General features: G+C 72.1%; 106 protein-coding genes and 2 tRNA genes (2 of these 108 cut by a window edge). 45 read left to right on the forward strand and 63 right to left on the reverse strand.

Annotated elements, in window-relative coordinates; all coding sequences use genetic code 11:
- Positions 1-272, reverse strand: partial view of an arylsulfotransferase family protein gene (locus J4557_RS15220; RefSeq protein ID WP_208267181.1) — the 5' portion only. Its footprint begins 1,201 nt before the window's first position; 272 of the gene's 1,473 nt are visible here — the first part of the coding sequence; the start codon lies at positions 270-272; the stop codon falls past the left edge of the window.
- A gap of 78 nt (positions 273-350) precedes the next feature.
- Entirely contained in the window at positions 351-1,091 is a 741-nt protein-coding gene (locus J4557_RS15225) for a hypothetical protein (RefSeq protein ID WP_208267182.1), read from the reverse strand.
- A 217-nt stretch (positions 1,092-1,308) separates the two neighbouring features.
- On the opposite strand from J4557_RS15225, the gene J4557_RS15230 reads away from it, so the two are divergent.
- Together J4557_RS15230 and J4557_RS15235 are read left to right on the forward strand one after the other, a co-directional pair.
- Entirely contained in the window at positions 1,309-2,370 is a 1,062-nt protein-coding gene (locus J4557_RS15230; RefSeq protein ID WP_208267183.1) for a DUF6745 domain-containing protein, read from the forward strand.
- A gap of 11 nt (positions 2,371-2,381) precedes the next feature.
- Positions 2,382-2,849: a DUF8820 family protein gene (locus tag J4557_RS15235; protein WP_208267184.1), complete on the forward strand. Its 468-nt coding sequence runs from the start codon at positions 2,382-2,384 to the stop codon at positions 2,847-2,849.
- 73 nt (positions 2,850-2,922) lie between these two features.
- On the opposite strand, the gene J4557_RS15240 is transcribed toward J4557_RS15235, so the two are convergent.
- Positions 2,923-4,704, reverse strand: a complete 1,782-nt coding sequence (locus J4557_RS15240) for a flavin-containing monooxygenase (RefSeq protein ID WP_208267185.1) — start codon at positions 4,702-4,704, stop codon at positions 2,923-2,925.
- 197 nt (positions 4,705-4,901) lie between these two features.
- On the opposite strand from J4557_RS15240, the gene J4557_RS15245 reads away from it, so the two are divergent.
- Entirely contained in the window at positions 4,902-6,143 is a 1,242-nt protein-coding gene (locus tag J4557_RS15245) for a phosphorylase family protein (protein ID WP_208267186.1), read from the forward strand.
- Here J4557_RS15245 and J4557_RS15250 read toward each other — a convergent pair.
- Positions 6,130-7,179, reverse strand: a complete 1,050-nt coding sequence (locus J4557_RS15250) for a glucose 1-dehydrogenase (RefSeq protein ID WP_208267187.1) — start codon at positions 7,177-7,179, stop codon at positions 6,130-6,132. The genes J4557_RS15245 and J4557_RS15250 overlap by 14 nt on opposite strands.
- Before the next feature lie 23 nt (positions 7,180-7,202).
- Positions 7,203-9,011 carry a glycoside hydrolase family 15 protein gene (locus tag J4557_RS15255; RefSeq protein WP_372442489.1) on the reverse strand — a complete coding sequence of 603 codons (1,809 nt, stop codon included), beginning with the start codon at positions 9,009-9,011 and terminating at the stop codon, positions 7,203-7,205.
- A gap of 164 nt (positions 9,012-9,175) precedes the next feature.
- On the opposite strand from J4557_RS15255, the gene J4557_RS15260 reads away from it, so the two are divergent.
- Positions 9,176-9,568, forward strand: coding sequence for a DUF2267 domain-containing protein (locus J4557_RS15260; RefSeq protein WP_208267189.1), 393 nt, complete (start codon positions 9,176-9,178; stop codon positions 9,566-9,568).
- A gap of 25 nt (positions 9,569-9,593) precedes the next feature.
- On the opposite strand, the gene J4557_RS15265 is transcribed toward J4557_RS15260, so the two are convergent.
- Positions 9,594-10,403 carry a class I SAM-dependent methyltransferase gene (locus J4557_RS15265; protein ID WP_208267190.1) on the reverse strand — a complete coding sequence of 270 codons (810 nt, stop codon included), beginning with the start codon at positions 10,401-10,403 and terminating at the stop codon, positions 9,594-9,596.
- A gap of 149 nt (positions 10,404-10,552) precedes the next feature.
- On the opposite strand from J4557_RS15265, the gene J4557_RS15270 reads away from it, so the two are divergent.
- Positions 10,553-11,614, forward strand: coding sequence for a S1C family serine protease (locus J4557_RS15270; protein WP_307799824.1), 1,062 nt, complete (start codon positions 10,553-10,555; stop codon positions 11,612-11,614).
- A 78-nt stretch (positions 11,615-11,692) separates the two neighbouring features.
- Here J4557_RS15270 and J4557_RS15275 read toward each other — a convergent pair whose 3' ends face one another.
- Positions 11,693-12,244 (reverse strand): potassium channel family protein, encoded by a 552-nt coding sequence (locus J4557_RS15275; RefSeq protein ID WP_208267192.1) that lies wholly within the window; start codon positions 12,242-12,244, stop codon positions 11,693-11,695.
- 72 nt (positions 12,245-12,316) lie between these two features.
- Between J4557_RS15275 and J4557_RS15280 the strand changes: the two genes are divergently transcribed.
- Entirely contained in the window at positions 12,317-13,453 is a 1,137-nt protein-coding gene (locus tag J4557_RS15280) for a glycosyltransferase (protein ID WP_307799825.1), read from the forward strand.
- Here the strand turns inward: J4557_RS15280 and J4557_RS15285 are convergent.
- From J4557_RS15285 to J4557_RS15310, 6 genes are all read right to left on the reverse strand, one after another.
- Complete coding sequence (locus J4557_RS15285) at positions 13,446-14,249, reverse strand: SAM-dependent methyltransferase (protein WP_208267193.1); 804 nt, start codon at positions 14,247-14,249, stop codon at positions 13,446-13,448. The genes J4557_RS15280 and J4557_RS15285 overlap by 8 nt on opposite strands.
- Positions 14,250-14,397: 148 nt before the next feature.
- Positions 14,398-14,808, reverse strand: a complete 411-nt coding sequence (locus J4557_RS15290; RefSeq protein ID WP_208267194.1) for a VOC family protein — start codon at positions 14,806-14,808, stop codon at positions 14,398-14,400.
- Positions 14,809-14,817: 9 nt separating this feature from the next.
- Positions 14,818-15,264: a helix-turn-helix transcriptional regulator gene (locus J4557_RS15295; RefSeq protein WP_208267195.1), complete on the reverse strand. Its 447-nt coding sequence runs from the start codon at positions 15,262-15,264 to the stop codon at positions 14,818-14,820.
- A gap of 111 nt (positions 15,265-15,375) precedes the next feature.
- Positions 15,376-17,775: an ATP-binding cassette domain-containing protein gene (locus J4557_RS15300; protein ID WP_208267196.1), complete on the reverse strand. Its 2,400-nt coding sequence runs from the start codon at positions 17,773-17,775 to the stop codon at positions 15,376-15,378.
- Positions 17,776-17,899: 124 nt separating this feature from the next.
- Positions 17,900-18,256: a VOC family protein gene (locus J4557_RS15305; RefSeq protein WP_208267197.1), complete on the reverse strand. Its 357-nt coding sequence runs from the start codon at positions 18,254-18,256 to the stop codon at positions 17,900-17,902.
- A 133-nt stretch (positions 18,257-18,389) separates the two neighbouring features.
- Positions 18,390-18,845 carry a carboxymuconolactone decarboxylase family protein gene (locus tag J4557_RS15310; protein ID WP_208267198.1) on the reverse strand — a complete coding sequence of 152 codons (456 nt, stop codon included), beginning with the start codon at positions 18,843-18,845 and terminating at the stop codon, positions 18,390-18,392.
- A 180-nt stretch (positions 18,846-19,025) separates the two neighbouring features.
- On the opposite strand from J4557_RS15310, the gene J4557_RS15315 reads away from it, so the two are divergent.
- A complete protein-coding gene (locus tag J4557_RS15315) occupies positions 19,026-21,533 on the forward strand; it encodes a tetratricopeptide repeat protein (RefSeq protein WP_307799828.1) in 2,508 nt (835 codons plus the stop codon).
- Here J4557_RS15315 and J4557_RS15320 read toward each other — a convergent pair.
- The 3 genes from J4557_RS15320 to J4557_RS15330 form a co-directional block, all read right to left on the reverse strand.
- On the reverse strand, positions 21,502-21,912 hold the full coding sequence (locus J4557_RS15320) for a DUF7144 family membrane protein (protein WP_208267200.1): 411 nt from the start codon (positions 21,910-21,912) through the stop codon (positions 21,502-21,504). The two genes, J4557_RS15315 and J4557_RS15320, sit on opposite strands and share 32 nt — an antisense overlap.
- A gap of 189 nt (positions 21,913-22,101) precedes the next feature.
- Positions 22,102-22,815: a class I SAM-dependent DNA methyltransferase gene (locus J4557_RS15325; protein WP_208267201.1), complete on the reverse strand. Its 714-nt coding sequence runs from the start codon at positions 22,813-22,815 to the stop codon at positions 22,102-22,104.
- A gap of 33 nt (positions 22,816-22,848) precedes the next feature.
- Entirely contained in the window at positions 22,849-23,496 is a 648-nt protein-coding gene (locus J4557_RS15330) for a CatB-related O-acetyltransferase (RefSeq protein WP_208267202.1), read from the reverse strand.
- A 122-nt stretch (positions 23,497-23,618) separates the two neighbouring features.
- On the opposite strand from J4557_RS15330, the gene J4557_RS15335 reads away from it, so the two are divergent.
- Entirely contained in the window at positions 23,619-24,242 is a 624-nt protein-coding gene (locus J4557_RS15335; RefSeq protein WP_208267203.1) for a TetR/AcrR family transcriptional regulator, read from the forward strand.
- Positions 24,243-24,269: 27 nt separating this feature from the next.
- Here J4557_RS15335 and J4557_RS15340 read toward each other — a convergent pair whose 3' ends face one another.
- On the reverse strand, positions 24,270-25,112 hold the full coding sequence (locus J4557_RS15340; protein WP_208267204.1) for an SDR family oxidoreductase: 843 nt from the start codon (positions 25,110-25,112) through the stop codon (positions 24,270-24,272).
- 78 nt (positions 25,113-25,190) lie between these two features.
- Here J4557_RS15340 and J4557_RS15345 point away from each other — a divergent pair, with 78 nt between their 5' ends.
- The 3 genes from J4557_RS15345 to J4557_RS15355 all read left to right on the forward strand — a co-directional run bounded on the left by J4557_RS15345 (position 25,191) and on the right by J4557_RS15355 (position 28,010).
- Entirely contained in the window at positions 25,191-25,955 is a 765-nt protein-coding gene (locus J4557_RS15345) for a helix-turn-helix domain-containing protein (RefSeq protein WP_243775844.1), read from the forward strand.
- A gap of 117 nt (positions 25,956-26,072) precedes the next feature.
- A complete protein-coding gene (locus J4557_RS15350) occupies positions 26,073-27,482 on the forward strand; it encodes a glycoside hydrolase (protein ID WP_208267206.1) in 1,410 nt (469 codons plus the stop codon).
- Positions 27,483-27,611: 129 nt separating this feature from the next.
- Entirely contained in the window at positions 27,612-28,010 is a 399-nt protein-coding gene (locus tag J4557_RS15355; protein ID WP_243775816.1) for a VOC family protein, read from the forward strand.
- 17 nt (positions 28,011-28,027) lie between these two features.
- Here J4557_RS15355 and J4557_RS15360 read toward each other — a convergent pair whose 3' ends face one another.
- On the reverse strand, positions 28,028-28,768 hold the full coding sequence (locus tag J4557_RS15360; RefSeq protein ID WP_208267208.1) for an SDR family oxidoreductase: 741 nt from the start codon (positions 28,766-28,768) through the stop codon (positions 28,028-28,030).
- Between the two features lie 27 nt (positions 28,769-28,795).
- Here J4557_RS15360 and J4557_RS15365 point away from each other — a divergent pair, with 27 nt between their 5' ends.
- Entirely contained in the window at positions 28,796-29,395 is a 600-nt protein-coding gene (locus tag J4557_RS15365) for a TetR/AcrR family transcriptional regulator (RefSeq protein ID WP_208267209.1), read from the forward strand.
- Between the two features lie 53 nt (positions 29,396-29,448).
- On the opposite strand, the gene J4557_RS15370 is transcribed toward J4557_RS15365, so the two are convergent.
- The 5 genes from J4557_RS15370 to J4557_RS15390 all read right to left on the reverse strand — a co-directional run bounded on the left by J4557_RS15370 (position 29,449) and on the right by J4557_RS15390 (position 34,579).
- Positions 29,449-30,384: an NADP-dependent oxidoreductase gene (locus J4557_RS15370; RefSeq protein ID WP_208267210.1), complete on the reverse strand. Its 936-nt coding sequence runs from the start codon at positions 30,382-30,384 to the stop codon at positions 29,449-29,451.
- A gap of 163 nt (positions 30,385-30,547) precedes the next feature.
- The gene (locus tag J4557_RS15375) at positions 30,548-31,186 is read right to left on the reverse strand and encodes an HD domain-containing protein (protein WP_208267211.1); all 639 of its coding nucleotides are present in this window, start codon (positions 31,184-31,186) and stop codon (positions 30,548-30,550) included.
- A 95-nt stretch (positions 31,187-31,281) separates the two neighbouring features.
- A complete protein-coding gene (locus J4557_RS15380; protein ID WP_208267212.1) occupies positions 31,282-32,055 on the reverse strand; it encodes an ABC transporter permease in 774 nt (257 codons plus the stop codon).
- On the reverse strand, positions 32,052-33,647 hold the full coding sequence (locus J4557_RS15385) for an ABC transporter permease subunit (protein WP_208267213.1): 1,596 nt from the start codon (positions 33,645-33,647) through the stop codon (positions 32,052-32,054). The genes J4557_RS15380 and J4557_RS15385 overlap by 4 nt, the downstream gene beginning before the upstream one ends.
- Positions 33,644-34,579, reverse strand: a complete 936-nt coding sequence (locus J4557_RS15390) for an ABC transporter ATP-binding protein (RefSeq protein ID WP_307799830.1) — start codon at positions 34,577-34,579, stop codon at positions 33,644-33,646. Before J4557_RS15390 ends, J4557_RS15385 begins: the two co-directional genes overlap by 4 nt.
- 185 nt (positions 34,580-34,764) lie before the next feature.
- Here J4557_RS15390 and J4557_RS15395 point away from each other — a divergent pair, with 185 nt between their 5' ends.
- Positions 34,765-35,427 (forward strand): response regulator transcription factor, encoded by a 663-nt coding sequence (locus tag J4557_RS15395; RefSeq protein WP_208267214.1) that lies wholly within the window; start codon positions 34,765-34,767, stop codon positions 35,425-35,427.
- On the forward strand, positions 35,427-36,527 hold the full coding sequence (locus tag J4557_RS15400; RefSeq protein WP_208267215.1) for a sensor histidine kinase: 1,101 nt from the start codon (positions 35,427-35,429) through the stop codon (positions 36,525-36,527). Before J4557_RS15395 ends, J4557_RS15400 begins: the two co-directional genes overlap by 1 nt.
- 73 nt (positions 36,528-36,600) lie before the next feature.
- Here J4557_RS15400 and J4557_RS15405 read toward each other — a convergent pair whose 3' ends face one another.
- Positions 36,601-37,098, reverse strand: coding sequence for an HIT family protein (locus tag J4557_RS15405; RefSeq protein WP_243775817.1), 498 nt, complete (start codon positions 37,096-37,098; stop codon positions 36,601-36,603).
- An 85-nt stretch (positions 37,099-37,183) separates the two neighbouring features.
- On the reverse strand, positions 37,184-37,699 hold the full coding sequence (locus tag J4557_RS15410; protein ID WP_208267216.1) for a TetR/AcrR family transcriptional regulator: 516 nt from the start codon (positions 37,697-37,699) through the stop codon (positions 37,184-37,186).
- Between the two features lie 161 nt (positions 37,700-37,860).
- On the opposite strand from J4557_RS15410, the gene J4557_RS15415 reads away from it, so the two are divergent.
- Positions 37,861-38,817, forward strand: coding sequence for an NADP-dependent oxidoreductase (locus tag J4557_RS15415; protein WP_208267217.1), 957 nt, complete (start codon positions 37,861-37,863; stop codon positions 38,815-38,817).
- Between the two features lie 265 nt (positions 38,818-39,082).
- Here the strand turns inward: J4557_RS15415 and J4557_RS15420 are convergent, their stop codons facing one another.
- Together J4557_RS15420 and J4557_RS15425 are read right to left on the reverse strand one after the other, a co-directional pair.
- Complete coding sequence (locus J4557_RS15420; RefSeq protein WP_208267218.1) at positions 39,083-39,331, reverse strand: hypothetical protein; 249 nt, start codon at positions 39,329-39,331, stop codon at positions 39,083-39,085.
- 408 nt (positions 39,332-39,739) lie between these two features.
- On the reverse strand, positions 39,740-40,513 hold the full coding sequence (locus tag J4557_RS15425; RefSeq protein ID WP_208267219.1) for a transposase family protein: 774 nt from the start codon (positions 40,511-40,513) through the stop codon (positions 39,740-39,742).
- A gap of 135 nt (positions 40,514-40,648) precedes the next feature.
- Between J4557_RS15425 and J4557_RS15430 the strand changes: the two genes are divergently transcribed.
- Both J4557_RS15430 and J4557_RS15435 read left to right on the forward strand, forming a co-directional pair.
- Positions 40,649-41,305, forward strand: a complete 657-nt coding sequence (locus J4557_RS15430) for a hypothetical protein (protein WP_208267220.1) — start codon at positions 40,649-40,651, stop codon at positions 41,303-41,305.
- 287 nt (positions 41,306-41,592) lie between these two features.
- Positions 41,593-42,006 (forward strand): hypothetical protein, encoded by a 414-nt coding sequence (locus J4557_RS15435; RefSeq protein ID WP_208267221.1) that lies wholly within the window; start codon positions 41,593-41,595, stop codon positions 42,004-42,006.
- Positions 42,007-42,231: 225 nt separating this feature from the next.
- Here J4557_RS15435 and J4557_RS15440 read toward each other — a convergent pair whose 3' ends face one another.
- Positions 42,232-42,561 carry a helix-turn-helix domain-containing protein gene (locus J4557_RS15440; protein ID WP_208267222.1) on the reverse strand — a complete coding sequence of 110 codons (330 nt, stop codon included), beginning with the start codon at positions 42,559-42,561 and terminating at the stop codon, positions 42,232-42,234.
- 297 nt (positions 42,562-42,858) lie between these two features.
- Here J4557_RS15440 and J4557_RS15445 point away from each other — a divergent pair, with 297 nt between their 5' ends.
- The 3 genes from J4557_RS15445 to J4557_RS15455 all read left to right on the forward strand — a co-directional run bounded on the left by J4557_RS15445 (position 42,859) and on the right by J4557_RS15455 (position 46,612).
- Positions 42,859-43,062, forward strand: coding sequence for a cold-shock protein (locus tag J4557_RS15445; RefSeq protein ID WP_089315009.1), 204 nt, complete (start codon positions 42,859-42,861; stop codon positions 43,060-43,062).
- A gap of 311 nt (positions 43,063-43,373) precedes the next feature.
- Positions 43,374-44,813, forward strand: a complete 1,440-nt coding sequence (locus J4557_RS15450; RefSeq protein WP_372442482.1) for a DEAD/DEAH box helicase — start codon at positions 43,374-43,376, stop codon at positions 44,811-44,813.
- A gap of 1,169 nt (positions 44,814-45,982) precedes the next feature.
- Positions 45,983-46,612, forward strand: coding sequence for a hypothetical protein (locus J4557_RS15455; protein WP_208267224.1), 630 nt, complete (start codon positions 45,983-45,985; stop codon positions 46,610-46,612).
- A 95-nt stretch (positions 46,613-46,707) separates the two neighbouring features.
- Here J4557_RS15455 and J4557_RS15460 read toward each other — a convergent pair whose 3' ends face one another.
- The 4 genes from J4557_RS15460 to J4557_RS15475 form a co-directional block, all read right to left on the reverse strand.
- On the reverse strand, positions 46,708-47,307 hold the full coding sequence (locus J4557_RS15460) for a hypothetical protein (protein ID WP_208267225.1): 600 nt from the start codon (positions 47,305-47,307) through the stop codon (positions 46,708-46,710).
- A 15-nt stretch (positions 47,308-47,322) separates the two neighbouring features.
- Positions 47,323-48,186, reverse strand: a complete 864-nt coding sequence (locus J4557_RS15465) for a hypothetical protein (RefSeq protein WP_208267226.1) — start codon at positions 48,184-48,186, stop codon at positions 47,323-47,325.
- A gap of 300 nt (positions 48,187-48,486) precedes the next feature.
- Complete coding sequence (locus J4557_RS15470; RefSeq protein ID WP_208267227.1) at positions 48,487-49,647, reverse strand: type III PLP-dependent enzyme; 1,161 nt, start codon at positions 49,645-49,647, stop codon at positions 48,487-48,489.
- A gap of 19 nt (positions 49,648-49,666) precedes the next feature.
- Complete coding sequence (locus J4557_RS15475) at positions 49,667-50,434, reverse strand: GntR family transcriptional regulator (protein WP_208267228.1); 768 nt, start codon at positions 50,432-50,434, stop codon at positions 49,667-49,669.
- Positions 50,435-50,602: 168 nt separating this feature from the next.
- Here J4557_RS15475 and J4557_RS15480 point away from each other — a divergent pair, with 168 nt between their 5' ends.
- From J4557_RS15480 to J4557_RS15540, 13 genes are all read left to right on the forward strand, one after another.
- Positions 50,603-50,749 (forward strand): hypothetical protein, encoded by a 147-nt coding sequence (locus J4557_RS15480; protein WP_208267229.1) that lies wholly within the window; start codon positions 50,603-50,605, stop codon positions 50,747-50,749.
- 6 nt (positions 50,750-50,755) lie between these two features.
- The gene (locus J4557_RS15485) at positions 50,756-51,199 is read left to right on the forward strand and encodes a WhiB family transcriptional regulator (protein ID WP_208267230.1); all 444 of its coding nucleotides are present in this window, start codon (positions 50,756-50,758) and stop codon (positions 51,197-51,199) included.
- A gap of 2 nt (positions 51,200-51,201) precedes the next feature.
- Positions 51,202-52,167 carry a DUF4097 family beta strand repeat-containing protein gene (locus tag J4557_RS15490; protein WP_208267231.1) on the forward strand — a complete coding sequence of 322 codons (966 nt, stop codon included), beginning with the start codon at positions 51,202-51,204 and terminating at the stop codon, positions 52,165-52,167.
- The gene (locus tag J4557_RS15495) at positions 52,167-52,430 is read left to right on the forward strand and encodes a hypothetical protein (RefSeq protein WP_208267232.1); all 264 of its coding nucleotides are present in this window, start codon (positions 52,167-52,169) and stop codon (positions 52,428-52,430) included. The genes J4557_RS15490 and J4557_RS15495 overlap by 1 nt, the downstream gene beginning before the upstream one ends.
- Positions 52,427-52,834 carry an RRQRL motif-containing zinc-binding protein gene (locus J4557_RS15500; protein ID WP_208267233.1) on the forward strand — a complete coding sequence of 136 codons (408 nt, stop codon included), beginning with the start codon at positions 52,427-52,429 and terminating at the stop codon, positions 52,832-52,834. The genes J4557_RS15495 and J4557_RS15500 overlap by 4 nt, the downstream gene beginning before the upstream one ends.
- Positions 52,831-54,096 (forward strand): DUF2637 domain-containing protein, encoded by a 1,266-nt coding sequence (locus J4557_RS15505; RefSeq protein ID WP_208267234.1) that lies wholly within the window; start codon positions 52,831-52,833, stop codon positions 54,094-54,096. The genes J4557_RS15500 and J4557_RS15505 overlap by 4 nt, the downstream gene beginning before the upstream one ends.
- On the forward strand, positions 54,093-56,333 hold the full coding sequence (locus J4557_RS15510; protein WP_208267235.1) for a DUF3631 domain-containing protein: 2,241 nt from the start codon (positions 54,093-54,095) through the stop codon (positions 56,331-56,333). Before J4557_RS15505 ends, J4557_RS15510 begins: the two co-directional genes overlap by 4 nt.
- A 142-nt stretch (positions 56,334-56,475) precedes the next feature.
- Positions 56,476-56,745 carry a hypothetical protein gene (locus tag J4557_RS15515; RefSeq protein WP_208267236.1) on the forward strand — a complete coding sequence of 90 codons (270 nt, stop codon included), beginning with the start codon at positions 56,476-56,478 and terminating at the stop codon, positions 56,743-56,745.
- Between the two features lie 127 nt (positions 56,746-56,872).
- On the forward strand, positions 56,873-57,715 hold the full coding sequence (locus J4557_RS15520) for a deazapurine DNA modification protein DpdA family protein (protein WP_208267237.1): 843 nt from the start codon (positions 56,873-56,875) through the stop codon (positions 57,713-57,715).
- On the forward strand, positions 57,712-58,599 hold the full coding sequence (locus J4557_RS15525; protein ID WP_208267238.1) for a bifunctional DNA primase/polymerase: 888 nt from the start codon (positions 57,712-57,714) through the stop codon (positions 58,597-58,599). The genes J4557_RS15520 and J4557_RS15525 overlap by 4 nt, the downstream gene beginning before the upstream one ends.
- Entirely contained in the window at positions 58,596-60,182 is a 1,587-nt protein-coding gene (locus tag J4557_RS15530) for a YfjI family protein (RefSeq protein ID WP_208267239.1), read from the forward strand. Before J4557_RS15525 ends, J4557_RS15530 begins: the two co-directional genes overlap by 4 nt.
- Positions 60,183-60,219: 37 nt before the next feature.
- The gene (locus tag J4557_RS15535) at positions 60,220-60,417 is read left to right on the forward strand and encodes a helix-turn-helix transcriptional regulator (protein ID WP_307799833.1); all 198 of its coding nucleotides are present in this window, start codon (positions 60,220-60,222) and stop codon (positions 60,415-60,417) included.
- Between the two features lies 1 nt (position 60,418).
- Positions 60,419-61,822: a tyrosine-type recombinase/integrase gene (locus tag J4557_RS15540; RefSeq protein WP_208267240.1), complete on the forward strand. Its 1,404-nt coding sequence runs from the start codon at positions 60,419-60,421 to the stop codon at positions 61,820-61,822.
- A 63-nt stretch (positions 61,823-61,885) separates the two neighbouring features.
- Here the strand turns inward: J4557_RS15540 and J4557_RS15545 are convergent, their stop codons facing one another.
- From J4557_RS15545 to J4557_RS15560, 4 genes are all read right to left on the reverse strand, one after another.
- Positions 61,886-62,638 carry an HNH endonuclease gene (locus J4557_RS15545; RefSeq protein ID WP_208267241.1) on the reverse strand — a complete coding sequence of 251 codons (753 nt, stop codon included), beginning with the start codon at positions 62,636-62,638 and terminating at the stop codon, positions 61,886-61,888.
- A gap of 60 nt (positions 62,639-62,698) precedes the next feature.
- Positions 62,699-63,676, reverse strand: a complete 978-nt coding sequence (locus tag J4557_RS15550) for an SRA domain-containing endonuclease (protein WP_208267242.1) — start codon at positions 63,674-63,676, stop codon at positions 62,699-62,701.
- Positions 63,677-63,842: 166 nt separating this feature from the next.
- Positions 63,843-63,916: transfer RNA gene (locus J4557_RS15555), tRNA-Phe, on the reverse strand.
- A 20-nt stretch (positions 63,917-63,936) separates the two neighbouring features.
- Positions 63,937-64,014: transfer RNA gene (locus J4557_RS15560), tRNA-Asp, on the reverse strand.
- Between the two features lie 267 nt (positions 64,015-64,281).
- Here J4557_RS15560 and J4557_RS15565 point away from each other — a divergent pair.
- The 3 genes from J4557_RS15565 to J4557_RS15575 all read left to right on the forward strand — a co-directional run bounded on the left by J4557_RS15565 (position 64,282) and on the right by J4557_RS15575 (position 68,585).
- Complete coding sequence (locus J4557_RS15565) at positions 64,282-65,703, forward strand: amino acid permease (RefSeq protein WP_208267243.1); 1,422 nt, start codon at positions 64,282-64,284, stop codon at positions 65,701-65,703.
- A gap of 39 nt (positions 65,704-65,742) precedes the next feature.
- A complete protein-coding gene (locus tag J4557_RS15570) occupies positions 65,743-67,482 on the forward strand; it encodes an adenylate/guanylate cyclase domain-containing protein (RefSeq protein WP_307799835.1) in 1,740 nt (579 codons plus the stop codon).
- Positions 67,483-67,640: 158 nt separating this feature from the next.
- Entirely contained in the window at positions 67,641-68,585 is a 945-nt protein-coding gene (locus J4557_RS15575; protein WP_208267244.1) for a glycerophosphodiester phosphodiesterase, read from the forward strand.
- A 35-nt stretch (positions 68,586-68,620) separates the two neighbouring features.
- Here J4557_RS15575 and J4557_RS15580 read toward each other — a convergent pair whose 3' ends face one another.
- A complete protein-coding gene (locus J4557_RS15580; protein ID WP_208267245.1) occupies positions 68,621-69,511 on the reverse strand; it encodes a LysR family transcriptional regulator in 891 nt (296 codons plus the stop codon).
- A 71-nt stretch (positions 69,512-69,582) separates the two neighbouring features.
- On the opposite strand from J4557_RS15580, the gene J4557_RS15585 reads away from it, so the two are divergent.
- Positions 69,583-71,169 (forward strand): MFS transporter, encoded by a 1,587-nt coding sequence (locus J4557_RS15585; protein WP_208267246.1) that lies wholly within the window; start codon positions 69,583-69,585, stop codon positions 71,167-71,169.
- A 165-nt stretch (positions 71,170-71,334) separates the two neighbouring features.
- Positions 71,335-72,642 carry a sensor histidine kinase gene (locus J4557_RS15590; RefSeq protein WP_208267247.1) on the forward strand — a complete coding sequence of 436 codons (1,308 nt, stop codon included), beginning with the start codon at positions 71,335-71,337 and terminating at the stop codon, positions 72,640-72,642.
- A 76-nt stretch (positions 72,643-72,718) separates the two neighbouring features.
- Here J4557_RS15590 and J4557_RS15595 read toward each other — a convergent pair whose 3' ends face one another.
- Positions 72,719-74,074 carry a cyclic nucleotide-binding domain-containing protein gene (locus J4557_RS15595; RefSeq protein ID WP_208267248.1) on the reverse strand — a complete coding sequence of 452 codons (1,356 nt, stop codon included), beginning with the start codon at positions 74,072-74,074 and terminating at the stop codon, positions 72,719-72,721.
- A gap of 888 nt (positions 74,075-74,962) precedes the next feature.
- Here J4557_RS15595 and J4557_RS15600 point away from each other — a divergent pair.
- From J4557_RS15600 to J4557_RS15610, 3 genes are all read left to right on the forward strand, one after another.
- Positions 74,963-75,835, forward strand: a complete 873-nt coding sequence (locus J4557_RS15600; RefSeq protein ID WP_208267249.1) for a helix-turn-helix domain-containing protein — start codon at positions 74,963-74,965, stop codon at positions 75,833-75,835.
- A gap of 263 nt (positions 75,836-76,098) precedes the next feature.
- On the forward strand, positions 76,099-76,311 hold the full coding sequence (locus J4557_RS15605; RefSeq protein ID WP_208267250.1) for a DUF397 domain-containing protein: 213 nt from the start codon (positions 76,099-76,101) through the stop codon (positions 76,309-76,311).
- A gap of 401 nt (positions 76,312-76,712) precedes the next feature.
- Entirely contained in the window at positions 76,713-78,230 is a 1,518-nt protein-coding gene (locus tag J4557_RS15610; RefSeq protein ID WP_208267251.1) for an alpha/beta hydrolase, read from the forward strand.
- On the opposite strand, the gene J4557_RS15615 is transcribed toward J4557_RS15610, so the two are convergent.
- The 4 genes from J4557_RS15615 to J4557_RS51660 all read right to left on the reverse strand — a co-directional run bounded on the left by J4557_RS15615 (position 78,224) and on the right by J4557_RS51660 (position 81,279).
- Positions 78,224-78,916 (reverse strand): maleylpyruvate isomerase family mycothiol-dependent enzyme, encoded by a 693-nt coding sequence (locus J4557_RS15615; protein WP_208267252.1) that lies wholly within the window; start codon positions 78,914-78,916, stop codon positions 78,224-78,226. The genes J4557_RS15610 and J4557_RS15615 overlap by 7 nt on opposite strands.
- 26 nt (positions 78,917-78,942) lie before the next feature.
- Positions 78,943-79,614 (reverse strand): SDR family NAD(P)-dependent oxidoreductase, encoded by a 672-nt coding sequence (locus J4557_RS15620; protein ID WP_208267253.1) that lies wholly within the window; start codon positions 79,612-79,614, stop codon positions 78,943-78,945.
- 67 nt (positions 79,615-79,681) lie between these two features.
- A complete protein-coding gene (locus tag J4557_RS15625; RefSeq protein ID WP_208267254.1) occupies positions 79,682-80,299 on the reverse strand; it encodes an alpha-ketoglutarate-dependent dioxygenase AlkB in 618 nt (205 codons plus the stop codon).
- 38 nt (positions 80,300-80,337) lie between these two features.
- Positions 80,338-81,279 (reverse strand): MmpS family transport accessory protein, encoded by a 942-nt coding sequence (locus J4557_RS51660; RefSeq protein ID WP_208267255.1) that lies wholly within the window; start codon positions 81,277-81,279, stop codon positions 80,338-80,340.
- A 91-nt stretch (positions 81,280-81,370) separates the two neighbouring features.
- Here J4557_RS51660 and J4557_RS15635 point away from each other — a divergent pair, with 91 nt between their 5' ends.
- Complete coding sequence (locus J4557_RS15635; RefSeq protein ID WP_208267256.1) at positions 81,371-82,540, forward strand: MFS transporter; 1,170 nt, start codon at positions 81,371-81,373, stop codon at positions 82,538-82,540.
- 19 nt (positions 82,541-82,559) lie between these two features.
- Here the strand turns inward: J4557_RS15635 and J4557_RS15640 are convergent, their stop codons facing one another.
- Both J4557_RS15640 and J4557_RS15645 read right to left on the reverse strand, forming a co-directional pair.
- Positions 82,560-84,260, reverse strand: a complete 1,701-nt coding sequence (locus tag J4557_RS15640) for a DEAD/DEAH box helicase (protein ID WP_372442483.1) — start codon at positions 84,258-84,260, stop codon at positions 82,560-82,562.
- A 193-nt stretch (positions 84,261-84,453) separates the two neighbouring features.
- Positions 84,454-84,657, reverse strand: coding sequence for a cold-shock protein (locus J4557_RS15645; protein WP_067460243.1), 204 nt, complete (start codon positions 84,655-84,657; stop codon positions 84,454-84,456).
- Positions 84,658-84,912: 255 nt separating this feature from the next.
- Here J4557_RS15645 and J4557_RS15650 point away from each other — a divergent pair, with 255 nt between their 5' ends.
- Complete coding sequence (locus tag J4557_RS15650; RefSeq protein WP_151543932.1) at positions 84,913-85,140, forward strand: hypothetical protein; 228 nt, start codon at positions 84,913-84,915, stop codon at positions 85,138-85,140.
- 138 nt (positions 85,141-85,278) lie between these two features.
- On the opposite strand, the gene J4557_RS15655 is transcribed toward J4557_RS15650, so the two are convergent.
- From J4557_RS15655 to J4557_RS15685, 7 genes are all read right to left on the reverse strand, one after another.
- Complete coding sequence (locus tag J4557_RS15655; protein ID WP_208267257.1) at positions 85,279-85,923, reverse strand: GAF domain-containing protein; 645 nt, start codon at positions 85,921-85,923, stop codon at positions 85,279-85,281.
- Positions 85,920-86,324 (reverse strand): STAS domain-containing protein, encoded by a 405-nt coding sequence (locus tag J4557_RS15660; protein ID WP_208267258.1) that lies wholly within the window; start codon positions 86,322-86,324, stop codon positions 85,920-85,922. Before J4557_RS15660 ends, J4557_RS15655 begins: the two co-directional genes overlap by 4 nt.
- A 370-nt stretch (positions 86,325-86,694) precedes the next feature.
- Positions 86,695-87,774 (reverse strand): XRE family transcriptional regulator, encoded by a 1,080-nt coding sequence (locus J4557_RS15665; RefSeq protein ID WP_208267259.1) that lies wholly within the window; start codon positions 87,772-87,774, stop codon positions 86,695-86,697.
- Positions 87,774-88,415, reverse strand: a complete 642-nt coding sequence (locus tag J4557_RS15670; RefSeq protein WP_307799840.1) for a hypothetical protein — start codon at positions 88,413-88,415, stop codon at positions 87,774-87,776. Before J4557_RS15670 ends, J4557_RS15665 begins: the two co-directional genes overlap by 1 nt.
- 11 nt (positions 88,416-88,426) lie before the next feature.
- Complete coding sequence (locus tag J4557_RS15675) at positions 88,427-89,008, reverse strand: hypothetical protein (RefSeq protein WP_208267260.1); 582 nt, start codon at positions 89,006-89,008, stop codon at positions 88,427-88,429.
- Between the two features lie 71 nt (positions 89,009-89,079).
- Positions 89,080-89,388: a hypothetical protein gene (locus J4557_RS15680; RefSeq protein WP_208267261.1), complete on the reverse strand. Its 309-nt coding sequence runs from the start codon at positions 89,386-89,388 to the stop codon at positions 89,080-89,082.
- A gap of 400 nt (positions 89,389-89,788) precedes the next feature.
- Complete coding sequence (locus J4557_RS15685; protein ID WP_208267262.1) at positions 89,789-90,703, reverse strand: HNH endonuclease; 915 nt, start codon at positions 90,701-90,703, stop codon at positions 89,789-89,791.
- A 212-nt stretch (positions 90,704-90,915) separates the two neighbouring features.
- Between J4557_RS15685 and J4557_RS15690 the strand changes: the two genes are divergently transcribed.
- On the forward strand, positions 90,916-94,488 hold the full coding sequence (locus tag J4557_RS15690; RefSeq protein ID WP_208267263.1) for a protein kinase domain-containing protein: 3,573 nt from the start codon (positions 90,916-90,918) through the stop codon (positions 94,486-94,488).
- Here the strand turns inward: J4557_RS15690 and J4557_RS15695 are convergent.
- Together J4557_RS15695 and J4557_RS15700 are read right to left on the reverse strand one after the other, a co-directional pair.
- Positions 94,485-95,036: a TetR/AcrR family transcriptional regulator gene (locus tag J4557_RS15695; RefSeq protein ID WP_208267264.1), complete on the reverse strand. Its 552-nt coding sequence runs from the start codon at positions 95,034-95,036 to the stop codon at positions 94,485-94,487. The two genes, J4557_RS15690 and J4557_RS15695, sit on opposite strands and share 4 nt — an antisense overlap.
- Positions 95,037-95,054: 18 nt before the next feature.
- Positions 95,055-96,221: an acyl-CoA dehydrogenase family protein gene (locus J4557_RS15700; protein WP_208267265.1), complete on the reverse strand. Its 1,167-nt coding sequence runs from the start codon at positions 96,219-96,221 to the stop codon at positions 95,055-95,057.
- Between the two features lie 265 nt (positions 96,222-96,486).
- Between J4557_RS15700 and J4557_RS15705 the strand changes: the two genes are divergently transcribed.
- Positions 96,487-97,488, forward strand: a complete 1,002-nt coding sequence (locus tag J4557_RS15705) for a sulfotransferase family protein (RefSeq protein ID WP_208267266.1) — start codon at positions 96,487-96,489, stop codon at positions 97,486-97,488.
- Here the strand turns inward: J4557_RS15705 and J4557_RS15710 are convergent.
- From J4557_RS15710 to J4557_RS15755, 10 genes are all read right to left on the reverse strand, one after another.
- Positions 97,460-98,926: an MFS transporter gene (locus J4557_RS15710; protein ID WP_307799841.1), complete on the reverse strand. Its 1,467-nt coding sequence runs from the start codon at positions 98,924-98,926 to the stop codon at positions 97,460-97,462. The two genes, J4557_RS15705 and J4557_RS15710, sit on opposite strands and share 29 nt — an antisense overlap.
- Positions 98,927-99,089: 163 nt before the next feature.
- Complete coding sequence (locus J4557_RS15715) at positions 99,090-99,950, reverse strand: alpha/beta hydrolase (RefSeq protein WP_208267268.1); 861 nt, start codon at positions 99,948-99,950, stop codon at positions 99,090-99,092.
- 141 nt (positions 99,951-100,091) lie between these two features.
- Entirely contained in the window at positions 100,092-102,851 is a 2,760-nt protein-coding gene (locus J4557_RS15720; protein WP_208267269.1) for a helix-turn-helix transcriptional regulator, read from the reverse strand.
- 289 nt (positions 102,852-103,140) lie between these two features.
- On the reverse strand, positions 103,141-104,073 hold the full coding sequence (locus J4557_RS15725; protein ID WP_208267270.1) for a carbamate kinase: 933 nt from the start codon (positions 104,071-104,073) through the stop codon (positions 103,141-103,143).
- Entirely contained in the window at positions 104,070-105,005 is a 936-nt protein-coding gene (argF, locus tag J4557_RS15730; RefSeq protein ID WP_208267271.1) for an ornithine carbamoyltransferase, read from the reverse strand. Before argF ends, J4557_RS15725 begins: the two co-directional genes overlap by 4 nt.
- Positions 105,002-106,228 carry an arginine deiminase gene (locus J4557_RS15735; protein WP_208267421.1) on the reverse strand — a complete coding sequence of 409 codons (1,227 nt, stop codon included), beginning with the start codon at positions 106,226-106,228 and terminating at the stop codon, positions 105,002-105,004. Before J4557_RS15735 ends, argF begins: the two co-directional genes overlap by 4 nt.
- Positions 106,229-106,293: 65 nt before the next feature.
- Positions 106,294-107,718 (reverse strand): amino acid permease, encoded by a 1,425-nt coding sequence (locus J4557_RS15740; protein WP_208267272.1) that lies wholly within the window; start codon positions 107,716-107,718, stop codon positions 106,294-106,296.
- A gap of 43 nt (positions 107,719-107,761) precedes the next feature.
- Positions 107,762-110,389, reverse strand: coding sequence for a cation-translocating P-type ATPase (locus J4557_RS15745; protein ID WP_208267273.1), 2,628 nt, complete (start codon positions 110,387-110,389; stop codon positions 107,762-107,764).
- Positions 110,390-110,484: 95 nt separating this feature from the next.
- Complete coding sequence (locus tag J4557_RS15750) at positions 110,485-111,246, reverse strand: sigma-70 family RNA polymerase sigma factor (protein ID WP_208267274.1); 762 nt, start codon at positions 111,244-111,246, stop codon at positions 110,485-110,487.
- A gap of 222 nt (positions 111,247-111,468) precedes the next feature.
- Positions 111,469-112,241, reverse strand: the final stretch of a protein-coding gene (locus tag J4557_RS15755) for a helix-turn-helix transcriptional regulator (RefSeq protein ID WP_208267275.1). It continues 2,122 nt past the right edge of the window; the window shows 773 of its 2,895 coding nt (coding positions 2,123-2,895); its start codon lies beyond the right edge, outside the window; its stop codon occupies positions 111,469-111,471.

The raw sequence follows: 112,241 nt of genomic DNA on the forward strand, positions 1-112,241 counted from the left end.
TCGTCGACGATGAGGGCGTCGGCGTGGTCGGTGCCGCGGAACGGCGCGACGAACAGCAGCCCCGAGGCGACGGCTCCGGTGCGGCGCACGGTGACCTTCGGCGGCTGCGCTCCGGGCAGCGTGAGGTAGCCGGCCGGCGCCGCCCCGGCCTTCGTGCCGGCGGCGGAGGCGGAGCCGGTGGCGGTGCGGTCGAGCGAGCCGGCGGCGCCGGCCAGCGCGGCACCGCCGGCCAGCACCGTCCCCGCGAGGAAACCGCGACGTGTCAGACCCATGACGGACGGTCTACGTGCCCCGGTTCAGAGTCCGGTGAAAGAACCCTGAGAGGTTCCTGGTGGTCTGCGCGGATCGTCCTACTTCACGTCGACGTAGTCGTCCCGCGAGGCCTGCTTGTCGCAGTGGCTCGTGCCGGGGAAGTAGGCGCGCCACGTCCCGTCGCGGCTCGCCTTGAAGCCCTTGCGGAAGCGCCCGTCCCCGGCGGTCTTGGCGGAGCCCATGTACGTCCAGGTCTTGGCGCCCTTGGGGCGGAAGTAGATCCGCATGGTCTTGCCCGGGTACGAGGTGTAGCCGGTGGCCCGGTCGTTCAGCCGGTAGAGCCGCCCGGACACGGTCAGCGTCCCGCCCTTGCGGACGGGCTCCGGGGCGGCGTTGAAGCTCCCGACGGCCGTGTCGAACTTCTCGTACCAGGACTCCTCGCGGGTGGCGAGCTTCTTGCCGGACCGGTCGTAGGCGACCACCCGGGCCGTGTACCGGCCCGTGTCGCTCGGCTTCGGCGGGCAGCCGACGCCCCAGCCGACCTGGTAGCCGGGCAGGACCTTGCGGTAGGTGATGACCGGCTCGATATGGCCGGTCGGCTCGACGAGGTACACGTTGGAGTAGGCGACCGTGGGGCCCTCGGCGCCCCACACCCACACGTCCATGTAGCAGTTCTTGTCGTACTTGTCGGTCTTCTTGACGGTCAGGCGCTTGGGCACCTGGATGCGGAACGTCACCGTGGCGGCGTCGGCGGCGGTGGCCGAGACCGGCCCGGCGAGCAGGCCGGTCGCGACGCCCAGCGCGGCGGCGGCGGACACGAGCCTTCGGGGCAGCGTCATGCGCGTTCTTCCTGGGGGAGAGGGGTGGACGGGCCGGTGGCCCGCGGGAAACGATCATGCCGGTCTTCGCTGGCATCGACAAGCGGCTTCGCGCCGGCGGCGCCGGGAAGCCCGCCGACGGCGCCGGAAGCCGGTGGACAGGGCGGGCCGCGGTCTGCCAGCATGCGGGCATGATCGATGAAAGGGGCGTCGCCGCCCGCATCCGATGAGCGGAGCCGTGCAGCGGGACGCTGCCGCCATCCGCGATGAATGGCTGGGCCGGGCGCTGCCCGCGCGGCCCGCCGACCGTCCGGCCGCCGAAGCGGCCGTCTCCGGCCTCTACCGCCTGGCCGGACTCGATCCGCCCCGTTTCCACTGGGTTCCCTCGCCGCTCGCGGCCTTCGAGACCGTCCCGCCCGGGATGCGCCTGCGCCCGGACGGGCCGCACGTCTTCGACGGGCCCGCCGCGCGCGCACTCGCCGCGTCCGCGCTCCAGCTGCGCCTCGACCTCGACGAGGTGGTCAGAAGGCACAGCTCCGGCCTGGCCGGCCTGTTCCGGCAGCAGGTGCGGTTCTCGCTGGCCGGCTCGGTGCGGGACACGCTGGGGATGGCCGCGCGCGCGGCGCACGACCCGAAGCGCACGGCGGCCACCTGGTACGACAGGCTGTGCGTCTCCTGGTGCGCCTACTACGACGTCATGCGCCGGGCGGCGGGCGTTCCGTTCACGTCCGAGCAGGCCCGGGGCCTCGATCTGTGGGGGGCCGCGCTGACGTCGGCCGGCTGGTGGTGGCCGTACGAGGACGTGTGCGTGATGTCCGAGCGGCCCGTCGCCGTCCGCACCGAGCCGTCCGGGGACGACGGCGAGGTGCGCCTGCACGCCCCGGACGGCCCGGCGATCCGGTACGCCGACGGCTGGGACCTGCACGTCTGGCACGGCACCCCGGTGCCGTCCTGGGTGATCGCCGACCCGACGCCGGAGCGCATCGACCGGGAGGTGAACGTCGAGGTCCGGCGGTGCGCGATCGAGCGCATCGGCTGGCCCGCCTACATCGAGGGCGCCGGCCTCCGGCTCGTCGGCGCCGCGCCCGACCCCGGGAACCCCGGCTCCGAGCTGCGGCTCTACGACATGCGGCCGGACACCCGGGTGCTGCTGGCCGTCAACGGGTCGGTCGAGCGCGACGGGCGGCGCCGCCGGTACGGGCTGACCGTGCCGGGCGCGATCGCCGACCCGGTCGCCGCGGCGGCCTGGACGTACGGGCTGTCCACCGAGCAGTACTCCCTCCTCGCCCGCCGAACCTGAAGGTGATGACCATGGAACAGACCCTCGCGTCCCTCTCCCTGCAGACCGGTGTCACCGTGCTCGACCATCTGGAGCGGTCGATGCGCATCCCCGTCGTCGACGGCCTCCAGGCCCAGGGCGACCTGATCGTGGTCCCGCTGCACGTCGTGGCGGGGGCGGTGCGGCCCGCGCCCGACGAGCCGCCGGGGTTCGGCCGCCCCAGCCCGTGGCGGGACGTCCCGCCGGAGGGCGTCGAGCTGCTGCGCGCCGAGGCCGGCGGCAACACGCACACGCTCGTCGCCGAGCCGGGCACCTGCCGCTGGACGGCGGACGTCGACGACGACACGCGCCTCGCGATCGGTGTCTTCGTGGCCGCCGAGGTCGTCTACCTGCTGCATCCCGAGCACGGCGCGTCGGGCTGCGCGCCGGGGACGTACGTCGTCCGGCGGCAGCGCGAGCACGACCGCCGCCGCGGCGGGATGCGCTTCGTCGCCGACTGAGACCCGTCGGGTCGCGGCGTGCCGCCGTCATGGCGCCCCCATGACGGCGGCACGCCGCACGTGAACGGCGGGGTCAGCGGAAGGCGAGTCCCTCGAAGGCGCCGGACTCGCGCCAGCGCTCCAGGTAGGAGAAGTAGGCGGTGGCGCCCGCCGGGTAGCCGACGTTCAGCAGCGACCACCGCGACGGCTCCTGGCCCTCGTTGTTGTAGTAGCCGGGCGTGCAGTCCGGCAGGAACCGCATCGGCGGCGGCGCGGTGCGCAGCAGGTCGAGCCATGCGTCCTCGGCCTCCCGCGTCACCTCGACCTCGGCGCACCCGCGGTCGAGGGCGTGCCGGATCACCGCCGCGATCGTCGCGCCCGCCTCGGTGAGGTTGTGCGGGATGTTCGAGATGAGGTTCGCGCCCTGCGCGGCCTGCACGACGAACGCGTTCGGGAAGCCGTGGACGTGGGTGCCGTGCAGGGTGCGCATCCCGTCCGACCAGTACTCCGACAGCCTCACGCCGCCGCGCCCGGTCATGTCGTAGCCGGCGCGGCGGGTGTGCTCGGTGCCGACCTCGAACCCGGACGCGTAGATGACGCAGTCGACCTCGTACTCGCGCCCGCCCGCGACGACGCCGGACGCGGTGATGCGCTCGACGCCCTTCCCGTCGGTGTCGACGAGGTGGGTGCCGGGGACGTTGAACGCCTGCAGGTACTCGTCGTGGAAGCAGGGCCGCTTGCACAGCTGCCGGTACCAGGCCTTGAGGTTCCGGGCCGTCTCCGGGTCCGCGACGATCGCGTCGACGCGGGCGCGGATCTCCTCCATCTTCTCGTGGTCGGAGTCCTCGTAGACCTCCGCCATCCGCTCGAGCGTCGCCTCGCCGGGGCCGAGCGCGGCGTACCGCGCGCGGATGCGGCGGCTGAGGTCGGTCCAGCCGTCCATGACCAGGTCGGTCTCGGCGGTGCCGCCCGTCTGGTTGGAGGTGAAGTTCTCCAGCCAGCGCCGCTGCCAGCCGCGCGTCGCGATCCCGGCGAACCACTCGGGGTCGATGGGATGGTTGTTCCGGACGTCGACCGACGACGGCGTCCGCTGGAAGACGTACAGCTCCGCGCAGGCCCGCGCGAGGTGCGGGACGCACTGGACGGCCGTCGCGCCCGTCCCGATGATCGCGACGCGCTTGTCCGCCAGCCCGTCCATGGGCGCGCCGGACGGGTCGCCGCCGGTGTAGGCGTAGTCCCAGCGGCTCGTGTGGAACGCGTGCCCCTCGAACGCGTCGATGCCGTCGATGCCGGGCAGCTTCGGGACGTGCAGCGGGCCGGTGCCCATGGCGACGAACTGCGCGGTGAACGCGTCGCCGCGGTTCGTCCGGACGATCCACCGGGACCGGGACGCGTCCCATTCGAGGTCCTCGACCTCGGTGTGGAACAGCGCGTTGTCGTAGAGGCCGTACTGCTTGCCGATGCGGCGGCAGTGCTCCAGGATCTCCGGGCCGTGCGCGTACTTCTCGGTCGGCACGTGCCCGGTCTCTTCGAGCAGCGGCATGTAGACCATCGAGGCGGTGTCGCACTGGGCGCCCGGGTACCGGTTCCAGTACCAGGTGCCGCCGAAGTCGCCGCCCTTCTCGACGATCCGGACGTCGGCGACGCCGGCCTCCTTCAGCCGGGCGCCGGTGACGAGCCCGGCGAACCCGCCGCCGACGAACGCCACGGTGACGTGGTCGGTGCGCGGCTCGCGGGGCGTGACGGGGAGGTAGGGGTCGGTGAGGTAGCGGGCGAACCGGCCGGTGAGCCGCTGGTACTGGGCGTTGCCGTCGGGGCGGAGCCGCTTGTCGCGTTCGGCGCGGTACGTGCGGCGGAGGGCTTCCTTGTCGATCATGCACGCTCCGGGGGCGGGGCCTGCGGGCGGGCGCGCGCGCTCGCCCTCGTCCAGAACAGAATGACATTCACGACCGTCCGAAGGCGACACTCGTGAACGATCCACCGCTCTCCGGGCTGTTCGGGCGAAATACGATCACACCGCGGCCGCGGATCGAGGATGCTGGCCTGGGTGCGGAGCCGGAGGAGGGCGCCTGGATGGTCGAGGGAAACGTGCCGGGCACGGTGGGACGGGTCACGACGGCGCCGGCGGGGGCGCAGGCCCCGGCGGTGGAGGAGCTCCTGGACGCCCTGTGCGCCATCGACGCGGACGGCTGGTATCCGGCCATCGACGTCGAACGCCCGTGGTCGTCGGCGAACCCGCACATCACCGGCGAGTTCGCGCGGCCGGGCGCGATCCGGAACTACCTGCGCAGGGAGCTGTCGGCGCTGATCAGGGCGGGCGCGAACGTGACCGTCCGGGCGTCGCGGCGGGCGCTGCCGTTCGACGACCCGGGGTTCTTCGCCGCCCTCGGCGAGGACCACGTCGACCTGCGCGGCAAGAAGCTGTTCCTGTTCGGGCCGGAGCGCATGGCCCTGTCCCTCGACCGGCTCTGGCACTACTGCGGGACTCCCGCCGAGTCCTTCCAGCGGCACATCCTGTTCACGAACTACGCGATGTACGTCGAGTCGTTCCGGGAGCGGTTCCCCGGCGCGGAGGGGCCGGAGCGCCCCGGCGTCCAGATGCCCGCCTGGCACCACCGCACCCCCGAGGGGGACGGCGTCAGCCTCGTCGACATCGGGGTCGGCCCGTCCAACGCCAAGACCATCACCGACCACCTGGCGGTGCTGCGCCCCGACACCATGATCATGGTCGGCCACTGCGGCGGGCTCCGCAACCACCAGCGGCTCGGCGACTACGTGCTGGCCACCGCCTACCAGCGCGCCGACTACGTGCTGGACGAGGTCCTCTCCACCGACATCCCGGTCATCCCCAACCACCGGCTCAACACCATCCTGCTCGACAGCCTCGAAGCGGCCGGGGCCGGCTACCGGCTGGGCGTGGTGCACACCACCGGCAACCGCAACTGGGAGTTCAACCAGCGGCGGACGCTCGCGGCGATGAAGGGCGCCCGCTGCATCGCCGTCGACATGGAGTCGGCGACGATCGCCGCCAACGGGTTCCGCTACCGCATCCCGAACGCGACGCTGCTCTGCGTCTCGGACAAGCCGCTGCACGCCGCGCCCAAGCTCTCGGACGGTGCGAAGTCCTTCTACGAGACGAGCAAGCGGCGGCACCTCGACATCGCCCTGTCCGCGCTCGAACGGGTGCGCAGCGACTTCCCGGACGGCCTGCCCAACCAGGACGTGCGGGCGTCCGACGAGCCGCTGCTCGGAACGGAGACCGAGCAGCGGGAGACCCCGCCCGGCGCGGCCCGGGCGGGCGCTAGTCCAGTGTGATGACGACCTTCACGTCGTCCTCGTCCGGTGTGAACGCGTCCTGGAACCGCTCCAGCGGCACGCGCCGCGACACCAGCCGGCCGAGCCAGTCGAGGTCGGCCTCGGCGAGGGCGTCCGCGGCCGCCGCGTAGTGGTCCAGGTTGGCGTTCACCGACCCGACGATCGCGTCGTTCTCCAGCACGAGCTCCCGGTTGATGCTTCCCGCGTCGACCGTCAGCCGCCGTCCCCTCGGGGACACGCCGGTCAGGCAGACGACCCCGAACGCGCTGGTGGCCGCCATCGCGCCGAACACCAGCCGCCCGGCGCCGGTCGCCTCGATGACGATGTCTGGCTCGGCGTGCGCGACGGCGGCGTCCATCCCGTCGGCGTGGTACGTCGCGCCGAGGCTCTTCACCAGCTCCGGCTTCGGGCCGTCCGCCACCTGGTCGAGGACGTGCACGTCGAGCCCCCGCTGGACGCCGAGCAGCGCGGCCAGCAGCCCGATCGGGCCCGCGCCGGTCACCAGCACGGACCTCGGCTCGTACCAGGCCCGTGCGCCGACCCTCTCCACCTGCTCCCACGCCTTCGCGACCACGGTCGCCGGCTCCATCAGCACGCCGACGTCCGCGAGCCGCGGGTCCAGCTTCACCGCGTAGCCGGTCTCGACCGTCCACGCCTGGCTCGCGTAGCCGTCGACCTCCTTGATGCCGCGCTCGGTGTACCGGCCGTTGCGGCACATGTCGAACTGGCCGTGCGCGCACGCCCCGCAGGGCTCCGGGTCGGGCCGCCGCACCACGCCGACCACCAGGTCGCCCTCGGCGAACCCGCCGCCGGACGGCGCCCGCCGCACCCGGCCGAGCGACTCGTGTCCGATGACCAGCCGGTCATGGCCGGGCGGCGCCCAGCCGTACTCGCCCGACGCGATCTCCCGGTCCGTGCCGCAGACCCCGACGGCCAGCCCGTCCACCAGCAGCTCGCCGTCGCCCGGCTCCGGATCGGGAACGTCCCGGACCGACAGGGAGTCCTTCCGCCCGGGGACGACGGTCAAGGCGCGCATGCCGTTCTCCTTCGGTTCTCTCTTCATGTCCCGGCGCCCGCGCCCGCGGCCCGGGACGCCTCCGCCGCCGCGGCCGTGCCGCTCAGATGCCGCGCGGTGTTGACCAGCCCGACGTGCGAGTACGCCTGCGGGGTGTTGCCGACCTGCCGCCCCGCCGCCGTGTCGTACTCCTCGCTCAGCAGCCCGAGATCGTTGCGCAGGCCGAGCAGCCGCTCGAACAGCTCCGTCGCCCGCTCGCGCCGGCCGATCCCGTTCAGCGCGTCCGCGAACCAGAACGTGCAGGCCAGGAACGCGCCCTCCGACCCCGGCAGCCCGTCGACGCCGCCGTCGGCCGCCGGGTCGTACCGCAGCACGAACCCGTCCCGGTACAGCTCGCGCTCCACCGCCTCCACGGTGCCGACGACGCGCGGGTCCCCCCACGGCAGGAATCCCGTCGCCGGGATCAGCAGCAGCGCCGCGTCCAGCCCTCTCGACCCGTAGAACTGCGTGAACGTGCCCCGGTCGGCGTCGTAGCCGTGGTCGCACACGTCCGCGTGGATCCGGTCGCGCAGCGCCCGCCACCGCGCGGCGGGCCCGTCCAGCCCGTGCTGCTCGACGCCGCGGACGGCCGCGTCGACGCCCGCCCACGCGAGCACCTTCGAGTGCACGAAGTGGCGGCGGTCGCCGCGCACCTCCCACAGCCCGTTGTCCGGCTCGTCCCAGTGCCCTTCGAGGAAGTCGAGCAGCGCCTTCTGCACGTCCCACGCGCTCTGCACCGCGCCGACGCCGGACTCCCGGGCGAGGTGCAGGCCGTGCAGGACCTCCCCCCAGGTGTCCAGCTGGAACTGGCCGGACGCGGCGTTGCCGGCCCGCACCGGCGACGCGCCCTCGTACCCGCCGAGCCAGTCGAGGGTGGACTCGGGGAGCCGCCGCGTCCCGTCGATCCCGTACATGATCTGCAGCTCGGCGGGGTCGCCGGCGACGGCGCGCAGCAGCCACTCGCGCCACGCCCGCGCCTCCTCGACGAACCCGGTGCCGAGCAGCGCCTGCAGTGTGAACGTCGCGTCGCGCAGCCAGCAGAACCGGTAGTCCCAGTTGCGCGGCCCGCCGAGCCGCTCCGGCAGCGACGTGGTCGCGGCGGCGACGATCCCGCCGGTCGGCCGGTAGGTGAGGCCCTTCAGCGTGATCAGGGAGCGGCGGACGGCGTCGTCCCAGCGCCCGTCGTAGCGGAAGCCGCCCGTCCACTCCGCCCAGAACGCCTCGGTGTCGCGCAGCGCCTGCTCCGGCTCGACCTCCCTGGGGCGCGGCTCATGCGACGGCTTGTAGGTCAGGACGAACGGGACGCGGTCCCCGGCCGACACCGCGAACTCGCCGACGGTCGCCATGTCGCGGCCCTCCAGCGGGACGGGCGTGCTCAGCCACGCCGCGTCCGGTCCCGCGACCGCCTCCCACCGGCCGTCCAGGCGCCGCACCCACGGGACGATGCGGCCGTAGTCGAACCGGAGCCGCAGCTCCGTCCGCATCGGCACCCGCCCGCTGACGCCCTCGACGATCCGGACCACGTCGGCCGCCTCGCCGCGCGGCGGCATCGTGTCGATCAGGCGGACGGTGCCGTCCGGGGTGTCCCATTCGGTCTCGAGGATCAGCGTGTCCCCGCGGTACCGGCGGCGCGTGCACCTCCCGCCGGACGCGGGCGCCGTCCGCCAGAACCCGGCGGTGCCGTCGCCGAGCAGCGCGGCGAAGCAGGCCGGGGAGTCGAACCTCGGCAGGCACAGCCAGTCGATCGAGCCGTCGGCGCCCACGAGGGCCGCCGTGTGGAGATCGCCCAGCAGCCCGTAGTCCTCGATGCGCAGCGCCAACCCTCACCTCCGTGCTCGGTATCCCGTCTCCTCCGTACCCATGGGTCCGGAACCATGCGGGGCCGCGGGCGATTCACCCCGCCGCGGGCCGAATGGAGGCCGTGTTCACGGGCACCCAGGCAGAGAGGGCCGGACGCAGTACGGAGAGGGGACAGACCATGAAGTACGGGCAGTTCATCGCGACGGTCCGCGACAACGGGGACTACAGCGGCCGCGAGGAGGCCGAGCGCGTCACCGAGGCGGTGCTGAGCGTCCTGCGGGACCGGCTCACCGAGGAGAGCGCCGACCACCTGGCCGCGCAGCTTCCCGAGCCGCTGGACGAGCTGATGCGCGACCGGGACGCCAAGCGGGCCGAGTCGTACGGGTCGGCGGAGTTCTGCCGCCGGGTCGCCGGGATGACCGGAGCCACCGAGCGCACCGCCGAATGGGACGCCGACGCCGTGCTCAGCACCGTCGCGGGCACCGTCTCCGGCGGCGAGCTGAACCACCTGCTGAGCCAGCTCCCGTCCGGGTACGCGCCGTTCTTCGGCAAGAACGAGCTCATGGACTGACCCGCGGGGACCGCCCGCTCCGGCCTCACGGGGCGAGGACGGCGACCGCCTCCAGGTAGGTGGAGGGGACCTCGACGGTGCCGCCGGGCGCGGCTCCGGCGGCCTCGACGTACCGGGTGAGGCCGGCGGTCAGCGCGTCCCGCCCGGCGGCGTCGAGGACGTCGAACGCGAGGGTCAGGGGCCCGAAGTGCGCCCGGAAGTAGCCGATCATGTCGCCGGGGGAGCGGAACCGGAACCGCCACCGCCGCTCGGCGCACTCCAGCGCGGACGCGTGCGGGCCGAGCAGCCGCTCCAGGTGCTTGGCGGTGCCCCACAGGGTGGGCGCCGCGTCCCCGGACGCCCCGGCGGTGTACCGGTCGACGAGGCGGAGCAGCTCGCCGAGGAAGCCGTCGGGCGCCCAGCTCGCCAGCGCGATCCGCCCGCCGCGCCGGACGACGCGCAGCAGCTCCGCGGCGGCCCGCTCCTGGTCGGGGACGTACTGCACGCCGAACGTCGAGACCGCGACGTCGAACGCGCCGTCCGGGTGGGGCAGCGCCAGCGCGTCACCGGTCTCGAACCGCGCCTCCAGCCCCTCGGCGGCGGCGCGGGCCCGCGCGTGCTCCAGCAGGGCGGGGACGTAGTCGACGCCCGTCACGTCGGCGAACCGGCGGGCGGCGGCGAGGGCGGTGTTCCCGGTGCCGGTGGCGACGTCGATGACGCGCTCGCCGGGCCGGATCCCGGCGGTCTCGCAGAGCAGCTCGCTCACCAGGAGCCAGCGGTTGCCGACGCGGGCGTAGTCGCCCCCGGCCCAGGTGCCGCGGGCCCCGGTGTCGACCCCGCCGATGTCGTCGCGCACGGTTCGATCTCCCCTCGGTGGCGACCTTGATCGTCCGACATTCCGGGCATGGCGGACAAGGGCCGCCGAAAATGCGATCGCGTCGCCGCAGGCCGGAAGTGCCTTCCCGCCGGAAAAGGGAAGGAGCGGATGGGGGAGGGGGAGTTCTGGTGGACCGGAACGTGAGGTTGTTCGCGGGGGCCCTGGCGGGGACGGCGCTGCTGCTGGCGGGCTGCGGCGGGGGAGGCGACGGCGGCAAGGCGCGGACGGCCGCGGCGGCGGCGCCCTCGCCGACCGGCGGCGCCGCGCAGCTCCAGCAGCAGTACGAGCAGGTCGTCTCGTCCGTGCTGCCCTCGGTCGTGAAGATCGAGACCGACCAGGGCGAGGGGTCCGGCGTCGTCTACGACGACAAGGGCGACATCGTCACGAACGCGCATGTCGTCGCGGGCGCGAAGCAGATCCGGGTGACGTCCTCCAGCGGCGGCAGCCCGCTGAAGGCGACCCTGGTCGGCTCCTTCGTCGCCGACGACCTCGCGGTGGTGAAGGCGACCGGCGGCAACCTGCGCCCGGCCGCGTTCGGGGACTCCGCCCAGGCCAGGGTCGGGCAGATCGTGCTCGCCATGGGCAACCCGCTCGGCCTCGCCGGAAGCGTGACGAACGGCATCGTCTCCGCGCTGAACCGGACGGTGTCCACCAAGCAGGAGGGCGCGTTCCCCGGCGCGACGATCGGCGACGCGATCCAGACCAGCGCGCCCATCAACCCCGGCAACAGCGGCGGCGCGCTCGTCACGCTGGACGGGCAGGTCATCGGCATCCCCACCGCCGCCGCGTCCGACCCGCAGATCGGCGGGGCCGCCGCGGGCATCGGATTCGCGGCGCCGAGCGACACCGTCAAGAAGATCGTCCCGCAGCTGATCCAGAGCGGGAAGGTGTCGCAGTCCGGGCGGGCCGCGATCGGCGCCACCGTCCGCACGATCGTCGACCCGAACAGCGGCCAGAAGACCGCGGTCGCCGTGGTGGACGTGACGAAGGGCGCCGGCGCCGACAAGGCCGGGATCAAGGCCGGCGACCTGATCGTCTCGGTGAACGGCACCCCGACGCCCGACCAGACCGCGCTGGCCGCCGTGCTGGCGAACCTGAAGCCCGGCGGCACCGTCAAGGTCCAGGTCGAGGAGCCGAACGGGGCGAAGAAGGACGTCCAGGTCACCCTCGGCGAACTGCCCGGCGGCTGATCCGGGGCCGGGCCGCGGGGTCGGCGGCCGGCGCGGGCCTCGCCCGGCGCACCCGCGCGCCCGGCTACCCGCGCCCGGCTACCCGCGCGAGCCCGGCCGTCCGTGCGGGCCCGGTCGCTTCCCGCGCCCCTGCCGCTCCGCGCCCCTGCGCGCGGCCTCGACGAGCACCCTTCCGACGGCACCGAGGAACACCAGGTCACCGAGCATCTGCAGGGTCGTCAGGATCCGCGCCGGCGTGGACACCGGCACGATGTCGCCGAACCCGACCGACGAGAACACCGTCACGGTGAAGTACATGGAGTCCACCTTCGACAGCCGCTCGGAGAAGTGGCCCGGCCCGCCGCTGTCCAGCAGCCGGTACGTCGAGGCGAACACCACCAGGAACACCGTGAGGGACGTCACCAGCGCCTCCAGGGCGCGCAGCCACGGCGACGACGAGCGGACGATCGCGCGCGCCTGCCAGCCGACCAGCGCGCCGAGGCCCACCAGCGACCCGAACACGGTCAGCGCGGTGGTGAGCCCGAACCGCACGTCCAGCGGCGCCACGGAGTACAGCGCCACCATGCAGGCCGAGATCACCAGCATGCGCGCGATCGGCCGGACCAGCGGCCGGCGCCAGGGAGCGTCCACACCCTGTGAATGCCCGCGTTCACGCTCCGTGATGCTGGACGATCGCCGCCGCCGGATGCGAGGCTGCCGGACGTGCTGATCCTGGGCGTACTGGCAGCGGCCTCCCTCGCGGCCTGGCTCTACCTCGCGGCCGCCCACGGCGGCTTCTGGCGCACCCGGACCGGCCTCCCCGGCGCCGCCGGCCCGGACCCCGCCCCGGACCCGGATCCGGGCGCGTGGCCGCACGTCGTCGCCGTGATCCCGGCGCGGGACGAGGCCGCCGTCCTGCCCGGCACGCTCCCGACCGTGCTCGCGCAGCGCTACCCCGGCCGCTTCGAGGTCGTCGTCGTGGACGACGCCAGCACCGACGGCACCGCCGAGGCCGCCGCCCGGCTCGGCGCGTCCCGGGTCGTCCGGGCCCGCGAGCGGCCCGCCGGCTGGGCGGGCAAGGTATGGGCGATGTCCGAGGGCGTCCGGGCCGCCGGCGAGCCCGGCTTCTACCTGTTCACCGACGCCGACATCGCCTACGCGCCCGGCACGCTGGCCCGCCTCGTCCGCGCCGCGCACGACCGCGACCTCGTGTCCCGGATGGCCACCCTCAACACCGCCACCGCCTGGGAGCGCCGGCTCGTCCCCGCCTTCGTGTACTTCTTCGCGCAGCTCTACCCGTTCCGCCGGGTCGCGAGGGGCCGCCGCACCGCCGCCGCGGCGGGCGGCTGCATGCTCGTCCGCCGCGAGACCCTGGAGGCGGCGGGCGGGCTCGCCGCCGTCCACGACGCGCTCATCGACGACGTCGCGCTCGGCCGCCTGCTCAAGCGCGCCGGCGCCCGCTGCCGCCTCGACCTCGACCGGGACGTGGTCAGCCGCCGCCCCTACCCGCATCTGGGCGACCTCTGGGCCATGATCGCCCGCAGCGCCTACCACCAGCTCCGCTACTCGCCCGCGCTGCTGCTCGGCACCGTCCTCGGGCTGCTGCTGGTGTACGCCGTCCCGCCCGTCGCGGGGCTCGCCGGGCTGGCGGCCCTCAGCCCCCTGCCCGCCGCCGCGGGCCTCCTCGCCTGGGCGCTGATGACCGCCACCTACGTCCCGATCCTCCGCTTCTACGGCCTGTCCCCGCTGAGGGCGCCGGCCCTGCCGCTGATCGCGCTCATGTACGCCGCGATGACCGTCGACTCCGCCCGGCTGCATCGGAAAGGACGCGGCGGGGCGTGGAAAGGCCGCGTCAGGTGACGGCGGGTTTCCGCGCGACGCCGCAGAAGGCCGTCACCTCCGGCGGGCTGCCCCACGGAATGGCCTCCGGACGCCATTGCGACACCGACACGACACCCGGCTCCAGCAGTTCCAGGCCGTCGAAATAGGCCGCGATCTGCTCGGGAGTGCGCAGCTTGTAAGGGTCGCCCGCTTCCGCGCGGGTCTGCTCCGCCTGAGCGGCCGCCTCCGGATCCACCTTGTCGGTGCCGTCCTCAAGAACGAGGTAACTGCCGGGTGCCAGCGCTCCGACCAGCCGGTCGCGGATCGCCCGCGCTTCCGCGTCGTCCCCCACGTTCCCGAGGATGCCCAGCATCATCAGCGCGACCGGACGGCCGAGATCGAGCGTCCGGGCCGCCCGTTCGAGAATGGCGTCCGGGTTCCGGACGTCCGCGCTGATGTAGTCGCACGCGCCCTCCGGAGTGCTGCTGAGCAGGGCGCGGGCATGCGTCAGGACGAGCGGGTCGTTGTCGACGTAGACGATCCGGCAGGCCGGATCGACCCGCTGCGCGACCTCGTGCGTGTTGTCCACCGTCGGCAGTCCGGTGCCGATGTCGAGGAACTGCGCGACGCCCGCCTCGCCCGCCAGATACCGGACCGCGCGCCCGAGGAACGCCCGCGAGTGGCGCGCCACGTCCACGATTCCCGGATACACCGCGCGGACCTGCTCGCCGACCTCCCGGTCGACCGGATAATTGTCCTTGCCGCCCAGCCAGTAGTTCCAGACGCGCGCCGAATGCGGAACGCTCGTGTCGATGACCGGCCCGTCCGCTGCCATGAACGACGCCCTTCGCTCGGGGATTCCGCCCCAAATTACCGCACCCCGCCGAACTCGGACGGCCCGCGACCGCACGCCCTTCCCGCGCCCTTTCCGGAAAAGAACGGCGCTCCGGCGCCGTTGCCGGCGGCCGGACCCGGCCGGGGCGTCAGCGGGTCTGCTGGATGCGGATCAGGTTGCCGGCCGGGTCGCGGACCGCGCAGTCCCGCACCCCGTACGGCTGCTCGGCCGGCTCCTGGACGATGTCGGCGTTCCCCGCCTGCAGCCGCTTGAAGACGCCGTCGAGGTCGGGCGTGGCCAGCTGGATGATGGCGTAGGTGCCCTTGGCCATCATCTCCGCGATGGTGCGGCGCTCGTCCTCGGTGACGCCGGGGTCGGCGGCCGGCGGGTGCAGGACGATGGCCGTGCCCGTCCCGCCGGGCGGCCCGACCGTGATCCAGCGCATCCGCCCGCTGCCGACGTCCAGCCGGACCTCGAAGCCGAGAACGTCCCGGTAGAAGGCCAGGGACGCCTCCGGGTCCTCGTGCGGGAGGAACGTCGAATGGATGGCGATGTCCATGCGGCCAGGCTAACCCGGCGGCCCGCCCGTCCCCGGCGACCGGCCCCGCACCGGCCGCGTCACCTGCTTCGCCACGCACGACGGCAGCTCGCCCGGCGCGTCCGCCGCCCGCCGCCGGTACACGCTGGGCGGCATCCCGACGAGCTCGGTGAACCGGGTGCTGAATGTGCCCAGCGACGAGCAGCCGACCTCGAAGCACACCTCGGTGACGGTGAGGTCGCCGCGCCGCAGCAGCGCCATCGCCCGCTCGATGCGCCGCGTCATCAGGTAGGAGTAGGGCGATTCGCCGTAGGCGGCGCGGAACTCGCGGCTGAGGTGCCCCGCCGACATGTTCACGCCCCGGGCGAGCGCCTCGACGTCGAGCGGCCGCGCGAACTCCCGGTCGATCCGGTCGCGGACGCGCCGCAGCCGCGCCAGGTCGAGAAGGCGCTGCTCCGAGGCGGGTTTGCGGGCCACATCCGGATCGTACGTCCCGCCGGTGACATCCTCGCGCCGCCGCTGCCGGGCCCCGCGGCGTCCCGCCCCGCGCCGGAGGCGGGCGAGGACGTCCGCGAGGCCCACGGCCGGTCAGGCGCCGACGTAGGCGGCGAGGTGCTCCCCGGTGAGGGTGGAGCGGGCGGCGACGAGGTCCGCCGGCCGCCCCTCGAAGACGATCCGCCCGCCGTCGTGGCCGGCGCCGGGACCGAGGTCGATGATCCAGTCGGCGTGCGCCATCACGGCCTGGTGGTGCTCGATGACGATGACCGACTTGCCGGCGTCGACCAGCCGGTCCAGCAGCCCGAGCAGCTGCTCGACGTCGGCGAGGTGCAGGCCCGCGGTCGGCTCGTCGAGGACGTACACGCCGCCGTCCTCGCCCATGTGGGTGGCCAGCTTGAGGCGCTGCCGCTCGCCGCCGGACAGCGTGGTGAGCGGCTGCCCGATGCCGAGGTACCCGAGCCCGACGTCGGCGAGCCGCCGCAGGATCCGGTGCGCGGCGGGCAGCCGCGCCTCGCCCGCGCCGAAGAACTCCTCGGCCTCCGCCACCGGCATCGCGAGCACCTCGGCGATGTTCCGGCCGCCGAGGCGGTAGTCCAGCACCGCCTCCTGGAACCGCTTGCCCTCGCACTCCTCGCAGGTCACGGCGACACCGGCCATCATCGCGAGGTCGGTGTAGACGACGCCGGCGCCGTTGCAGGCCGGGCAGGCGCCCTCGGAGTTCGCGCTGAACAGCGCGGGCTTCACGCCGTTCGCCTTCGCGAACGCCTTGCGGACCGGGTCGAGCAGCCCGGTGTAGGTCGCCGGGTTGCTGCGCCGCGAACCGCGGATCGCGCTCTGGTCGATCGCCACCACGCCCTCGCCCGCCGGGATCGACCCGTGCACGAGCGAACTCTTGCCGGATCCGGCGACGCCCGTGACGACGGTGAGCACCCCGAGCGGGATGTCGACGTCGACGTCCTGCAGGTTGTGCGTGGACGCGCCGCGGATCTCCAGCCTTCCGGTGGGCTCGCGCAGCGTCTCCTTGAGCGTGGCCCGGTCGTCGAGGTGGCGGCCGGTGACGGTGCCGGACGCGCGCAGCCCCTCGACGGTGCCCTCGAAGCAGACGGTGCCGCCGTCCGTGCCCGCGCCGGGACCGAGGTCGACGACGTGGTCGGCGATCGCGATCGCCTCCGGCTTGTGCTCCACGACCAGCACGGTGTTGCCCTTGTCCCGCAGCCGCAGCAGCAGGCCGTTCATCCGCTGGATGTCGTGCGGGTGCAGCCCGATCGTCGGCTCGTCGAAGACGTAGGTGACGTCGGTGAGCGAGGAGCCCAGGTGCCGGATCATCTTGACGCGCTGCGCCTCGCCGCCCGACAGCGTGCCCGACGGCCGCTCCAGGGACAGGTAGCCGAGCCCGATCTCCACGAACGAGTCGAGGGTGTGCGCCAGCTTCCCGAGCAGCGGCGCGACGGACGGCTCGTCCAGCCCGCGGACCCACGCCGCCAGGTCGCTGATCTGCATCGCGCACGCGTCGGCGATGCTCATCCCGTCGATCTTCGAGGACCGGGCCGCCCCGGTGAGCCGCGTGCCGCCGCAGTCCGGGCAGACGGTGAACGTCGTCGCCCGCGTCACGAACGCCCGGACGTGCGGCTGCAGCGCGTCGACGTCCTTGGACAGCATCGACTTCTGGATCCGCGGGATCAGGCCCTCGTAGGTCAGGTTGATCCCGTCGACCTTGATCTTGGTCGCCTCCCGGTGGAGGAGGTCGTCCAGCTCCTTCTTCGTGTACCTGCGGATCGGCTTGTCCGGGTCGAAGTAGCCGCAGCCGCGGAAGATCCGCCCGTACCAGCCGTCCATGCTGTAGCCGGGGATCTTGAGCGCGCCCTCGTTCAGCGACTTGTCCTCGTCGTACAGCTCGGCGAGATCGATGTCGGAGACCGTGCCGCGGCCCTCGCAGCGCGGGCACATCCCGCCGGTGATCGTGAAGCTGCGCTGCTCCTTCACCGTCTTCCCGCCGCGCTCGAACCTGACGGCGCCGCCGCCGCTGATCGACGCGACGTTGAAGGAGAACGCCTGCGGCGAGCCGATGTGCGGCCGCCCGAGCCGGCTGAACAGGATCCGCAGCATCGCGTGCGCGTCGGTGGCGGTGCCGACCGTGGAGCGGGGGTCGGCGCCCATCCGCTGCTGGTCGACGATGATCGCCGTGGTCAGCCCCTCCAGGACGTCGACGTCGGGCCGCGCCTGCGCCGGCATGAAGCCCTGCACGAAGGTGCTGTACGTCTCGTTGATCATCCGCTGCGACTCGGCGGCGATCGTGTTGAACACCAGCGACGTCTTGCCGGACCCGGAGACGCCGGTGAACACCGTCAGCCGGCGCTTCGGGATCTCGATGCCGACGTCCTTGAGGTTGTTCTCGCGGGCGCCGTACACGCGGATCAGGTCGTGGCCGTCGGCGACGTGCGCCGCGCCGGGCCGCGGGTCCGGCGCGTCCGTGCTGGTGGTGGTGCTCATGCTCTCTCCATCGGGTCGGCGGGCCCGGGGCGGCGGGCCGCGTCGGCGCCGCCTGCCCGGTCCGACAGTATGTCCGGTTCGCCGCTCCCGCGGCCCGCGCCGCGTCCGGTCCGGGGGGACCCCGTCACTTGTCCTGGATGAGTCCGAGGACGTTGCCGTCGGGGTCGGTGAACGTGGCCACGAGGCGGCCGCCGCCGACGTCGCGCGGGGCGTCCTTCACGGCCGCGCCCGCCGCCGTCACCTCGGCCAGCTTCGCCTCGATGTCCGGGACGTGCCAGTACGCCACCGGCGACGTCATCTCCTGCGGCCCGCCGGCCGGCACCAGCCCGATGTGCTGGCCCTCGGCGTCGTAGCCGACGTAGTACTCCGAGTCGGCCGTCGGGCCGGCGCCGAGCAGGGCGGTGTAGACGGCCTTGGCCGCCGCCAGGTCGGTCACCGGGTGCAGGACCGTCCTGATCCCCTGGGTGGACGTCTCGCTCATGATCGCTCCTTGGGTCGTGAGGGGCGCCCCCGTCCGGGGGCGCCCGTGCCGGTCACGCTAGTTCCGGCCCGGTCATCGGGGCTTCTCGATTCCTGACCGGTCTGGTCAGCCGTCCCACCTGCGACGACGCCCCTCAGCCCCAGGCGCCGGCGATCTGGCGGGTGGTGGCGTTCAGCCGGTTGAACATGTTGGTGACGCCGATCATCAGGACGATCGCGGCCAGCTGCTTCTCGTCGAAGTAGGTGGCGGCGGTGTCCCAGACCTCGTCGCTCACCGCGTCGGGACGGTCCGCGAGGCGCGTCGCGGCCTCCGCCAGCTCCAGCGCGGCCCGCTCCTCGTCGCTGAAGTACGGGGCCTCCCTCCACGCGGCGACCAGCGCCAGCCGCTCGTCGCTCACGCCCGCCTTCCGGGCCGTCTTGGCGCCGGCGTCGACGCAGGCGCTGCACCCGTTGATCTGGCTGACGCGCAGGTGCACCAGCTCCAGCGTCTGCTCGTCCACCCCGCCGGAGTGCACGGCCTTGAAGACCTCCTGGATCGGCTTCATCGCGCTGGACAGGACGACGGCGGGGTTCTGCATCCGGGACTGCATCTCGGTTTCTCCTCTTTTCGGGCCGGTGCCCCGTTCCCTCGGGGCGTGACTCCATCACAGCGGGACGGGCTTGCCATGACGACGCCGATGGGACACCGTGGGACAGCCGGAACGGGCTTGACCAGCGGCAGGAGCGCCCGCACGGGTCCGTCCGGCGTGGGACAGGGAGGCGGGGGAACGGTGGTCGTGCAGCAGCGGACGGCGAAGGCCGACCCCCAGGAGGAACTGGCCGCCCGGCTGCGGCTGCTCCAGGAGCTGTCCGGACGCGGCGTCCGGGCCCTCGCCCGGGACACGGGCCTCAGCTCGTCGTCGCTGTCGCGGTACCTCGGCGGGCAGACCGTCCCGCCGTGGCCGGCGGTGCTCGCCCTGTGCCGGCTCGTGAAGCGCGACCCGCGCCCGCTGCGTCCGCTGTGGGAGCGGGCGTCGAACCCGCTGCCGGCGCCCCCGAAGGCCAGCCGCCAGGTGCAGCAGCCGTCGCCGCCCTCCGGCGTCCCGCGCCCGCCCCGCAACGACCTGCCGCGCGACGTGCCCGACTTCACCGGCCGGGAGGCCGCGCTCGCCGCCGTCCTCGACGCGGTGGCGGGCAGCCGGGTCGTCGCCGTCGACGGCATGGCGGGCGTCGGCAAGACGTGCCTGGCGGTGCACGCCGCGTACCGGCTCGCCGCCGACCAGCCCGACGCCCAGCTCTACCTGGACCTGCACGGGTTCACCGAGGGCCGCGAGCCCCTCGACCCCGGGACCGCGCTGCGGTCGCTGCTCGCCGCGCTCGACGTCCCGTCCGAGAAGGTCCCGCAGGAGGGCGGCGTCGAGCCGCTCGCGGCCTGCTGGCGGTCGGAGCTGGCCGGGCGCCGGGCCGTCGTGGTGCTGGACAACGCCGCCGACGCCGAGCAGGTCAGGCCGCTGCTGCCCGGCGCGGGCCGGTCCGTCGCCCTGATCACCAGCCGCAACCGGCTGCTGGGCCTGGACGAGGTGCCCCCGGTGTCGCTGGACGTGCTGACCCCGGAGGAGAGCGCGGAGCTGCTGGCCCGCGCCAGCGGCGAGGCGGGCGGCTCCGGCGGTCCCGGCGGCCGGCTGGCCCGCGAGCCGGAGGCCGCGGCGGAGGTGCTGCGGCTGTGCGGGCACCTGCCGCTCGCGCTGCGGCTCGCCGCGGCCCGGCTGCGGCACCGGCCGGGCTGGACCGTCGGCATCCTCGTCGAGCGGATGGCGGAGGGCGCCGGCGAGTTCGACACCGCGCTCGCGATGTCCGTCCGGCAGCTGGACCGGGCCCAGCGCCGCCTGTTCCGGCTGCTGGGGGAGCTGCCCGGGGCGTCGTTCGACGAGTACGTGGCGGCGGCGCTCGCGGACGTCCCGCCGCGCACCGCCCTGGCCATGCTGGAGGACCTGCTCGACGCGCACCTCGTCCAGCAGCCGGCGGCCGGCCGCTACCGGCTGCACGACCTGGTCCACCAGCACGCGCGCCGGGCCGCCGCCGAGCACGAGTCCCCGGCGGAGCGGGAGCGGGCGCTGGGCCGCGTCCTCGACTACTACGTGCACGCCGCCGCGGCCGCCGACGCCGCGCTGCCGTTCCCGGCGGGCAGCCGGGCCGCGTCCGCGGGCCGGGCCCCGGCCGGGCTGCCGCGGTTCGCCGGGAAGAACGCGGCGCTCGCCTGGTTCGGCGCCGAGTACGGGAACCTGCTGGCCGCCTTCCACGCCGCGGTCGCCGCCGGAGCCGACGCGCACGTGTGCGAGCTGCCGCGCTTCATGCGGGCGTACTTCGCGCGGCGCTGCGGGACGACGCAGCTCAACGCCCTCTTCGAGCGGTCCGTGGACGCCGCGCGGCGCCTCGGCGACCCGGTCTCGCTCGCCGAGGCGCACAGCGACCTCGGCTTCGCGCGGTACAACGCGGGCCGGATGGCGGAGGCCGGCGCCGCGTACGAGGCGGCGGCGCCGCTGGCGTCCGAGGCGGGGGACGTCCTGTCCCAGGCGGAGCTGACGCTCCGCCGCGGCTACCTGAGGTGGGACGAGGGGCACGTCGAGGAGCCGCTCGAGCTGTTCCGGACGGCCGGGCGGCTGTACGAGGCCGCCGGCCGCCCGATGGGCGCCGTCCATGCCACCGCGTACGAGGCGTGGGTGATGCTCCAGCTCGGGCACCGCGAGGAGGCGGCGCGGCTCGCCCGCAAGGCCCTGGAAGTTCCGCACTCCGACCCGTCATGGGCGCCCGCGCTGACGGCCCGGATCACGCTCGGCGTGGCCATCGCCGACGAGGAGCCCGACGAGGCCGTCCGGCATCTCCACGAGGCCCTCGGCCTGGCGCGGGAGGACGGTCACAGGCACAACGAGGCGTGGTGCCTTAACTGCCTCGGCGTCGCGCTGCGCCGGATGGGCCGGTACGAGGAGGCGATGGACGCGCACCGGCAGGCGTTCGCGCTGCTCGACGAGCTGTTCGAGGAGCACTGGAAGATCCACTTCCTCAACGGCTACGGCGAGACGTGCCGGCTGGCGGGCCTGCCCGAGGAGGCCCTGCGGCTGCACCGGCGGGCGCTGGAGCTGGCCCCTGAGGTCGGGTACCGGCACGAGGAGGCGCTGGCCCACGAGGGGATCGCCGCCGTCCTCGACTCGACGGACCCGGCCGCGGCGGCGGAGCACCGCGCCGCGGCGCAGGCCGTGCTGGGCGAGCTCAGCCCCGCGCCCGCGACGGCGGAGCGGTGAGCGCGTAGATCAGCAGGATGGACATCGCGATGGTCAGCACCGACCAGAGCGGGAACGCCCGCAGGAACGCGATGTGGCCGATCGCGGTGAGCACGGCGAACAGGACGCCGACGACGCGCGCCCACATCTGCCCGGCGATGATCCCCGCGCCGACGGCGATCTGCACGGCGCCGAGGACCAGCCAGAACCAGCCCCACGCCGTGAAGTCGAACACCATGATCTGGTTGCCGTTGACGAGGTAGTAGTTGTCCTTGAACAGGCCGACCAGGCCGTCGATGACGTTGAACGCGCCGATCACCATGGCGAGGGTGCCGGCGAACGTGAGCCATCCGGACGTCGGCCGCAGCTGCCGGGCCGTGCCGTGCGCCATCCTGGTCATCGTTGGCCTCCCCATGCTCGCGCCGGATGTGAGTGCCCGAAAGATCCCCGTTGTTCCGCCCTCCCCAACCGCAGCCGGTGCGCTTTTGGCGCACGCCGGGCCGAAACGTGACCAGAACCTGGCACACCCTCCAGCAGCACGGCCGAGCGTCGCGGTCGCGTCCCCGGGGCAGGGGCCGACAGGGCTCTTTCAGGTGGGCTTTCGCGCTAGGACGAGGCGGGCGCGGGGAGTGCCGTCGTCGCGCCGGCCCAGAGCCGTCAGAGGAGCGGTCGACACGCTGAATCCGGCCGCCGCCAGGTCCTTGCTGACCGCGCCCAGCGGGCAGGTGCGGTAGTACATGACGAACGGGGGACGCCACACCGCGTTCCGGACCCGCATGACCGCGTCGAATCCGAGCAGCGCCCAGTACCAGCGCGACGTGAGGGGCGGCGGGGCGCCGAGCGGGAAGGCGAAGAGCCCGCCGGGCCGCAGCGCCCGGTGCACCCCGGCGAAGACGGCGGGCCGTTCGGCGGGCAGCAGGTGGCCGAGCGCCCCGAAGGTCACGGCCAGGTCGAATCCCGCGCCGAAGGAGAGGTCCCGGACGTCGGCGCGGACGAGTTCGGCGTCCGGATGGGCTTCGCGCGCCTGCGCGAGCATCCCGGCGCTGAAGTCGACGCCCGCGATCGGCCCCCGGCACACGGCCTCGAGCGTCCGCATGCCCGCGCCGGTGCCGCAGCACACGTCCAGCCCCCGGTCGAACGGCCCGAGCGGCCGCAGCGCCTCGGTGGTCGCGTCGAGCACGGCGTCCGGCGTGCGGAAAGGCGTGTGGTCGAACTTCGGGGCGAGCAGGTCGTAGCCCCGCTCGACCGACGACAGCGCCTGCACCGCCAGCTCGCGCGGCGACGGCCCCTGGGACGAGAACACCGCCCAAGGCTACTCGCGGCACGCCGCCGCGGGTCAGGGGCGCGGGGGCGCCGCGGCCTCCAGGGCGTCGATGCCGCCGGACATGATCGTGCGGACGTGGTCGGTGATGTGCTGGAGCGGCCAGTCCCACCAGGCCAGGTCGAGGAGCCGGGCGATGTCGGCGTCGCCGTGGCGGCGGCGGAGGAGCCTCGCCGGGTTGCCGCCCGCGACGCCGTAGTCGGGGACGTCGTCGACGACCACGGACCCGGACGCGATGATCGCGCCGTGCCCGATGCGGACGCCGGGCATCACCAGGGACCGGTAGCCGAGCCACACGTCGTTGCCGATCACGGTGTCGCCGCGTCCGGGCAGGCCGGTGATGAGGTCGGCGTGCTCGGCCCAGGAACCGCCCATGATCGGGAAGGGGAACGTCGACGGCCCGTCCATGCGGTGGTTCGCGCCGTTCATGAGGAACCGCACCCCCTCGCCGAGCGCGCAGAACCTCCCGATGACGAGTTTCTCCGGCCCGTAGTGGTAGAGCACGTTGCGGGTCTCGAACGCGGTCGGGTCGTCCGGGTCGTCGTAGTAGGAGAACTCGCCCACCTCGATCAGCGGGGACGTGACCAGCGGTTTCAGCAGCACGACGCGCGGCTGCCCGGGAATCGGGTGCAGCACGTCCGGGTCGGCGGGCACGGGCGGCATGGCTGGGCCGTTCCTTTCGGCGGGGCGGGTCCCTCGGCGGGACGGCGGCCTCACTAATGCGACGTGTGATGCATTAAGATACTGGCACGACGCCGTCCCACCGAGCAACCGGAGCACCACCGATGACGCCACCGGCAGACGACGGGCCCACGCCGCCGCGGCGCCGCCCCGGCGGCCGCACCGCCCGCGTCCGGACGCAGGTCCACGAGGCCGTGCTCGCGGAACTCGGCGAGCACGGCTTCGACGGCCTCACCATGGAGGCCGTCGCCGCCCGCGCCGGCGTGCACCGCGCCACCGTCTACCGGCGGTGGGGCGACGTCGGCGGCCTGCTCGCCGACGTCCTGGACGCGGCGGCCGACGACGCCTGGCAGCCCCCGGACACCGGCTCCCTGGAACGCGACCTGGCCGGGCTGAACCGCGAGATCCAGGACGCGATGACCGCGCGACCGCCGGTCATGGCGGCCCTGATCGCCGCGTCGTTCCGCTCCGAGAAGGCCGAACGCGCCCAGCGGCGGCTCTGGGAGGACCGCTACGCCCGCTGCGAGATCGTCGTCACCAGGGCCGTCCGCCGGGGCGAGCTCCCCCCGGGCACCCACGCCAGGCGACTCCTGATCGCCGCCACCGCCCCGCTCTACCACCACCTGGTGCTCCTCCGCACGCCCCCGGACCCGGACCTTCCCGACCATGCCGCCCGGACCGCCGCCCTGGCCGCCGCCGCCGGCGCCTTCACGGGCACGGATCGCTGAACCGCACCCGCCTTCGGCGCCGACCGCTCACTCGAACGCGGCCCGGTGGTCGCGGGCCCAGGTCGCGTAGGTGCGCGCGGGACGGCCGAGGACGGCCGCGACGTCGCCGGTCAGCCGGGCGTTCCCCCCTTCGGCGATGAACCGCTGGCCGCGCATCGCGCCCTCGGCGAACTCCGGGTCACGGCCCGCGGCGATCATCTGCTCCTTCGCGACGTCCGGCGGCACGTCGACGATCCCGATCGGGCGGCCGAGCACCTCCTCCAGGGTCGCCACCTGGTCGGGCGCGCTCAGCAGCTCGGGACCGGTCAGCGTGTAGGTCCGCCCCGCGTGATCCGGCGCGGTCAGCGCCGCGACCGCGACCTCGGCGACGTCGCGCGGGTCGACCACGCCCTGGGCGCCGTCCCCGGTCAGGTTGGCGACCGGCCGCCCGGCCCGGATCATGGGGGCCCAGTGCAGGGTGTTGGCGGCGAAGCTGCTCGGCCGCAGGATCGTCCAGTCCGCCTCGCCCGCGCGCAGCGCCCGCTCGCCGGGCAGGTGCCAGCCGCCGGCCCTGACCTCGGTGTCCTCGCCGGTGCCGATGGCCGACAGCTTCACCACCCTCCCGACGCCGTGGGACCGCGCGGCGTCGAGCATCGCCCGGTCGTGCCGCTCGATCCAGGGGCCCGGCGCGTCCAGCAGGAAGACCGCGTCGGCCCCGGACACCGCGCCGTCGAGGGAGGCGCGGTCGTCGAAGTCGCCCTGGACGACCTCCGCCGGCAGGGTGCTGCCCTGCGGGTTCCGCGTCATCGCCCGGACCCGCTCGCCGCGCTCGGCCAGGATCCGGACCACTTCGGTTCCGATGGTGCCCGTCGCACCCGTCACGAGGATCATGCCGGGCACTCTGCCGCGCCGCCCCACACCGGATATAGGAAGAATCGGCAGCCCCGTAGAGTCGTCGGCGTGGACGCGATGACCCCCATGCCCGTGCTGCGGCCCTGGATCGCCGACGTGGCGCTGATGCGGCCCGACGGTGCCCGGCCGGTCGTCCACCTCCCCGACGCCGCCACCGCGCTCGTCTACCGCAGGACCGGCGACCGGGACGGCGACCTCCGCGTCGTCGGCCCCCGCAGCCGCGCCACCTACAACCCGGGCAAGGACCTGCCGATGTGCGTCCGGGCCCGGCTGCGCCCCGGTGCCGCCCGGCCGCTGCTCGGCGTCCCGGCCGTCGAGCTGCGGGACCGGGCCGTCCCGCTCACCGACCTGTGGGGCGACCGCGCCGCCCGCCTCGAAGACCGGCTCAACGAGCTGGCCGGCCCCGACGCGATCCTGCGGGCCATCGAGCACGCGCTGCTCGACGGCCTGCACGGCGGCCCGGACGGCGGCGCGGACGGCGGCGCGGACGCGCGCGACCTGCTGCTCCGCGAGGCCGTCGAGTCGCTGTCCACCACCGGCGAACGGGTCGCCGCGCTCGCCCGGCGGCTCTCGGTCAGCGAACGCCACCTGCGCGACCTGTTCACCGACCGGGTCGGCCTGCCGCCCAAGCGCTTCGCCCGCATCCAGCGCGTCCGCACGGTGCTGGCCCGCGCGGGCTCCGCGCAGTGGGCGGGCCTCGCCTCCGATACCGGCTACTACGACCAGTCCCACATGACGGCCGACTTCCATGCGCTCATGGGCGTGTCCCCGGCCGCCTTCAGCGCGGGCCGCCTTCCCGCGAGCACGCCCTGCGCCGCATAAAGAAAGAGGCTCGGAGCCTCGTCCAGGAATTGATCGGGCAAAGTTCTGAAAAGCGCTGGATAGCGCCTGCTCGTCCGAACAGACCCCGGAGGGGGACGGACGAGCGAAGGCGTGGACATGTCCGATGAGCGGGTGGTCGATCCCGAAGGCGCGTACCTCTGGGACGGGTGGGGAACCTGCCTGTCCTGGTGGGCGAACACCGAACTGGGCGCGCGTGACGACCTGGCCGCGGCCCTGTTCGGCCTGGACGCGGCCGGTGTGAAGACCTCCAGCCGCGGGATCGAGCTTCCCGGCCTGGGCCTGAACATCGTGCGCTACAACCTCGGGGCCTGCACCTGGACGGACGGGTCCGCGATGGTCGAGTCGCCCGCCATCGTCCGGCGCAAGCAGATCGAGACGTACCACGACGGCGAAGCGTGGAACTGGAGCGCCGACCCGAACCAGCGGAGCATGCTGGCGAGGGCCCGCGACGCCGGCGCCGACACCTTCGAGATGTTCTCGGTCTCACCGCCCTGGTGGATGACGGTGAACAGGAATCCCTCCGGCGCCGAGCGGGGCGAACAGGACAACCTCGAATTCCAGTACCAGGACGCGTTCGCGCGGTACATCGCGGCGGTGGCCAGGCGCGCCCGCGACGACTGGGGCATTCGCTTCTCGTCGGTCGAGCCGTTCAACGAGCCCTCGCTGACCGCCTGGCACGCGCGGCAGAACCAGGAAGGATGCCATTTCACCATCGGGGCGCAGGAAGCGGTCATCGAGTACCTGCGCCGCGCGCTGGACGACCACGGTCTCGGCGACGTGCTGATCGCCGCGTCCGACGAATGCCGTTATGCGGACGCGGTCGTCACCTGGCAGAAGTTCACCGAAGGCGCCAAGCGTCTCATCGGCCGCGTCAACGTGCACGCGTACGAGCCCGATGAGAGGGGCCGCAGCCGTACCGAGCTCCGCGAAGCCGTCGGCGAGGAAATTCCGATATGGCAGTCGGAGTATTCCGAGGGGGAGCCCGACGGATTGGCGATGGCGCTGAGCATCAGCCGGGACATCCGGTATCTCCGGCCGACCGGATGGGTCTGCTGGCAGCCCGTCGAGGCGCTCGACTGGGGGCTGCTGGACGGCGAGTACGACGACCGGACGCCCAATCCGGACGGCGGAGCCCCGGGCACGCTCGAAGGGGAAGTGGGCGGCGTCAACACGAAATATCACGTCCTCGCCCACTACACGCGCCATATCAGGCCGGGGATGCGGATCCTGAGGTCCGGGCACACGAACACCGTTGCCGCCCACGACCCGTCCGCCCGGCGGCTGGCCTTGGTCACCGTCAACGACGGCCGGAAGCGAACCGTCACCTACGATCTGCGGCCGCTGACCAGGGACGCGAACGCGGCTCGTGTGTGGGTGACCGACGCGATCGACGCTCCCGGCGCACGCCGGTACGCCCGCCGGCCCGACGCCGATTCCCGGGACGGTCTGCTCACAGTCGTCCACGAGGCGAACACCGTCACGACCATGGAAATCGACGGCATCTGAGCATTCGCCGGGGCGCTTACCGGCGAATGGCTCATGATGAACACCTTCCAACACTCACGGAAAAGTCAGTCTTCCCCGCCGATTCCCGCGTGGTAAAGGCGGAGCCGATCGCGTGTGAGAGAGTGGCTCATGCCCTTGAGCGCGTATGACCTCAGAACGTCCATCGCCGTCTCCGACATTCAGAGGGCCGTGGCGTTCTACGAAGGCAAGCTGGGCCTGCAGGTCCTGCAGACCGGTCCCAGCGCCGACATCATCGGCGGCAGCCGCGTCTACGCGTCCGGCGGCGGCCCGGCGCTGAACGTGTACCAGTCGGCCACCGCCGGGAAGACCGACGCGACGCTGGCGACCTGGTACGTCGACGACATCGACCAGATCGTCGACGAACTCGCCTCGTCCGGCGTCGAGTTCGTCCGCTACGAGCAGTTCGAATGCGACGCCAGGGGGATCTCCCCGCGGGCCGGCGGTGGACGCATCGCGTGGTTCCGGGACCCGGACGGCAACACCTTCGCCATCGAAGCCGACATCTGACCCTCCCTCCGGGGCGATCAGCCCTGGCGGGCCGGCCGGATGGTCAGGTCCCCGATCTCGACGTCGTCGGGCTGGTCGATCGCGAACGCGATCGCCCGGGCCACCGCCATGGGGTCGATCCCGAGTTCGGCCATGTTCCGCCTCGCCTGCTCGCGCACGGCCGGGTCGTCGACCGCGTTGTCGATGAGCTCGGTGCGGACGTACCCCGGGGAGATCGACGTCGTCCGCAGGACCCCGTCCGTGCTCTCCTGCCGCAGGCCCTCCAGCAGGGTGCGCACCGCGTTCTTCGTCCCCGCGTACACCGCCTGGGTGGGGACGATCTTCAGCCCGGACGTCGAGACGACCGTGACGAGGTGCCCGGTGCCCTGGCGGCGGAACACCGGCAGGGCCGCGGCGATGCCGTGCAGGATCCCCTTGACGTTCACGTCGACCATCGCCGACCAGCCCTCGACGTCCAGGTCGGCGACGGGGCCGATCCTGCTGATCCCGGCGTTGCCCACCAGGACGTCCAGCCGGCCGAAGCGCTCGACGGCTCCGGTGACGAGCGCGTGGAGGTCGCCGGGGTCGGTGACGTCCACCCGCATGGCGGCCGCCTCGCCGCCGGCGGCCTCGATCTCGGCGGCCAGGCGGTCCAGCCGCTCGGTCCGGCGAGCGCCGAGGACGACGGCCGCGCCCTCCGACGCGAGGTGGCGGGCCGTCGCCTCGCCGATTCCGCTGCTGGCCCCCGTGATGGCGACGACCTTGCCCTGGATGGTCATGATGAACCTCCACCTAGAATGGGACACATGTCCGGTTACCTCGACGAGCCTAGCGGACACGTGTCCGCTTCTGTCAAAGGCGCGGCACGGCGCGCCGACGCGCAGCGCAACCGCGAGCGGATCCTCCAGGCGGCCCGCGACCTCGTGCGCGAGCCGGGCGAGCTGAAGCTCAACGCCGTCGCGAAAGCCTGCGGCATCGGGCAGGGCACGCTGTACCGGCACTTCCCGACACGCGAGGACCTCCTCGCCGAGGTGTACCGCCGCGAAGTGGAAGAACTCGTCGCCGCGGCCCCGCGCCTGCTGGAGGCCCACGAGCCGCTCGACGCGCTGGCGGCGTGGTTCGACCGCGTCGCCGCCTACGCCCGGGTCAAACGCGACGTGTTCGCCGCCATCGAGGCGGCGACATGGCGCGACCTCGCCGCCCACAGCCTCGGCCCGATCGGCGAGGCGGTGGACCGCCTCCTGGCCGCCGGCCGCGCGGCCGGCAGCGTCCGCGCCGACGCCGAAGCCCGCGACGTCATCGTGCTCATCAGCTGGCTGTCACGCCTGGACGACGCCGAACTCGACGCGCGAGGACCCCGACTGCTGTCGATCCTCATCGACGGCCTCCGCCCACCCCGCCCCTGACCTGGAGGCGAGGGACCATCACCCGCGGCGCGACCTCGCCCCGTGCCGTCCTTCTAGCGTGCCGCCTGTTCGTCGTCCGAGACCTGGATGATCGTCTTGCCGGGCATGCGGCGGTGGCGAGCGAACGCGGCGGCCGTCTCGGACAGCGGTCGTACGGCGCCGACGATGGGCTTGAGCCGTCCGTCCCGGAGGCGGCGGGCGAGTTCGGCCAGCAGGGCGCGGTCGGGCTCGACGACGAAGAAGACGGCCCGCCCGTCCTTGGGCTGCACGGGGGGCGGCATGGCGATGGTGACGAGCGTGCCGCCGGGGCGTACCAGCTCGGTCGACCGCTCGAGGATGTCGCCGCCGATCACGTCGAACACGACGTCCACCTCGCCGGCGTCCCGCAGATCGTCGGCGCCCAGGTCGAGGAAGGCCTGCGCGCCCAGGCCGAGCGCGACGTCGCGATCGCCGGCTCGGCCCGTGCCGATCACGCGGGCGCCCGCGTCCCGCGCGAGCTGGACGGCGATCGAGCCGACGCCGCCCGCGGCGCCGTGGACGAGGACGGTCTGGCCCGTCGTGAGGCGGCCGTGGTCGAACAGTCCCTGCCATGCCGTCAGCCCGGAGATGGGCAGCGCCGCCGCCACGGTGTGGTCGACGTCGGCCGCGAGGGGAGCGAGGTTGCGGGCCTCCACCGCGGTGTATTCGGCCAGGGAGCCGTTCCGGGTCCAGTCGGTCAGTCCGAACACCCGCTGGCCCACGGTGAGGCCGGTGGTCCCGTAGCCGAGCTCGACCACGACTCCGGACAGCTCGTGCCCGGGGATGCTGGGCGTCCGGTCGCGGCCGGCGCGATCGGTCCACGTTCCCGGCCAGTCGAGCTCTCCGGGGGTGAAGCCCGCGGCGTGCACGCGCACGATGACGTCGTTCTCCGCGGCGTGCGGGTGGGGCATGTCGGTCAGGGTGAGGCCGCCGACGCCCGCGTCACGGTCCCGCGCGATGATCGCTCGCATGCTCGGTCCTTTCCAGAACGGGGGTGCGCCGAGGCCGTCGAGCTCGCACCGCCGCGATCGCTCCGCGACGCGGAGAGCTCCGTCCGACATCGACGCGATACCCACTTCGGCAACGGTCGACCCACAACGCACACGTGCAGCACGGCCCTGACCAGGCGTCCGGTCAGCTCGGCCAGGGCGAGCCGAGGACGCGCTCCACCGTCGTCGTGCGCCGGAAGCCGGGAACGAAGTGTTCGAGCAGGTCGGAGTTCACGGTGCCGTTCGTGGTCTCGGGGCGGTCCTTGAGCCCCTCGACGGAGATTCGCAGGAACTCGTCCTTGAAATCCCCTCGCGGGTGGACGGCGAGGATCTCGTCCAGCTGCTCGTGGTCCAGCCCGTCCAGGCCGAAGCCGATCGCTTCGGTCAGGACGCCGAGGTGCGTGGCCGCGATCTCCGGGCCCATCCGGACGGGGATGCCCGGCGTGGTGTGCAGCGCGACCGCCGTCCAGACGGTCTGAGCGGCGGCCGCCGAGAATCCCCGATCCAGGAGGAACTTGCGCGCGTGGTCCGCGCCATCCACTTCGAAGCGCTGCTCGACGTCGGAGAACGGGGTCAGGAGGCCGGCGTCGTGGAACAGGGCCGCCAGGTAGAGCAGTTCCGGGTCCGGTTCCACGCCGAGCTTCCGGGCGTGCATCAGGCCGAAGAAGAAGACCCGCCGGGAGTGGTGGTAGATGAGGGGGCGGGTCGTCTCCTGGATCAGCCTGGTCGCTTCGGCGGCCGCCGCCGTCCCGGGAATCGCCAACCCCGCGATGACCTCTGCCATGCCCCTTGGACCTTCCCGTCGTGTGCCCCGGCTGTGAACAGTGCGTCCGACGTCCATCCTGCCAACGGACCGGCATGCGACCCCCAACGTGGTGGTCACGCGTCGCGCATGAACAGCAGGAGTGCGGCGATCAGGAGCGATGCGGCCGCCCATGCGGTGAGGACGCCGAGGCCGGCCCAGGGGCCGATGGGTCGGGAGTGGGCGCCGGTGGTGGCCTGGACGGCGAGTCCCGCGGTCATGGGGGCGATCTGCTCGACGTGCCGCCGCAGCGGATCGGTGCAGGCCTGGGCGAGGAGCGGGGGCAGGTAGAGCAGGCCGAGCACGGCGGCGATCGCCGGGGCGGTGTCGCGGATCGCGGTGGCGACGCCGAGGGCGAGCAGGGCGATCAGGACGAGGTAGCAGACGCTGCCGGAGGCGGCGCGCAGCGTCGCGCCATGGCTGATCGAGACGAGCGGGTGGCCATGGGCCGGGTCGAGACCGGCTGCCGGGAGCATGAGGCGGCCGACGAGCAGGCAACCGGTGACCGCGGGGACGCCTGCGGCGAGAGCGAGCGCCGCCGTGGTGGCGGCCTTGGCGGCGAGGAGGACGAGGCGGCGCGGCATGGCGGTGAGGCTGGTGCGGATCATGCCGGTGCCGTACTCCTCGGAGATGGTCAGGACGGCGAATACCGCGATGACCGCTTGGCCGAGGTAGACGCCGGCCAGGGCCAGCCTCGTGGGATCCTGCCCGCCGCTGCGCGTCGACACGTGGGTGGCGGCGGCGATGCAGGCGCTGACCGCGATGGTCACGGCGGCGGCGCCGGTGAGCAGCCAAGCGGTGCCGCCCGTGGTCCGCGCCTTCGTCCATTCCGCCCGTAGCGCTCCGATCATGCGTCTCTCCGGTACAGCAGGACGGCGGCGATGCCGAAGGCGAGCGCCGCCCATGCGGTGAGGACGCCGAGGCCGGCCCAGGGGGTGAGCGGGTAGTAGCCGTTGGCGAAGGTGTAGGGATAGTCGACCTGCGCCGATCGGGGCAGGACTTGCAGCACCGAGAAGCCGGCGGCAGGGGTGAGGCGATACAGCCACTCCACGGCGTCACCGGAGCCGATCGAACCGACGATCGAGGGCAGGACGAACACCACGATGCCCCCGGCGACCGCGGCGGCGCTCTTGCGCGCGATGGTGCCGACGGCCAGCACGCCGACGGCCGTGACGGCGGCCAATGCCGCGGTTCCGGCGATGACGCGCAGGACGGTGAGGGCGCCGGCCGGGAAGACGTAGGCGCCGTTCGCGCGCAGGACGTGTTCGCCGAGGGGGACGGCGGCCGCCGCGGCGGCGGCCGCGATCACGAAGGCGACCGCGCCGACGACGACCGCCTTGGCCGCGAGAACGCGCCGCCTGCCGGGGACGGCCGCGAACGTGACGCGGATCAGTCCGCGGCGGTACTCGGCGGTGATGAACACGGTCGCCACCACGATGAGCACGATCAGCGCGACGGTGAGCCCGAAGGGCAGGCTGCTGGAGGCCGTGCCCGTGCCGAGGAGCCCCTGGACGACGGCGGGGGCGATGTCTCCGGAGCCGCTGATGACGAAGGAACCGCCGGCGCGGTGGAAGCCGCCGGTCCGCAGCGTCGGGTAGAAGTCCTGCTGACCGGCCCCGATGCTCCGGCCCTGCCAGGCGCCGGACGTGGCATGACCGTCGACGGTGGTGTGGTCGTCGATGGTGGTGTGGTCGAAGGCGGCGGTGGCAAGGGTGCGGGAGCCGTCCGCCGACGTCCGGAAGGACACCGGGGAGGTGACGAACAGCCCGGCGTAGACGGTGACCGGTAGCCCGGTCAGGTGCGCGGTGCCGATCAAGGTCCACGTCGTCCCGTCCGCCGAGTCGTAGCCGGTGACGGTGTCGCCGGTGCGGGTCAGGCGCAGCCAGCGCGGCGAGCCGGGGGAGGCCGGTCCGCGCCGCCCGGCGCCGTCGTTGCCGTAGTCGTACTGGAAGCGGTCGCCGTGGCCGCCGGTGGCCATCACCGCGGCGTAGGCCGATCCCTGCCGGGTGCTCGGCCGCAGGAGGATCCCGGCCTTGGCCCAGGCCGGGAGCCCGGGACGGGTCCGCTGCGCCTGGGAGGGGGCCACGCCGGCCGGGACGGTCGAGGTGACGCCGGTCAGCGAGGTGATCCGGGTGGTGACGGTGCCGTCGCCGGTCAGCCGCCCGCCGACGGTGTAGTAGCTGTCGGCGACCGCTCGGCCGTCCGGGCCGGTCGGCACGTGGGCGTGGCCGGCCTTGCAGGTGCCGGCGCCGGAGCACGACTCGGTGTGGGTGCCGTCGGCGACCAGGAAGGTGAACACGAGGCACAGCAGGGCAGCCGTGATCGGGGCCGTCACCCAGCCGCGGACCGTGCGGAACTTGATCCATTCGGCCCGCAGCACGGCCGTGAAGGGTGCCCGTTCGGGCGCCCCGGCCGGCAGCGGCGGCGTGCGGCTCGCGGTCATCGCCGTGCCCCCCGGCCCCCGTCGGCCCGGAACTCCGCCTCGCCGCCGGTGAGCCGGAAGTAGACGTCCTCCAGCGTCGCCCGCTGGGTGGTGACCTCGGAGAAGACCACGCTCGACCGTCCCAGGGCCTCCACGACCTGGCGGGCCGTGAGCCCGGACACGCTCAGGGCGCCGCCGTCGAGGATCGTCGCTGCGCCCCCGGCGCGGCGCAGCGCCCCGGCGGCCTCGGCCGGCGCTGGCGTCCGCAGCAGGACCTGCTCACCGGCGGCCCGCGCGAGCAGCTCGTCGATGCCGCCGTCGGCGAGGACCTTGCCGCGGCCGATCACAACGGCGCGGTCGGCGATGCCTTGCAGCTCGCCCATCAGGTGGCTGGAGACGAGCAGCGCCCGCCCCTCGGCGGCGAGGGTGCGCAGCAGCCCGCGCATCCAGGCGATCCCCTCCGGGTCCATGCCGTTGAACGGCTCGTCCAAGATGACGACCGGTGGGTCGCCGAGCAGCGCCGCCGCGATGCCGAGGCGCTGGCGCATGCCCAGCGAGAAGCCGCCCGCCTTGCGGCGGGCCGCCGGCGCGAGGCCGACCTGCTCGATCACGGCGTCGACCCGGCCGGTCGTCAGGGACTGGGAGCGGGCCAGCCACAGCAGGTGGTCACGGGCGGTGCGGCCGGGCTGGACGGCGGCGGCGTCGACCAGCGCCCCGACATGGCGCAGCGGATTCCGCAGATCCTGATAGCGGTGCCCGCCGACCCGCGCACGGCCCTCGTCGGGAGCGTCGAGTCCGAGGATCACCCGGATGGTGGTGGACTTCCCCGCCCCGTTCGGGCCGATGAAGCCGGTCACCTTGCCCGGCGGAGCGGTGAAGGTCACGCCGTCGAGGGCGAGTGCGGACCGGAACCGTTTGCGCAGGCCGGTGACTTCGATGATCGCGTCGTCCACGTGCTCGTCCGTCCCTTGTCGTTGGCGATGGCACTGCGACGTAGGTGTACGACACGGCCGGTGTCGGCCCGGTGTCGGCCGCCGACACCGGGCTGACACCCGGGTGCTGGCATCGTTGCGGTGACGGCGTCCCGCCCCGATGCGGGTGCGGCCGCCGCCCTCAGGCAGCGGAACGGAGAACGTTCGTGAGAGTGCTCGTCGTCGAGGATTTCGAGATCCTGGCCCGCTCGATCGGCACCGGCCTGCGCCGCGAGGGCATGGCGGTGGACGTGGTCCTGGACGGCGCCGACGCGCTGGAGCACCTGGCGATCACCCGCTACGACGTCGTGATCCTGGACCGGGACCTGCCCGGAGTCCACGGCGACGAGGTGTGCGAGAGCATCGTGGCCGGGCGCTCCGGCAGCCGCGTCCTGATGCTCACCGCGGCGAGCACCGTCAAGGACCGCGTCGACGGCCTCGGGCTGGGCGCCGACGACTACCTGCCCAAGCCGTTCGACTTCTCCGAACTCGTCGCCCGCGTCCGCGCCCTGGGCCGCCGCTCCACGCCGGCGACGCCGCCCACACTGAGCGCGGCCGACCTCACCCTCGATCCGAGCCGCCGGGTCGCCTTCCGCGCCGGGCGGCGCCTGGAGCTCAGCCCGAAGGAGTTCGCCGTCCTCGAATGCCTCCTCGCCTCCGACCGCCGGGTGGTCTCCACCGAGGAACTCCTGGAACGGGTCTGGGACGAAGAGGCCGACCCCTTCACCACCGCGGTCAAGACGACGATCCGCCGGCTGCGCGCGAAGCTCGGCGACCCGCCCGTCATCCACACCGTCCGTGAGGGCGGTTACCGGATCGGAGACGCGTGATGCGCCCCCTCGACGCGGTCATGTCCCTCTTCCGCCGCAGGCGCAGGCCCATGCTCCGGGCCCAGCTCGCCCTGCTGTACTCGGGGTTCTTCCTCTGCCTGCTCGCCGCCGTGCTCCTGGCCACCGACCTCCTGTACGGCCACACGGCGGCGAGGGCCCCCGCGAACGTCGCCCCCGGCGCCGACCAGGTCGGCGACAGCCACCGGTTCGAATTCGCTCCCGCCGCCATCGGCCTGGCCGCCGCGGTCGTCGCGCTCACCGGAGCCTGGTGGCTGGCCGGACGGTTCCTGCGCCCCCTGCGCGCCATCAACACCACCGCGCGGGAGATCTCCGCCACGAACCTCAACCGCCGGCTCGACCTCGACGGCTCCAACGACGAACTCGCCGACCTCAGCAGAACCCTCAACGACCTCTTCGCGCGGCTCGAGGCGTCCTTCGAGTCCCAGCGCCGCTTCGTGGCCAACGCCTCGCACGAACTGCGCACTCCCCTCGCCGGGCAACGCACCCTCCTGCAAGTCGCCCTCGCCGACCCCGAGGTCAGCGCCGAAGCCCTGCGGACGGCCTGCGAACAGGCGCTACAACTCGGCGACCAGCAAGAACGCCTCATCGAGGCGCTGCTCACCCTGGCGACCAGCGAACACGGCGTCGAACAGTGGGAGCCGGTCGATCTCGACCAGATCACCGAAGCCGTCATCGCCGGCCGCAGACGACAGGCCGAACGCCGCGGAATCACCATTGATGCCGCGCTCCGCCCGGCACCGGCCACCGGCGACCCCAGACTCATCGAGCGGCTCGTGACCAACCTCGTCGACAACGCGTTGCGCCACAACACACCCGAAGGGCACGTCCAGATCACCACGGACTCGGTCGGGGGCGAGGCTCGCATCGCGGTCGGCAACACCGGCCCGGCGATCCCGCCCGCTGAGGTCGACCGGCTCTTCCGGCCCTTCCAACGGATCAGCGGCACTCGTGCCCGCCACCCCGACGGCCACGGGCTCGGCCTCGCCATCGTGCACGCCATCGCCCACGCCCACGGCGCCACACTGACCGCGCGCCCCGGCCCGGAAGGAGGACTCGACGTCGAAGTGACCTTCCACTGACCCGTCCCACCGGCCCAACGCCCACGCCGGGTCGCAACACCGGTCGCGAGTTCGGTGGCCGTTCCGAAGCGGCTCAAGGCGTGTCGAGCGCTCCACGGAGGCGGGCGGCCATTGCCGCGGTCTCGTCCGGGGACATGCGGAGCACGCCGTTCTCGGTCATGAGGGCGTGGAACTGCTGTTGGCGGTAGGGGACGCCCGGTGGCAGTCCGGCGATGTGCCAGTGCAGGTGGGCGTTGCCTTGTCGGCTTCCGAGTGACAGCAGGTACGTGCGTTCTGGCTCTATGACCGACTCGACGGCCAGGGCCACTCGCCGGACGGTCAGCATCAGCCGGGTGTAGGCGGGCTCGTCGAGGTCCCGGACGACGTGTTCGACGTGGGCCTTCGGAGCGACCAGGACCTTGCCGGCGAGGGTGGGCCATCGGTCCAGGAAGGCCACGGTCTCGTCGTCCTCGTAGATCGTCTCGTGTGCGTAGCCGGGATCTCCGGCGAGGAAGGCACAGACGAAGCACGGCCCGCCGCGCGCCCGGGTCTCGTACGCCTCATGGTCCATGGGCTGCCGGCCTGTCGTCATCCCACGATCCTCTCCCCACAAGATCAGAGTCGATCGGGACGAGCTTCGCCGACGTGGTCATCGCACTGGCCGCCTCGATCCGGGCTCAGGTCGGCCGGGCGGCGGGCCTGAGGCCGTCCATCAGGAGGTCCAGCAGGCGACCGGCCTTGGCTTCATGCTCGCGCCGGGGGGCCACGGTGAAGATGCCGATGAGGGAGGCGGCGATGTCCTCGGCGGTGACGTCGGAGCGGAGGTCGCCCGCCGCGCGACCGGCGTCGAGAATCGTGGTGATGGCGGCCAGTAGCTCGCTGCGGGTCTGCGCATGCGCGATCTCGCCCGACTCGATCATCGCGAGCAGCGTGTCGAGCATGCCGTTCTTGGTCGCGATCCAGTCCCCGAACAGGTCCATCCAGCGCCGCATCGCCTCAGCCGGAGGCATCCGGCCGAGCAGCTCGCCGGCGCCGGCCGTCAGCCGCACGACCTGGTCCCGGTAGACCGCATCGACCAGCGCCTCACGGGTCGGGAAGTGCCGGTAGAGCGTGGCGATGCCGACTCCGGCCTCGCGGGCGATCGCGCGCATCGACGGCTCGCCGTCAGCCGACACGAACACGCGGGTCGCCACCGCGAGCAACTGGTCCCGGTTGCGGGTCGCGTCCGCCCGTGGCGCGCGCATCTCCGCCTCAGCCAAAACGGATCACGCTCCGGTTGTGTTACGGTCATCCATGGAAACGGAGCATAGTCCGTTTCAAGGCGCTCCCTCGGTCCCCAAGGAGACAGGCGTACATGCAGGAACAGAGCGATCGACCACCGGCGGGCAGGAGCAGGGCGGTCCGGCTCGATTCGTTCGGCGGTCCCGAAGTCCTGGACGTCCGTGAGGTTCCCGCGCCGCAGGTGGGTCCGGGACAGATCCGCGTGCGGGTCACCGCGGCCGGTCTGAACCCGATGGACTGGATCATGACCGCCGACGCGGACACCGCCACCCGGTTCGGCCTGAGCCTCCCGGCCGGGTTCGGAACCGACTACGCGGGACGGGTCGACCAGGTCGGTGACGGGGTGACCGGCTTCGCCCCCGGCGACCGGGTGTTCGGGGGCGCCCTGTCCCGCTCGGTCGCCGACCACGTGGTGATCGACCCGGCCGGGGAGACCGCGGCGAACGAGGCCCACCACACTCCTGACGGCGTCGACGACCGCACCGCCGCCACCCTCACGATCGCCGGCCGCACGGCATCCGCCGCCCTCGCCGTGGTCGCCCTTGGCCCGGACGACACGGTGCTGATCGGCGGCGCGGCGGGCGGGGTCGGGGTGTTCGCCGTCCAGCTGGCCCGGATCGCAGGAGCGCGCGTGATCGGGACGGGATCGGCGGCATCATCCGATTTCCTGCGCGATCTCGGGGCCGAGCCGGTCGCCTACGGCAACGGCTTGGCCGACCGGGTCCGAGCCCTCGCTCCCGGCGGTGTCACCGCCGCCATCGACCTGCACGGAACGGAGACGGTGCACGCCGCAAGGGAACTCGGCGTCCCGGACGGCCGCATCTGCACCATCGCCGCGCAAGTCGACGGCGTGCCGACGGCCAACGGCGCGAGCGCCGCCCCCGGCACCCTGGAAGAGGTCGCCCGCCTGGTCGCGGCGGGCCGCCTTCGGGTGCCCATCGCGGCGAGCTTCCCGGTCGAGCAGATCCGCCGCGCGGCCGAACTCCAGGCCGGCCGGCACGCGCACGGCAAGATCGTCATCGACCTCTGAACCAAGGCCGTAGCGATGTCGTAGTCACTGATCAGGCGGGGGCCTCCCGCCCACTAGAGAGCCCAGGGCTCTCCTCATCAAGGCGGCTGCCCTCGTCGTGTCCTCGCCGCAGCATCGCCGCCGAGTCATCCCCAACGCCGCGAAACCTTCCGTCTGGAAGCAGCAACCACCAAGCGGCCGGACCGTCTATCGAGCTCGTACTACATGCCTGACGTGTGCCTGTGGTGGGCGTTGGCTGTCGTCGTCGTTGTCGTCAGGGCAGTCGTCACCCTTCAGCGCGTCGATGCCGCCCCTTCAACCGCCGGACACGCCGCTCGTGCTGGCCGGCGCGGCGCCGCTGGGCGCGGTCGATGAACAACGTTCGCGGGTCGGCCGCCAGCTCGTACAGCTCGACTTCGAACGGGTCTGCGTCGTACTCGATGAGACGAGCCAAGGTGGCTCGATCCTGCTCGGTGGTGACCCGCCGGCGCACGTGTTCCCGCCAGAGGCGCTCGCTCGCCTCGGCCTCGTCCATGCTCCGACGATAACTGCTTGTCGCGCCGTGAACACCTGGATGCGAACTACCGGCGACCCGGACCTTCGAGGTCCTGCCCGGGCCATGACGAGTGCCGATGGAAGGTCGCTTAAGGCGTTGTAGGCCACCATTGCTGTTGTGCAACAACCGCTGGGATCCGAACCCGCTGTCAGCTTGGGAGTCATCCGATCTCGGCCGTTATGACCGCTGACCTGGCGTTGGACCATGCCGAAGGTGACCGTGAATGACGCACTCGACAACGCTCTGATGGAGTCGACGATCGGGCTGTACGAAGACCGAGCCGTTTCACTTCCTGTGTCTCATCTTGGCCACCTGATCCGGTTGAACGCCACGCCACAGCCGCCGAGCTGTCAAGATCAACAAGATGCGACAGAGAGTGACCCTTTTTCATCCTCGGGTGACCTCGTAGCTCTGTAGGACGGCGATGGCTTTGACCAGGTGGCCGGCCTTGCCGGGGCTGCAGCGGAGTTTGCGGAGCAGCTTCCATGACTTCAGCTGGGCGTTTGCGCGTTCGCCGGGTCCGCGGAGCTTGGCGTGCGAGCGGTTGGCCTGCTTTTGCGACTCGGGCTTGTTGCGTCCCTTGTACGGGGTGATGACCACCGAGGCCTCGGCGCCTTGATAGCCCTTGTCGGCCAGCGTGGTGATCCCGGCCTTATCCAGCTCGCGCAGGATGCCCCACACGCGGGCGGCGGTCAGGTCGTGCGTGCGGCCGGGCAGCGCTCCCGACGTCCACACGATCGTCCCGTCCGGACCTGCGATCACCTGTATGTTCATCCCATGGCAGCGGTGCTTGGCCGAGTAGTACGGCCGGTCGGCCCGCACCCGGTCGCATGCGATGAGCGTCCCGTCCAGCACCAGCAGTTGCAGCCCGTCCTTGCCGGCCTTCCGCAACGCCGCCGTCAGCTTCGGCGACCGCGCCGACAGCAGCGCCACCGCCTCCTGGATATACCGCCAGGCCGTACTCGTTGACACCCCGAACCCGGCCCCGAGCTCGGCGAAGGTCTCACCTTTGCGCAGGTGGACCAGCACCAGTAGAGCCTGCCGCCCCGGGGTGAGCAGCCGCCAGGGCGTCCCGAGGGACTTGCGGCACCGGCGAATCAGTCTCGCCAGGTAGTTCAGCGTTGAACGCGACAAATCGACGGCAGCACGGTAGAACAGCACGCGGGGCCCCTGGTTCGGACGTCGAGATTGTGGTGATCAAGTCGTCTACCAGGGGCTTCTTCACTTCACTGTCCGAACGTCAGCATCGCGATCGCTCCGTGATCACCATCACCCCGGGGCGATGAAAAAGGGTCAGTGATCATTGGTACGGCGGCGGCTTTCGTCCTGCTGCTGACGTTCGCAACGGCAATATGGTGGAAGTTCTTCTACGAGCCTCCCATCAGCGGCCCGATCGCCGAGGCGTTCACGAAGGCCGCCCCGGTCCGTCCTGCCGACTCGGACGGCGCTAACAAGTCTTTGACAGACTCATCGCTGTTTTCGCACGCCCCCGATCCGTGCAAGCTACTGCAGTCCCTTGGCGAATTCACCGATACGGTCAAAGACGCCGGGTCGTGCCGGCATGTCAGCGAGGTGGCGGATGGGTATAAGACCTACGAGGTGAGGGCCACTGCGGTTCCCAAGGCGACGGACGGTGGGGCGGTGGCCGAAGCCGTTCGCAGGTACGATGCGTTGGCCCGCGAGGCCCATGGCCCGGCGTTCAGCGAGAATGACGCGAAGTTCAAGCACTTCTTCAGTGCGCTGACCGGTCCTGGCGAGCAGGCGTTCACCAGGTACACCTATATGCAGTCCAACCTGCACGGCTACCTGCACTACTCCGGGGCCGAGGTGGTCTTCAGAGCCCGCAACCTTGTGGTGGAGGTGCGGGTGCAGTCGCCCGACGACAAGCGGAGTCGGCAACTCAACCTGGTCTATGCCGCCGCATGCAAGATCGCTCCGACACTGAAACCCTGAGCCGGTCGTTTCGGCGACGATCCGCCGCCTCCCGGAACACTGATGACGCGGCGGTCGGGGATTGCCTCGCCACACTTGCGTCTCGCTGCTGCTCCGCCTGGGCATCGCACCCAACGTCGTCGGCCAGCGACATCGAGGTGACCACGACGATCTCGACGACAAGCGCGCGGCACTCCGGAAGCTGGGGGATGCCCTCGGCTGACCCGCCGTACTCCTAACGGCCTCGGTGCGCGTCTGGGGTCGTTAATCGCTTTGGGGGTGCAATGGGGACGTTCTATGGTCGGCTGATGCGCTACCTGCCGATGTCCCTGGCGCTGGGGGCTCTGCGTCGCGGGCGCGGCATCGAGCAACTCCTCGGCGGCTTTGAAGAAGAGGGGCGCCGAGGAGTGAAGCACGCGTTGATCTTTCCGGCGCCCAGGGGCCTCTGTTACGTCATGTGTACGGCTGTTGAAGACACGGCGGAACTCGATCGGCACGGGGGTCTTCTCTATCCGAGCGATGATGCCTTCTACCCAGAGGACGCCAACAGAGAGGGCACCCGACCGGTCGGCAGTGCTCCGACACCAGAGGGGGCTATTGAGCTAGCCGAGCGCGAGCTGGATGCTGATCCGCGCCTGTGGGTCAACCTGGGAATGTTGGGCTACGAGTACAGAGACTTCGTTGAGCGAGGCCGGCCGCTCGGCCGCTGGAAGCCGTCATGAGGGGACGGTGCCGTCAAAAGGCCCGGAACCGAGACGGGTTCCGGGCCTTTTGGCTGGTCAGAAGCGTGGGCAGGGGCGGGGTCGAACCGCCGACCTTCCGCTGTTCAGCTATGGCAACACCCCTACCGGTGAAGCATCGGCCGAGGCTGAGCGGCTGTCGGCGTGCATTCGTGGCTGGTGCTGGTGCCTGCTGTTGCTGTCACCGCTGCTGTCAGTCTTCGCGAGTCAGGCGACCTTGATGGAGTGGGGGCCGACGCTGACGGTGATGTCCACGTGTCCGCCGAGGGCGCTGGCGTAGGCGCGCAGCGTGTCCAACTCCATGGCCTCGATGTCGCCGTTCTCGATCTGGGAGACGCGGGATTGTGAGCATCCCAGGATCTGGGCGACCTCGGCTTGTGTCTTGCCGATGGCCTTGCGAAGTTCCTTGAGGTGGTGGCCGGCGACGTAGGCGTCGAGTTCGGCGCGTGCCCGATCCTGGCGTTCGGGGTCGGCCGGTTCGGGGTTGCGGCGGTGTGCTTCGGCCTTGATGTCCTGCCAGCGACGTCCGGTGCTCATCGTCCGGCCTTGTCTCCGACCGCAAGGAAGATCGCGCAATCTGGTCATCTGGCTCCGATCGGACGGCGAGCCAGTGGAGCACGTCGGCCGGACACCGCCCGGCATGTTGTCTGATCCATCCACCGGTGGTAACGTGGCGGTAGTTGCAGTTGTGGTTCCCATGAGCTTATGTGCGCCTGCTGGTACTCACCTCAGGCGCATTTTTTGTTTCCCGGTAGTCCGTCCGGATGGGGTCATTACGGCGACGCGTGGCTCGCAGAGTGTGGGCTCCGTAATTGCCTTTCGGAAGGGACGAGTATGACTACTGGCACCGTGAAGTGGTTCAACGCGGAAAAGGGCTTCGGCTTCATCGAGCAGGACGGCGGCGGCAGCGACGTCTTCGCCCACTACTCCAACATCGCCGCCCAGGGCTTCCGTGAGCTCCAGGAGGGCCAGAAGGTCCAGTTCGACATCACGCAGGGCCAGAAGGGCCTGCAAGCGGAGAACATCGTTCCCGCCTGAGAACCGAACAGTGCGGTGCCGGGCCCACACCTGGGCCCGGCACCCCGCCTGCCGGCAGGAAACGATCTTCCTGTCGATGCCCGCGTCTGATCTTTCAGGGGTGTAGCCCTTCTACGGCGTTCCGCCATACGGCTCCCCCGAGTACCTGGCTGCTGGTTCTCGGCTGCACACCGCTCAGCCCGGAGCCCGTCCTTCAGCCGCCTTCCGCGGTATCACGCAACGCCCTTTTCGGCTTCGGCGTTGCTTCGCGGTTCACTTTGGTTCGTTCTTGCGATCGCTCCGGCCACGGGCTGCGGAGTCTTCCTCGAAACGTGCCACTTCAGGGAAGGCTTGCACATGACCCATGGCACCCGTCCGTCTCAACGTCGTTCTCTCACTCGCCTACCAGGGCCTCGCGCCAACCGGCCGCCCGGCGGCAGAACGACTTCGCGCTTCCCGTCAGTTCCACGCCTCCGCTGCCCCCGGCCGCGTCGTTCGCCGAGTTGGAAATGCCGGCGGCCCTGCTGTCCACCTTGACTCGACAGGGGATGGCGGAGCCGTTCGCCATCCAGGCCTCGACGCTTCCGGACGCGTTGAACGGCCGCGATGTCCTCGGCCGCGGACGTACCGGCTCGGGAAAGACCCTCGCCTTCGGCCTGGCGATGCTCGCCCGTAGCGCCGGTCGGCGCGCCGAGCCGCGTAAGCCGCTGGCCCTGGTACTCGTCCCGACTCGCGAACTGGCCGTGCAGGTCACCGACGCACTCCTGCCCTACGCCCAGTCGCTCAAGCTTCGGTCGGCCACCGTTGTCGGCGGCGTATCGATCTCCCGGCAGGCCGCCGCCCTCCATCGCGGCGCGGAGATCCTGGTTGCCACCCCGGGACGGCTCACGGACCTGATCAACCGGGGCGCCTGCAGCCTGGAGCACGTACGCACCACCGTCTTGGACGAGGCGGACCAAATGGCCGACATGGGTTTCCTGCCGCAGGTGACCGCGTTGCTCGACCAGGTCGCCCCGGGCGGTCAGCGGATGCTGTTCTCCGCGACGCTGGATCGCAATGTCGACCGTCTGGTCCGGCGCTTCCTCACCGACCCGGTCGTCCACTCGGTCGATCCGTCGGCGGGAGCGGTGACCACCATGGAGCACCACCTGCTGCACGTCACGGAGGCGGACAAGCAGGATGCCACCACGCACATCGCCGCCCGCGACGGCCGCGTCATCATGTTCGTCGACATGAAGCATGCCGCCGACCGGCTGACCCGCAACCTCCTGAGCAGCGGCGTACGCGCTGCGGCACTGCACGGGGGCAAGTCGCAGCCACAGCGCAACCGTACTCTGGAGCAGTTCCGCAACGGAGACGTCTCCGTCCTGGTCGCCACCAACGTGGCCGCGCGCGGCATCCATGTCGATGGACTGGATCTGGTCGTTAACGTCGACCCGCCCAACGACCACAAGGACTACCTGCACCGAGGCGGTCGCACTGCACGCGCGGGCGAGTCCGGCACCGTGGTCACCCTGGTGCTGCCCAGGCAGCGCCATGAGATGGACCGGATGATGGTGACGGCCGGCATCACGCCGCACTCCACGCGGGTGCGGTCCGGTGATCCCGAACTCAATCGCATCACCGGTGCCCGACCGCCCTCCGGCATCCCCATCACCATCTCCGCTCCGGCCTCCGAAGGACGGCGTGACAGCGGAGCCGGGCGTAACCGCCGTCCCGCACGAAACCGCCGCTCCCAGCGATTCGCGACAACCGAGCGCGCCGGCAGATAGGCAACCGGTCGACGCTCGCGGGACTTCACCGCGGGGCGTCGCGCCAAGGCGACGGCGAGGAGTCGGGGGTGGACGGCAATGTGCCGGCCACCTCGCGGCTCAGCCGGTCGCCCACCTTTCTCGGGTGACCTGCTGCACCCCTGGGCTGGTCGTGTCACCGCGAGTCTGAGGCCAACTTAGGAATCAGGCGAGGCCGGCCGTCAGAGTCGGTTGGCTGCGTCCGCGACAGCTGCCCCGCTGTGGTCTGGCCCGCTGCAGCGCGACCGCCATCCGAAGAGTTCTGCATCATGCTCCATGAGGCTTTCAGAAGGCCCTATAGCCGAGCAGCTTCCCATCCGGCCCGTCGCGTCGCGCTGGCCGTGAGGCGCAAGGCGGACGGTCGTTCGCTGGCGCGCTGCTGTCACAAAAGTAGGCCCCGAGACTGCCGTCTCGGGGCCTTTTGGCTGGTCAGAAGCGTGGGCAGGGGCGGGGTCGAACCGCCGACCTTCCGCTTTTCAGTGAACGAGGCTTCAACTGGTGCGCACCGGTGGTGACCTGCCAAGATCCTGCCTGCGCCCATCTGACAGAGGGTGAGTTCGGCACCAGTTCGGCACGATCAAGCGTGAGCATCGCTGTGCCGAGGGCGGCGCCCAGGCTCGTCCTTCTCTGCTGTGCCAAGGTCTGACACGCGCTCTGGAGACGACTCAGCGGCCCGAACCCCGGACTGGTGAGTGTCGCTGCGGCCGAGGTTGGCCCCCCGGTGCGCGCGCCGAGGCCGTCGCAGAGCCCGCAGAATCCGCAGAATCGTCTAGAACGTGCAGTGGGGGTGCTTGCTTCAGGTCACGGCGGGCCGGGCCGTCTAGCTAAGCCGCGGTAGGCCCCCTCCGGCCTCTGCCAGAGGGCGAGGTGTTGCCCCAGGCCAGGGGATTGCGCGGGTTTGTGCGGCAATACGTGGTGCGCCCATGGAAGGCAGGCAGCGAGGTGACCAGCAGACAGGCGGTTCCGTGGATACTGCGGATTCTGCGGCTGCAGGGTGCTTAACCAACCACTCATCGAGTCCGCCATGTCTGTGTGTGAAGTTCTGTCAAGTGGTCCTGAGTTAGATTGCTGCAACGCTAGGTTTATGGCCACATCCTGCCGCTTGTGCGAAGCTATACGGCTGCTTGGTGATGTCGGAGATAATGGGCTCCATGCTTACAGCAATCATCTCCGCGATCTTGTCGGCCATCGCTGCTCTAGGTGGTGTAACTCTTAGTTCACACCTCGGTGGGCGGGCGCAAAGCCGTGGATGGCAGCACGAAAGGGAGCAAAAATATCGAGAGGAACGCCTGATCGCTGTTAGCAGTTTCGTTAGTAAGGCAGCCTACATAAGGACGGCATGCTTGGCGGGGTTAGCATCGAATACTAGGCCGCTGGACCTTGAAACATTAAGTGAAGCCCACAAAGAGCTGCAGACGTTAGCGACACGTCTCAGGCTAACTGCCGTTCAATTCTCGACTGTAGATGTTGCAATGGCATCTGCTGATGCACTTGGATCGGTCCTTCAGGTGATGAGGCGCTGGAGTGGAACAGAGAGTGAAATTGCGGTGGCTACGCTGCGCTTAGCGTCGGCTCGCCTGCAGGAGGAAGTCCTTGTATCGAACGCAAGGCATGAGTTGGGCTTGGATGATTTACAAGGAATGCCTAGATATGACGAGGAGGTTATGCTGAGATCTTTCCTTAGAAAATCGATTCACGATGCCGAAGCAGTGGAACGAATTGTTGGGAAAATTCAACAGATTAAGGAAGCTGGAAAAGATTCAAGTTGGCTGGCTCGCTGAGTCAGTTCGGCGATGATGCCATACTAGGCGGCTGGCAAAACCGCGTTAGCGATGCACCGTGGTCTAAGCTAATAGCAACGGTACTGATCGTGCACCTATTCGCGTTCTGGTGAGACTAGGGCGTTATCCAACTCTTGATCCACGAGCCTCAAAGTTCGCTTTACTACCATCAGTAGAGTGAGAAGCAAATGGACGAGGAAGAAGTAGGTAACCTCCGCATACCAGGTCGGTTGTTGCGGAGCCGGAGTCTTGCCACCGGAGGAGTTGCCTTGCGGGTTTCTAATAGTGAAGTCGCCGAGGGCAAGCCAGGCAGTGAAGATGATGCACAGGAGTGAACAGTATGCTACATTCACGGAAATTTCTCTGAGGAGCTTGACACGTTTGCGGTTGCGCGTTGATACGCCACCTGTCTCCGATGAAGTTGCAACCTGTGCTGCCATCTGCAGCATCAGAATCAGCAGAGCAAAGAGGAAGGCAGCCAACGCCGCGATTGCGGCAAGGAAGCTTCCAGTGGTTCCTAGGCGGACTTTTAACAGATAGGTTGCGATCACCGCGCCTAGGGGAACTCCTATGAAGAGAAGGAGGTCCGGCTTGCTTATTTTTTGCGTTCGGTTGTTGTACAGGGTGCGGAAGTGTCTACCGAAAATCGGGGCGACGTTAATCTTCTCAGTGAACTCAGCAATGCGAGAGAACAAGCAAGACTCCCGGACTTAACTCTCCTCGGAGCTTGGAGTGAGTATTTCGATGTACCCAAGCATTGCTTGACGGAGAGACTCATACGTTGGGTGGCCGTCCTGAGCGAAGCTCAAGTGGTCCGTCACATCATAACCTGCACGCGGTGTCTTCTCTCCTTCTGGACCTAGAAGGATAGAGTGCTCGCGCCCTCTGCGGTCTATAAATGTCGTTCGCACCTCATCATAAGTTTGGCCATCGAACTCCAGTAGAGAAGAAAGGCTCTTGTCGTCCTCAAGGGCCTGCTCCAGGGGCTTCTTGGACAGACGCGCCCTTCTGCCTCGCGGGCTGACGACGGTTCGCACGTCGCCGAGGGTTTTTGAGTCGAACCAACTCCCGGTGTCGCCGAACATATCCGTCGGCTTCATGTGGCGAATATAGGTGACCTTTTTAAGCTGCTCCTCCGCAATTAGCTTCTTGTGGAAACCTTCAGGCGTGCAAAAGTTGATTTCCACCGAGAGGTGCGGGTAACGCTCCCTGAACCATGTCTTGAAACTGTCCCAGAATTTGGTTTTAATTCCACGATTCTTGGGTGAATGGCAAACGAGGAACCCACGTGAGCGCATTGCGGGAAGTTTGGCAAGTAGTAGTACGGGAATGAACTCTACGTCTTCGGGCTTGCGCCGATAGGAAGGTTGCTCACCTACTCCACCTTCCTCGGACTCGAAGATTTCGCTCGCAAATCCTTTCTCGCCGGATTTCACCCACGCGGCGATGACATCGGGTTCCTCGTTGGTTGGCTTGTATACCGTTCCCATCCTAAGGGTCGACTCTGACACTTCGTCCGACCAGTCTCGGCGCTGTGGATCTTCCAGGAATTGTTGTAGGATGTCGATGAACACACCCCCCTGATCATCAAAGTTGCCAAGGAGTGGCTTGTGGGAAGGGAATCCCTTTTTGTGGACCGAGATTAGGTATGCGTGGAGAATGTGTGCCATAGGGCTGTCCTTCTGGTTGGCTAGTAGTTCTGCCTCCTCCAGGAGAGAAGTGAGTATAGTGAAAGCTGCTCTGATTTGACCTGGATTGCGTAGCTCTTGCGTGTCCGGTTTTGGACATCCGTGCCTCGGGGGAGTGGTGCCTGCCTCTGCCGATAGCGAGCAGCTCCGGCCAAGAGGTGGCCGGAGCTGCTCATGTGGTGGAGGTTACGCCGCCAGATAGTGGAACGTGGGCTTCGGGTGCATGAGGAAGTCGGTGTGAGAGATGTTCCAGGCGTAGGCGCCGGCCATGGAGAAGGCGACTACGTCCCCGACTGCGATGCGGCCCGTGGGGACCTCGCGTGCAAAGACGTCCTTTGGTGTGCAGAGTTGGCCGACGAGGGTTACCGGCTCGTTGGCGACCTCGGGACCGTCGCCGGTGCCGCTGAGGACGTCGAACGGCTGGTTGTGCTGCTTGGTGACCGGCGTCCGGATGTGCATGGTGCCGCCGCGTAGGACGGCGTACCACTGGCCGTGTGCCTTCTTCACGTCCAGTACTTCCGTGACGTACCACCCGGCGTAGACGCTGATGGAGCGGCCCGGTTCGATGCGCAGTGTCTCGCCCGGCTGGACGAGGCCGGCGACCTCGGCGCCGTACTGCTTCCAGTCGAATCGGGTGCCGGGCGTGCCGTAGTCGACCGCCATGCCGCCGCCGAGGTTGAACTCACGCGGCCCGGTGTGGCCGATCCTGTCGAGCCACGCGCGGCCCCACGCGAGGATCTCGGCGGATTGGGCCGCCATGGCGGACGCGTCGAGCCCGGACGCTAGGTGCGCGTGGATGCCGCGTAGGCGCACGTGCGGCGAGGCGGTCAGGGTGTCGGTGCAGGTATCCATGAGTTCGGGGTCCATGCCGAACGGGCCGCTCATGGCCAGCGCTACGCCGCTGCGGTCGCCGGCGAGGTTGACCCGTAGCAGAACGTCGACCTCGCGCCCGGCCGCCTCGGCGATGCGCGTGAGGCGAGCCAGCTCGTACGGGCTCTCGACGTGGATGCGCTCGACGTCGAGGTTGAGCGCTAGTTCGAGTTCGTCATCGGTCTTGCCGGGGCCGCCGAACGCCAACCGTGCGTCCGGGAGTGCCTCGCGCACGTGCGCCAGCTCGCCGCCGGACGCGACCTCGATGCCGTCGACGTACGGGGCGAGCGCGCGCAGGATTGGGGCGTCGGGGTTGGCTTTGGCGGCATAGAAGATCTCCGGCGCGCCCGGCACCGACAGTGCCCCCTTGACCTCGGCTGCGTGGTCCCGGAGTGCGGCGAGGTCGTAGACGAACGCGGGTAGGTGCGCGTCCGCGGCGAGCGTCCGGGCGTGGTCTTCGACGAGTCGCGTGATCATGGGGTGTGTTCTCCGGGTGTCAGGCGAGCGGGAACTCGTACTGGGCCGTGAGGTAGTGGGCGGGGGCGACAGAGATCGTGACCTCGACGGCGCGGCCCTCGGCGGTCATGCCGACGTGGGTTATCTCCACCACGGTACGTTCCGGGCTGATTTCCAGCGCCCGCGCTTCGGTGTCGGTGGGCAGACGGCTGGGCGTGATCTCCTCGCGCGCCGTGACCTGCGGGTAGCCGAGTTCGCCGAGGGCGCTCTTGACCCCGCCCACGATGACCGGCCCCTCCTCCTCCAGGACCGTCCCGCCCGCGATCTCCAGCGGGAACCAACTGGCATTGAGCCGAACGGGAATGCCGCTGGCCAGCAGACGACGGCGCCGGACGAGACAGTTCGCCTCGCCGGCGGGGAGGCCGAGCAACTCGGCGACGCGTGCCGGCGGTTCGGCGTGTTCGGTGGTGATCTCGTGCTGAGGCTCCAGGCCGCGCGCTCGCACCTCGGCGTCGAACGCGCCGCGGGCGCCGTTGTTCTCGCGCTTCGCGCGGTCGTACCGGGCCGGTGAGTGAAGCATGGGCGGTAGCCACGTGACCATGGTTCCGCGTCCCTGACGGGGCCGCACGATGCCCTCGGCTGCGAGCATCTGCATTGCCCGGTTCACCAAGCTGCGCGAGGCGCCGTAGCGCTCCGCCAGCTCGGGTTCGGCGGGCAGGACGCTCCCCGTGGGGTACGCCCCCTCGATGATCTCTTCACGGATCTTCGCCGCGATCTCGCGGAACCCGTGACGCTCCGAGTTGGGCATCTACCTGCTCCTTTCTGCTGTCTGCGTGCTGCTTAGGTCCACCTAACCAGACTAAACGCCAAACGCCAAACGACTGGCGTCCCTTGACAAGCGCGCCGCCCTAGGCGCAGTCTGACCTACGTCAAACGACAAACGTTTGGCGTATCGGTCAACGTCAGGAGCCGTCACGTGATTCCGCAGAAGTCCAGCAACATCCCGCAGTGGCTCGCCGGCATCGCGGTCGCGATCTTCGCGATCAACAACCCGGACAAGGCCGCCGAGCTGGTCAACCAGGTGATCCACGCGATCACCACGTTCTCCGCCCACCTGGGCTGATCCGCGATGACTGTCTACCGCTCGCAGTCGCTCGCCCTCGGCGCTCAAGCCACCAAGCACGCCGCCGAGGGCCGCGCCTTCCGACCGATCACTGACCCGAACGAGGTGCCCGTGTCCCGCTCCCTGTCCCCGTTCACCGCGCTGGCCGGTGCCGACCTGCGTGGAATGCCCATCACCGGCGCTCAGTGCCGGTTCGACCCCGAGTTGCACACCGGCCCGGACGCCGAGGAGACGCCCGACGAGTGCGCCGCCCGCGAACTGGTGGCCGCCGAGGTGTGCGAGTCCTGCCCGCTGCGTGGCGCCTGCTTCGAGCTGGCGATGCGGATCCGCCCCGAGTTCGGGGTGTGGGCCGGCTTCACCGCCGCCGAACTCGCCACTCTCGCCGCCCTGGTCGACAACGACGCCGCCGACTCTCACCCGTCCGACCTCGACCTGAACGAGGTGGCGTGACCATGACGACCCGCACCCTGACCGCCACGCGTCCTGGCCCGGTGGCTCTGTCGGTCGACCTGTCCGCCGGCGACGTCCGTATCTTCACCGACACGGGCCGCACGCTCGCCGAGGTCACCGTGACCGCCCACGGCGACGACCCCGCCGTTCACGACTCCGTCCGTGACGCCGTCCTGCGGTGGGAGAAGGACGCCCGTGCCGTGACCGTCCGGGTTCACCCGCCCGCCGGCGGTGTGACCGTCATCGGTACCGGTCAGGCCGTGTTCGGCAACCACGGGACGACGGTTGTTCACTCGTTCGGCGAAATCCCCGCCGGCGTCACCGTGACCGGCGCCGTGATCAGCGGCGAGGGCATCGTCAACCTCGCCGATGGCCGCGTGACCGTCAACGGTGTGGAGGTCACCGGCGGCGCCGTGGCCGGTGGCCGCGTCGAGATCACCGCGCACCTCCCCGAGGGGTCGTCGGTGACCGCGCTCACCAAGTCCGCGCCGCTGGCGTGCGCGGGGGAGTTCGCCGCGATCGACTTCACCTCGACCTCCGGTGACCTGACCGCCGGTGGGATCGGCACCCTGCGCGCCCGGACCACGTCCGGGGACATCACGGCCGCCGTGGTGGACGGCGCCGCGGTGCTGCGCTCGATCTCCGGTGATGTCTACCTGGGCCGCGCCGACGACGTCACCGCCGCGACCACGTCCGGGGACGTCACGGTGAACGACTTCGCCGGCCGCGCCGACCTGCAGAGCGTGTCCGGTGACCTGCGAGTGCGCGCCACCGAGGGCGGCACCATCACCGCCCGGACGGTGTCGGGCGACATCACCGTGACCGCGACCGACACGGCGCTGGCCGAGAGACTCACCGTCAACGCCACCTCGCGCGCCGGCCGCGTCACCACGCCCACCGACAACGCGCCCGGCCCCGCGACCCCGGTCCGCGCCCGCCGGCCGCGCCGCACGAACGGGGGCGCGTGATGGCTGCCGTGATTCTCGCGCTGGCCGTGCTCGCCGCGGGGTGCTGGCTGTGCCTGTCCCCGGCCCGACTCGCCGTCGCCGGCGTGGCGCTGCTGATCGTCCACCCCGTGCCGACGTTCGTGCTCACCGCCGTGGTGGTGCTGGCTGTGACGGTGGCCGGTGTGCGGCTGGCCTGCCGGTCGCTGCGTGAGGGCGGTTGGTATCTGGTCACCGTCCAGCGGCCCGCGTTCGCGGTGAGTCGTGCGGGGGGTGTGGCGTCATGACTCGCCGCCGTAGCTCGGTCCGGTTCTTCGACCCGGCCGGCGCCCGGTTCGGGGTCCCGACGTGGCCGTGGCGGATGGCGCCGCCGCACCTGCGCACCCGCCGCCAGCTCGCCGCCGAGGGCCTGCGGCCCGGTGGTCAGGACGTGGCCGGTCAGGTGCTGTGGAACTCGCGCCGCGGTGGTGGCGGGGTCCGCGCCGCCTACCTGTACGACGTCCGCCTGGCGCTGCCCAAGCGGACCCCGTCCGAGCGTCAGCACGTCGCCCTCGGCAAGGCGCTGGCCGCTCGCCGGCGCTGCCCCGACTGCGGACGCGACGCCGGTTACGTCCTGCCCCGCCACCTCGGAACCTGCCTCGACTGCGCCGACAACGGCGCGACCACTCTGGAAGGGAGGAACGCAGCATGACCGCCCCGCCGCTCCACTTCCGGGCGACCCTCGGCGCACAGGCCACCAACCCGCACGCCGCCGAGTCGACCGCCCTCCTGCGACCGATCACGCACCCCAACGACACCCCGCCCACCACGCCCGACACCGCCGAGGGCGACGCCTCGCAGTCGCGGGCGCTGACCGGTAACGAGTTCACCGCGGTTGCCGTGGTGGCCGCGCTGGTGACCGTGCTGGGGCTGTTGGGGTTCGTCAACAGCTTCGCCGCGGTCGCCGACGCCGCCGCCCCGTCGTTCGGGCGGCTGGCGTGGTCGGTGCCGCTCGGTATCGACCTGGGCATTGCGATCTTCGCCGCCCTCGACATCGTGTTGGCCCGGCTCGACATGCGGGTTCGGTGGCTACGGCTCGTCCCGTGGACGCTGACCGCCGCGACCGTGTATCTGAACGTCGCCGAGCAGTCGACCGCGTTCGGGCGCCTCGCGCACGCCGTACTCCCGGCGCTGTGGGTCTGCGCGGTGGAGATCGCCGCGCACGTGATCCGGATCCGCGCTGGCATCGCCGCCGGAACTCGCATGGACGGCATCCGGCCGTCCCGGTGGATCCTCGCGCCGTGGCCGACGCTGAAGCTGTGGCGTCGCATGGTGCTATGGGAGATCCGTTCCTACGCCGATGCGCTCGGCCGTGAACGCGCCCGCGTGCTGGCCCTGACCGACCTACAGGACACCTACGGCCGGTGGGCATGGCGTCGCCGCGCACCCCGCCGCGTCCGCGCCCTGTACCGACTCGGAGACCTGGCCCCCGCACCCCTGGCCGGTAACCCGGCCGCCGAGGTGACCGCCGTCCCGTCCGCCGCACCGGTCGCGGACCGTCCAGGTGCCGCCGAGGGGGACCGTCCCGCGCTGGAGTCCGGACCGTCCACCCCGCCGACCGCCGGACCGTCCAAAGCGCCGTCCGCGGCGCGGAAGCGGACCGGCGCTGCCCGGTCCACCACCGGCAAGCCCGGACGGTCCCGCACCCGCAAGACCGCCAAGGCCGCACCGCCAGACGTGGCCGAGTTGATGCCGCTGGGGTGGCGCATCGTCGCCGACCTGGCCGCCGCCGGCGAACCGCTGACCCGCAACACGCTCGCCGCGCGGCTGCGCGCCGCCGGTCAGACCGCCGGTAACGCCCGCGTCGGCGCCCTGCTGGCCCGCCTGAAGACCGAAGCACCCGCCGACCCCGCCGACCTGGCCGCCGAGGGCATCGCCGCGGCGCCGTCCGCCGAGGGAGAGAACGCATCATGAGCTACACCAAGGCCATGGGCGAGGTCGTCCGCCTGCCCGTCCGGCACGGCGACCCCGCCGCCACCGACCCGGCGCCCGACCTCGACGCCTCGCCGGCCATGCCCGGCAACGCCGGCGCCGGTGTCCCGCCGAACGACCCGCCGCTCATCCCGGCCCCGTCTGGCGACGGGGACGACGGCGAGGCGATCGAGGGTCGGGTGCTGGTCGACCGCCCCGACGGCTACCGGCCGGACGTGCGCGCCCGCCGGATGGCCGGCGAGCGTGACCACCGGCGCCCGATCATCGCGCCGTGGCTGCGCAATCGCGACGAGGCGCACGCCACGATCCGGTGGGCGGTCGGCTATGCCGGTCACGTCACCGGCTACCACGCCGCCCGCATCCCGCTCTACGGTCTGCGGCTGGCGCTGCGGTCGCCCCGCGGGCTCTACCGCGTGGTGGCGGGCACGTGGCGGTGGACCTACGACATCGAGTCGCGTCCTCTGCGCACGCACGCCATCGACCGTCGCAACGACGACTCGTATCTGAAACTGATGAGCGAGCGTAACGACCGGGTGCGCGCCCGGCTGTTCGTCGCCGGCGCCGGCGTGGTCGGCACGGGGCTGGCCGCCGCGTCGGTGGCCGCCGCCGGCGGCATCACGCAAACCATCGTGCTCGCCACGCTCGTGGCGCTGCTGGGCTGGATCGGCACGCCGACCGACCGGCGCATCCTCGACACCGCCGTTGTCTCGACCAAGGCCCCTAAGCTCACCTCGGAGATCGTGGTGCGGGCGCTGGCCGCCCTCGGCAACGCCGAGATCAACAAGGCGGTCGGCAAGGGCGGCGGCGGGATCACCTTCCCCGCGCCGATCACCCGCGACGGCCCCGGCTGGCGCGCCGAGGTCGACCTCCCCTACGGGGTGACCGCGACCGACATCATGGAACGCCGCGACCGCCTCGCCTCCGGGCTGCGTCGGCCGATGGGGTGCGTGTGGCCCGAACCCGCGCACGACCAGCACGCCGGACGGCTGGTGCTGTGGGTCGGTGACCAGGACATGAACCAGGTCAAGCCGGTCGCCGGCCCGCTGGCCAAGACCACTGCGACCGTGGACCTGTTCAAGCCAGTTCCGTTCGGCACCGACCAGCGCGGACGCCCCGTCACCGTCGAACTGATGTACGCCAACGCGCTGTTCGGCGCGATGCCCGGCATGGGCAAGACGTTCGCGCTCCGCGTGCTCGCCCTGGCCGCCGCCCTCGACCCCACCGCGCAACTTCGCGTCTACGAACTCAAGGGCACCGGCGACCTGTCGCCCCTGGAGAAGGTCGCCCACCAGTACGGATCCGGGCAGGATGACGAGACCCTCGCCGCCTGTCTGGACGCGCTCCGCGAGGTCCGTAAGGATCTGGGACGCCGCGCCAAGGTGATCCGCAAGCTGCCCAAGGACATCTGCCCGGAGAACAAGGTCACCCCGCAACTGGCCGCCAAGCGCTCGCTCGGGCTGTACCCGTCGGTGTTCATCCTGGACGAGTGCCAGAACCTGTTCGCCCACCCCGACTTCGGTGACGAGGCCGCCCGGCTGGCCGTGGACATCATCAAACTCGGCCGCGCCCTCGGCGTGATCCTGCTGCTGGCCACCCAGCGGCCCGACAAGGACTCGCTTCCCACCGGCGTCTCGGCGAACGTCGGGCTGCGGTTCTGCCTGAAGGTCATGGGCCAGACCGAGAACGACATGATCCTGGGCACCTCGATGTACAAGAACGGGATCCGCGCCACCACCTTCACCAAGAAGGACAAGGGCATCGGCTACCTGGCCGGCGAGGCCGACGACCCGCAGATCGTCCGCGGCTACTACATCGACAACCCGGCCGCCGACCGCATCGCCGACCGCGCCCGCGCGCTACGCAAGGCCGCCGGCACCCTGACCGGCATCGCCGCCGGCGAGGACCCCACCCCGACCGCCGACGACGGCGCATCGCTGCTGGAAGACCTCGCCGCTGTCATGGCGCCCGGAGAGGACAAGGTGCACTCGCAGGTGCTCGTTGACCGCCTCGCCGAGCTGCGCCCGATCGTCTACGGGCCGTGGGCCGACCTCGACCCGACCGGCAAAGCCCGCCAGCTCGCCGCCGCGCTCAAGCCCTACGGCATCGGCACCCCGCAGGTTTGGGGACAGGACGAAACCGGCAAGGGCCGCAACCTCAAGGGCGTCCACCGCGACCACGTCACCGACGCCCTGGAAACCACCCGCCGCACCGGCCGGTAGACCGCCGCCGCGCCTCTAGGTCTAGAGGCCACCACCTCTAGACCTAGAGGCCCCTCTAGACACCCATCCCTGCACTGACCAGTGATCTAGCGCCTAGACACCTCACCTGCGACAACCCCGAAAACCGCCCTGGGAGGCAACTGTGAGCCCCCTGCTCGCCGCCGCTAGCCACACCACCCACCCCACCGGCCTGTGGCTCCTGCTGGTCATCCTCGCCGCCGCCGGCTACCTGCTCCACTGTGTGATCTGGCCGTATCGGGCGTGCCGTAAATGCGCCGGTGCTGGCCGGTTCCGCTCCCCGTCCGGCCGCGCCTGGCGCTACTGCAACCGCTGCAGCGGGCGCGGCGCGCAACTCCGCGCCGGTCGCCGCATCTGGACCCACCTCAAGAGCATCGAGCGGAACCGCCGATAGCCGGCCAACGCATCCGGAGGGCGCAAAAGCGGCCCTCGGCGCACAAGCCACCAAGCACGCCGCCGAGAGCCGCCCCTCCGACCGATCACGGACCTCAACGAGGCCCCTAGCAGGAGGTACACCCATCATGACGCACGCGGCGCCGGGCGTCCCGTCACCGCCCAACTCGGCCACGCTGTTCTATCTCGGCGCCCACCAACCGCACTGGCTCTGGACCGCACAATTCCCGCTGTTCGTCTCGCACCGCCAGCTCGCGCGCAAGGCTCGGTTGCGGCCGGCGGTGTGCCGGTGGGCGCTGGATTCGGGAGGGTTCACCGAACTGTCGCTGAACGGTCGGTGGACCACCACGCCCGGCCAGTACGCCGAAGCGGGCGCCCGCTACGCCGAGCATCTCGGCATGCCGGACTTCCTGTCACAGCAGGACTGGATGTGTGAGCCGTTCATGATCGAGCGGACCGGTCTGAGCGTGCGTGAGCACCAAGACCGCACCGTGGCGAACTACCTCGATTTGCGGGCGCTCGCCCCGGGACTGCCGTGGCTGCCGGTCGTGCAGGGCTGGACACTGCCGGACTACCTGCGGTGCGTGGAGCTGTACGCGTCCGCCGGCGTGGATCTGGCCGCGCTTCCGCGGGTGGGGTTGGGGTCGGTGTGCCGGCGCCAGTCCACTGCCGAGATCGGGCACATCGTGGCGACGCTCGCCGGACTCGGGCTCAAGCTGCACGGGTTCGGCGTCAAGACCGGCGGGTTGCAGCGCTACGGGCAGCACCTCGCGTCCGCCGACTCCATGGCATGGAGCTACAACGCCCGTCGGCTCCCGCCCCTTCTGGGCTGCAAGAGCCACAAGAACTGCGCCAACTGCCTCACCTACGCCACCCAATGGCGCGCCCGCCTCCTGGCCAGCCTCGCCGCCCGCGGTCACCAAATCGCCCTGTTCACCTCGCTCCCGCCCCAGACAGGAGAGGCCGCATGACCGACGCTCCCGGACTCATGGTGACCGCGCTCGCGCACGCCGGCCGCGGCTGGCACGTGTTCCCGCTGCGGCCCGGCGACAAGCGGCCCGCGCTCCGCAACGACTGGGAAGGCCGCGCCACCGCCACCGACCGCGCGCGTATCTGGCGGTGCTGGCACCACGCCCCCTACAACATCGGCATTGCGTGCGGCCCGTCGAACCTGGTCGTGGTCGACCTCGACCAGCCCAAGCCCGGCCAGACCCCGCCGCCCGAGTGGGACATGCCAGGGATCAACGACGGTGCCGACGTGCTCGCCGCGGTCTGCGAGCGGCACGGCCAGCCCTTCCCCTGGGAGACCCACACCGTGCGGACTGCGTCCGGCGGGATGCACCTGTACTTCACTGCCCTGGCCGGCGCGAGGCTGCGCAACACCGCGGGCCGGCTGGGGTGGCTGGTCGACACCCGCGCGCACGGTGGCTACGTGGTGGCCGCGGGCAGCACCCTCGACACCGGCGGCGCCTACGTGACGGTGTACGACGTTCCGCCGGCGCCGCTGCCCGGATGGCTAGCCGACCTGCTCACCACACCCGACCGCCACGCCGCGGCGGCGCCGAGGATGCCCGACCTCGACCAGCAGCACGCCGCCGGATACGCCGGCGCCGCCCTGCGCGCCGAGGTGCAACACGTCCTCGACTCCCGCCCGGGCGCCCGCAACCACACCCTCAACGCCGCGGCGTTCGCCCTCGGCCAGCTCGCCGCCGGCGGGATGCTGCCCGCCGCGCTCGTGGTCGACTGCCTGACCGCCGCCGGACTCACGGCCGGACTCACCGCACCCGAGTGCGAGGCGACCATCGCCAGCGGGATGCGCGCTGGCGCCCGCACACCCCGCGGGAGCGCCGCGTGAGCGCCGCTGACAGCATCCTCGCCGCCGCGGGCGCCAGTGCCCGGTTGGCCGAACTTCACGGCCAACCCGCGCCCGCGTGGGAGACGCCCGTGCCCCTCGGCGCCCGGCAACGCCTCCCGTCCTTCCCCGCCGACGCGCTCCCCGGCTGGGTCGGCGCGCAGGTGACGGCCGTCGCTGAGTTCACCCAAACCCCGATCGACCTCGCCGGCTGCCTCGCACTCGCCGCGCTGTCGACCGCCGCCGGTGGCCGCGCGATCGTCAACGTCCGCGGCACCTGGGTCGAGCCGGTGAACATCTTCACCGTGGTCGCGATGCCGCCTGGATCCCGCAAATCCGCCGTGTTCCGCGCGATGACGCAACCGCTGCTCAACGCCGAACGCCAGTTGGCCGAGCGCACTCAACCCCGCATCGTCGAGGCCGAGTTGGCGCGGCGCGTGGCCAAGGCCGCCGCCGAGAAGGCCGCCGGCATCGCCGCCGGATCCGGCATCCCCGGCGGCGACCCTGACAAGCTCGCCGACGCCACCGACGCCGCCATGGCAGTAGAGGCCATCAAGGTGCCAGTACTGCCGCGATTGGTCGCCGACGACATCACCCCAGAGAAGGCCGCATCTCTGCTGGCTGAACAAGGCGGACGGCTGGCAGTGCTGTCCGCCGAGGGCGGCATCTTCGCCACCGTCGCCGGCCGCTACTCCTCCACCCCCAACATGGAGGTGTTCCTCAAAGGCCACGCCGGCGACATGCTGCGAGTCGACCGGCAAGGCCGTCCGACCGAACACGTTGAACACGCTGCCCTGACCCTCGGGCTGGCCATCCAGCCCGAGGTCATCACTGACATAGCCAAGATGCCGGGCTTCCGTGGCAAAGGGTTGCTCGGACGGCTGCTCTACGCGCTCCCGGCAAGCAACATCGGACGGCGCCGGATCAACCCGCCCGCCCCCGCCGCCGAGGTCGTCTCGCGTTACGACACCCAGCTACAGAATCTCGTCAACGCGCTGTACGACTGGGAAGACCCCGCCCGGCTGCAACTCACTCCGGACGCGCACGCCGAGTTCCTCGCTCTGGAAACTCGCACTGAGCCGCGCTTGCACCCCGAAACCGGCGACCTCGGCCACCTCGGCGACTGGGCAGGCAAGTACGTAGGTGCGGTCGCACGCATCGCCGGACTGCTCCACCTCGCCGCCCACGTTGACGACGGATGGCGCACGCCGATTGAGGTCGACACCATGCGCGCCGCCATCCAGTTGGGGGAGTACTTCACCGCGCACGCCGTCGCCACATTCGACGCCATGGGCAGCGACCCCGACCAGCACGCCGCCCGCGACATTCACGCGTGGATCGAGCGCACCAAGCCCGAACGGTTCACCGTCCGCCAACTGTTCAGCAAACTGCCCCGCAGCAAGTTTCCCAAAGTCGCCGAACTGGAGACGCCCCTAGACCTGCTCGAACAACACGGCTGGATTCGTCGCCTGCCCGACCCCGAACGGACCGGCCCCGGCCGCCGACCCTCACCCACCTACCTCGTACACCCTGACCTCTGCGGAACCGGCGCACAAACACCAAGCACGCCGCCGGAAAACCGCTGACCCGTCCGACCGATCGCAGCGCGAAACGAGGTCGCCCGTGAAAACGGCAATCCGTTCCAAGGAAATGCTCACCCTCGCCGAGGTGTGCGCCGAGATAAAGATCTCACGCTCGACGTTCTACGAGTGGCGCGCCAAGGGCACCGCGCCGAAGTGCTACAAAATCAACAACGGTGAACTTCGTGTCAGTCGCGAAGACCTCGACGAGTGGTGGAGCGAGCGAAGGGACGCCGCCTGATATGGAGAACATCACCTACAACGTCCGTATCTACAAGATGGAGGTGTACAACGGCAAGAAGGTCACCACGTACACCGTTCGGTGGAAGGTTGGCCCCGAACAGTGGAAGGAACCTTTCCGTAAGCGCCCGCAGGCCATCAGCTTCGAGTCCGAGTTGCGCGCGGCTGCGAACAAGGGCGAGGCGTTCGACGTCACCACCGGACGGCCGGTTGCCTGGGGGCGTCCCGCCGCGGACATGTCGTGGTATGACTTCTGTGTGTCCTACGTGGACATGAAATGGAAGGGTGCTTCCGGCAAGCATCGTGCAAACACCGCGTGGGCACTCGTCACCGTCATGCCGGCGATGCTCGCCAGTGAGAAGGGAAAGCCCGCCGACAAGAAGATCCGGACGGCGCTCCGGCGGTGGGCGTTCAACACCAAGAACCGCGCGGACTGCCCGGATGATGCCGCCCAGGTCCTCAAGTGGCTTGCTCGCAACACGAAGCCTGTATCGGCACTGGCCGACCCCAAGGTGATGCGCGCCGTCCTCGACCGGGCGGCGACGTTGCTTGACGGGTCGCTCGCCGCTCCCTCGACCGTCCAACGCAACCGTGCGATTCTCCACAACGCGTGTGAGTACGCGGTGGAGTTGAACACGCTCGCGCGTAATCCCGTCAAGGCCATCAAGTGGAAGGCCCCGAAAGCCTCGCCCGAGGTCGACCGGCGCTCGGTCGTGAACCACGGTCAGGCCCGGCGCCTGCTGCAGGCCGTACGGGAACAGCAGCCGAGCGGCCCGCGCCTCGCAGCATTCTTCGCCGTGCTGTACTACGCCGGCCTGCGCCCGGAGGAGGCCGTTAACCTGCGTCGAGAGAACATCACCCTCCCGCGGCTGGTCTGGGACGACCAAACGGAGAGCTGGCAGGAACCGGCGGACGGCTGGGGAGAACTGCAGTTCTGTACCGCCTCGCCCGAGGTCGGCGCGGAGTGGACCGACGACGGCGCCCGCCGTGAGGTGCGCCGTCTCAAGGGTCGCGGCGAGGGGGAATGGCGACGCGTCCCCGTCGCGCCGCCGCTCACCCGGATTCTGCGGCGCCACTTGGAGACAATCGGCGCCGGCCCTGGCGGGCGCGTGTTCTGCGGTGTCCGCGGCGGAGAGCTGGCCACCGTCACCTACCGCCGCGTGTGGGACCGCGCGCGTCTCTCCGCGCTGTCTGACGCCGAGTACGCCTCGCCGCTCGCCAAGCGCCCGTACGACCTACGCCACGCGTGCGTGTCCACCTGGCTCAACGGTGGCGTACCGGCTACCCAGGTCGCCGAGTGGGCCGGCCACAGTGTCGAGGTGCTGCTACGCGTCTACGCGAAGTGCATCGAGGGTCAGGACGAAGCTGCGAAACGTCGCATTGAAGCTGCCCTTCGGGCGGAATAGGTTACGAAGAGGGTGCCCATACGTACATCGCATTGCGCGGATGGGCACCCTTTTGTTGTCGAGCTACTTTTGCTGTGCGTACTTCAACACCAACTTGCCAAGCTCCGCTGGTGTCCGCCACGGTGTACGATGATGAATCATTCGGTGACAGTTGGCGCAAAGTAGCGCGAGGTCTGCGAGCTTGGTCCGTGTCTCGCCAGATGCGTGCAGAGGTACTACATGGTGACACTCAATGTAGTCGGCGCCATCCGGTCCGTATGTCCGCTCAAAATCGAATCCGCACACCTCGCAAGCAACTTCCCCGTGCGTTTTTCGGGCCTGAGCGACCTTTTGGGAACGTAGCTTTCGGTTGCGCTCGCGTACGAGATGTCGGCGCAAGAGTAAACGCCCTTCGGGTACGCTCACTTCGTAGTCATCAAAATCTTCAACAGGTGAAAGGTTAAGCAGAGTTCCGGACTCGATTCCTGTGCGGATGAGCTTCGCAGCGGATTTCATTCGCTCGGGATCGTCAAGGAAGGCTTGCAAGACTTCTCCGGCGAGCCTGCCTCCTTTCTTGGGCTTTCCCTTGTAATTGCGATGACTGGTTGCGATGTCGGCCATCTTGTGGCCGACGCTGCTAGGACTGCGGAACGCTCGGCCACGCACGGCAGGCGAATGGAAAGGCAGGCGTTGTAAAAGCTCTGAGAGCTCCAGCACGCGAGGGTCAGGGGGGTTTGAATCTTTCCAGTTGTTATCGGCGACGACATCGCAGACAAGAACTATTTCGTCCCAAACCCAGTTTGGATTACTGGTTTTCTCAATCTCGTCCGAAGCCATGACGCCAAGCGTACGCTCGACGTACGACGCCTGAGGCGTAGTTGAGGATGCTGGAACCTCTCAGAGGGCGGGCGCTCCGACGAACGCCTTCCCATCCCAGTAGGTCAGCATGATGCCGAGCTCGTCGAGCAATCCCTTGAGATCGTCGTCAGGCTCACTCGGAAGAAGGATGCCGAGTGAGGGGTTTGGAGGTGTCACGTGGCGCCGGTAGTCAAGAAGTTGTCCGATGGCCATCCTGACGGCCTCCCGAGTGCTCGTCCCCTTGAGTTCGTAGAGGACGTGAGCTGTCTCGTCGTAGAGATCGGTCAGGAGCACAGACGCGCTGCCTTTGACCTGGATCTGGAATCTCTTCATCGGGCGTCCAAGACCGGCCATATACGTCTGGAACTGGTCGGATAGCCTCGCCTCGCGTCGCTCCGCCGTGGTCCTTGGAGCGGCAGAGCGTGTGCTCTTTGTCTTCTTGTTGGTCTCTGGCTCCACTATGGCGCTCGTGGTGACATCTGCCGGCACGGTGGTGGCTGTGGTGTCGTCGGATGGTGGGATGGTGTCCTCTGGCCGTCGGTCGTACAGCCCTGCCGGTCGCAGCCGGAAGACGATGACCCGGCGCATCACGCCTTGCTTGTTTGGCTTCTGTCGGACGGTGTAGGGCTGTTCGGCGTCGAGAGCAAAAACACCGATGTACCGCTGATACATCGTCGCTGTGCCGGGGACCGTCTTGCCGGTGGCTTTGAACACCCGTAGGGCGCGGCCGTCGTCCACGTGCTGGAGGATGGCGCGGTTGCCGGTGCCCTTGAGGCCAACGAAGGTTTGATCGTCCTCGCCATGACCTGTGTACTCGAAGACGGGGCCGCGTTCGTCGTCTTCGGGTAGCCACCCATCGAAGTAGCCGGATTGCTCACCGGCGGCCGGGTCGGAGTAGATGAGCACGTTGGGGCTCGTTGCAGATGGCACGACGCCACCTTGAGGGCCGCCGCCGAACACACGCTTCATCTCGGCGCGCGTGGTGATCCTGCCTAGCTCAACCGGCTCGTCCGTCATGGTGCGCACCCTAGAGGGCGGTACCGACAGGGGAGTTGCGCTTCGGCGCATATTCGGCACAGCCGGCCGCTGAGGGCCGGTGACGGTCGGACACGGCCGGACAGACGAGAGAAGCGCCCGGACCTGTTCTTGCAGGTCGGGCGCTTCTTTGTGGAGCTTGATCAGGTGGGCAGGGGCGGGGTCGAACCGCCGACCTTCCGCTTTTCAGGCGGACGCTCGTACCGACTGAGCTACCTGCCCAGGACGCGCGTCGGCGCGTCTGGCGGTCCTGACGGGATTTGAACCCGCGGCCTCCACCTTGACAGGGTGGCGAGCACTCCTAGCTGCTCCACAGGACCTTGCTTGCCTCGAGCTTAGCGGCTTCGGGGCGGTGACCTGACCGGCTGGGCTGCCGGTCTTTGGCGACGTCCGAGAGCATACGCGATGCCCGAGGACGGCGCCAACTCGTTAACGGGCGGCGAGTGAGGCGGGCGGGATGGGGGAGGACGGGGGGACACGGAGCGTCATGGGGTGTGTTTCGCATTCGGGGGTCCGGTTCCTAGTCTGGCCGGGCCGGAGCCGTCCCGGGAGGGGCGGCCGTCGACGTGAGAGGCTGGAAGGAACGCGTGGTCGCAAAGCTCCCAGACCAAGCGGACGGCTATCAGCGCGGGCTCGGGACCCGCCAGATTCAGATGCTGGCCATCGGCGGCACCATCGGCACGGGGTTGTTCCTCGGGGCCGGGGAGAACATCGCCAAGGCCGGCCCGAGCCTCGTGCTGACCTATGCCGTCGCGGGACTGATGCTGTTCTTCGTCATGAGGGCGCTCGGTGAGCTGCTCACCTACCGGCACGCGGAGGGGGGTTTCGCCGGGTACGCCCGTGAGTTCCTGGGCCCGTTCTGGGGCTACGCCACGACGTGGACGTACTGGATCATCTGGGTCACGACCGGGATGGCCGAGCTGACGGCCGCCGGGAAGTACGTCCAGAAGTGGTTCCCGGGGGTCGAGCAGTGGCAGACGGCGCTGGTGGCGCTGGTCGTGCTGTTCGTGGTCAACCTGATCTCCGTGAAGCTCTTCGGCGAGCTGGAGTTCTGGTTCGCGATGATCAAAGTCGCGGCGATCGTGATGATGATCCTTGTGGGGATCGGGGTGCTGGCCTTCGGGTTCAGCGACGCCGGGAGGTCGGCGAGCGTCGCGAACCTGTGGGACCACGGCGGGTTCTTCCCCGAGGGGATCAGGCCGACGCTGATGACGCTGCAGATGGTGATGTTCGCCTACCTGGGCGTCGAGCTGGTCGGGGTGACGGCGAGCGAGGCGAAGGACCCGGAGAAGAACATCCCGCGGGCGATCAACGCGCTGCCGGTGCGGTTCGCGCTGTTCTACCTGCTGTCGCTGCTGGTGATCATGGCGGTGGTGCCGTGGACGGCGTTCAAGGGCGGGGCGAGCCCGTTCGTGCTCGCGTTCGACAAGATCGGCATCCCGGGCGGCGCGGACATCGTCAACTTCGTGGTGCTGACGGCGGCGCTGTCGTCGTGCAACGCGGGCGGCCTGTACTCGACGTCGCGGATGCTGCGGACGGCCGGGGTCAACGGGGACGGCCCGCAGGCGCTGGCGAGGCTGAACGACAGGGGCGTGCCGGTGCTCACCGTCGTCATCTCGGCGCTCGTCATGGGCCTCGGCGTGGTGGTGAACGCGGTCGTGCCGGACAAGGCGTTCGAGTACATCACCTCGGTGTCGACGGGTGGCGCGATCCTGGTGTGGACCGTCATCCTGGTGGCGCACATGGCGTACCGGCGCAAGGCGGCTGCGGGTCTGCTGCCGAGGGCGCCCTACCGGATGCCGTGGGCGCCGTACACCAACTGGCTGGTGCTGGCCTTCTTCGCGTTCGTCACGGTGACGATCGCGTGGGAGGCGGACACGCGGATCGCGCTGTACGTGATGGCCGGGTGGCTCGTGCTCGTCCTCGCGGGCTGGCCGCTGGTGTGGCGGAGCTCGCAGCGGCGGGTGCCGGCGGACGTGTCGATCGCCGAGGAGAGCACCACCGCCTAGTGCGATGATTTCCGGTGGGACCCCGGGACGGAGGCGCAGGTGTCCAGGACGGTGGCGCGCGGACTTCTCCCCGGGGTGCCCCGGACGATGCTCGAGGTGCGGGTCCGGTGGGTCCTCGCGGTCGTGGTGGTGGTCGCGAACATCGTCGGCGGCCTGGTGGTGCTGCTGTTCGCGACGTTCGTGGTGCCGGACCCGCCGCTGCACGATCCGGAGCACGTGCACCTGGTGAACGCGATCGCGTTCTTCGGCTATCCGGTGGTGGCGGGGCCGGTCGCGCTGCTGGCGGGGCTGTGGCTGTGGCGTCCGGTGGTGAGCCTGGTGCGGGGCGGCGGGATGCCGGACCGGGCGCAGGGCCGCGCGGTCCTGCTGGGGCCGCTCCGGCTGACGTTCCTGGTCGGCGCGCTGTGGGGGGTCGGCGCGGCGGGCTGGGCGGCGCTGGACGTGGTGCTGTTCACGGCCAGGCTGGCGGTGAAGACGGGCCTGACGTGCCTGCTCGGCGCGGCGACGACCTGCACGATCGTGTACCTGCTGTCGGAGCGGCTGCTGCGTCCGGCGGCGGCGCTGGTGCTGGCGGCGGAGCGGCCGCGCAGGTTCCGGCTGCCGGGGGTGACGACGCGGGTGATGCTCGCGTGGGCGCTCGGGACGGCGATCCCGGTGTTCGGGCTGATCTGCGTGGCGGTGGCGGCGCTGGCGGCGCCGGACATCGACGTGACCCAGCTCGCGATCACGATCCTCGGCCTCGGCGGGGTGGCGATCGCCGTCGGCATGTACGTGACGTACATGGCGACGCGGGCGATCGCGGACCCGATCAAGTCCGTCCGGACGGGGATGGCGCAGGTGGAGCGGGGCGACCTCGGCGCCGAGGTGGCGGTGTACGACGCGAGCGAGGTCGGGCAGCTGCAGGCGGGCTTCAACCACATGGTGGCGGGGCTGCGGGAGAACGAGCGGCTGCGGGACCTGTTCGGCCGGCACGTCGGCGAGGAGGTCGCGGGGCTGGCGCTGGAGCGCGGCGACATCGAGCTGGGCGGCGAGACGCGCGAGGTGGCGGTGCTGTTCGTCGACCTGACGGGGTCGACGCGGCTGGCGGACACGCGCGGCCCGGACGAGGTGGTGGGGCTGCTGAACCGGTTTTTCGGCGTGGTGGTGGCGGTGGTGGCGCGGCACGGCGGGTGGATCAACAAGTTCGAGGGGGACGCGGCGCTGGCGATCTTCGGGGCGCCGACGGAGCTGGAGGACTCGGCGGGCGGGGCGCTCGGCGCGGCGCGGGAGCTGGCGGTGCGGCTGCGCGCGGAGGTGCCGACGCTGGACGCGGGGATCGGCGTGTCGGCGGGCCCGGTGGTGGCCGGCTACATCGGCGCCGAGCAGCGGTTCGAGTACACGGTGATCGGCGACCCGGTGAACGAGGCGGCGCGGCTGAGCGACCTGGCGAAGACGTCGCCGGAGCGGGTGCTGGCGTCCGGGACGGTGGTGGAGCTGGCGCACCTGGCGGAGTCGGACGAGTGGGAGTTCGGCCGGTCGGTGACGCTGCGGGGGCGGAGCCGCCCGACCCGGCTCGGCGCGCCGAGGCAGCCGATGCCGCCGAAGGCGCCGCTGGTGCCGGAACCGGCGCCGGCGCCGGACGCGGAGGGGCCAAGGCGCGTCCGGTTCCCGCGCCCGCTGCGCCCGTTCCGGCGCGGAGGGCGGGTGCTGCTCGGGGCGCTGGTGCTGGCGAAGGCGGCAAAGAGCGCGAAGCCGGGCGGGGTGGAGCCGCGAGAGGAACCTTCGCAAGGCGACGCGTGAGTCGATCTGGGGAAATGGACGTGTCCGGCTCGTATCACACGCTCCGGTTGCGTAATGTCACCGTGTGTACATGGTCTGCTACTGACTCGTAACCCGGGTGTCATCGGCCGGATCGATGGTCGAGGGCAGGCAACCCCCCGGCTCCCCGAGAGGTGACAATGTCCCGTCGGCATGGTCTCGCGTTCACGGTCGTCCTGACCGCGGCCGTGAGCACCGGTTCCACGACGGCGGCCGCCGCCGAACCGGCCCCCCTCCTCCCGCCGCGCGCCCCGGCGCCGCCCGTCCCCGTCGTCCCGGTCGTTCCGGTGGTCCAGCAGGCGGCGGCGCACAGGATCCTCGACGTCGGGCACCGCGGCGCGTCCGCGTACGCGCCGGAGAACACCATCGCGTCGTTCAAGCAGGCCAGGGCCCGGCACGCGGACATGTTCGAGCTCGACGTCCAGCAGACGAAGGACCACAAGCTGGTCATCATGCACGACTCCACGCTGGCGAGGACGACCGACGTGGAGCACGTCTACCCGAAGCTGAAGCCCTGGAAGGTCTCCCAGCTCACCCTCAGGCAGGTCAAGAAGCTGGACGCGGGGTCGTGGTACGCCAGGAAGTACAAGGGCGAGCGCGTCCCGACGCTGGACGAGGTGCTGAGCGCGATGCGCGGCACCGGCGCCGGCATGCTGCTGGAGCTGAAGAGCCCCGTGCTGTACCCGGGGATCGAGGGGCGGGTCGCCGCGGCGCTCAAGCGGCACCGGTCGTACTGGCTCGGGGCGAAGGGCGCGCCCGCGCAGAGCCGGCTGGTGGTGCAGTCGTTCGACTGGGCGTCGGTCAAGCGGTTCCACAAGGACCTGCCCGGCGTCCCGACGGCCCTGCTCGGCATGCCGAAGGCGAAGGACCTGAAGAAGGTCGCCGCCTACGCGGACCTCGTCAACCCGTCCTACGGCGAACTGACGAGGTCCTACGTCAAGCAGGTGCACGCCGCGCACCTCCGGCTGCTCACCTGGACGGTCAACAGCAAGACGACGATGGCCAAGGCGGTCGATCTCGGTGTGGACGGCGTCGTCACCAACAAGCCGGACGTCCTGCACACCGTCCTGAAGGCGAGCGCCTGAAGCCCGCGCAGGGAGCGAGTGAGGCGGGGCGGCTCTCAGGAGAGGGACGGGAGCACCGCCCGCGCGCGGGCGATCAGCGCCCGCGCCGCGGGGCCGCGCGGCCCCTCCGCCCGCCACGCCAGCGCGATCCGGCCGCGCAGCCGGGGCCGGACGATCGGCATCGACGCCAGTTCGTCCGCCCGGCTCGCGGTGGCGGACTCCGGCAGGACCGCCACGCCCAGCCCGTGCGCGGCGAGCTGGGCGAGGACGGGCGGCTCGCCGGCCTCGAACGCGATCCGCGGGCGCAGGCCGGCGGCCGCGCACGCCTCGTCCAGGACGGCGCGCAGCCCGGTGCCCTTCGGCAGGCTGACGAGGTCCTGCTCGGCGAGCGTCCGCAGCGTGATCGACGAGCGCCCGGCCAGCGGATGGTCGCGGGACATCGAGGCGAACAGGTCCTGCTCGATGACGGGCTGGACGGCGATCCCGGGCGGCGGTGCGGCGCCGAGGCTGAGGAACGCGAGGTCGATGCGCCCGGCGAGCAGCGCCTCGGCGAGCGACGCCGACTCGTCCTGGACGACGGTGATCTCCACGTTGGGGTGGTCGCGGTGGAACCCGGCGAGCAGGCCGGGCAGGTCGAGGGAGGCGATCCAGTCGATGGTGCCGATGGTGACGTGGCCGCGCAGCAGGCCGGTCAGCTCGTCCACCGACAGCTTCGCGCCCTCGACGGCGGCGAGCGCGGCCCGCGCGTAGGGCAGGACGGCGGCGCCGACCTCCGTCAGCCGGACGGTCCGCCCGGAGCGGTCGAGCAGCGGCTGCCCGAGCTCGCGTTCGAGCTGCCGGATCTGCGCGCTGACGCCGGGCTGCGCGACGTGCAGCCTCGCGGCCGCCTTGGTGAAGCTCGCCTCCTCGGTGACCGCCACGAAGTACTCCAGCTGGCGAAGCTCCATAACCGGGGATGCTAACAGCGAGACCATCCAGCTCTTGGACTTCTGGCCGACTCGGGACGCACGCTGGGGGCATGAGCCCAGAATCTCCCGCTTCGATGGAGGTGCCCGCCCCGGCAGTGTCCGCTCCGGAGGTGCCCGCGCCGGGGGTGCCGGTCGGCTCGGCGGACGCGTGGGGGACCCTCGCCGTCGCGGCCGTCGGGCTGTTCCTCGCCGTCGTGTCCACCACGGTCGTCAGCGTCGCGCTGCCGACGATCGGCCGCGACCTGCACGCCGGGCCCGCGGCGCTGCAGTGGGTCGTGGACGCCTACGTGCTGGTCTACGCGAGCCTCCTCGTCGCGGGCGGCACGCTCGGCGACCGCCTCGGCCGCAAGGGCCTGTTCATGGCCGGGACGGCGGTGTTCGGCGCGGGCTCCCTGGTCACCGGCCTGGCGCCGGCGACCGGGCCGCTCCTCGCCGGACGCGTCCTGCAGGGCCTCGGACCCGCGCTGCTGGTGCCGGGCAGCCTGACGCTGATCAGGACGGTGTTCGAGGACGGCCGGCGCCGCGCGATGGCGATCGGGCTGTGGTCCACCGCGTCGGGGCTCGCGCTGGCGGTCGGGCCGCCGCTCGGCGGGGTGATCGTCGCAGGGCTGGGCTGGCGGTGGGTGTTCCTGCTGAACGTGCCGCTGACCGCCGTGCTGGTCGCCGCCGCCGGACGGTTCGTCCCGCGCGTCCCCCGGCCGGACGTGGCGCGCGGGCCGTTCGACTGGCCGGGCGCGGCGCTGACCACGGCCGGCGTGGCGCTGCCCGCGTTCGCGGCGATCCAGGGGCAGGACGAGGGCTGGACGTCGGCGCCCGTCCTGCTCGCCTTCGCCGGCGGGGCGGCCGCGCTCGCCGGATTCGCCTGGTGGGAGCGGCGCGCCCGGCGGCCTCTGGTCGACGTGGCGCTGTTCCTGCGGCCCCGGTTCGCCGCCGCGAACCTGGTGGCGCTCGTGGTGTTCTTCGCGTTCGTCGGCGCGATCGTCTACTTCAGCGCGTTCTTCCAGCAGGTCCAGGGCCGCTCGCCGGTCGGCGCGGGGCTGGAGGTGTCGGCGATCGGCGTCGCCTACGCGGTGGCCGCGACGCTGTCGGGGCGGCTCGTCCACCGGGTGGGGGAGCGGGCGCCGCTGGTCGCCGGCCTGCTGGTCGGCGGCGCGGCGACGCTCGGCCTGCTGCGCCTCGCGCCGGGCACCGGGACGGGCGCCGTCTGGTGGGACTTCGCGCTGCTCGGCGCGGGGATCGGGCTGTGCGGGACGCCGATCACCACGATCGCGATGTCGGCGGTGGACGCGTCGCGGGCCGGGATGGCGTCCGCGGTGACGAACGCGCTGCGGCAGGTGGGGCAGGTGTTCGGCGTCGCGGTGTTCGGCGCCCTGGTCTACGCGGGACTGCCCGGCGGCGGCGCGCCGGGCCGGCTGGACGCGGAGGAGGCGGCGGCGTTCGTCCGGGGGCTGCACCACGCGCTGTGGACGTCGGCGGTGGCGCTGCTGGCGGTGGCGGCCGTGGCGGCGCCGCTGTGCGCCCGCGACCGGCCCGCCGCTGATCGTTCCGCCGGCGGTCGGCCCGCCGGCGATCAGTCCGCCGCTGATCGTTCCGCCGGTGGTCGGCGCGGCCGCGGACGGGCTCGCCGAGCCAGGTGAAAACAGCATCCTCGCAGGTCAGCGGCTGGTCATGGGCAACCATTTCTTTGGCCTCTCTTGGACGCCGGGCGCCCGGCGCGAGGACTGAATCCGGTCCAGCGGGTGATTACCTCACCTGCGGGAGGTCGGGTGTACGGACGGCGCACATGGTCCATACGGGTGCGGATGACCGTGATTGCCGCGACGGTCGCCGCCCTGATCTGCGCTGTGCTCATCACTCTGATCATCGTCGGGGTGCGCGGCCGCGCCACCGAGTACAAGCGCAACCAGGCCCTCTCCGCGGCGATGAGGGTCGCCGAGGAGTTCCGCCGGCGGCCGGTGCGCGGCGAGGTCGGCGCGCCGCACGGCATCACCGTCCAGGTGCTGGACGCCCGGGACACCGTGATCGCCGGGACACCGGGCGCGGTGTCCGGGCCGCCGATGGCCACGTTCCGGCCGGGCGCCGAGACCGGCTTCAAGGACGCCCAGATGCTCTGCCCGCCGGCCGGCCTGCGCGGCTGCCACTGGGTGATCGACTTCTCCGTCCGGCTGCCGTCCGGGGAGTGGCAGGTCTACGCCGCCGCGCCGAACGTGCCCTGGTTCGTCAGCGGCGGGCTGATCACCTTCGTGATCAGCGTGGGCCTGCTGCTGGTCCTGCTGGTCGCGCTGCGGACGTGGCGGACCGTCGACCGCACCCTCGCGCCCGTCGACGAGATCCGCCGCGAGCTGACCGAGATCACCGCGAGCAAGTCGGGCCGCCGGGTCACCGTGCCGGAGAACCAGGACGAGATCCGGCGGCTCGCCGAGGCCGTCAACGCGACCCTCGACCGGTTGGACGCCGCGCTCGCCAGGCAGCGCGGGTTCACCTCCGACGCCTCGCACGACCTGCGCAGCCCGATCGCCGCCGCGCGCACACAGCTGGAGGAGGCGCTGCTGTACGCCGACGACACGGACTGGCCGCGCACCGCCCGGACCGTCCTGCAGACCCTGGACCGGCTGCAGGCCATCGTCACCGACCTGCTGCAGCTCGCCCGGCTGGACGCGGGCGCCTGGCAGGAGACGGAGACGATCGACCTCGCCGCCATGGTCACCATCGAGCTGGCCCGCTCGGACCGCAGCAAGCGGATCGTCCCGCACCTCCAGGAGGGCGTGCAGCTGCGCGGCGACCGGCTGCGGCTGGTCCGGCTGTTCACGAACCTGCTGGACAACGCCGAGCGGCACGCCGAGTCGCAGGTCGACATCACCGTCCGCGACCAGGACGGCGTCGCCGTCCTGGAGGTGCTGGACGACGGCGCCGGCATCGCCGAGGAGGAGCGCGAGGTCGTCTTCCAGCGGTTCGCGCGGCTCAAGGCTGGGAAGGCCCGCGACGCCAACGGCACCGGCCTCGGCCTCCCGATCGCCCGCGAGATCGCCAAGGCGCACGGCGGCACGCTGAAGGTCGAGGACAGCGACCGCGGCGCCCGGTTCGTCCTGCGCATCCCGCGCGAGTCCTGATCAGCCCCGCGAGCCCCGATCAGCCCTGCGAGACCTGATCGGCCGCGCGGTTCCTGATCGGTCGCGCGGTTCCCGGTCAGTCGCGGGAGCCGCCCTGCGGGACCCGGATCCAGCCCTTCAGCCGCGACTCCTTCACCCGGCACGTGAACGGCGCGTACTGCGCGGCGTCGTGGCCGGGCACGTGCGCGAGCACCGTCTCGTACACGAACGCGGACGCGACGAAGGCGAGGTCGGCGCGGGTCTCGGCGAGGCGCTGCCGCAGCGGGCGGGCGTCCAGCAGCCGGGCCGCATGGATCACCGACGAGCCGGACACGCCCTGCGGGTCGGCGGTCACCGGGCCGACGTGCAGCGCCACCCGCAGCTGGATGCGGACGCCCTGCTGCGCGGTCCGGTTGTGGCGGCGCAGCGACGCGGCGAGCCGGGCGACGACCGGCTCGACGGCGGCGGCCGGGGTCTCGGGCGGGACGATGATCAGGGCGCCGTCGCCGCGGTCCTCGCGGTGGCACTCGTCCCAGGGGACGTCCGAGTCGGCAACCGCCTCCCACAGCAGCTCGTACATGATCCGGCGCACCTCGAGCCGGTCCATGTCGGTGCGGTACGGCGCGCTGAAGGACGCTACGTCGACGAACATGATGGAGCACATGTGGCCCGTCCACAGCCGGCGCGCTGGAGGCTCCTTCAGGGCGGTGGCCTGCGCGCCTCCAGGGACGGGCATGGGCTGCGTGGGCTGCGCGTAGGAAGGGACCACGCGCAGCGAGGGCTCCGGCGCGCGCGCGGCATACTCCCCGTACGCGCCATACCCGCCGTGCCCCCTGTGCGCGGCGTACGGAGACAGGACGCCGTCGTCGTACGGGGTGATCGCGGCGTAGGCGCTCGTCCCGGTGTACGGGTCGAGTGCCGTCGCGGTGGCGCGGGCCTGCTCCTGCGCCGGGAACACGCGCTCGGTGAGCCGGTCGTACACCTCCTTCTCCACCAGGGCCACCACCCGCGTGTGCGCGGTCAGGTAGGCGGCGAACTCCTGCGTGGTCATCCGCAGGGCGCGGACGGTGTCGACCGCGACGACGGTCGCCGACCGGCGCCGCAGCAGCAGCGCGGCGCGCTCGCCGATGATGTCGCCGGGGCCGCGGAACGCGACGATCCGCTCGCAGCCGTCCCTCTCGACGCAGATCCGCACCGCGCCGGAGCGGATCACGAGGAGGTGGTCGGCGGCGTCGCCCTCGCGCCACAGCACCTCGCCGATCGGGTACTCGGCGTCGTGCGCGGCCGCGAGGAACGCGGCCTGCTCCAGCGGCGCGAGCGAGGCCCAGAACCCCTGCCGGGGGGCCGGGGCTCCGCCGGCCGCGGCGCGGAGGGCGGAGCCGGCCGTGGAGAAGGCGGACCCGGCCGTGGAGAAGGCGGCGTCGGGGTCGTGCACGTGCGTGCGCTCGTCCATCACCACCCCCGCCTCGGGACGGCCCGGCCGGCGGCGGCCGGGCGCGGGCTCCAGGACGGAAGGGACGGGACGGGGCGGGAAGAGTGCCGGTGAATGGGGAGGAAGACAAAGGTCGGGGGACGGTTCTGCATTTCTGACATGTCGATGAACCCCATGCCTCGAATCGCGTCTCCGGGCACGCGGTGCCATTGCGTCCTCCGTGCCGGGGGCGGCGGTGGGGGACGGGCCGATGCCGAAGTCGCGTTCACCTATGGCCCATGCCGCGTGATCGCGGTTAGACTGGGGGCGTCCGCAGAGCACGTTTCACCAGGTCAGTACGGTGTTCCCGCATCTGCGCAGGAGGGCCCGCAGACCAGGTGCGAGGTGCCCGGCGGTGCCGAGGAGTCGCCTCCCGCCTTTCGGCCGATCGTCTTGGCTCGCAACCGGTGATCGTCCGAAGGCGGAGGCGACTCTTTCTGTTCTTATGGAATTACCGAAAAAGCGCCGTTCCGTGGATCGCCTCCCCGTGCTCCCCGTCCGGCGGCGCTGCTCGAGCCGCCGGGTCGTGCGGTCACGTTCTCGCTCCCGTCCACCGGGCGGCCGCGGTGGCCCCCGCCGCGTGTTCACCCTGTGTCAGGATCGTGTCTGTTATGAGGTAGCGAGCCGCCCTCTTGCGGGAAGGTTGCTGCTATTCTGCTACCTAGCACATTACAACATAGTCTACCGACATACAGCACGCCGAAACCTGCTGATCGTCCGAAGATTCCGGGTCACCACGGACCTCGGGCCTTGACAGCGCCGCTCGACCGGTGAGTCAGGTGTCGAAGTGTTGGCATGCGTCCTGACATCTTGCTCTCTGCCAGGTAGCATGCGGTGAGGTGGCGACAACTACGCAGAGTGAGCCGTCATATGACCAGTGATCAGGGGCCCATCGTCCAGAGCGCGCTGCTGCGCACCGAGCTCGTCCGCCTCCGCAAGGAGAAGGGGCTGACGCAGGAGCAGGTGGTCCGGCAGCTCGAATGGTCCCCGTCCAAGCTCATCCGTGTCGAGGGCGGCAAGAACGCCATCACCCGGACCGACCTCCAGGCCCTCCTCAACGTCTACGAGGTGACCTCGGAGGGGCGCCAGGAGCGGCTGCAGGCGCTGGCGCGCGGCGCCCGCGAGCCGGCCTGGTGGAACGCCTACCGCGGCGAGTTCGACCCGAACTTCCTCAACTACGTGGGGTACGCCGCCGGCGCCGCCTACATCCGGCACTTCCACGGCTCGGTGATCCCCGGGCTCCTGCAGACCCGCGAGTACGCCGAGGTCCTCGCGACCGCCAAGGTGTCCCCGCAGGCGCGGGCGATGGGCGTGAAGCTGCGCATGCAGCGCAAGGAGGAGCTGGCCAAGCGCGAGCACCCGCCGCGCCAGCTCTACATCATCGACGAGGCGGTCATCCGGCGCCATGTCGGCATCAAGGCCGACCCCGGGATCATGCCCGCCCAGCTGCGCGCCATCGCCGACCAGGCCGAGTCCGACGACCTGCTGACCGTCCGGATCATCCCGTTCAGCGCGGGGGCGCACCTCGGCCTCGAGGGGCCGTTCACCCTGCTGGAGTTCGACGGCGACCTCGACGACGTGCTGTTCCTCGAGGGCCGGTCCGGCAGCAGCGCGATGATCACCGGCGAGGACGACCGGATCACCGAGTACCGCGACACCTTCGAGCTGCTGCTGGACGACGCGCTCTCCGCCGAGGAGTCCATCGCGCTGCTTCGCCGGACCGCCGAAGACCTGATGGCCTGACCGCCCCTTTCCCGGGGAGCGAATCGACCGCGACGGGAGGTGACGCCCTTCCGGCCCCACTCCTGGCCGAGTGGCCTGCATAGCACGCAGCGTGATCTTGTGTTCCCTTGTAGGCGGGATAACTGGAACCGTTTACACTCGTGATCGGGAAAATTTCCACAAGGTCGTGGTTCGCTGTGCCCTGCTTGGCTTCTCACCGGCGGGTGCCCCCGGCCCGATCGGTCGCGAGGCGGCACCGCCGGCACCGAATGGAGGGTTGCTGGATGGTCAATCGGTCGGCTCCGGGGGCCGCGCTGAACTGGCGCAAGGGCAGCAGAAGCGGCGACAAGAACGAGTGCGTGGAGGTCGCGGCGGCGGGCCCGGCGGTGCTGATCCGCGACTCCCGCGACCTCGCCGCCGGCACGCTCGCGCTCGACGCCGCGCAGTGGCGGACGCTCCTGCGTTCCGTCCGGAACGGCGATCTGGACGGCCGCTGAGTCACGGGACTCATTCCGACCGCTCCGCAACAATTGTCGCCCGCCACAATCGCGGACACCGTTTACGGGCGGATTCCGACAACGCCGCGAAACGGCTCCGGGGACCGGCCGCCGGAACGGCCGGGACCGTCCCGGGGCCGTGCCCGAGCCGTCCCGGAGCCGTCCCGGAGCCGTCCCGGGACCGTGCCCGAGCCGTCCGGGAGCGTGCCGGAGCCGTCCGGCGGGCGACCCTGAGGCGTCCCTGACCGCACCCTGAACCGTCCCTGGTCACCCTGCCGCGCGCCGGGAGCGCGGCCTAACGTGATCTTGCGGTCCCCGGCCGCCGGGCGCTCCCCGGCCGCCCCGGACGATTCCTCCGCCGGTCCGGCGGACCCCTCGACGTCCCTCCCGGAAGGACATCCATGCAGCGCAAGCACAGGCGGCTCGCCATGGGCGCGGCAGCGGCGGCGGGCCTCGTGCTCGCCGGCGCGGCCGTCCCGCTGCCGCCTCGGTCGGCGGACGCGGCGCCAGCGGCGAACACGGCACCCGCGGTCGCCGCGACGACGCCGGCGGGCGCCCGTACCGCCATCGACTGGAAGGCGTGCGGCGACGACGGCGAGGCGCAGTGCGCGACCCTGCGGCTCCCCGTCGACTGGGCGCATCCCGGCGGCCCGACGTTCGGCCTCGCCATCGCGCGCCGCAAGGCCCTCGACCCGTCCGCCCGCATCGGCACGCTGGTCTTCGGCCCCGGCGGGCCGGGCGACTCCGGCGTCCAGCGGATCACGACCGGCATGAGCCGGTTCAGCGAGCGGCTCCGGCAGCGCTTCGACATCGTCAGCTTCGACCCGCGCGGCATCGGCGCCAGCAACCCTGTGACGTGCTCGGCCGCGCTCCTCGCCGAACGTCCCGACCCGAACATCACGAGCAGCAAGGAGTTCGACGCGACCCTCGCCTACAACAAGCGGCTCAGGGACGACTGCCGCGAGCGCACCGGCCCGCTGTACGACCACGCCGACACGATGAGCACCGTCCGTGACGTGGACGCCATCCGTGCCGCGCTGGGCGAGAGCAAGCTCAGCTTCCATGGCAGCTCCTACGGGACGCTTCTGGGCGCGGAATACGCCGAGACGTATCCGGGCCGTGTGCGCGCGCTGGTGCTGGAGAGCGTCATCGACCACGACGTCCGGTCCGCCCAGTCGTTCCTCGGGGCCGAGATGGGTGCCGCGCAGGACTCGTTCGACCAGTTCGCCGCATGGTGCGACCGGACGGCGAGCTGCGCCCTGCACGGCCGCGACGTCCGGGCCGTCCTGCGCGACCTGCGGGACCGCGCCGCGCGTGGGGTGCTCGCCGACCCGCAGACCCCGGGCCGCGCGCTGACCGAGTTCGAGCTGCTCGTCGTGACGTACAAGCAGTTCTACGGCCCCGACTGGGCGAAGCTGGCCTCGCTGCTGTCCGCGCTGGAGGCGAGCAAGCCCGTCCAGCCCGCTCCGGCGAAGGCAGCCGAGGGCACCGGGACCGACAACTTCACCGCGCAGTTCTGCTCCGACTGGAACCTTCCGGTCCGCGACTACCGCGAGTTCGCGCGGCTCTCCCGGCGCAGCCAGCGGATCGCGCCCGACATGCACGGCACCCGCCCCGTCATGGCCCTCACGGCGTGCCTCGGCTGGCCGAAGCCCGTCGCGAACCCGCAGCACCGGCTCACGGTGCGGACGGCGGCGCCGATCATGATGCTGAACGCGGTCCACGACCCCGCCACCCCGTACACGTGGGCGCGGAGCGTCGCGCGCCAGATCGGCCCCAAGGCGACACTGCTCACCTACGCGGGTTCCGGCCACGGCGTCTACAACAGCGGCCCGTGCACGCGCGACGCGATCGACGGCTACCTGATCTCGCTGAAGGCGCCCGCCCGCGGCACGGTGTGCCCGGCGGTGCCTCAGTAGAGGAACGGCAGCACGACGCCCTCGGCGCCGGTGAGGTCGCGGCCGTCCGACCGGCCCATGAGCCACGCGAGCAGGGACGGCGCGGGCCCGGACACCACGGTCTCGCCGTCGCCGTGGGCGGCGCCGGTGTCGGTGGCGCGGACGCGCAGGCGCGGCGCCTCGTCGCGGCGGGCGTACGACGCGACGATGTTCGGGAGCATCCGGGCGACGTAGTCCGCGGGCCAGTCGGCCGGACCGAATCCGGCGTCGAGGTCGACGTGGTGGGTGAGCACCTCGGTGAGCCGCGCGTCGGTGGCCCGCGCGACGGGGTGCCGCGCGCCCGACGTCCACTCGACGACCCGCTCCCACGCGCCGTCCGGCATCGCCTCGTACGCCTCGGCCCACCGCTCGGCGCTGTCGCGGACGTCCGCGACGAGGACGGCGGCGGGCCGCCCGGCGCCGTCCTCGATCTCGGCGGCGCGCGCCTCGGCGCTCGGGTACTCGCGCGCCTCGACGCCGGTCCGCGCCCAGGTCAGCAGGCGGGTGCCGCCGTCGGCGTTGCGCGCGACGTGGGTGAGCACGTGGCCGCGCGTCCAGCCGGGCAGCAGCGACGGCGCGCGCATGTCCGCCTCGCCGAGCCGGGCGGCGGACGCGAGCAGCGCGCGGGTCGCCGCGGTGATCGCTTCGGGCGGTTCGACGCGGGTCATGCAGGGTCCTCTCGGCGGGCGGGGGTTCACCAGGGGAGCGGGCGGCCGTCCCGGAAGAAGCCGCCGGTCGGGCCGCCGTCGGGCAGCGTCGCGGCCCAGACCACGCTCGCCGCGCCGTCGGCGACGGGACGCCCGCCGGGACCGCCCATGTCGGTCGCCACCCAGCCGGGGCAGACCGCGTTCACGAGGATCCCGTCGGCCCGCAGTTCGGCCGCGAACATCCTGGTCAGAGCGTTGAGAGCGACCTTGGAGGCGGTGTAGGCGGGAGTGCCGGACCCCATCGCGGCGAGCGACGCGGCCTCGCTGGACACGTTGACGATCCGCCCGTGCGCGCTGCGCCGCAGCGCCGGCAGCAGCGCCTGCGTCAGCCGCCACGGCCCGTACAGGTTGGTCTCCGCCGCGTCCCGGACGACGTCCAGGTCCGCGGTCGACGGCCGCTGCCAGGTGTCGTAGGTGATCGCGGCGTTGTTCACCAGCACGTCCAGCCGCCCGACCTCGGCCGCGACGCGCTCGACGTCCGCGGCGGACGTCACGTCCAGCCGGACCGGCGTCGCGCCCGCCTCCTTCGCGGCGCGCGCGGCGGCGTCGGGGGAGCGCGCCCCGAGCAGCACCTCGTGCCCGCGTGCGGCGAGCTGCCGGCACACCTCCAGGCCGATGCCCCGGTTCCCACCGGTGACCAGCGAGACCGTCACGTCCATCGCCTCCCCCGAACGGATACCTGAATGATCACGTGCCGGGGGCGGGCGCGTCCACCCGGGCCGGGTCTCAGCGGACGCCGCGGGGGCGGAACTGGACGCTGATCCGGGGGCCGACCGCGCGGGTGCTCTTCGGGATCGCGTGGTCCCAGGTCCGCTGGCAGCTTCCGCCCATCACGATCAGGTCGCCGTGCCCCAGCTCCCGCCTGATCGCGGGGCCGCCGCCGCGCGGCCGCAGCATCAGCGGGCGCGGCGCGCCGACCGACAGGATCGCGACCATCGTGTCCGCGCTCGCGCCGCGCCCGATCCGGTCGCCGTGCCAGGCGACGCTGTCGCGGCCGTCCCGGTAGAGGCAGAGCCCGGCGGTACGGAACGGCTCGCCCAGCTCCGCCGCGTAGTGCGCGTTCAGCGCGGCCTTCGCCGCGTCGAGGACCGGGTCGGGCAGCGCGGCGTCCTCGTCGTAGAACGACAGCAGGCGCGGGACGTCCACGACCCGGTCGTACATCCGCCTGCTCTCCGCCCGCCACGGGACCGACGCGTGCAGCCGCTCGAACAGCGCGTCCGCGCCCGGGATCCAGGCGGGCAGCACGTCGATCCAGGCGCCGTGGGCCAGCCGCGTCCGCCGTGCCTCGCTCAGCGGGCGGGGGCCGGTCTCGTCGGCGCGGTCCAGCAGCGAACCTTGGAACATGCGTCCCACTGTACCCAGCGGGTCAAACACATGTTCGATCAGCTGTGGTACATCGCGTCGCAGAAGGTCATCCCCGCGCTCGGGTCCTTCTTCTGCACCGGCTTCCCGTCGACCAGGACCTCGCAGCCGAGCACCCCCGTCGGCGACCCCATCGCGCCGCTGATCGACAGCGCCGCCGTGGGCTGGCTCCCGGTGTCCGGCATCGGGAACTCCTTGTGCCACGGCAGCTTCACGTTCTTCAGCGTCACCGACTTGCTGTTCACCGGGTCGCTGTAGACGATCTGGAGCGCGGCCCCGCCGGACCCCCACACCACGTACTTGACCTGGTGCACGATGCCTGTGTCGGTCTTCCCCACGTCCGGGATCCGCTGCAGCACCAGCGCCGCCAGCGCGGCCAGCATCCCCTTCGGGTCCTTGTCCGGATGCTGCGGGACCTCGGAGAGGACGATCCCGACGATCAGACCGCCGCGCCGGGCCTCCACCTCGTACTCGGACGGGCTACCGCCCAGCGTGGAGTAGTCGAACCAGCTCTCGTCCGCACCCTGCACCACGTTGGAGGCCAGCACCGACTGCTTGCCCTTCAGCCGGTCCTTGTGGCGGTCCAGCCCCTGCTTGAAGGCGATCTTCGCGCCCTGGGCGCTCTTCTGGAGGCCGAGCGTCAGCTGGTCGCCCAGCATGTACGTGCAGTAGACGGAGTTGGAGTCGTCCTGCGCGGGCCCCGCGTCCTCCTGCGGCATGCGCTGGTGGCCGTACCTGGCGTAGTCGCCGTCCGTCAGCAGCCCGCACATCTTCGCGGTCAGCCGCCCGTTCTCCGGCTGCGGCCACCCCCCGGCCGGCGCGGTCGCCTCCGCCGCCGGCTTCGCCGGAGCCTTCCCCGGAGCCGGCGCCTTGTCCTTGCCGTCCCCGCCGCCGCACCCCGACAGCGCGAGCGCGAGCGCCCCGCCCGCGGCGACCGTCCTGATTGCACACCCACGTTTCACGCCGCAGACCCTAGGGAGCGCCGATTACACCCGGCTTACAGCCGGTCGCGGAACCGAGGGGAGTGTCAGACCCGCTGCGTAGCCTGCACGGGTGACGGAGGGACTGCCGCGCCCGGTCAGGGCGCTGATCGGCGTGCGCGTGATCAACCAGCTCGGCGCGTACGTCATGTCGTTCCTGGCCGTGCTCGCCGGGCCCGGCCTCGCCTCGGCGGCGCTGGCCGTGTTCGGCGTCGCGGCGCTCGCGTCCCGGTGGGCCGGCGGGGTGCTCCTCGACCGGCTCGCGCCCCGCGCGGTCGTCGTGCTCGGCCTCGCGTCGACCGGCGCCGCGCTGCTCGTCCTCGCCGCCGCGCACGGACCGGCGCGGACCCTCGGCGCGGTCGCGCTCGTCGGCCTCGCCTTCGAGCTGTGCGAGCCCGCCACCCAGGAGGCGCTCGCGCGCGCCGCCCCGCCCGGCCGGCACGGCGACGTCTACGGGCTCCTCGGCACGTCCCTCGTCGCGGCGGGGGCCGCCGGCGGCCTGCTCGCGGCCGTCCTGCTGCCGCTCGGCGCCCGCTGGCTCGCGGTCGTGGACGCGGCGACCTGCTTCGCGGCGGCCGCCGTCGCGCTGGCGTTCCTGCCGCGCGAACCCGTCCGGCCGCCGGTCCGGGACGCGGCGTGGCGGCCGCCCGCGCGGCTCGTCCGGCTGACCGTCGCGGGGACCGCCTTCGCCGTCGGCTACCTCGCCGTCGTCATGTACATGCCCCTGGTGCTGCTCCAGCGCGGTGCGCCCGCGTGGCTGCCGGGCCTCGCGCTGACCGGCGCCGCCGTCCTCGCCCCGCTGACCGGCCGCCTCGGCCGCCGCGCCCTGGCCCGCCTGCCCCACGAGCGCGTCCTCGCTCTCGGCACCGGGCTCCTGGCCGCCGCCGCCCTGGTGCTGGCCGTCGGACGGGCCGTCCCGCTCACCGTCGCCGTGTACCTCGCCTGGGCGGTCGCCGACAGCGTGCTCCAAGGCCGGTGGCAGGCATTGATCGCCTCGATCGCGCCGGAGCCCGAACGGCCCCGCTGGTTCGCGTTCTTCGGCTCGTCCTGGGGCGTCGCGCAACCCGCCGTCCCCGGCCTCGCGGCCCTGGCCGGCGGCGCGATGCCGGTCGCGGCCGCCGCGTTCCTCCTCGTCCCGCCGATCCTGCGGGGGACGCCCGGCCGGAAGGCCGGCAGCGGCGACCCGGTCGTGCCGGCGCCCGGCGAACGACCGGTGTCCGAGGCCGTCGCCGGCCCGTCCTGAGGCCGTCCGCTCCGGAGCGTCAGCTGTTGAGGGACGAGACCCGGCGGCGCGGCTTGCCCTGCGCCGTGCCGCCCTGCGCGTCCGTGCGCGCGCCGCCGCGCCGCGATCGACGTCCTGCCGCGGTCCCCGCCGAAGCCGCGCGAGTGTCCTGAGCGGTGTCGCGCTGCGCGTTGCCGGCGGCGGAGCCGCCGCCCCGGCGGGACCTCTGCCGAGGGGCAGCGTCCGCCGAAGACGCGCGGGCCGCGGAAGCGTCCTGCGTGTTCCTCTGCTGCGCGCCTCCGGACCTGGAGCCGCCGCGGCGGGACTTCCGGCCGGGGGCGTCCTTGGCCTGCTCGGCGCCGCGCGGCGCCGTGGCGCGCTGCTCCACGGGACGCTGTTCGGCGGGACGGGCCGGAGCGGTGCGGGCACCGGTGATGCGGGCCAGCTCGCCGTCGCCGGGACGCACCTCGGTGACGCGCGGGCTGATGCCCGCCTGGGCCATCAGGTCGGCCACCTCGCGGCGCTGGTCGGGCAGGACGAGCGTGACCACGGTCCCCGCACGTCCCGCGCGGGCCGTCCGGCCGCCGCGATGCAGGTAGTCCTTGTGGTCGGCGGGCGGGTCGACGTTGACGACGAGGTCGAGGTCGTCGATGTGGATGCCGCGGGCGGCGACGTTCGTGGCGACCAGCACGGTGACGTCCTCGGTCCGGAAGCCCTCCAGCGCGCGGTTGCGCTGCGACTGGGACTTGCCGCCGTGCAGCGCGGCGGCGCGGATCCCCCGCGCGGCCAGCTTGCGGACGAGCCGGTCGGCGCCGTGCTTCTTGCCGACGAACATGATCACCCGGCCGTCGCGCGCCGCGATCTCTGCGGTGGTGTCCTGCTTGTCGGTGTCGGAGACGTGCAGCAGGTGATGCTCCATGGCGGTGACAGCACCGGCCGCCGGGTCGACCGAATGGGTGACCGGGTCGTCGAGGAACCCGCGGACGAGCCGGTCGACGTTGCGGTCGAGCGTCGCGGAGAACAGCATCCGCTGCCCGCCCGCCGGGGTCCGCTCGAGGAGCCGGGTGACCTGCGGCAGGAAGCCCATGTCGGTCATCTGGTCGGCCTCGTCCAGCACGGTGATCCGCACGTCGCCGAGCCGGCAGTCGCCGCGCTCGACGAGGTCGGCGAGCCGTCCCGGCGTGGCGATCAGCACCTCGACGCCCCGCCTGAGCGCGTTCGCCTGGCGGGTGATCGACATGCCGCCGACGACCGTGGCGGCCCGCAGGCCGACGGCGTCCGCGTAGGGGGTGAGCGCGTCGGTGACCTGCTGGGCGAGCTCCCGCGTCGGGACCAGGACCAGGGCGAGGGGCGCGTGCGGCTCGGCGCGGTGGCCGGCGGTGCGGGCGAGCAGCGCCAGCCCGAACGCGAGGGTCTTGCCCGAGCCGGTGCGGCCGCGTCCGAGGACGTCACGTCCCGCGAGGGCGTTCGGCAGCGTCGCGGCCTGGATGGGGAACGGGTCCGTGACCCCCTGGGCGGCCAGCGCGGTCAGCATCCGCGGCGGCAGCGCCAGCCGCTCGAACGACTCGACCGGCGGCAGCGGCGGGGTGCGGGTCTCCGGCATCGCGAACTCGGTGTCCGGTCGCTGGACCTTCGCGGTCCTCGCGCCCTGCGCGGCCTGCGCCGGGCGGCGGCGGCCGCCGGAACGCGACCGGGACGAGCCGCCTCGGGCGGCCGGGCGGCCGGTATGGGGCATGGTCATGGTGAAGCCTTCCTCGGAAGCGGTTGCGTCCCGAGGGAGTGCTCCGCATGCGCGGCCGTGCGCGGCGAAGAGCTACAAGAACGAACCGGTGCGCGCGGTCTGCCGCGCGCGTGGGAAACGGGGGTCGCCCCCCTGGGAGCGTCGTGCGGCGGCGGGCTCGCCCCGTGGGCTCGCCCGCCGCGCCGGTCCCCGGTCAGGCGGGGACGATGTTCTCCGCCTGCAGGCCCTTCTGGCCCTGCGTGACGTCGAACGACACCTTCTGGCCCTCCTGGAGCTCACGGAACCCCTGGGCGGCGATGTTGGAGTAGTGGGCGAAGACGTCGGCGCCGCCGCCGTCCTGCTCGATGAAGCCGAAGCCCTTTTCCGCGTTGAACCACTTGACGGTGCCGGTGGCCATGGTCGTCTCCTTCTGGCGTCGGTCCCGTCCCGCACACCTTGCGCGGGACGGCGCCGCGATGGCCCATCCGGAAGATCCAGAACAACAAAAAATGCGCCCGAGGATGAACCGTCAGGCGCACATACATGTCTATGGGAACCGCAACTTTTCCTACGCTACCACATGGTAGTGCGGACGGAACCCGGTCGCCGAATTTTGCCCGCAACCCCCGGGGAGACTCCCCGCGAACGTCCGGGCGGGCGCATACTGGCAGGAATGAAACCCTTCCGGCCCGCCAAGCGGCGACACCTGCCCACCAGTCCCTTCGCGCCTCCGGCGGCGGCCCCGCCCGCCAAGGAGTTCGACCCCGACGACCAGGTCACCCACGACAAGTACGGTCTCGGACGCGTCCTGGAGGTCGAGCCGGGACGCGCCGTCCTGGTCGACTTCGGAACCCGCAAGGTCAGGATTCTGGCTCCCTACGCCAAGCTTTTCAAGCTCTGAAACCGGCCTCCCGCGCCATCCGGGAACACCGCACGAAACCCCGACATCGCCGCCGCTGAAATCACGAAATCGGCGGCACCTCCGCCGCCCGGCGGAAAGATCCCCCCACGGCCTGCGGCCCTCCGCGCCGCGGGCCGTTCACATGCGCGCGCGCCACGGCGGGCGAGGCCCGCCGAGCCCGTGCTCGCCGCCGGCGGTCCCCGCCCGGAGGGCGCGGCGGTCCTCGGCGAGCTCGACCAGCCGGGCCGCCATGTCCGCGTACAGCAGCAGCCGGCGGGCGGTGCCCGGGCCGAACGGCTGGGCGCCGGGGCGTCCGAGGACGGCGAGCACCCCGCGCGTGGTCTCGCCCGTCTCCAGCGGCAGGATCAGGATCGGGCCCGGCGGCAGCCGGGTCAGCGTCTGGTCGTCGACGATCCGCGCCGACAGCGCCCGGCGCGACGCGAACGCCCGGCCGAGCATCGACCGGCCGCGCCGGACCGCCAGCCCGCGGATCCGCTCGGCGTCCGCGCCGACCGCGACGTCGATCCGCAGCAGGTGGCCGTCCTCGACCGGCAGGGCGATGAACGCCAGCGGGACGTGCGCCAGCCCCCTGGCCTGCGTCGCCACGAGCTTCAGCAGCTCGTGCAGGTCCGTGCCGTCCAGCACCGCCGCCATCAGCTCGAACGACGCCGCCGACCGCTGCGCGTCCGCCGCGTCCAGGGGGCCCCGCGGAGCGCCCCACACGCTCGGGAGCGGCTCGTCGCCCGTCCCGCTCTCCCCGCGGAGGTCCGCCTCCGCGGTCACGCGGCGACCCAGCGGGAGCGCCGCGAGTCCGCCGCGCCGCCCAGGGAGCGGACGGTGAACACCCGGTCGAGCCCGGTGACGCGCAGCAACCGGAGCAGCTGCGGGCGCGGGGCGGTGAGGACGACGGTGCCGCCCGGCCCGGTCCGGCGGCGCGCGTCGACGAGCAGCGCCAGCCCGGACGCGTCGCAGAACGTCACGCCCGACAGGTCGAAAACCACGCGCGGGCCGGCGTCAGAGAGGGCGGCGTCAGAGAGCGCGGCGTCCGCGAGCGCGGCGTGCAGCCGCTCCCGCAGGGACGGTGTGGAGGCGATGTCGAGTTCGCCGTCGAGGGCGATGACGGTGTGGTCCGCGCGCTGCTCGCGGCTCAGCCCGACCTCGGTCGAGGCGGTGCGGGTGGGCATGTGGATCTCCGATCCGAAGTGTGCGGATACCGGTCCCCGGCGATCGCGCGGCCGCCTGCGTGCTGTGTCGCGCGCGCCCTGCGCGTAGCGTCTGCGGCGCCGATGGCGCCGGCTCGGCGGTTCGCGGCGGCGGCCTGCGGGCCGCGGTACGGGAGGCGCCCGTTGGCGGGCGGTGGGCGACGGTGTTGCGGCGTCACGTGCGCCGGACCTGTCTGGCCTCCTCGGAGACCGAGTATCGGGAAACCAGGGGGACGCGGACTTGGCCGCCCGCATCGAAAACCCCTCGGTCGCGCACCACTGTACGCCGCGCGACCGCCCCGTGGCGGAAGCACCGCCGCGCCGCCACGGGCCGGGCCGCGGTGGCCGGCGGTCAGCGGCGGGGGACGAGCAGGTCCAGGTCGGCGCGGGTGACCCGGGCGCGTTCGGCCAGCGCGTCGCGGTCCGTGCCCGCCGCCGCGACGAGTTCCAGCGCGCGCGTCAGCATCGTCGGCTGCTCCAGCGCGCGCGCCGGGCCGGGCTCCTGCCGCCGCCATCCGCGCGAGCTCAACGTCCCCATCGCGTTCCGGTACACGCCTTCTTCCATGACCCGCAGCGTGCGGGCCCGGTACAGCAGCGCCGCGATGCTGACGCCCCACTCCGCCTTCAGCGCGCCGAGCCGGTCCCAGTCGGCGGACCGGGGGAGTTCGCCCGCGATGTCCTCGGCCGGCATCAGGAACTCCGCCGCGAACCGGTGCGCCTGGTCCTCGACGATCTTCCCGCCCGGTTCCGCGTCGGCGTGCATCACCAGATGCCCCAGCTCGTGGGCGCCGTCGAACCGGTTCCGCCAGTAGTCGGCCTTCACCGGGTTGAAGAACACCATCGGACGCGGGTGCAGCCCGACGCTGAACGCGTCCACCCGCTCCGCCGCGTCCGGCAGGACGAGCACGACCACGCCCCGCGCCTCCAGCGTCCGCACCACGTGCGGCACCGGTCCCGGCACGCCGACCAGCGCCTTCCGCGCGACCCGCGCCGCCTCCACCGGCCCGCCGCCCGCGATCTCGTCCGGCGGCACCATGTACTCGGGGACGTCCACCACCGGCAGGTCGACGAGCTCCTCCAGCGCCGCCACCACGTCCGCCGCGATCCGCCCGTACGCGAGGGCCTGGTCCCGCTCGATCTGGCTGGTCGACCTCAGCGACCGGAAGTGCGCCCCGTCCAGCGACACGCCACCGCGCCCGCCCCGGAAGAACTCGACCGGCACCCCCAGCGCGAACGCCAGCCGCGACACCACCGCGTCCTCGGGACGCTGCACCCCGGCCTCGTACTGCCCGATCGCCCGCGGCGTGCTCCCCACGGCCTGCGCGAGCTGGTTCTTGCGCAGCCCCCTGAGCCGCCGGGCCAGCGTCAGCCGCTCGCAGTCGAACAGCCGCCGCGCCTCGGCGACCCGCCGAGCCGTTCGCTCATCGTTCACTATGCCGTTTCAGTGCTCGTCTCTTCGCGCAGCCGCACGGGCACGTCGGCCTCGTCGTCCCAGAGCGGCATCGTCCGTTCGACGAGCTTACGGCGTGGATCACCCCCAAGCGCGTCGTCCAGCTCCCGGACCCAGTGCCACGCCGTCCCGCCGTCGGCGTTCCACCGGGGACGCCCCAGGAAGAGCTCCATCTCCAGCGGCTCGTCGCTCGCACTGTGCGCGAGGACCAGCGTCACGACCTCGGGCGTGTCGCCCCCGACCCCGATGTCCAGCGCGAGCTGCCGGTCGTCCGCGTACTCCTGCCGCGCCACCGCCTGCTTGGTGGGACTGTCCCGGTCCCACCTGATCTTCCGCACCGCCCCGAACTCGTGCCGCTTCAACAGCACCCGGTACTTCCCGTACCGCCACCCGGGCGACCCGTTCAGATCGTCCCGCACCACCCGGTGATCGCCCTCGAAGACCCGGTCGATCCAGGACGTCAGCACGTCGAACGCGGTCACCCCGTACGACCGCTCCGTGAACCCCGCCGCCCGGCTCAACCCGCCGAACACGGCCAGCGTCGCCTCCCGGTGCGCCTCCCGCACCCCGTGCAGGAACCCGCCGGCCTTCAACTCGCCCCAGACAACGGTCTCCTCGCTCACACTGCCGGACCCTAACCGCCGCCACCGACAGAACGTCCGATGGTGAAGAGCCGCACCTCCCGCAGCCGCGGCACCGGCCCGACCCGTCCCTCCCGCACCCACAGCGCCCGGACGGTCGTCAGCACCAGCGTCCGCGCCCCCATGAAGAACAGCACCGCCAGCGGCAGCTCGCCCAGCAGCGCCGTCGCCACGCTGATCGCGAACTCGCCCGACCCCCACGACAGCATCACGTCGAACCACGCGTCGCACACCAGCAACGTCCCGGTGATGATCTGCCCCAGGATGGCCACCTGACGCCGCCGCCACACCGCGAGGGCCGTGAACGCGAAGGACGCCGTCAACGCGGCGTCGAACCCGATCCACGCCGCACTCCACTGCCCGGCCGTGTAGTGCTGCGGCAACGTGAGCCCCAGCGCGACCGTCCACGGGATGAGCCACGCGCAGCACGCCACCAGGAAGACCAGCACCAGCCCCCGCCGCCGCCGGTACCGCGGCTGATCAAGCGGGTCCTCGTCCGCGAGCGCGATCAACGCCCGCAGCAGCTCGGCCCGCTCCTCGGCCGGCAACTCGCGCAACTCCTCGACCGACACCACCCCGACCACCGCCTTCCGGCCGACGAACCGACCACCAGCATAGGAAGCCGGCCCCGCGGCGACCGGGCGCCCTACTTGACCGCCTTCGTCCGCGTCTTCACCGGCGCGGCCTTCCCCTCGGCGACGAGCCGCTCATGCTGCTGCCACCCCTGCAACCACTTCCACCCGGCCCCGAGCGCCGCCGTGGTCGCCGCCACCATGAACGAGGTCACCTGCGTCTCGTCCAGGTGCGCCCCCGGCACCCACTGCGCGACGACCCCCGCCAGCCACCCGGCCGCGACCGCGAACACCGGCGTGAACAACGCGACGCCCCGCCCCAGCCAGGACCCCTCCGAAACCGGCTCCCCCACCGCCTGCACAGGCGCCTCGACCTCGCTCACACCCATCACCATCCCGCGACAAACGGACGGCCCACCCGCCCACACCCCCATGCTGATCCGCGCCCACCGAACCCGCCCCCAAAACCCCAAATCCGACTCCGTTGACTTGTGGTGCGCCGCCCCTAGAAGGCGCCCAGAAGGTCGGCACACACAAGTCAACGTCAGGGCAGCAGCCGGTCTGGTGGTTCCGAGTCACCGCTGTCGTCTCGGCGCACAGCAGGGTCTTGGCTCGGTGTGTCGCAGCCGTCACCGATCGGCTCGAACGGGCGCAGAGCGCGGCGACCTCGGCGTATTCGCCGTCCTGCTGCTCCTGCTGTTCTTGCGCGGCACGGCCGCTGTCACTTGACGTCCTTCAGCCGATACAGCATCGCGGCGAACTCCGCGATTTATGAGCAGTGAATCATCCCGCGTTGCGGAAGGCCTCGTAGCGCTGCTCTAGGGCCTCCGAGTTCGGGCGGTCGGCTCGCCGCCGGGGAAGGGTGAGAGTCAGCCCGTTCATTTCCTGGAGGCCGTGTTTGAGCATCGGCCCGTCGACTTCTTGGAGTATGTCGGTGCGCACCTGGATTCTCAGGTCAGGGCGTATTCCCAGGATGTTCGCATCGTACGCGGCGTGGTGGATCTTGCAGAGGGACAGCCCGTTGGAAACGGCCGGCAGGCCTCGGTCGTCGCTGTCGGGGATGATGTGCGCGGCGTCGAGCAGCGACGCATGCCGAAGGCGGCACATCGCGCAACTGGTGTCGTAGGCGCGGATGACTCGCTGCCGGAAAACGGGCTGATGGAGCCGCTGCCTGCTGATCCGTTCGGAGTACCGCCGCTCGAGAGGGGTCAGCGACGCATGGTCGGCCAGTTTTGTCTGCGACTCGTCGAGCGCGACCGCGACCTGCGATTGCTCCGGCTCGTCCGCAACGATCCACACGGGATAGAAAGGGAGGTACAGCCCTTGCTGGACGCCGAAGAACCAGATGAGCGGTACTTCGAGAGTGTGGGCCTCCCGTAGGCCTCTGTTCGTGTAGTGCTGCGGATTGCCTTGGTACTTGTATCTGAGAAAGCCGTCCGGACCGAGGGCGTCCTCGTAGGGGGCACGTTGGCCGTCGGATGTGTACGTCGTCAGGATGGACAGCGCCGCTGCCAGGTCTCTCGGTTTGCGGATGCCGAGCTGGTTGTCGATGAGCGGAATGCGGCGGCCTTCGAAGTGGAAATCGAGGAGTTCGCGACGCTCGACGACGGGATTGTCGGGCGTGCACCGGCGATCGAGCCAGGCCATCGCAGCGCTGCGCAGGCGTCCGTCGAGGTCGTCGATCCCCAGTCGGCTCATGGGGAACTTTTACTACCTCGTTGCCCGTCGCGCCATAGCGCGAGCCGGCGTCGGTGTCGTCCCGTATGCGGTGGGCCACACCGGAGGCGCCCGACCCAAAAGGACATGTTTGTCTGTATATGCTGAGGCTTCATGGGGGCGCTGGGTGGCGTCCTCGTCCGTGGAGGAGCACCCGCATGTCCGGTCCGCTTTTGGTGAGTGATCCTCGGCAGTTGGGCGGGTACTGGCTGGCCGGGCGGCTGGGGGCCGGCGGGCAGGGCGTCGTCTACGAGGGGTACGACGCGGACGGCGCGCGGGTCGCGGTGAAGGCGCTGCATGTCGAGACGGTCAACGAGGCGCTGCGGAACGGGCTGCGCAAGGAGGTCGCGACGCTGCAGCGGGTGGCGTCGTTCTGCACGGCGCGGATCATCAGCGCGGACCTCGACAGCGTGCCGCCCTACATCGTCAGCGAGTACGTGCCCGGGCCCGATCTGGCGGAGTGGGTGCGGGAGCGGGGCGCCTACGGGCCGGACGAGCTGCACCGGCTGGCGATCGGGATCGCGACGGCGCTGGCGTCGATTCACCGGGCCGGGATCGTCCACCGGGACCTGAAGCCCGCGAACGTGCTGCTGGGGCCGGACGGGCCGCGGGTGATCGACTTCGGGATCGCCAAGACCGACGAGATGTCGCGCAGCGCGACGGGGGCGCTGAAGGGGACGCCGCGGTGGATGGCGCCGGAGCTGTTCCAGGGGAAGCACGCCACGCCCGCGGTGGACGTGTGGGCGTGGGCGGCGGTGGTGCTGTTCGCCGCGACGGGCAAGGCGCCGTTCGACGGCGAGACCCTGGCGAGCCTGCACCACCAGATCCTGAACGAGCGGCCGGGGACGGACGTGCTGGCCGAGCCGCTGCGGGGCCTCGTGGACGCGGCGCTCAGCCGAGTGCCGGAGGAGCGGCCGAGAGCGCAGGACGTCCTCGACGGGCTGCTCAGCGGGGTGAGCGGGGACGCGCTGGAGGCGGGGACGAAGGCGGCCGGGCTGGGGGAGCCGCCGTCGGTGACGCTGCCGCCCGCGCTCGGGGACGTCGCGGAGCAGGTGTACAGGGGGCTCGGCTGGGAGGCGCAGCAGGCCGTTCCGCGGGTGCTGCTCAGGATGGTGGCGGCGCCTGCGGACGCCCAGGGCGCGCTGCGTCCGGTGCCGGTGGGCGATCTCGTCGACGGGGTCACGGGCGAGCGCGCGCTGCAGGAGGTGCTGGACGGGTTCTGCGGCGCAGGGCTGCTGCGGCGGGACGACGTCACGATCTCCATAGCGACGCCCGCGCTGCTGCGGGCGTGGCCGCGGCTCGCTGAGTGGGTGACTGCGGAGAGCGAGGGGCTCGCCGCGCACCAGGCGCTGGCGGGCGCGGCGCGGTTGTGGAACGCGAACGGGCGCAAGCAGGCCGACCTGCATCAGGGGTCGGCGCTGGACGGGGCGCTGGCGTGGGCGTCGGTCGGGCGGCGGCAGCTCACGTTGAACCTGGTCGAGCGGGCCTTCCTGGACGCGTCGGTCCGGCAGACGCGCGACCGTGCCCGGACGCGGGCCGCCGTCACGACGACGCTGGCGGTTCTCCTGGTCATCGCGCTGTGCGCGGGGGCGGCCGTCGCGGTTCAGAGCCGGAGTCTGCGGAAGACGAACGCGACCGTGGCGGAGCAGCGCGACTCGGCGATCGGGCGGCAGCTCGCCACGCGGGCCGTCCAGCTGCGGCGGACCGATCCGGTGCTGGCGCGGCGGCTCGCGGTCGCCGCGTCCGCGCTGGCGGGGGACACGTTCGAGACGCGCGACGCGCTGCTGACGCTGACCGAGCAGTGGGAGCAGGGGATGTTCCGGCCTGCTGGGGTGGGGACCGACTGGAACACGTTGAGTCCGGACAAGGCCGGCCCTTACGCGTGGTCGAAGGACAACACCGTCATCCTGGGTGACCCGGACACGAAGAAGGCGCTGACCCTGCACCTTGCGGGCGCGGGGGTGTCCGGCCTCGGGCTGACGCTGGACGGCAAGCGGCTGCTGTCGCTGCAGAAGGACGGCACGCTGGCGCTCTGGGACACGGCGTCCGGGGCGCGGACGGCGCTGCCGTTCAAGCACGTGATGGGGGACGGGCTCTGGTTCAGCCCGAGCGGCGCGCGGCTCGTCACGACGCACCACGGGACGGTGAAGGTCCTCGACACCGCCACCGGGAAGGTGCTGTTCACCGCCAAGGAGAACTTCACCATCACCGGCCCTGTCTTCTCACCGGACGAGAAGTTCCTGGTCGGCGTGGCGAAGGACGGCGGCCACTGGAGGCTGGTCGGGCGGGACCTCGCCACCTTCAAGCGGATCAAGGTGCCCGAGCAGGTCCGGGACCTCACGGAGACGTCCATGATCGCCTTCAGTCCCGACGGGCGCTTCTTCGCGGCGACCGGGGCGGGCGGGTCGAAGAACCAGATCACGGTGGTGGACGTCAAGACCGGCGAGCTGCGCACCCGGCTGACCCTGCCGAAGGGGTACGACGGCCTCGACACCGACATCACCTTCAGCCCGGACGGGAACTTCCTCGCGTCGAACATGGCGCTGTGGAGCACCGATACCGGCACGGCCGAGCCGCCCTACCTCTTCTACAAGCCGGACGACATGTGCATCCACACCCGGTTCAGCGCGGACGGGCGGAGCCTGCGCTGCGTCGACTCCGAGGGGCGCGTCCAGGGCATCGACGTCTCGGTGTTCGTGCGCCCGGCGCAGGTGGCGCGGCCGTACGGCGACTCGGCGATCAGCCTGGACGGGTCGACGCTGGCCACCGCGGACCCGTCGCCGTCCAACGGCGTCCAGATCTGGGACACCGCGAAGCGGACCCGCCGCACGACGCTCCCGATCACCTACTCGACCGGCTACGGCGGCGACCGGATGGCGCTGTCGCGCGACGGGCGGCTGCTCGCGCTCGTCCGGCAGGACCGGACGGTCGAGATCTGGGACGTGCGGTCGCGGACGAAGCGGGCCGCCATCGACCTCGGCCCCGCGGCGCTGCCGTCGTCGCGCCCGCTGCCGTCGTTCTCGCCGGACGGCAAGGCCATCGCGACCGTCACGCTCGGCGGCCCGGCGACGCCCGCGAACCAGAACCGGCCGCAGACGACGCTGCTGCGGTTCTGGGACACCGCGACCGGGCGGCAGCTCGGGCAGGCGCGCGCGGCGGGACGGACCGGCGCGTCGGACGGCTCGCCGGAGCTGAAAACCGTCTGGAGCGCGGACGGGAAGAGCGTCGTGTCCGCCAACGACCTGGGCGTGGTCGCGTTCCCGTCCGGGAAGGTCATCGCCCCGCCGAACCCGCTCGCCACGACCGTCCAGGCCGCCGACCGGCAGGGCACGCTCGTCACCGTGCAGGATCGTTCCGACCGGCGGTCGCTGTCGTTCTGGAACGTCCGGACGCTCAAGCAGATCGGCACGCCCGTCGCGACACCGGACGGGAAGACGCCGATAGCGGCGCTCTCGCCGGACGGCCGGCTGCTCGCCACGACGGACATGCAGGGCAAGATCGACCTCTGGGACGTGCACGGGCAGCGGCGGCTCGGGCTGCCGCTCACCGGGCACACCTCGGCGTCCGTCGACGCGACGATCGAGTCGCTGGCGTTCAGCCCGGACGGCACCCGGCTCTACAGCGTGAGCGGCGACGACGGCAAGCTGGTCACCCACACCGTCGCGCCGCGCCTGCTGAAGGACGGCCTCTGCGCGCGGGTCGGGGCGCTGTCGAAGCGCGAATGGACGCAGTACGTCCAGGACATCCCGTACGAGAAGACCTGCTAGCCCAGCAGGATCTCCAGCATGCGGTCGCCGGGATCGGCCCCCTGGACCGCGCCGGAGCCGGGCGCGCCGGACGGGACCAGGTAGCCGCCGACCCACGAGCGCAGCATCAGCAGCGCCCGCAGCCGCGCGTCGTCGGCGCCGAAGCCGAGGCCCTCCAGGCACGCGGCGATGTGCCCGAGCAGCGCGCGGTCGGCGTGCCGGACGGCCTCCTCCGCCGCCGGGTCGTGCTGCGCCCACAGCCGCATCGCCCGGTCGACCGGCGCGATCTCGCGGCCGAGCGCCTGGATGCGGCGCAGCCGCTCGCGCGGGTCGCCGGTGCTGCCGAGCGCGAGGTCCAGCATCTCGTCGGTCCGCTCGTGCGCCCACCGGTCGAGGAGCGCCCGCATCAGCTCGCCGCGGTCCTTGAAGTGCCAGTAGAAGCTGCCCTTGGTGACGCCGAGCCGGGCGGCGAGCGAGGTGATCGCGACGCCGCGCTCGCCGGTGCGCGCCAGTTCCTGGTAGCCGGCCTCCACCCAGTCCCGCCTGGCCATCCTCGTACGGGCCGTCATCGCGCTCCCCACGCTCCGCTACACCAGGACCACCGGTCCCGGGTCCATCCCCAGCTCGATCCTGCCGTAGAGGGAGTACGCCGCGTCCGGGTCGAAGACCACATGCCCGCTGATCGTATTCACATCCCGCTGGGCCCGCTGGAACGGCGAGTCCGCGAACTGGGTGCTCGCGCCGGCCGCGCCGCACAGCTCGTTCACGACGCGGCGGGCGGTGGCGGCCACGTGCGCGGCGACCAGCCGGGCCCGGGCGCGGAGGTGCAGGCCGGTGGCGTCGCCCGCGGCGGCGGCCTCCGTCACGTCCCGCAGCGCGTCCTCCAGGAGCAGCCGCGCCGCCGCCAGGTCCGCGGTGGCGGTGGCGAGCCGGATCTGGCCGCTCATCAGGTCGCGCTGCCGCTCGCCGCTGTAGGCCATCCGCCGGCTCCGCATCCGGTCGGCGAACAGCGCGAGCACGCCCTCGGCGACCCCGAGCACGGGCGCCGCGCTGGTCAGCGCGAACACCGGGACGAGCGGGGTCCGGTAGAGCGGCGCCGGGTGGACGCGGGACCCGGGCGAGCGCCCCTCGGTCAGCGCCGCCAGCGGCACGGAGCGGTGCGCCGGGACGAAGACGTCCGCCACCTCGATGTCGTTGCTGCCGGTCCCGCGCATCCCGCTGGTGTGCCAGACGTCGTGGACGGTCACGTCCGCGCGCGGCAGCAGGAACAGCCGCGGCTCGATCGCGCCCTCGGCGGTGACCAGGCCCATGACCATCGCGTGGTCGGCGTGCACGGAGCCGCTGCCCCACGACCAGCGTCCGGTGACCCGGTGCCCGCCGTCCGCCGGCTCCGCGGTGCCCGTCGGCGCGAGGACGCACGGGATCAGCGCGTACGGCCGTTCGGCCCAGACCTCCTCCTGCGCCTGCTCGGGGAACAGCGCCACCATCCAGTTGTGCAGCGTGTAGATGACCGACAGCCATCCGGTGGACGCGCAGGCGGCACCGGCCGCGCGGCACGCCGCGACCATCGGCCCGAACCCGAGTTCGGCGCCGCCGTGGCGCTTCGGCACAAGCATGCTGAACAGGCCGGACGCGGCCAGGTCCGCGATGGTGGCGTCGGGCAGGCGGCGCGCGTCCTCGGCCTGCCGGGCACGCTCGGCCAGCGCGGGGGCCAGCTCCCGCACGCGGCGGACGATCTCGTCTCCATACTCCATAGTACGGAACCATACTCCTAGGTATGGCGCGAGCGACGGCGGGGACGGCGGCCGGTCAGACGACACACCAACCGAAGTGTGCGAAACTGACGCTGGTGACCCTCTTGTCCGGCATGTGAGCAGTGGCAATGCCCATGATCACGGACGGATGATCAACCGCAGCCGGTGTCGCGCTCGGTGACAGCCCCGATTCGGACACCGCCCAGCACAATCACCCTGGACGGGCGACTCCGCGATCGCCTGCATCACCACCGTGGACGTGAACATGGACGCTGAGACGCACGAGGTTCCCGCACCGGCCGGGAGGTTCACGGCCCTCCGGTCGAAGCTCCCGAAGGCGCCGGATCGGTCCCCGGCGTCGGTCTTCATCGTCGGCACCCCCTTCTCCGGCTCGACTCTGATCGGGCGCGACATGACCACCCGCATCCCGAAGGCCCACTATGTGGGAGAGCTGAACAACTACACGAAGTTCCCCGGCCTCAGCGGTGACGACGACTACGGGCGCGTGTGCGGGCCCTGCGATCTTCTCGGCAGGCGCTGCCCGCATTTCTCGGACGCGTTCCGGGAGAGCGCGTCCTACGACGACATCCTGGGGATGCACGCCCAGCTCGCCCGCTCCCTGGGTGCCTCGGTGGTCATCGATGGGAGCAAGTACGTCGGTTGGCTGCGGCACGCCCTCGCCCAGTGGACCGCCGCCCCCGGCGACCGGACGGCGCCGAAAGTGATCATCACGGCGCGGAACCCGATCGCGTTCGCGTTCAGCCACCAGCACCGGACCGGGCAGCAGCTCTGGCAGGGCGCCAACATCTGGCGGGACATCTACGTCGACACCCTCCGAACCGTCAACACGCGAGGGCTTCCGAACATGGTCGTCCGCTATGAGGACTACATGGCGGACCGGGAGAGCGCACTGGAGCGCCTGGCCGCCTTCCTGCATCTGCCGCTGGAGGCCAAGCCCGACAACTCCAGGCTCCATGACGCCGGTGGCAACTGGAGTTCGTTCGTCCCCTACGTCGGCATCGACCAGATGAACAAGACCTTCGAACGGCTTTCCGAAAGCGCGCGAGCGGATGCGGAGGAGTTCGTGAAGCACGCGCGGGCCTACTGGAGCGACGACAAGCCCAAGGCGGACACCCGCTGGCACCGCAGCCTCGACGCCGGTGAGGCCAACACGGTGCTGAGCACCCCGGGGCTGGCCGATGTGGCGAGCCTGGTCGGCTACAACGTCGCCGAGATCGTCAGCAAGGCCGTCCGAACCGGTCGGTGACCATCGTCGCGCGCCGCATCGGCGGGGCGTCCATCGCGCAGTGGAAGCCCGCCTCCGGCGCGGGCTCGTGCGGGTTGCGGATGGCGGCCGCCGCGAGGAGCCCGGCCAGGACGCACAGGGACGCGGCGATCAGCGCGGCGGTGTGGAACCCGGCGGAGAACTCCGCCGGGTGCAGGTAGGCGCTGCCGGTGATGCCGGCGACGGCCGGGAAGACGGCGACGGCGATGAGCGAGGCGGCGCGGGCCACGTCGTTGTTGACGGCCGAGGCCATGCCGGCGTGCTCGGCGGGCACCGCGGCCAGCACCGTGGACGTCAGCGGCGCGATGTTGATCGCCAGGCCGAGGCCGAAGACGGTCACCGCGGGCAGGACCTCGGTGAGGTAGTCGCCCGAGGAGCCGATGCGGACGAACAGGCCGAAGCCGGCGCCGATGACGACCGGGCCGAGGCTCATCTGGAGCCGGGGTCCGATGCGGGAGGCGAGCGCGCCGGAACGGGCCGACAGTGCGAGCGTGATCGCGGTGACCGGCAGGAGGGAGACGCCCGCCTCGAACGCGCTGTAGCCGGACACCTGCTGGAGCTGGATCGGCAGCAGGAACAGGGCGCCGCCCAGCGCCCCGTACACGATGAAGGTGACGAGGTTGGCGACGCTGAACTGCCGGGAGCGGAAGAGGCCGAGCGGCAGCATCGGATGGGCGGTCCGGTGCTCCAGCAGCAGGAACGCGCAGATCAGGACCGTCCCGGCGATGAACGCGGGGAGTCCGGACGAGCCCTGGATCAGCCCGTAGGTGAGGCCGACGAGGCCGAGGGTGATGAGGGCGCCGCCGCCGATGTCGATCCGGCCGGTGGCGTCCGGGTCCCGGGATTCGGGGACGTGCCGCAGCGCCACCGCGATGACCAGCGCCGCCACCGGCAGGTTGATCAGGAAGATGAGCCGCCAGCTCCCGGCCTGGACGAGCCAGCCGCCGACGAACGGCCCGGCCGCGGAGGCGACGCCGCTCAGCCCCGACCACGCGCCGATCGCGCGGGACCGGTCGTCGGGATGGAACGAGGCCTCCAGGATCGCGAGGCTGCCCGGGGTGAGCAGCGCCGCGCCGACGCCCTGCAGCGTGCGGGCGGCGACGAGGGTCCCCGGCGTCGGCGCGAGAGCGCAGAGCGCGGAGGCGAGCGCGAACCACGCGACCCCGGCGAGGAAGACGCGGCGGCGGCCGTAGTGGTCGCCGAGGGCGCCGGCGACCAGGAGCAGCCCGGCGAGGGTGAGGGTGTAGCCGGTGACGATCCACTGCAGGGTCGCCAGGCCGGTACCGAAGTCGCGGCCGATGGCGGGCAGCGCGATGCCCACCACGGTCGCGTCGAGCGAGGCGACCGCCGACCCGAGGACGGTCGCGGTGATCACCCACCGGCCCTGGGCCGTCGCGTACCTGAGGCTCACGTCGCTCACCTCCACGATTCTTCTGATCCCCATCGGCGTTCGCCGGATGCACGGTAAGTACGACAGGACGGCCCGCACGCCTGTGACAGGGGCACAGGGGCGAGCCGACCAGGCGGCGGTCCGTGACCGGCCCGCCGCACGGCGGGCCGGTCGTCGCGGACGGTCCGATCCGCTAGTGGACGGCGGCCCTCGCGGCCCGCTCGATCTCACTCGTGACCGTCGTGGCGTCGGACATCAGACCGAGGTGCCCGGCGTCGTACTCGGTGATGACGGAGCCGGCCCGCTTCGCCATGGCCGTCTCGGCGGCGGCCGGGATGATCGCGTCCTTGCGCCCGATGAGGTACCACGACGGGATCGTCCGCCAGGCCGGGGTCCCGGACGGCTCGTTGAGCGCGGCGATCGTCGCCGGCCGCTGCGTGGCCGCGACGATCGCCTTGTCCCGGTCGCTCAGACCGGTCGCGAACGACGCGAAGACCGTCGACCTCTTGAGGTAGAGGTCGGTCCCCGGGGTGGGCGGCAGGGTGGCCGGGACGAAGTCGAACACGGTGGCCGGGTCCGGGACCGAGAGCGCCGAGTCCGGTCCCGCGAGCACCGTCGCCGCCTCGCCCTCGTCCGGCGCGAAGGCGTTGACGTAGACGAGTGCCTTGACGTTCGGGGCGCCCGTGGCCGCGTTGGTGATCACGGCTCCGCCGTAGGAGTGGCCGACGAGGACGATCGGGCCGTCCAGCGTGTCCAGGAAGGCCCGCACGTACGCGGCGTCGCCGGACAGCGACCGCAGCGGGTTCGCGGCGGCGACGACCCGGTATCCGTCGGCCTGGAGCCTCGCGATGACCTTGCTCCAGCTCGACGCGTCGGCCCAGGCTCCGTGGACGAGCACGATCGTGGGCCTCGATGCCGCCGGCCGCCGTTCCTGCGACGAGGCGCTCTGCGTCTGGCTGAAGGTCACGAGGAGGAGGGCGGCCGCGGAGAGGATCGCGGCGACGGCGGGTCGCCTCCTGGCACTGCGGGCTGGGTGGGTCGGGGGTCTGGTCATGGTGCTCTCCCGTTCTGTGGATGGGCCCATGCGATCGACCGGACATCCCCCCGTCCTGTGACACCGTCCGCGCGGCGGCGCCCGCGTCCGCCGGCCGGGCAGGCCGTCAGGAGGCAGGGTGCGGAGAGCGGGCGAGGCGGTTCACGCGCCGTCATCGCCCTGGTCGGGCAGTGCCTCCGCGAGCTGGTTGCGAGACGTGATGCCGAGCTTGGAGAACACCTTGCTCAGGTGGTACTCGACGGTGCGCGGGCTGAGGAACAGCTGGGCGCCGATCTCCGGGTTCGACAGGCCCTTGCGCGCCAGCCGGGCGATCTGGCCTTCCTGGGGAGTGAGGCCGCCGGACGTGCCCGGGGTGCGCTTGCGGACGGTCTCGCCGGTGGCGAGGAGTTCGCGGCGGGCGCGGTCGGCGAAGCCCTGGGCGCCGAAGCCCTGGAGCATCTCGTGGGCGGTGCGCAGGTGCTCGCGCGCGTCGAGGCGCCGGTTCGCGCGGCGCAGCCATTCGCCGTACACCAGATGGGTGCGGGCGAGGTACGCGGCGGCCCGGCTGCGCTGAAGGTGTTCGATGGCCTCGCGGTACAGCAGGTCGGCGGCCTGGCCGTCGGTGAGCAGCGCCTTCGAACGGGCGAGTACGCCGAGGGCCCAGTCGGTGCCGGCGGCGGTGGTGCGTTCCTCGAGCCGCCGCAGCGCGGTCGTGGCCGCTTCGGGGGCGTTGCTGTAGGCGGCGGCCTCGACCAGTTCCAGGAGGGCGAACCCGGTGAGCCCCAGATCGTCGTGCTCGCACGCCCGTTCCGCCCGGGCCAGAGCGTCCTGGTAGCGGCCGCGGGCGTTGTACACCAACGCGCTCCCGAAGTGGCCCCCGCTGATCGCCCGCCCCTCACCCCAGGTGACCGTCCGCTCGACGGCGGCGTCGAACGTCGCCGGTGCCTCGGCTCCGCCGCGCCAGCTCAGGAGCACGTTGGAGGCGAAGCCGAAGTGGGCGTGGCCGGTCACCTTCAGGATCGCGTCGGATTCCTCGACCAGCGTGGCGGCCGCGTCGAAATGGCCGGCGTAGATGTGCACGGTGGCGCGGTAGGTGAGGGCTTGGGGAAGGAAGTGGAGCGCGCCGATCTCGCGGGCCGCCTGGACCGCGTGCTCGGCGAGGTCGTGCAAGGCCTGGTCGTCCCACATGTCCGCGGCGACCAGGTAGGTCAGCCCCAGCCGGCGCATGCTGTCGTCCGGATCGCGCCGGGCTTCCTGCCGGAACGCCTGCAGGGCGCGTTTCAGCTGCGGTGCCGCCGCGGCATAGCCCTCGGCGAAGCGCGCCACCAGCCCGTCGAGGAGTGCGTCGATCGGCCGCTCCGGCAGTGGCCCTGCGGGCGCGGTGCGGGCGGTTTCGGCCACCGTTCGCAGGAGGCCGGGTTCGCCGAGCCTGCCGGCGAAGACCGCTGATGCGACGGCGTCGACGTAGGCCTCGCGTGCCTGTGCCGCGTCGACGCGCGACAGCCGGCCGGCCGCGTCCAGCAGCGGCCGCAGGGCCTCACCGCCGCGCTTGCGCGCGAAGACGATCTGGGCGCGCAGCCGGGCCGCCCGCCCGCCCTGCAGTTCGGTCAACGGGCTCATCTCCGCCGAGCCGAGCAGTTCCAGCGCCATGTCCGGGGCGCCGGCCTCGAAGGCGGCCTGCGCCGCGGCCAGCGCCCGTGCTCCGCGTCCGGCCGGATCGGGCGTCAGCTCGGTCGCCCGCCGCAGGAACGCCGCCGCCGCCGCGATGCCGCCGCGCGCCTGAGCCCGGCCGGCCAGCCGCTCCAGCTCGCCGGCCACGGACTCGTCGGGTTCCAGCGTCGCGTGCGCGCGGTGCCAGGCCCGCCGATCGGGGTCGGACGCCGGGTCGATGGCCGTGGCCAGCGCCCCGTGCGCCGCCCGCCGCTCCGGCGGCGACGCGGCCGAGTACACCGCCGACCGCACCAGCGGATGCCGGAACCGCGCCCACGTCCCGATCTCCAGCAACCCGTCGGCCTGCGCGGGCTCCACCGCCGAAGCGGGAACCCCCAGGTGCCCGGCCGCGCGCCAGATCAGCGCCGCGTCACCGGTCGGCTCGGCCGCCGCGACCAGCATCAGCGACCGGGTCCCGGCCGGCAGCGCCGCCAGCCGCCGGCGGAAACCCTCCTCGACCCGCGCCGGGACCGCCTGGGCCTCCACCAGCCCGAACCCGCCCGCCAGCTGCGCCGGGCCCAACCCGCGCGGCAGCTCCAGCAGGGCCAGCGGGTTCCCGTTCGTCTCCGCCAGTATCCGGTCCCTGATCCGCTCGTCCAGCGGGAAGCGGACCACCGAACGCAACAGCGTCTGCGCCTCCTGCTCGGGCAGGCCGCGCACCTCCAGATCCCCCAGCCCGTGGAAATGCCTGCCCGGCTCGCGCGCCGCGAAGATCAGCCCGACCGGCTCGGCCAGCAGCCGCCTGGCGACGAACGCCAGCACCTGGGCCGACGCCTGGTCCAGCCACTGCGCGTCATCGATCACGCAGAGCAGGGCGCGTTCCTCCGCCGCCTCCGCCAGCAGGGTCAGCACCGCCAGCCCGACCAGGAACCGGTCGGGCGCGGTGCCCTGGCGCAGCCCGAACGCGACCGCGAGCGCGTCGCGCTGCGGATCGGGAAGCTTCTCGATCCTGTCCAGCAGCGGCGACACCAGGAGATGCAGGCTGGCGAACGCCAGCTCCATCTCCGATTCCGCCCCTACCGCACGGACCACGCGCATATCGGTCGCCTGCCCCGTCGTATGCCGCAGCAGCGCCGACTTGCCCACGCCCGCCTCACCGCGCAGCACCAGGGCTCGCCCGCGGCCAGAGCGCACATCCCCCAGAAGGCCGTCCAACTCGGCACGCTCCCGCTGCCGATTCAGCAGCGGCGCGTGCCCGGACAGCGTGCCCATGCCCCTTATGCCCCCGTTTCAGTGCCGACCCGCCGGCATGACCGAGCCAGCGGCCAGTGGGAGCTTCGTCAGGATTCCACCTCCGTCAGGTCCCGATCAAGACCCAGCCGATGAGTCGTGCGGGCACCCGGGCGGCGGGGTGTGGCGCATCCCGATCTCGATGCCGCCGTCGCCGTGACGTGCCACCTCCCGCAGGCCGGGTCCCCCAGACCGAGTCCCCCAGACCGCGGTGACGTGCTCACCCATCGCGGCCTCCCGTACTCCGGTGAACATGGGCGCGACGAGCACATCATGGAACGCCCGCCGCGCGACCCCGCGCCGGTGACGGCGCCTCGATCCGGGTACCGGCGGCTCCGGACAGGAGCGCGGGCGCGTCGGCGAGCGCGCCGATCACCGCGACGGCGCCGTCCCGCTGCTCGGCGAAGCGGCAGGCCGCCTCCGCCTTCGGACCCATGGAGCCCGCCGGCAGCGGCAGGCGCCGCAGCCGTCCGGGCGCGATGGCGGGGATGGGGCGGGCGTGCGCGGTGCCGAGGTCGCGCATGACCCCGGGCACGTCGGTGAGCAGCAGCAGCGCGTCGGCCTCGAGCCGGGTCGCGAGCAGCGCGGCGGCCAGGTCCTTGTCGACCACGGCCTCGACGCCCCGATGGTCGCCGCCGGTCGGGACGCCGCCCCCGCCGACCGCGATGACCAGGCACCCCTCGCCGGCGAGGCGCGCGATGGCCGGCAGCTCGACGATGTCGCGCGGCTCGGGGGACGGGACGACCCGGCGCCATGCGTCGCCGTCCCGCCGCATGGTCCACCCGTGCTCGGCGCCCATCCGGTCGGCTTCCGGGGCGCTGTAGGTGCGGCCGACGAACTTGGTCGGCGCCCCGAACGCGGGGTCGCCCGGGTCGACCACGGTCTCGGTGAGCAGCGCGACGATCTCGCGGCCGGGAAGGGCGCGGCGCAGCTCGCGGGCCAGCCAGTAGCCGATCATGCCCTGCGTCTCGGCGCCGAGCACGTCGAGCGGGTACGGGGCGGAGAGCGCCGGGTCGGCGGCGCTCTCGACGGCCAGCAGCCCGACCTGCGGCCCGTTGCCGTGCGTGACGACCAGCTCGTTGCCGTCCGCGATCGCGGCGAGCCCGGCGGCCGCCTCGCGCACGTGCGCGACCTGCACGGCCGCGTCCGGCGGCTCGCCGCGGCGCAGCAGCGCGTTGCCGCCGAGGGCGGCGACGATCCTCATCGGCGCCCCTCCAGCCGCTCGGTGAGCAGCGCGTACAGGACCGCCTGCGTCGCCGGCAGCCGGTTGGCGGCCTGCGGGAAGGCGAGCGACCGCGGGCCGTCGATGACGCCGGCGGTGACCTCCTGGCCGCGGTGCGCGGGCAGGCAGTGCATGAAGACGGCGTCGTCGCGGGCCTGCGCCATCAGCGCCTCGTTCACCTGGTAGGGCGCGAGGGCCTCGGTGCGCCGCGCCCGCTCGTCCTCGGCGTCGCCCATGGAGAGCCAGACGTCGGTGTACACGACGCTCGCGCCCTTGACCGCCTCGGCGGCGTCGTGGGTGAGCGTGACGGACCCGCCCCGCCGTCCCGCCTCGCCGGTGGCGAACGCGACGGACTCCTCCGCCGGCCCGTACCCGGGCGGGGTCGCCATGGCGACGTCCATCCCGGTGAGGGCCGCGGCCTCCATCAGGCTGCGGGCGACGTTGCCGCCGTCGCCGACGTACGCGACGCGGCGGCCGCGCGGATCGCCGAAGCGCTGCCGGATGGTGAGCAGGTCCGCCACGGCCTGCAGCGGGTGGTGCCCGTCGGTCAGCGCGTTGACCACCGGGACGGGCGCCGCCGCGGCCAGGTCGGCGACGTCGGCGTCGGCGTAGGTGCGGATCACGATCGCGGCGGCGTAGGAGCCCATCACCCGGGCGGTGTCGCCGATGGTCTCGCCGCGCCGCAGCTGGAGCTCGCCGGGGCCGACGCCGACGGGCGTCCCGCCGAGCCGGGCCACCGCGGCCGCGGTCGACAGCCGCGTCCGGGTGGACGGCTTGGCGAAGTACAGCGGCACGATCCGGCGGGCGAGCAGGTCGTGCGCCGAGTCGGGCGCGGCCTGGAAGTCGGCCGCCAGCCGCAGCAGGAGGGTCAGGTCGTCGCCGGTCAGGTCGGAGACGCGCAGCAGGTCCTTCACGGTGTCACCTCGTTGTCGGGGGTCGCTTCGTCGCGCTGGAGGGGGCAGCTCATGCAGCGGGGGCCGCCGCGCCCGCGGCCGAGCTCGCCGCCCGGGATGGTGATGACCTCGATGCCGTTGCGGCGGAGCATCGTGTTGGTGGTGACGTTGCGTTCGTAGGCGACGACCACCCCCGGTTCGAGGGCGAGCACGTTGTCGCCGTCGTCCCACTGCTCGCGCTCGGCGGCCCGCACGTCCTGCTCGGCGGTCAGGACGCGGACGCGGGGCAGGCCGAGGGCGCGGGCGATCGCCGTGAACAGCTCCTCGTTCTCGTGCACGGCGACCGAGCCGCTCCCGCCGGGGGTGAGGCTGTAGGAGCGCAGCGCCGGGAGCTCCGGGTAGACGGTGAAGGCGTCCCGGTCGACCATCGTCATCACGGTGTCCAGGTGCATGTAGGCCCGGCGCCGCGGCAGCCGCACGGCGATGACCTCCCGGGCGGCCCCGTCCGCGAACAGCCGCCGGGCGAGCAGCTCGATGGCCTGCGGGGTGGTGCGCTCGCTCATCCCGATGAGGACCAGGCCGCGCCCGAGGACGTGGACGTCGCCGCCTTCGAGGGACGGCAGGCCGAAGTCGGTGCCCGGATACCAGACCGGGAAGCCGGCGCCGGCGAACATCGGATGGTGCCGGTAGACGGCGGCCAGGTGGACGGTCTCGCGGCGCCGCGCGGGCTTGGCCATCGGATGCAGCGTCGCGCCGCCGTAGACCCATGCGGACGGGTCGCGGGTGAACAGGTGGTTCGGCAGCGGCGGCAGCACGAAGTCGCCGTCGTCCATGGCCGACAGCAGCAGGCTGTGCACGGCCAGTCCCAGCTCGGCCTTGGTGAGCCCGCCGATCAGGTGCCGGGTGAGGGTCCGGGCGTCCATGCCGTCCAGCACGGCCCGGACCGGCCCGGCGAGCGTCGCGCCCAGCGCCGCCTCGGAGGCGGTGCGGTCGAGGACCTCGGCGCGGGCCTCGTCGAGCTCGAGGGTCTCGGCGAGCAGGTCGGCGAGGTAGTGCACCTGGACGCCGCGCTCGCGGAGCGCGTCGGCGAACACGTCGTGCTCCTGGCGGGCGCGCCTGGCCCACAGCACGTCGTCGAAGAGCAGGTCGTCCTTGTTGGCCGGGGTGAGGCGGAGCAGTTCCAGGTCGGGGCGGTGCAGCAGCACCCGGCGCAGCCGCCCCACCTCGGAGGACACGGTGAACATGGAGGAGGCGGGGGAGACGGGGGAGACAGTGGACGCGGGGGTCACGGTGGACACGGGGGGTCCCTTCAGGCGGCGTGGACGGGGGGTTCGGGCGTGTCGGGCAGGTCAGGGGCCGGGCCGTACTCCTCGGCCTCCTCCACCGCCTCCTCGACCTCGGCCTCCACGACCTCGTCGCGGTCGCGGTGGTCGCGGTACTTCAGCCAGGCGTAGACGGGCATCCCGGCGAAGATCAGCAGGGTGCCCTTGTAGACGACCTCGTAGCCGGCGCCGCCGATCGCCCAGACGGTGTAGCCGAACGCCAGCAGCGCGATGACGGCGGCGCGGGCGAGGCGCCCGCCGGAGAACGCGGCGCGGTCGGTGGCGAGCAGCACCAGCTCGGCCATCGCGGCGTAGGCGTAGGGGATGAGGGTGGTGAGGGTGGCGAGCAGGATGATGAAGGTGAACTGGTCGACCAGGCTCGCGTTGTAGTTCATCAGCATCAGCCCGGTGACGAGGACGCTGGAGACGACCAGCCCGAGGACGGGGGTGCCGCCGCGTCCGGTGCGGGCGAACACGCGCGGGAACAGGCCGTCGCGGGCGGCGGCGAAGGGGATCTGCCCCTGCAGCAGGATCCAGCCGTTGAGGGCGCCGAACGCGGAGATCGCCGCGCCCGCGGCGACGAGGTCGCCGGCCCATCCGCCGAACGCGGCGTCGGCGGCGTCGGCGAACGGCGCGGTCGAGGTCGCCAGCGCGGCGGCGGGGACCAGGCCGAGGACGGCGACGGTGCCGAGGATGTAGATCAGCGCGGTGACGGCGGTGCCGGCGACGGTGGCGCGCGGGATGTTCCTGCGCGGGTCCCGCACGTCCTCGGCGGGGACGGTGGCCGACTCCAGGCCGATGAACGACCACAGGGTGAGCGCGGCGGTGGCGGTCACCGCGCCGAACGCGCTGTCGCCGCTGGCGTTGAACTCCCCGAAGTTGCCGGACTTGACGAAGAACAGCCCGCCGACCGCGATCAGCAGCAGCGGCACCAGCTTGATCACCGTGGTGAGGACCTGTACCGCGCCGCCCTCCCGGACTCCGTAGGCGTTGACCGCGGTCAGCAGCCAGACCGCCGCCACGCCCACCCCGGCGGCGAGGGCCTTGTCGTGGCCCAGCGCGTGCCAGAAGTGGGCGAGGTAGCCGACGAACGCGACCGCGATCGCCGCGTTCCCGGCCCATACCGCGATCCAGTAGCCCCACGCGGTCTGGAATCCGACGAAGTCGCCGAACGCGCGCCGCGCGTAGGCGTACGGGCCGCCGGTCTTCGGGTAGGCGCGTGCCAGCCGGGCGAACACCAGCGCCAGCAGGATCGCCCCGGCGGCGGTGAACCCCCAGGCGACCAGGCTGATCGGGCCGTACTCGGCCAGCGAGCTGGGCAGCAGGAACACCCCGGACCCGATCATGTTCCCCACCACCAGGGCCGTGGCCATCCACAACCCCAGCTTCCGGCGGGCGGGTTTCGGACTCATGAGTACCTCCTTCGGTGCGGCGGAGCGCCGCGGTCGGGGCTGGTCAGCGGGGCGGGCGGGCGCCGGCCGGGGCCGGGCGGTCCGCCGCCGGGGCGCCGCGGCCCCGGACGGTCTTGGCGGCGGTGTCGGCGAGCAGCACGGCCGGGACGGCCGCGAGGGCGACCGGCCAGCCGAGCGCGGACGGGAGGCCGCCGCCGAGCAGGTGCGCGACCGGCGGGACCCCGAGGAAGACGGCCATCAGCACCAGGTCGGCCGCGACCGCCCACAGCAGCAGCGGGTTGCCGTTCCAGCGGAGCCGCGCGGCCCACCGCGACTCGCTGCGGCAGCAGAACGCGGTGGCCATCTGGCCGAGCATGATCGTGGCGAACGCGGTGCCGGACGCGGTGAACAGCAGGCCGTCGGAGGGGGTCTCGCCCCAGCTCCATCCGCCGGCGGCGAGGACGGCGGCGAACGCGGCCATGGTCACGGCCGCCTCCACGGGGCCGAGGACGCCGAAGACCCGGCCGAGCAGCCCGCGGTCGATCAGCCGCTCCCTGCGGACGCGGCCCCGCATCGTGCCGGGCCCGGCGGGCTCCGCCCCGAGCGCGAGCGCGGGCAGGATGTCGGTGCCGATGTCCAGGGCGAGGACCTGGAGCACGCCGAGCGCCAGCGGGAGCCGCCCGCCGGTCACCGCCCACGCCGCGAACGGCACCAACTCGGCGACGTTGTCGGTGAGGTGGTAGGTCAGGAACCGGCGGATGTTGGAGAAGGTCGCGCGGCCCAGCTCCACCGCCGCGACGATCGTGCCGAAGTGGTCGTCGAGCAGGACCAGGTCGGCGGCCTCGCGGGCGACGTCGGTGCCGGACGCGCCCATCGCCACGCCGATGTCGGCCTGCCGCAGCGCCGGGCCGTCGTTGACGCCGTCGCCGGTCATGGCGACGACGTGCCCGCGGGCCTGCAGCGCGCGGGCGATCCGCAGCTTGTCCTCGGGGGTGACGCGGGCGACGACCGCGCCGTCGCGGTCCAGCAGCCGTCCGAGGTCGGCGTCGTCGCGCGGCAGGTCGGCGCCGGTCACCACCGGGGACCCCGGCCGGGCCAGCCCGACCTCGGCGGCGACGGCGCGGGCGGTCGCCGGATGGTCGCCGGTGATCATCGCGAGCCGGATCCCGGCCCGGTGGCAGTCCGCGACGGCGGCGGCGACGTCGTGGCGGGGCGGGTCCTGCAGCCCGACCAGGCCGAGCAGCGTCAGCCCGCGCTCGGCCTCGCCGGGGTCGGCGGGCAGGCCGTCCGGGAGGTCGCCGGGCAGGTCCCGCGGCGGGCGGACGGCGACGGCGAGGACGCGCAGGCCCGCTTCGGTCATCGCGGTGACGGCGTCCTCGGCGCCAGGCACGGCCGCGCAGCGCGGCAGGACCGAGTCCGGGGCGCCCTTGAGGTGCAGCCCGCTTGCGGTGAGCGACGACGACCGCCGCCGCCGCGCGTCGAAGGGGTAGCGGCGCAGCTCCGGCTCGTCGGACAGGTCCGACCCGGCGCGCAGCGCGAGCGCGTGCAGGGCGGCCTCCATCGGGTCGCCGACCGCCCGCCAGCGGCCGCCCTGCCGCCGTGTCCGGCCGGTCGAGCAGCGGTAGGCGCTGATGGCGAGTGCCCGGACCGCCTCGACCGCGGCCGGCTCGCCGAGGAGCCGGGCGTCCGGCCCGTAGCCGCCGCCCTCGATCCGCACCGTCCCGGACGGCGTCCAGACGCGGACGGCCGTCATCTCGTTGCGCGTCAGCGTGCCGGTCTTGTCGGTGCAGATGAACGTGGTGGAGCCGAGCGTCTCCACCGCCTCCAGCCGCCGCACCAGGGCCCTGCGCCCGGCCATCCGCTGCGCGGCGCGGGCGAGCGACAGCGTGACGGTCGGCAGCAGGCCCTCCGGCACGAGCGCGACGGTGACGCCGACGGCCAGCAGGAACCCCTCGCCCGGCGCCATCCCGAGCAGCATGGCGACGCCGAAGAACGCGGCGCCGACCGTGACGGCGATCCCCGCGACGGCCTGCACCACCCGGCGCAGCTGCCCCGCCAGCGGGCTCGGGCGCCGCCGGGCCGCACGGGTCAGCGCGGCGATGCCCGCGAGCCGGGTCCGCGCTCCCGTGGCGGTGACCTCGGCTTCGGCCTCGCCCTCGGTCACGAACGTTCCCGCGTGCACGCGCGCGCCCGCCTCGGGGCGCACCGGGACGCTCTCGCCGGTGAGCGTCGACTCGTCGACCGCCAGGGCGTGCGCCGCCAGCAGTTCGAGGTCGGCGGAGACCCGGTCGCCGGCCTCCAGCAGGACGACGTCCCCGACCACGAGGTCCGCGGTGTCGATCATCGTCCGGTGCCCGTCCCGGCGGACGGCCGCCCGCGCCGGCAGCAGCTCCCGGAGCCTCCGGCCCGCCCGCTCGGCGCGGTACTCCTGCGCGAAGGCGAAGACCCCGTTGACGACGATCACGACGACGATGGCCACCGCGAGCTGCGGCATGCCGCCCGCGTAGGCGAGCGCCGCCGCCGCCCACAGCAGCAGCGCGAAGAAGTGCACCAGCTGTCCGGCCAGCGAGAGCAGCGGGGACGGCGGCCGCTTCGCGGGGAGCAGGTTCGGGCCGTCCGCCCGCAGTCTCGCGGCGGCCTCGGCCGAGGTCAGCCCGCGCCGGGCGGCGGGCGGCGTCGTCTTCGTGATCATGGGACCGGTGGCTCCAGTACGTGCGTGCATCGCTGGGAAGGTCGCGTCGGAAGCGGGGCGGGGACGGGGCGGGAGCGCGGCGGCGCCGGCTCGGCTCAGGCGGGTGCGGGCTGGAGCCGGCGCCGGGCGGCGGGGCGGCGCGTGCGCCCGGACGAGCCGCGCGACCGGTCGGCGCCGGCCAGCGGATGCCGCGCCGACCCGCTGCTGCCGCCGCCGTTGTCGGGGTGGCCGTCGCCGTCGGACGCGGTGACGACCTCCGACGCGAAGAGGTCCTCCAGTGCCCTCGGGCTCCCCTCCTTGGCGAGGAGGAAGGCCGACAGGAGGAGCCGGTGCCGGCTGGTGCCGATCGGCGTCCGCCGGGCGCCGGCGAGGTGCTTGCGGGCGCGGCTCACCAGCTGGCGGACGTTGGCCGGGCTGAGTTGGATGAGCTCGGCGATCTCCTCGTAGGGGTACAGGAACGCCTCGCGCAGGACGTACGCGGCCCGCTGTGCCGGGGTGAGCTTCTCGAGCAGCAGCAGGAGGGCGAGTTCGAGCGACTCGTTCCGCTCGGCCGCGGCGGCGGGGTCGAGCCCGGTATCGGCGGGCTCGGGCAGGAAGGGGCCGCTGCACGTCTCACGGCGGGCCCAGGCGGACTGGAGGGCGTTGATGGACAGCCTTGTCGTGATCAGGGTGAGGAACGCCGCCGGGTTGGCGATGGCCGAGCGTTCGGCGCTCTGCCAGCGCAGCCAGGTCTCCTGGACGACGTCCTCGGCCTCCGCCGCGCTGGGGAGCATCCGGTAGGCGATGCCGAAGAGGCGTGGGCGCATTTCGAGGAAGACGGCTGCGGCCTGGTCGAGGGAACTCGTCTCGTAGAGCATTGCTTCTCCCCAGGGCAAGGCGTTTCGCCGGGCGGACCGGATCTACGTCCTCACCATCTCGGGACTGCGGGGAAACGGCATGACACGAATGCATGAGATCGAGGAAACGCAGGTGGCTGGGCTCCTCAGGCCATGCTGAAAAGGTCCCGCCATGGGTTATCCGGGTACGCCGAAAAGTCGGATCCGCCTCTCGGGAAGCGGTCCGACTTGGCGTTCCGAACGTCAGCCGGCGGCCCCGCCCTGCTCGACGTAAACGCGCGCGAGTTCGACCCGAGAATTCACTCCGAGTTTCTTGAAGGCGTTCATGACGTGCGTGCCGACCGTGGCCGGGGACAGGAAGAGCCTCTCGGCGGCCTGGCGGTTGGTCGCGCCCTCCGCCACGAGCGCGGCGACCCGCTGCTCGGCCGGGGTCAGCGCCTGCCAGCCGCGCGCCGCCCGGGGCCGCGGCGCCCGGCGCCGGTGTCCGGCGGCGCCCGTCCCGCGCCGGACTCTGCCGGCCTCGTTCGCCGCGCCGGTCCGCAGGTACATGCTCTCGGCCTGGGCGAGGTGCCGGACGGCGGCGTCGCGGTCGGACGTCAGGAGCCGTCTCCCGGCGTCCTCCAGAGCGGACGCGAGCAGCAGCGGACACGCAATCCCCTGGAGGATGCCGACGGCCCGCACGATCGGTTCGGCGTCGTCGTCCAGCAGGCCGCGCGCGTGCGCGGCGACCGCCGCGAAGAGCGGGACACCGGGGTTGAGCGCGGCCCTTCGCTCCGCCTCGGCGACCGCCGCGGCGGCGATGTCGGACCGGCCTGCGCGCAGCGCCACCCGCACGAACAGCGGATCGTCCGCCGGGTCGGCTGGACGGCCCGGGGCCGCCGGCGCTCCGCCGGCCTCGTCCAGCATGGCGCGGGCCCGGCTCGGGTCGCCCGTTGCGTCGGCGATCCGGGCGGCCAGCCATGCGCCCGACCGGCGCACCGGACCGGCCGGGGCCGCGAGCATCCGCTCGGCGTGCG

The sequence above is a fragment of the Actinomadura nitritigenes genome (assembly GCF_017573545.1).
GTDB lineage: Bacteria > Actinomycetota > Actinomycetes > Streptosporangiales > Streptosporangiaceae > Spirillospora > Spirillospora nitritigenes.

Excerpts from the sequence above, each read along its gene's own strand:
- J4557_RS15715 (WP_208267268.1), bottom strand. The coding sequence starts at position 99,950 with ATGACCAGACCCCCGACCCACCCAGCCCGCAGTGCCAGGAGGCGACCC.
- J4557_RS15505 (WP_208267234.1), top strand. The coding sequence starts at position 52,831 with ATGACCGCCCCGCCGCTCCACTTCCGGGCGACCCTCGGCGCACAGGCC.
- J4557_RS15525 (WP_208267238.1), top strand. The coding sequence starts at position 57,712 with ATGACCGACGCTCCCGGACTCATGGTGACCGCGCTCGCGCACGCCGGC.
- J4557_RS15380 (WP_208267212.1), bottom strand. The coding sequence starts at position 32,055 with ATGATCGGAGCGCTACGGGCGGAATGGACGAAGGCGCGGACCACGGGC.
- J4557_RS15700 (WP_208267265.1), bottom strand. The coding sequence starts at position 96,221 with ATGGAGTATGGAGACGAGATCGTCCGCCGCGTGCGGGAGCTGGCCCCC.
- J4557_RS15370 (WP_208267210.1), bottom strand. The coding sequence starts at position 30,384 with ATGCGAGCGATCATCGCGCGGGACCGTGACGCGGGCGTCGGCGGCCTC.
- J4557_RS15550 (WP_208267242.1), bottom strand. The coding sequence starts at position 63,676 with ATGACGGACGAGCCGGTTGAGCTAGGCAGGATCACCACGCGCGCCGAG.
- J4557_RS15455 (WP_208267224.1), top strand. The coding sequence starts at position 45,983 with ATGCTTACAGCAATCATCTCCGCGATCTTGTCGGCCATCGCTGCTCTA.
- J4557_RS15545 (WP_208267241.1), bottom strand. The coding sequence starts at position 62,638 with ATGGCTTCGGACGAGATTGAGAAAACCAGTAATCCAAACTGGGTTTGG.
- J4557_RS15435 (WP_208267221.1), top strand. The coding sequence starts at position 41,593 with ATGCGCTACCTGCCGATGTCCCTGGCGCTGGGGGCTCTGCGTCGCGGG.
- J4557_RS15595 (WP_208267248.1), bottom strand. The coding sequence starts at position 74,074 with ATGGACGAGCGCACGCACGTGCACGACCCCGACGCCGCCTTCTCCACG.
- J4557_RS15385 (WP_208267213.1), bottom strand. The coding sequence starts at position 33,647 with ATGACCGCGAGCCGCACGCCGCCGCTGCCGGCCGGGGCGCCCGAACGG.
- J4557_RS15355 (WP_243775816.1), top strand. The coding sequence starts at position 27,612 with ATGCCCTTGAGCGCGTATGACCTCAGAACGTCCATCGCCGTCTCCGAC.
- J4557_RS15475 (WP_208267228.1), bottom strand. The coding sequence starts at position 50,434 with ATGCCCAACTCGGAGCGTCACGGGTTCCGCGAGATCGCGGCGAAGATC.
- J4557_RS15590 (WP_208267247.1), top strand. The coding sequence starts at position 71,335 with ATGACCGTGATTGCCGCGACGGTCGCCGCCCTGATCTGCGCTGTGCTC.
- J4557_RS15600 (WP_208267249.1), top strand. The coding sequence starts at position 74,963 with ATGACCAGTGATCAGGGGCCCATCGTCCAGAGCGCGCTGCTGCGCACC.
- J4557_RS15720 (WP_208267269.1), bottom strand. The coding sequence starts at position 102,851 with ATGGGCACGCTGTCCGGGCACGCGCCGCTGCTGAATCGGCAGCGGGAG.
- J4557_RS15285 (WP_208267193.1), bottom strand. The coding sequence starts at position 14,249 with ATGGCAGCGGACGGGCCGGTCATCGACACGAGCGTTCCGCATTCGGCG.
- J4557_RS15645 (WP_067460243.1), bottom strand. The coding sequence starts at position 84,657 with ATGGCCACCGGCACCGTCAAGTGGTTCAACGCGGAAAAGGGCTTCGGC.
- J4557_RS15235 (WP_208267184.1), top strand. The coding sequence starts at position 2,382 with ATGGAACAGACCCTCGCGTCCCTCTCCCTGCAGACCGGTGTCACCGTG.
- J4557_RS15500 (WP_208267233.1), top strand. The coding sequence starts at position 52,427 with ATGACTCGCCGCCGTAGCTCGGTCCGGTTCTTCGACCCGGCCGGCGCC.
- J4557_RS15320 (WP_208267200.1), bottom strand. The coding sequence starts at position 21,912 with ATGACCAGGATGGCGCACGGCACGGCCCGGCAGCTGCGGCCGACGTCC.
- J4557_RS15660 (WP_208267258.1), bottom strand. The coding sequence starts at position 86,324 with ATGCCCACCCGCACCGCCTCGACCGAGGTCGGGCTGAGCCGCGAGCAG.
- J4557_RS15260 (WP_208267189.1), top strand. The coding sequence starts at position 9,176 with ATGAAGTACGGGCAGTTCATCGCGACGGTCCGCGACAACGGGGACTAC.
- J4557_RS15340 (WP_208267204.1), bottom strand. The coding sequence starts at position 25,112 with ATGATCCTCGTGACGGGTGCGACGGGCACCATCGGAACCGAAGTGGTC.
- J4557_RS15335 (WP_208267203.1), top strand. The coding sequence starts at position 23,619 with ATGACGCCACCGGCAGACGACGGGCCCACGCCGCCGCGGCGCCGCCCC.
- J4557_RS15305 (WP_208267197.1), bottom strand. The coding sequence starts at position 18,256 with ATGAGCGAGACGTCCACCCAGGGGATCAGGACGGTCCTGCACCCGGTG.
- J4557_RS15650 (WP_151543932.1), top strand. The coding sequence starts at position 84,913 with ATGAAACCCTTCCGGCCCGCCAAGCGGCGACACCTGCCCACCAGTCCC.
- J4557_RS15750 (WP_208267274.1), bottom strand. The coding sequence starts at position 111,246 with ATGCTCTACGAGACGAGTTCCCTCGACCAGGCCGCAGCCGTCTTCCTC.
- J4557_RS15405 (WP_243775817.1), bottom strand. The coding sequence starts at position 37,098 with ATGACGACAGGCCGGCAGCCCATGGACCATGAGGCGTACGAGACCCGG.
- J4557_RS15415 (WP_208267217.1), top strand. The coding sequence starts at position 37,861 with ATGCAGGAACAGAGCGATCGACCACCGGCGGGCAGGAGCAGGGCGGTC.
- J4557_RS15360 (WP_208267208.1), bottom strand. The coding sequence starts at position 28,768 with ATGACCATCCAGGGCAAGGTCGTCGCCATCACGGGGGCCAGCAGCGGA.
- J4557_RS15290 (WP_208267194.1), bottom strand. The coding sequence starts at position 14,808 with ATGGACATCGCCATCCATTCGACGTTCCTCCCGCACGAGGACCCGGAG.
- J4557_RS15445 (WP_089315009.1), top strand. The coding sequence starts at position 42,859 with ATGACTACTGGCACCGTGAAGTGGTTCAACGCGGAAAAGGGCTTCGGC.
- J4557_RS15620 (WP_208267253.1), bottom strand. The coding sequence starts at position 79,614 with ATGGACGTGACGGTCTCGCTGGTCACCGGTGGGAACCGGGGCATCGGC.
- J4557_RS15485 (WP_208267230.1), top strand. The coding sequence starts at position 50,756 with ATGACTGTCTACCGCTCGCAGTCGCTCGCCCTCGGCGCTCAAGCCACC.
- J4557_RS15695 (WP_208267264.1), bottom strand. The coding sequence starts at position 95,036 with ATGACGGCCCGTACGAGGATGGCCAGGCGGGACTGGGTGGAGGCCGGC.
- J4557_RS15245 (WP_208267186.1), top strand. The coding sequence starts at position 4,902 with ATGGTCGAGGGAAACGTGCCGGGCACGGTGGGACGGGTCACGACGGCG.
- J4557_RS15580 (WP_208267245.1), bottom strand. The coding sequence starts at position 69,511 with ATGGAGCTTCGCCAGCTGGAGTACTTCGTGGCGGTCACCGAGGAGGCG.
- J4557_RS15490 (WP_208267231.1), top strand. The coding sequence starts at position 51,202 with ATGACGACCCGCACCCTGACCGCCACGCGTCCTGGCCCGGTGGCTCTG.
- J4557_RS15745 (WP_208267273.1), bottom strand. The coding sequence starts at position 110,389 with ATGATCACGAAGACGACGCCGCCCGCCGCCCGGCGCGGGCTGACCTCG.
- J4557_RS15585 (WP_208267246.1), top strand. The coding sequence starts at position 69,583 with ATGAGCCCAGAATCTCCCGCTTCGATGGAGGTGCCCGCCCCGGCAGTG.
- J4557_RS15470 (WP_208267227.1), bottom strand. The coding sequence starts at position 49,647 with ATGATCACGCGACTCGTCGAAGACCACGCCCGGACGCTCGCCGCGGAC.
- J4557_RS15330 (WP_208267202.1), bottom strand. The coding sequence starts at position 23,496 with ATGCCGCCCGTGCCCGCCGACCCGGACGTGCTGCACCCGATTCCCGGG.
- J4557_RS15300 (WP_208267196.1), bottom strand. The coding sequence starts at position 17,775 with ATGAGCACCACCACCAGCACGGACGCGCCGGACCCGCGGCCCGGCGCG.
- J4557_RS15640 (WP_372442483.1), bottom strand. The coding sequence starts at position 84,260 with ATGACCATGCCCCATACCGGCCGCCCGGCCGCCCGAGGCGGCTCGTCC.
- J4557_RS15725 (WP_208267270.1), bottom strand. The coding sequence starts at position 104,073 with ATGAGGATCGTCGCCGCCCTCGGCGGCAACGCGCTGCTGCGCCGCGGC.
- J4557_RS15495 (WP_208267232.1), top strand. The coding sequence starts at position 52,167 with ATGGCTGCCGTGATTCTCGCGCTGGCCGTGCTCGCCGCGGGGTGCTGG.
- J4557_RS15705 (WP_208267266.1), top strand. The coding sequence starts at position 96,487 with ATGGACGCTGAGACGCACGAGGTTCCCGCACCGGCCGGGAGGTTCACG.
- J4557_RS15375 (WP_208267211.1), bottom strand. The coding sequence starts at position 31,186 with ATGGCAGAGGTCATCGCGGGGTTGGCGATTCCCGGGACGGCGGCGGCC.
- J4557_RS15510 (WP_208267235.1), top strand. The coding sequence starts at position 54,093 with ATGAGCTACACCAAGGCCATGGGCGAGGTCGTCCGCCTGCCCGTCCGG.
- J4557_RS15350 (WP_208267206.1), top strand. The coding sequence starts at position 26,073 with ATGTCCGATGAGCGGGTGGTCGATCCCGAAGGCGCGTACCTCTGGGAC.
- J4557_RS15685 (WP_208267262.1), bottom strand. The coding sequence starts at position 90,703 with ATGAGCCGACTGGGGATCGACGACCTCGACGGACGCCTGCGCAGCGCT.
- J4557_RS15735 (WP_208267421.1), bottom strand. The coding sequence starts at position 106,228 with ATGTTCACCGTGTCCTCCGAGGTGGGGCGGCTGCGCCGGGTGCTGCTG.
- J4557_RS15225 (WP_208267182.1), bottom strand. The coding sequence starts at position 1,091 with ATGACGCTGCCCCGAAGGCTCGTGTCCGCCGCCGCCGCGCTGGGCGTC.
- J4557_RS15240 (WP_208267185.1), bottom strand. The coding sequence starts at position 4,704 with ATGATCGACAAGGAAGCCCTCCGCCGCACGTACCGCGCCGAACGCGAC.
- J4557_RS15575 (WP_208267244.1), top strand. The coding sequence starts at position 67,641 with ATGTCCCGTCGGCATGGTCTCGCGTTCACGGTCGTCCTGACCGCGGCC.
- J4557_RS15740 (WP_208267272.1), bottom strand. The coding sequence starts at position 107,718 with ATGAGTCCGAAACCCGCCCGCCGGAAGCTGGGGTTGTGGATGGCCACG.
- J4557_RS15400 (WP_208267215.1), top strand. The coding sequence starts at position 35,427 with ATGCGCCCCCTCGACGCGGTCATGTCCCTCTTCCGCCGCAGGCGCAGG.
- J4557_RS15440 (WP_208267222.1), bottom strand. The coding sequence starts at position 42,561 with ATGAGCACCGGACGTCGCTGGCAGGACATCAAGGCCGAAGCACACCGC.
- J4557_RS15615 (WP_208267252.1), bottom strand. The coding sequence starts at position 78,916 with ATGACCCGCGTCGAACCGCCCGAAGCGATCACCGCGGCGACCCGCGCG.
- J4557_RS15365 (WP_208267209.1), top strand. The coding sequence starts at position 28,796 with ATGTCCGGTTACCTCGACGAGCCTAGCGGACACGTGTCCGCTTCTGTC.
- J4557_RS15625 (WP_208267254.1), bottom strand. The coding sequence starts at position 80,299 with ATGTTCCAAGGTTCGCTGCTGGACCGCGCCGACGAGACCGGCCCCCGC.
- J4557_RS15605 (WP_208267250.1), top strand. The coding sequence starts at position 76,099 with ATGGTCAATCGGTCGGCTCCGGGGGCCGCGCTGAACTGGCGCAAGGGC.
- J4557_RS15420 (WP_208267218.1), bottom strand. The coding sequence starts at position 39,331 with ATGGACGAGGCCGAGGCGAGCGAGCGCCTCTGGCGGGAACACGTGCGC.
- J4557_RS15310 (WP_208267198.1), bottom strand. The coding sequence starts at position 18,845 with ATGCAGTCCCGGATGCAGAACCCCGCCGTCGTCCTGTCCAGCGCGATG.
- J4557_RS15250 (WP_208267187.1), bottom strand. The coding sequence starts at position 7,179 with ATGCGCGCCTTGACCGTCGTCCCCGGGCGGAAGGACTCCCTGTCGGTC.
- J4557_RS15345 (WP_243775844.1), top strand. The coding sequence starts at position 25,191 with ATGACCCCCATGCCCGTGCTGCGGCCCTGGATCGCCGACGTGGCGCTG.
- J4557_RS15610 (WP_208267251.1), top strand. The coding sequence starts at position 76,713 with ATGCAGCGCAAGCACAGGCGGCTCGCCATGGGCGCGGCAGCGGCGGCG.
- J4557_RS15540 (WP_208267240.1), top strand. The coding sequence starts at position 60,419 with ATGGAGAACATCACCTACAACGTCCGTATCTACAAGATGGAGGTGTAC.
- J4557_RS15520 (WP_208267237.1), top strand. The coding sequence starts at position 56,873 with ATGACGCACGCGGCGCCGGGCGTCCCGTCACCGCCCAACTCGGCCACG.